The sequence below is a fragment of the Pseudomonas sp. B707 genome (assembly GCF_022496685.1).
GTDB lineage: Bacteria > Pseudomonadota > Gammaproteobacteria > Pseudomonadales > Pseudomonadaceae > Aquipseudomonas > Aquipseudomonas paraglycinae.
Genome location: NZ_WTVE01000024.1, coordinates 1 through 112,483, shown reverse-complemented (window position 1 = coordinate 112,483; position 112,483 = coordinate 1). Strand labels below are relative to the sequence as shown.

Below are 112,483 nucleotides of genomic sequence, written 5' to 3'. Positions count from 1 at the left end.
TACAGCGTCGGTTTCAGTTCCGAAATCAATCGGCTGATCAGCGTGGGCGGCAGTTCGCGACGGGTCGTGGACAAGGTGCTGCTGCTGTACCTGGCCGTGGGCCTGGCGTTGTCGGTGCTGACGGTGGTGATTTATTCACTGTTCCAGTCGGTGGAGGCGACCACCGCGCTGATCGCTTGCGTGACGCTGGTGCTGCTCACCGAACACCTGTCGTTCGAGATCAACTCGTTCGTGTTTTCCGCACAGAAAGCCACGGCGGGTGCGCTGCTGTTTTTCATCAAGACCGGACTTTGGGCGTTGCTGGCGGTGGGCGGAATGGCGCTCGGCTGGGTGTCCGGAATCGCCAGCGTGTTGTGGCTGTGGGTCATCGCCAACGTGTTGGTGATCGTCGCCGGTTACCTGATCGTGGTGAACGTCCATCGCGGGCGGGAAGAGGGAACCTTGGCGACGGCGGCGGTTTGGAAAGCCGGATTGCCGTTTTACCTCGGCACTGGCCTGATCGCCCTGAGTCAGTACGCCGAACGCTTTCTGATCATAGACCTCGAACCTTACGCCAGCCTCGGTAAATACGTGTACGCGTGGTCGGCGGCCAACACCTTGCAGGCGTTGTCTTACGCGGTGGTGGCGGTGGTCGGCATTCCGCTGCTCGCCAAGCGTTATCAGGCCGATCAGCAACCGTTCACGGTCCGGCAGTTGTTTGTGAACAAGTGGGTCGCACGTTCGCTGGCGGTGTCGGCGGCAGTCGCGGTGGGGATTTATCTGTTCTTCAACGTGGTGCTCGATTACGTCGCCACCAGCGTTCCGCGTCCGGACAACGGCATCCTCGGCGTGCTGATTTTCTCCTTCGCCCTGCGCGCCATTGGCGACATCGTCTGGGGCGGGTTGATCGCCTCGAAAAACAGTCGGGTGTCCCTGGCCAGCGCGGCCATTTGTCTGCTGGTTTCAGTGCCGGTCAGTTACCTGCTGATCAAGCATTATTCGATCTACGGCGCGGCCTGGGGCAACGTCTTTGCGATCATCGTGCAGCTCGCCGTGATTGCGCTGCTGACTCGTGCCACGCGCGCGAAAAAGGCTGTCGTGTCATGGGCCTGAAACTGCCGTGCATCGAGTTTCGCGGCCGCCGTCTCGATTCCTCGCTGTCGTTCCTGATCCTGTTCACCGGGCTGTTTCTGTCCGTGGCGATGCCGCTGCTGGTGCCGCGCGATCCGGGCCCGGATGCGATGACCCTGTGGTCGTCCTATGCCCGGGCCGACAACTGTAATTTCTGGAACCCGTTCTCGCCGGATCGCTCGTCCTACGAGTGTTCGGCATTCCTGCTGCGGCCCACCGGGATCAACCTGACCAACGCCTGGGCCTACGGGATGTTCTGCAACTTTTTCCTCACGGCGATTCCCGTGGTGGTGTTCCGGCGCATGCCGCTGACCATCTTCGGAACCCTGTGCCTGTGGGGCATCGTGCGTTCGTTTTTCCTGGAAAACCTGACCAAGGAAATCATCGTGTCGGTGGCGGTGTTGAGCATTCTGTTCAGCTCGCTGACACGCAAATATCGCGGCGGATTTTTCCTCTCGGCGGTGATCTACGGCGTGCTGATCCGGCCCTACTGGATTCTGTTTTCGCTGTCCTGGGTCGGCGTCTGCGTGATGAAAAAGTACGTCTCGCGCACCACCTTCTTCCTGATGCTGTTCCTGTTCTACCTGGCGGTTGCGATGGCGATCCAACTGGCGCTGGGCTTTCCGGTGTCGTCGATTCGTGCCAGCAACAACGAACTGCGCACGGCGGGCGAGGAGGGGTCCAAATCGCTGATCGTGTCGTGGCTCAGCGGCAGCGACTTCGTCTCGCAGGCCCTGGACTCGATGATCATTTTCTTCCGCTTGTCGTTCCCCGTAGAGCTGATCCTGCTGTCCGGGCCGGGCCAGGTGATCTTCGTGGCGTTGATGATCATGACCGCGCTGCTGCTGTTCAAAGTCATCACCTCGACCGATTACAAGGGCGCGCCGATCCAGACCAAACCCAAGGAACTGATCGCGATTCCGCTGGCATTCCTGCTGGTTCAAGGCTTGTTCGAACCGGACTTCGGTTCGTTCGCCCGGCACTTTTCGATGGTGGTGCCGGTGCTGTTCGTGGGCCTGGGGTTGATGCTGCGGGCGAACAAACCGGTGAAGGTTGAATCAAGAATTCTGAATTGAGGCGGGTGCTTTATGTCGAGCAAGAAAAAGTCCCTGGAGATCGAAACCCTGCGTGGCCTGGCGTGCCTGTTGCTGGTGCTTTATCACGTGATCGGGCCGTTGGGCGGCGGTTTGAAAATCGACATCGGCTCGCCGTTCCGGGTGATCGCCGATTCGATGGTGTACGTGCGCATGCCGCTGTTCACCTTCATCTCCGGCTACATCTATTCCCTCTACAAGATTCGCGGCAATGACTTTTCCGCGTTCTTCAGCGGCAAGGTGCGGCGGCTGATCGTGCCGCTGTTTTGCGTGGGGGTGCCGTTCTCAGTATTGCAGGCGGTGGGGCCGGGCGTGAACAAGGACGTCAGCGTGATGGATGCGCTGTTGTCGTTCTATGTGCCGATCAACCACTTCTGGTTCCTGCAGGCGGTGTTCATCATTTTCATATTCGTCGGCCTGCTGGAATGGCGCGGGCTGCTGCGTACACCGACGCGCCTGTATCTGTTGTTCGCGTTCGCGGCGGCGGTGTTCCTGTTGCCGCCGTTTCCGCTGGACGCATTCGGTATCAACGGGGCGATTTATCTGCTGCCGTTCTTCGTGGCGGGCATGATCGGTCAGGAGAAAGTCAGCGAGCTGAAGCAGACGTTCAAGGTGATCGGCCCGCTGGTGTTTGTGCTGATCTCGCTGACGTTGCTGTACGTGGCGTCGGTGGACCGCGAGCTGATCGTCGACCGCCGCAGCCTGATTGGCCTGGCGGTGGGCTGCGTGTCGTGCATCGCATTGCTGTCGAGTGACATGCGCTCGAAGGCGCTGACCTGGCTTGGCGGTTACTCCTACGCGATTTTCCTGTTTCACGTATTGTTCGCCGCTACGTCGCGTTCGATCCTCGGCCGCCTGGGTGTGAAAGACGAAAGCGTGCTGGTGTTCTGCGGTTTGACATTTGGTTTGCTCGGGCCTGTGGTGTTGTCGATGATTTTCAGTCGGTTCAACTTCACTTCCGTGCTGTTTCTCGGCGAACGTGCGGCGACGAAAAAGAAACCGGCGGCAACCATCGCTCCGGTGGCGCAGACCCGATGAAGGAAGCGATCCATGCTGGCTGTTGATGATGTGCCGCCGGTGGCGGCGTCGGTGGTGCAAATCGGCGACGCTCGCGAGCGCTTTGGCCAGTGGCGCGAAGGAAAGGCCGGCAAGGTGTTGTCGATCTCGGTGATCGGCGACAGCTACAGCGCCGGGCAGGATTTCTACCTGAACAAACTGGTGCAGCGCGTGGCCGGGGAGGTCGGGTTTGCCGGGCCGGGCTACGTCGGCTTCAACCACGGTGCAGCGCTGGGCGGCACGCACTTCAAGTACACCCGCAGCAGCGAAAAATACTTCGGCGGCGACTGGCAGGTCTCCGGCCTCGGCCAGGCCAGCCCCGACAGCCGCACCGTGACCGGCCGCCCCGGCGCCTGGCTGCAAGTCGAGGCCAGCCCGACGCCTGCCATCAACACCGCGGTCACTCAGGCGAAACTGCTTTACCTCGGCAACGGTGAGTCCAGTGAGTTGCGTTATCGCTGGTCACCCTCCGCCGACTGGCAGCCGTTGAAACTCGCGGGCGAGGGCGTACAGGAAGTCCCTTTACCTGGCACGTCGGCCGCGACCGACTGGTCTTTCAGACTGGAAGTGCTGAAGGGTGCGCCGACCTTGTTCGGCCTGTGGCTGAGTAACGATCAGAACGGGGTTCGGGTATCGAAACTGGCCGCGTCGGGTGCGGCATCTGCTGATTTCTATCACGACGATGCGCGCTGGCAGGCGCAGTGGAAAGCCGTGGTGTCGAAGATCCCCGCAGACATTTACCTGATCATGCTCGGTGGCAACGACCAGGGTTTTGGCGTAAAGCCTGAGCAGTATCTGCAGAATGTTCAGGGGCTGGTCGGCATGCTCCGCGAGATACAACCGGCAGCGAGCATCAACCTGATCCTGCGTCAGGACACCACCCGCTCCAGCGCCTATCCGATGTCGGCTTATGCGCAGGTCATCGAGCCCTGGGCCCGTGAGCAGCGTCTGGGTTACGCCAATCTGCAATGCGCGTTCGGTACGGACGTCAAACGCTACGCAGCGGCCATGATCGGGCCGGACAAGATTCATCCGCTGCCGGCCACGGGCGGGCGGGTGATTGCCGATTACTTCTATCGTTGGGTCGTGGGCGGACAGCAAAAAGTCTCGCCACAGGACAGCTGTGGCGAGACTTCGAAGTAGCCGTCAGTTGTCGAACAGATCCAGATGGCTCAGCAGCTCTGCGGTTTTCTGCGGCATCAACTGCGTCACGCAACGGGTTTCCACGTTGACGATGATCGCCGGGTCGTTGCAGCAGATCCGCACGCGAAAACGCCAGTCGCTGAAAATCACTTTCAGGCCGTCGCGGTCATCGACCTCCAGCGCCTGTTCGCCGTAGATCCGTTTCAGGTGGGCGAGCAGGGGCCAGGGATCGCGCATCGCTCGGCGTATGTCCCCGGACGAGGGAAACACGCCGAGGCGGTCGACCAGCAGCAGGGTGCCCAGCCACGGGCCATTGGCGCTGGGCAATGGCTGATGACGGGATAACCAGCTCATCACCCCGAGGTTGTCCACCTCACGTTCAATCTCTGCGGAATGTTGTGCAATGTTCATGGTTGCCTCGTTGGATGTGCGTGCGGCGATGAATCAGTGAGGGCCGCTCAGCGGCCCTTCAGATAGACGTTGTCGTAGCAGAAGTTGGTTGCCTGCAGGTAACCCTCGGCGTCGCCGCAGTCGAAGCGCAGACCTTTGAATTTGTAGGCCAGCACGCAACCGTTCTGCGCCTGTTTCATCAAGGCGTCGGTGATCTGGATTTCGCCGCCCTTGCCCGGCTCGGTGTCGGCGATCAGGTCGAAGATGTCCGGCGTGAGGATGTAGCGGCCGATGATCGCCAGGTTCGACGGTGCGTCTTGCGGGGCCGGTTTTTCCACCATGTGGTTGACCCGGTAGATGCCCTCGGAAATCGCCTCGCCGGCGATCACGCCGTACTTGTGGGTCTGGTCGCGCGGGACTTCCTGGATGGCGACGATCGAGCAGCGGAATTTCCTGTACAGCTCGATCATCTGCGTCAGTACGCCGTCGCCTTCGAGGTTCAGGCACAGGTCGTCCGCCAGCACCACGGCGAACGGCTCGTCGCCGATCAACGGGCGGCCGCTGAGAATCGCGTGGCCCAGGCCTTTCATTTCCACCTGACGGGTGTAGGAGAAGGTGCAGGTGTCGATCAGCTCGCGAGTGCCGGCCAGGAACTTCTCTTTTTCGGTGCCGCGAATCTGGTGCTCGAGTTCGTAGCTGATGTCGAAGTGGTCTTCCAGTGCGCGCTTGCCCCGTCCGGTGACGATGGCCATGTGTTGCAGGCCGGCGTCCCGTGCTTCTTCAACGGCGTATTCGATCAACGGCTTGTTGACGATCGGCAGCATTTCCTTGGGCATGGCTTTGGTGGCCGGCAAGAAACGCGTGCCATAACCGGCAGCGGGGAACAAACATTTACGGATCATAAAAGTTTCCTGGTCATTCATGGCGCACTGCCATCGTTTATTGCAATAACGAAAGGTTGCAAGTTATTGAAGCTGTACTTTAATACCTGACTCGGGAGATGAGTGGCAAATAGCAATGAGTGTAAAACACGACAATGTTATGAGATGTCGGTTTGACACTTATTGGTTATTTTTAGTCGGCATCCGTTGATAGTGATGAATGCGCGGGAGTGCTAATAAGTACCAGGCAATACAGTTTGGCTTGTAAAAATATTTATAGCCAGTGATTGAACTGTTTTTGTTTCTGGTTGTTGTCGCGCTGTTTGTGTGAATCAAGACACACATTAAACAAACAGCGCTTGACACGCGAGTTGGCACTTTTCCCACTTATGGACCGCGCTATGAAGATTCTGGTAACGGGTGGCGCCGGCTATATCGGCTCGCACACCACACTTGCACTACTTGAAGCAGGTTATGAAGTTGTAGTTCTGGATAATCTTTGCAACAGCAGCGACGCCGCCTTGCACGCGGTGGAAGCCATTTGCGGCAAAAGTGCGCTGATGATTCGCGGGGATGTCTGTGACCGGGCCCTGCTGGACCGGATTTTCCAGCAGCACGCCATCGATGCCGTGCTGCACTTCGCCGGGCTCAAGGCTGTCGGCGAGAGCGTGCGCAAGCCGCTCGAATACTACGAAACCAACGTCAGCGGCAGCATCACGCTGTGCCAGGCGATGGCAGCGGCGGGAGTGTTCCGGCTGGTGTTCAGCTCGTCTGCCACGGTCTACGGCGAGCCGGCGCAGATGCCGATCCGCGAGGATTTCCCGACCGGCACTCCGACCAATCCCTACGGCCAGTCCAAGCTGATCGTCGAGAACGTGCTGCGCGACCTGTGCCAGTCGGAACCGCGCTGGAGCATTGCGCTGCTGCGCTACTTCAACCCGATCGGCGCGCATCACAGCGGCCAGATGGGCGAAGACCCCAACGGCATTCCGAACAATCTGGTGCCTTACATCAGCCAGGTGGCGGTCGGCAGCCTCAAGGAATTGTCGATCTTCGGCGACGATTACCCGACGGTCGACGGCACCGGCGTGCGTGATTACATCCACGTCGTCGATCTGGCGGACGGGCACTTGAAAGCCCTGCAAACCATCGCCGACCGTACCGGCATTCATACCTGGAACCTCGGCACCGGCGACGGCTACAGCGTGTTGCAGGTGCTGCGGGCTTTCGAGCAGGCCTGCGGGCAGCCGGTGCCTTACCGGGTGATGCCACGGCGTTCCGGGGACATTGCCGAGAGCTGGGCCGACGCCTCCAAGGCCGCCAAGGAACTCGGCTGGAAAGCCACGCGCAACTTGCAGGACATGGTCACCGACACCTGGCGCTGGCAATCGAATCATCCTCGGGGTTATCAGGGATGATGGCGTTTTAGTGCAATGTTAGTTTCAGTCAGGTTGTTAGATATCGTCGGGAAATTAGACTGGCAATGCCTTTTGCAAGTCCGTAGATATAAACCTGCCGTTCGACTTTTATCAGTTGCGTAAGACTGTGAAAGAACAACGGATCTTGTTCGCGCTTTTTGCGACTTGAACTCTACCACCTCTAACCAACACCCGATGTTCAGGTGCGATGTTAGAAAGGAGTTGATATGAAGAAAGTGATGGCGATCGCCCTGTTGACGATGTTGAGCAACTGGGCCTCCGCAGCTGAAGCGCCGCTTACAGCAGTGACCAATGTATCTGGCAGTGTCGCGGCTTCTACAGCGCCTGCTGCCAGTACTGCCATGGTCGCCAGTGCTGTAGCGGCGTCCAACAGTGGTGGAAGTGCCAACGGCGGTACAACGGGTACCACCGGTACCACGGGTACAACCGGCACGCACAACTAACTGAAGTATCTGTTGGTGCAGTACAGGGTCGCCCGACGAAAGTCGGGTGACTTTGTTTTTGGATTCGCCCTTGAATAGCGTAGTGCCATTATGACCCGTCGTTTTTCTCTTTTATTGTTGGCAAGTATCGCTTTGCAAGGTTGCATGTTCTCCCCCGGCCAGTACCTGAGCACCAGTAGCATCACGCGCCAGGGCGCCAGCGAAAGCAGCCGGGTCGAGCTCATTCCGATCACCCCCAAGCTCATCGCCATGAACCGCGCCACGTACAAGCGTGAGTCGGTGCCGGCGGAGTTGTTGGCGACCCCGGCCGAATACCGCATCGGCAGCAACGATGTGCTGTACATCACGGTCTGGGATCACCCTGAGCTGACCGCCCCTTCGGGTGCGCAACAGCAGATCGACGCCAACGGTCGTCTGGTGCGTTCCGACGGCACCTTGTACTACCCGTACATCAAGGAAGTCCAGGCCGCCGGCAAAACCATCCAGCAACTGCGTTCGGACATCGAGCAACGCCTCTCGGCATTCATTGCCGAGCCGCAAGTGGATGTCGCGGTGCTGCGTTTCGCCAGCCAGAAAGTCGTGGTCTCGGGCGCCGTCACCAAGGCCGGCCCCCAGGCGATTTCGACCAACCCGCTGAGCGTGGTCGAAGCCCTCGGTTCGGCCGGTGTCGATACCAACAATGCCGACTTGTCGGGGCTGATGCTGACGCGCAACGGGCGGGTCTATCCGCTCAATCTCGACGCGCTCAATCAGCAGGATTCCGAATTGCAGAACGTCTACCTCAAGGGAGGCGATCAACTGTATCTGCCGTACAACGACAACAAGCGCATCTACGTGATGGGCGAGGTCAACCAGCCCCGTGCGCTGAGCTTCAAGACCGCCACCATGAACCTGTCCGACGTGCTCGGGTCGGTCGGCGGCTTGAGCCAGACCACCTCCAACGGCAACGCCGTGTACGTGATTCGCGGGGTGGAAAACCTCGACGTCGAGCCGGCGAAAATCTATCAGCTGGAAGCCGAGTCGCCGACCGCCATGGCGCTCGCCTCGCACTTCGAAGTGCGGCCTCAGGACGTGGTCTATGTCGGGCCTGCCAACGTGACTCGCTGGAATCGCCTGATCAGCCAGTTGGTGCCGTCGGCATCGATTGTCGGGACGGGGGCTTCCGCTGCGAAGAACTGGAGCGAATACAGTAACAACAGCAAATAAGGCCGCCGACTGTGAAAACGTTGAAAGTGGGCGTGTGCCTGATGGCGGCCGTGTTGCTCAGTGGCTGCAATCCGCTGATGAGCGCTTCGTTGAATAACCTCAAGTCCGCCGTCATCGGGCCGGATGAACTGGACGTGTCGGCGGAGCAGGTGGCCGGGGTCAAGTATCCCCAGCTCAAACTGACCACACCGTCCGGTTCCGGGGTGTTGGCGCTGGTGCGCGAGCGCGAGGACCTGCAGTTCTGGGTCGCCTCCGGCAAGCAGGTGCTGCTGATGCGCGACGGCCTGGCCATGCGCACTGTGGGCCTGGGCGTGGAGGGCGATCTGGACGGCACGCGTCTGTCCGATGACTCGCCGTTCAAACAGGGCCTGCATCGCATCACCGACGGCTACACCAGCCGCCGCTGGATCGACCTCTACAAGGGCCAGGAAGTCGGGATCATCGTCAACAGCCGCTTCTCCCGAAAATCCCTGGAAACCCTCGACATTCTCGACAAGGAATACTCCGTGCTGCGTGTCGATGAGCAGATTGACGCGCCGGCCATCGGCCTGCGCGCGACCAACCGTTACTGGGTCGATCCGGTGGACGGTTTCATTGTGCAGAGTGAACAGCAACTGACCTCGCAGTTGCGGGTCAGGATCGTGCAGCTGACCCCTGACCGCAGGCATCTGCCGTGAAGCGGCTCAGAGCGCTGTCGGCGTGTTTGATGTTACTCACTGGGATCAGCGAGGCCGCGGTCATCGTCAGCGGTGATGTCGCCAACCCGGGCCCGATCGAATTGCCGGCGGGCGGACGTTTGCGCGATGTGATCGGCGAGGCCGTGCCGAATGCCAAAGGCTACTGGCTGGCGGGCGTCCTGTTGCGTCAGTCATTGCTGGAAGAACAGACGCGGCTGAAGGTCGGCGTGCTGTTCGATCTGGACGTGCTGCAGCGCATGGCCATGCTGTTTGACAAGCCGAGTCGAGCGGCGCTGGCCCAGCGACTGGCCGAGCAGGTCCGGCAGATGCCGGTGACCGGGCGGCAGATCGCCGATCTCGATCCGGTGGCGGTGGAAGTCGGCTTCGCCCGCAACATCCGCCTCGACGATGGCGATCAACTGATCTACCCGAAACGGGTCGACGAAGTCGAAGTGCTGGGCGCCGTCGCCGAGTCGTGCCGTTTGCCTTATCAGCCGTTGCAGGAGGCCCGCGAATACCTGCAGGGCTGCACGTTGCTGACGGCGGACGCCGATGCCGACTATCTGTGGCTGATCCAGCCCAACGGCGAATCGCGGCGGGTCGGCATCGCCCACTGGAACCGCGAGAGCGGGCAGATGCCCGTGGCCGGCAGCAAGATTCTGGTGCCGGTGAAAAACGATGATCTGGATCCGCCTGTCCCTGAACTGAATCAGCAGTTGGCCGAATTGATTGCCACGCAGTTGGCTGAGGTGGTTCGTTGAATTTGCGTTTTGCAGCTGTGTTGTTATTGCCATGTGGCCTGGTGCATGCCGAGCCACGGATCACCCAGAATGATTTTGGCGGCGTCGGTCTGTTGCAGACCCCGACCGCGCGCATGTCGCCCGCCGGTGAGTTGAGCGTCAATGCCAACCGCACCGAACCGTACAGCCGATACAGCGTTTCGTTGCAGCCGCTCGACTGGCTGGAAGGTTCGTTTCGCTACACCGCCATCACCAACCGTCCGTACGGTTCCGAAGCGCTGAGCGGCAGCCAGAGCTATAAGGACAAGGCGGTCGACGCCAAGGTCCGGCTGTGGCAGGAAAGCCACTGGGCGCCGGAAGTGGCGCTGGGCTTTCGAGACATCGGCGGTACCGGTTTGTTTGCCAGTGAATTCTTCGTGGCCAACAAGCGCTATGACAATTTCGATTTCAGCGCCGGCATCGCCTGGGGTTACATCGGTAATCGCGGCGATGTCGACAACCCGTTGGGTTCGATCAGTGACCGCTTCAACACTCGCCCTGATCTGGAAGGCACCGGTGACGTCAACGCCGGCTCGTACTTTCGCGGCAAGCCGTCGTTTTTCGGCGGCGTGAGTTACCAGACGCCCTGGGACCGCCTCAGCCTGAAACTCGAATACGAAGGCAACGACTACAAGCACGAGCCCAAGGACAACATCATCAAGCAGGACTCGCCGATCAACCTCGGCGCGGTGTTCAAGGTGACCGATTCCGTCGATGTGAGTGCGGCCTGGGAGCGCGGCAACACGGCGATGTTCGGCATCACGTTCCACACCAATTTCGTCAGTCGCAAGGCCCCGGCCAAGACCTTCGACCCACCGGCCGAACCGCTGCCGGCGAAGGCGCCAACCGCGACCATGGAAGAGGTCAACTGGGCCGACGTGTCGCGCCGTTTGCAGCAGAACGCCGGCTACAAGGTCGAGCGCATCACTCAGCGCGATTCCGAACTGATCGTGTACGGCGAGCAGCAGCGCTATTTCCATTCGCCCAAAGCCGTCGGCCGCGCGAGCCGGATTCTCGACAACAGCGTCAACGACGACATCGACTGGTTCACCGTGGTCAACAAGCGCTACGACCTGCCGCTGGAAGAAACCAGCGTGCCCCGGCAGACCTTCCGCGAAGTGATCAACAACGAAGAACCGCTGGAATCGCTGCACCGCACCACCGAGATCAATCCGGCAATGCCGCGCAACGAGAAAACCCTCTACACCGAAGCGCCGCAGCACTTCAATTACGGCGTCGGCCTGGGTTTCAAACAGAACGTCGGCGGCCCCGATGGCTTGCTCTATCAGTTCACGGCGGATCTGGACGCCGAGTACCGCTTCAACCGCAACACCTGGTGGAACGGTCTGCTCAGTCAGAACCTGATCAACAACTTCGACAAATTCACCTACGACGCCCCCAGCGGCCTGCCGCGTGTGCGCACCGACTTGCGTCAGTACCTGACCACGTCGGACACCACCATGCCGCTGTTCCAGGTCAGTCATGCCGAGCAACTGGACAAGGATTTGTACGGCATGGTCTACGGCGGTTATCTGGAATCGATGTTCGCCGGGGTCGGGGGCGAGGTGCTGTTTCGTCCGACCGGCAAGCGCTGGTCGATCGGTGCGGACCTGAACTACGTGCGTCAGCGTGAGTTCGACCAGGGTTTCGGCCTGCGTGATTACTCGGTCTGGACCGGCCACATCACCGGCTACACCGACCTGCCGTTCGACACGCTGGCCGCGGTCAGCGTCGGGCGTTACCTGGCGGGCGACTTTGGCGGCACGGTGGACATCTCCCGCGAGTTCTTCAACGGCGTGCGCTTTGGCGCCTGGGCGACCATCACCACCGCCGGCAGCGCCGAGTATGGCGAGGGTAGTTTCGACAAGGGGCTGTATTTGTCGATTCCGTTCGACGAAATGATGAGCATGTCGACCATGCGCCGCGCCAACCTGGTGTGGGCACCGCTGACCCGTGACGGTGGCGCGCGGCTCAATCGCAGCTTCCAGCTGCACTCGATGACGGATAGTCGGGAAGGGGACATGTTCTACCGGAACTTCGGGAAGATTACCGAGTAGGTTTGGGGGAACGGGGAGTTAAAGCGGGAGCCTGTGGGCTCCCGTTTTGGTTTGTGGTGAAGGGGGATCTTGATGCAGCCGTGATTGCTGTGGGAGTCGGTGTATTCCAGGTTCAAACCTGATGTTGAATGATCCGGCGCCTTCGCGGGCAAGCCCGCTCCCACAGGTTTTTAGGTGATGCCGTAATCTTCGCCACTCCTCGAAACTTGTGGGAGCGGGCTTGCCCGCGATGGCGTCTGTTCAGCCGACATCAAAACATCAGACTCTCCTTGGCCGCAGAGCCCTCCGCCAACCCCCAAATCCCGCCCACAAAAAAGGGGACTTTCGTCCCCTTGCGGTGTTGCCTTCTCAAGCGCTGCGTCTCAGTAAATATCCTTCGAAAGCAGGGTGAACGGCGTCTTCACCAGAATTTTCAGATCCAGCCACAGCGACCAGTTATTGATGTACTTCAGGTCGATCTCAACACGCTTTTCCATCTTGTCCAGAGTGTCTGTCTCGCCCCGGCAACCGCTGATCTGCGCCAGGCCAGTGATGCCCGGTTTGATTCGGTGACGGGCCATGTAGGCGAGGATCTTGCCCGAGTAGTAGTTGTTGTGCGCCACGGCATGCGGGCGTGGGCCGACCAGTGCCATGTGTCCTTGCAGCACGTTGAACAGTTGCGGCAGCTCGTCCAGCGAAGTGCGACGGATAAAGCGACCGACCGCGGTAATGCGCGAATCGTTGCGGCTGGCCTGCTTGACGTCACGGTCATCGTGCACGCGCATCGAGCGGAATTTCCAGACCTTGATCACCTTGCCGTTCCAGCCATGGCGATCCTGCTTGAAGAACACCGGGCCCGGCGAGGTGAGCTTCACCGCCAGGGCCACGGCCAGCAGCACCGGGCTCAACAGAATGATCGCCAGCAGGGCGACGGCTTTTTCCACCAGACTCTTGCTCAGCGCAGCGGTCGGGCGGCTGGTCAGCGGGCTTTCGTTGAGGTAGATCGCCGGCAGACCGTCCACGACTTTCACCGAGTGATTGAGCAGCGTCAGGCTGTTCAGGTCCGGCACCCAGACCACGTCAACGTTGGCATCCAGCAAGTCCACATACATCGCCTCGATTTTGGCGGCTTCCGACAGCGGCAGCGTGATGTACAAGCGGCGGATGTCGTGGGTCTGGATCAGCTCGAGCAGTTCGTCCTGAGCGCCGACAACGCGCGGGGCGTCCGCTTCCAGCGACGGGGTATCGCCGTTGCTGACCAGACCAACCAGCGGCAGGTTTTCATGCTGGCTCAGCTTCTTCGCCAGGCCCAGTGCCAGTTCGCCGGTGCCGACGATCAGGGTCTTGTGTTCGCTTTTGCGCGACCGCTGGTAGAACTTCGAGAACGCATGCAGCGGTGCGTACAGCAGCGCCTGACCGAGGAAACCGTACACCGCCCATTCAAGGATGACCTGGCGGGAGAACAGCGCATCTGCCTTGCAGATGAAGGCGATGAACGCCAGCCCGGCCATGGTCATGAACCAGCCCATGAACAGTCGACCCAGCCCGGTCAGGTAATTGTCTCGCTTTCGATACGCGCCGCTGAAAGTATAAGCCGGCACCGAGGCCAGTACCGCCAGGATCGTGCACATCCGATAGTAGAACTCGACGGTGCCGGTGTGCTGTTCGGCCAGTATGAACAACAGGGAAACAATGAAACTCTGTGCCAGCGCCCATTGGCCCCAAAAGGTCAGTCCCTTGAGGCCGGTGTTTCGATTGATACGAAGAGAAAGATCCATACGATATCCCCAAAAGACGTCCGTTCAGGTTTCGACAGTAGAAAACCGAGTTGTTAAGCAGACTTGTTATTGTTGTTTGAGTCAGTGTCCTGAGGTAACAACGCCGGAATGCGGAACTGTCGTCAGTCAATAGACTAAGTTATTGCCGGGGATGCTGTCTGACGAGTTCTAACAAGATGGCACAGTGCCAACTTATTTGAATTTCCAATATTCAAACGTTAGAAAAGGTCGAAAGGCAGGGGGTGAATAATCAATATTGTGTTTGCTATCGTAGGTGGGGTCAGGAGGCGGGTATAACCAGGGAGGGGCGAAACCAAACAGAGTGCTTTTTTATTTTTGTAATCGCACTTGTATCTGTTTGTCTTGTAGTGAGGGATGTTGTTTAGGCAACAACTTCCTGGATCAGGCAATAACCGCGATTGCGCACGGCACGAAACAATCGTTCACCGTTGCTGGCGTTCTTGAATTTGTCTTGAAGACGGCTCAGGCACATTTCCAGTCCCCGGTATTGCTCCGGCTCGCGGCCGATGCTGAGGATCAGATCGTCGCGACTGACAACACGATCTTCATGGTGCAGCATCTTGCGCACCAGTGCGGTTTCAAGCCCGGTGAGACTGATCTCGACGCCTTCTTTCGTCAATGCACCCTGATCATTATCCAGATGCCAGGCTTCGGTGCAGGGCGCGTCGGATTCGATCGTTCGGGAAGTGTCAGTGGGGTTTTCGGACATGGCCGTGGAATTGTGGAATGAATGCGCCGATTGTGCTGCCAGCCATTCCGATTCGAGGGTGGCCAGTATGCGCTGGGTATCATGTTCGATGCTACGTGCGACATGCTTCCTTGTGCCGCGTGGGTAAGTGAACTCCATCAGCATCGGAGTGGAAGAGGGCGAAGCAACACCTTCAATAAACATTTGTGCCTGAGACGTGCCAAACGAATTGAAACGCTCACTGGAGAGAATGTTCTCGAGTTCGCGCTGCGACGCTGAGCTGTTAGTCACGACAACAAAGTATTTTCTTGGGAGGGTCGTGCTGGTTTCCATGTCTCTCTCCTAAAGTACACACCAAATTTGGCGAAAAAATAATGGCAGGCGAGCAATGTTTTCCTCGGAATTAATCGATCAGGCAGGGTCTGGGCCCAAAGATGGCCTCGATAAGTTCCACTCGGTCTGCGTTAGAGTAATGGTTTATTGTTATGTTTAAGTGTTGCAGCGCTCATGCAATTGACAGCTTTTTATTAGATATGTGACGCGGTTAAAACTATGAGAAAGCGGATGTTTGAAGCGTTGCATCAGACGTTCCCTCGTATGCTGCAAAAGAGTGTTTTCCCTGAATCAAGGGGTTGAGATCAACCCCCTCATCAGACGATAGCCATACCCGCGAATGCTCTGTATGGCGTTCGTACCGTACACGTCCTTGATTTTCCCACGCAAGCGGCTGATGGATTTTTCCAGCGCCCGAGGGTCGTAGAATTGGGTGTTCAGCCCCATGATGCTGGCGATTTCATCGTGGCTGAGAATGTGATTGCCGGTCTGCGCAAAGGCTTGCAGGATCTTCATTTCGGCAAAGGAGATATCGAGTTTCTTGCTGGTGTCCGAGAGGCAGATGCGGGTGGGGTCCAGCACCAGATTGATATCGCGTTGCCATTCTTCACTGTTGAAGAACTCGCCCAGCAGCTCGCCGCTTTCATCGGACAAGGTATTGAGTTTGATACAGAAGTCGGCACCGGCCAGAAAATACTTGATCTTGTTGTGGGCGCCGCGACCTGTGATCACTGCACAAATAATCGGCTTCAAGTTGTCATTGCGCAGGTTTTCCACCAGCGCAAGGTTATCTTCGAGTGCCTGAGGGCTGTCGATGATAATGAAGATCGCCCGATACAGACCGTGATATTCGTTGTGCTGATATGAACTAATGTAGGCGTCGGCTTCAACAGCCACACCGCTCTGCACATGCTTTGCGATTAGCGCGCTAAAGTGTTCAGCCACGCCACGGGTACGACCCAGGGTGAGAACACCTGGTTCGTCGCTTGTGCGGTGCGGGCTTTTAGTCGCTAAGTTACCTGTGAGCATCATGCATTGACTCGAAAAGGTGCTGACATCGGGATGTTAAAGCACCGGTTCTCATCTGTGACTGACAATTGGTAACATTTGGACGAATTTTAGACGTGGCTCCCGAGTTTTCTAACAATAATTAAGCGATTCAAGCTTTTAGTTGATTTTTTCGGGGCTGTGAACTAACGGAATTGAGGCCGTTAGATGGTGGCAATATGGAATGGTGCCACTATTTTGTAATTATCGCGACCTGTTTTTATGTCCCTTGGCCATCACTCAACTGCATACGTATCAGAGCAGTGTGAGGTGGGTCACATTTTATGGGGAGGCCAGTCTTTTGGCTATAACGTCGACAACTTCACACACGGACGTTTATTAACATGCCTTGAGTGTGGCTTTTGATAAGACATATTCTCCGTCCTCGAGTCGGGCAATGGGTGCGCATCTGCCAATTGTTTTACTTCAGATACTCAATGCCTGAATGCATTTAACAGGGCGCCCGCAAAGAGCGCTCTGACGGAGGATTAATGGATTTACTGACCTTGTTCAAGGTGCTGATTCTTGGGGCGGTAGAAGGCCTGACCGAGTTCCTGCCCATTTCCAGTACGGGCCACCAGATTATCGTTGCCGACTTGCTGGAATTTGGTGGTGAACGCGCCATGGCGTTCAACATCATTATTCAACTGGGCGCCATTCTGGCCGTGGTCTGGGAGTTTCGCCCGAAGATCTTCGAGATCGTCAAAGGCCTGCCGACCCAAAGCAACGCACAGCGTTTTACCCGCAATTTGCTGATCGCCTTTTTCCCGGCAGTCATTCTCGGCGTGTTATTCGCCGACACGATTCATGAATACCTGTTCAACCCGATCACCGTTGCCGTTGCATTGGTGGTGGGCGGCATCGTGATGTTGTGGGCCGAGCAGCGGGATCATGTAGTGAGTGTCGACCATGTGGACGACATGAAGTGGGCCGACGCGCTGAAGATCGGTTGCGTACAGTGCCTGGCGATGATTCCGGGCACGTCGCGTTCCGGTTCCACCATCATCGGCGGTCTGCTGTTCGGCCTGTCACGCAAGGCCGCCACGGAGTTCTCGTTCTTCCTGGCGATGCCGACCATGGTCGGTGCCGCGGTATATTCCGGCTACAAGTACCGCGAACTGTTCCAGAGCAGCGACCTGCCGGTCTTCGCCCTGGGCTTCGTCGTAGCGTTCATCTTCGCGATGATCGCCGTGCGCGGCCTGTTGAAGTTCATTGCGAACCACAGCTACGCCACCTTCGCCTGGTACCGCATTGCCTTCGGCTTGCTGATCCTTGCCACCTGGCAATTTGGTTGGGTGAACTGGACGGCTGCCGCTGCCGCCTGATCATTGACTGCTGATCACCGCAGCGACGGCGAGGTCGCTTAACTCGGTATCGGGCGATTCATGACGAAACCGCTGCAAGGCTGAAGTGAAATACGCAGCCTTCAGCATTCCGTCGCTGGCTAGATAAAGCCGCGCGTCTTCCAGCTCCTCGGCGGAGTAAACGCGTTTATGGCTGTCGGTGGTTTCTTGCGAGGCTGTAAAAGGCGTGAGCAGCAAGGAAGCAAGCGAGAAACCAGACAACTTGGTCACCTCCCATGGCGTATCGGTGTTACCCAGACACAGCCCGTCGCAGTGGGCCTGGGCATTAGACGTGGCGCAAAACAAGGCAAGGAGGGTGCAACGCTTGAAACCAGAGAAATTCAACGCGGGCATAAACAAAAGACATCCTGTCAGTACATCAAAAGAATTACATCAGCGGGCAACAGTCATTCGTTGCCCGCACATTCAACGCATCGATCAACGACCCGCCAGCAACTCCGCCGCCTGATCCAGCAACGCCAGCGGATCCTTGGCCTTGTGGATATCCACCGACAGCAGCTGACGAAACTTGCGCGCCCCCGGGAAACCGGTGCCCAGGCCCAGCACATGCCGGGTGATGTGATGCATCGCACCGCCGGCCAGCAAATGCTCGGCTATATAAGGCCGCAACTGCGCCAGCGCCTCGGCCCGGCTGATCACCGGCGCGGTACTGCCGAACAGTTGCTGATCCACCTCGGCCAGCAGATAAGGATTGTGATACGCCTCGCGCCCCAGCATCACGCCGTCAAAGGTCTGCAAATGCTCATGGCAGGCCTCCATCGTCTTGATCCCGCCGTTCAGAATGAACTCCAACTCCGGAAAATCCGCCTTCAACCGCGCCGCCACGTCATAACGCAACGGCGGAATGTCCCGGTTCTCCTTCGGCGACAACCCCTCCAGAATCGCAATCCGCGCATGCACCGTAAAACTGGTGCACCCGGCATCCCGCACCGTCCCGACGAAATCGCACAGCTCTTCATAACTGTCCCGCCCATTGATCCCGATCCGATGCTTCACCGTCACCGGAATCGACACCGCATCCCGCATCGCCTTCACACAATCCGCCACCAACTGCGGATGCCCCATCAGGCACGCCCCGATCATATTGTTCTGCACCCGATCACTCGGGCAGCCAACGTTCAGATTCACCTCGTCGTAACCGTGCTCCTGCGCCATACGGGCACAGGCGGCCAGGTCCAGCGGAACACTACCGCCCAACTGCAACGCCAACGGGTGCTCGGCTTCGTTGTGACGGAGGAAACGCTCGTGATCGCCGTTGAGCAGCGCGCCGGTGGTGACCATTTCGGTGTAGAGCAGGGCGTTTTTCGACAGGATGCGTAGGAAGTACCGGCAGTGACGGTCAGTCCAATCCATCATCGGCGCCACACTGAAGCGGCGAGACGGCTCGGAACGGGGGTGGCTAGTGTTTACGGGCGATTGGGGTTTTTCGAAATTCATTGATACTGATCTTTTATACAGCGGTTTTTACCCATTTTCCCTTGTTTTCTGAAGTCGGTTGCTACAATGTAGCAAGCGAATTCGGCAATGTAGCAACGGGAAATGGGCACGATCACATCACGCAAGCGCAAGGACAACTCGACGGCCTACACGGCGCAGATACGGATCAATCGGGACGGGCGAACAGTTTATCAGGAAAGCCAAACCTTCGATCGAAAGCAGGTCGCCCAGGCTTGGATCAAGCGGCGTGAGACCGAGCTGGCCGAGCCTGGTGCGATTGAGCGCGCAAACCGTAAGGGTGTAACGATCAGGAAGATGATCGAGCAGTACCTGGATGAGTACGAGAAGATCCGGCCGTTGGGCAAAACCAAGAACGCGACGTTGAAGGCGATCAAGGATACCTGGCTGGGCGACCTTGACGACTCGGCTCTGAACAGTCAGAAACTGGTGGAGTTTGCACAGTGGCGGATGAGTAAAGAGGGTGGCGGTGTTCAGGCGCAGACGGTCGGTAATGATCTCTCGCACCTGGGCGCGGTGCTGTCCGTGGCGCGACCGGCCTGGGGCTACGAGGTAGATCCGCTGGCCATGCCCGACGCTCGCAAGGTTTTACGAAAGCTAGGTATGGTGAGCAAGAGTAAGGAGCGCAACCGTCGGCCGACGCTCGGTGAGTTGGACAGGTTGATGAGGCACTTTTTCGAAATGCAGGTTCGTCGACCTGAGTCGATCAACATGCCGAAGATGATTGCGTTTGCTCTCTTCTCGACGCGCCGGCAGGAGGAGATTACTCGGATTCGCTGGGATGATCTCGACGAGTCCCGGCAGGCCGTCCTGGTACGTGATATGAAGAACCCCGGACAGAAGATCGGCAACGACGTTTGGTGCCATCTGCCCGATGAGGCCTGGGCAATCCTGCAGAGCATGCCCAGGACTGAGCGGGAGATATTTCCGTACAACTCCAGATCCGTTTCCGCATCGTTCACGCGGGCGTGTCCGTTGCTGGGGATTGAGGATCTGCACTTCCATGATCTAAGGCATGAAGGCGTGAGCCGCCTGTTCGAAATGGACTGGGATATTCCCAGGGTTTCGAGTGTTTCGGGACATCGCGATTGGAATTCTCTCCGGCGATATACCCATCTGCGTGGCAGGGGCGACCGATATTCAGGATGGCAGCACTTAGAAAAAATCCTGCGATGACAATTGAATGGATTTAGGGAGATAGCGTGAGGAAGGGTATTTTCAAAAGAAAGCAGGGCGTCGTTACGAAGTGGAAGTTAAGGGGGGGACGGCTTTTAGGTCTTTTGATGACAACGGGGGCGATAGGTTTTATTGCAGCAAGTGCTTATGGTTTTTTTGTCAAGGATATTTCCTTGGATTTTATAAGGCCTTATGGTCGATATTATATATTTCAACTGAGTAATGAAACTCCAGTTGGTCAGCGCGTCAGCTCATTTAAAGTGATTCCGCCTGGTCCTCAATCTTTGATTTTTAGAATTACCAGGGATATTTATGGAGAGCTTGATATAAATAGATCTGCTACGCTTCCAGGAGGAAATATCAGCTGGATCCCAGCGGTTGAGTTTCATGAGTTAGATGGTAAAGAGTTGCAGGCCCATTCTGCGCATAAATTTCGCATGCCTCCGTTAAGTAGTAGGGATTATATGCAGCCTGTGGCTGCGATACTTGAAGTTCAATATGATGTGCTTCCAGCCAACGGGATACTGGCTGGGCTTGACAAAATATTGCGCGCTATCGGGTTGCGTAATTCTTCCACGAAAACTAGGTATCTAGTAGTTGATAACTATTGGCATGAAACTCGTTCTGAGTCACTAGGAGAGGCTATACGTATAGCTTGTCGTGATAATGATTCGCTTCGATCAGACTTGTGTGGTCGGGACAAAGCTGAATAAGCAGAAGGGGGCTGGCGCCCCCTTTTTTTATGCTTCTCTGCCCATAAACTTGTTTTGCTCAGTTCTGGCTTTTTCACGCTGCCTATCAATGTAATCGGCTAAGTCTTTCAAATGGATGCCGAGGGCTGCCTTCTGGCTATTAGCGCCCATGCGGATTACTGGAATATCAATTTCCCCATCTAATTGTTTGCGCTTGAATTTCTCCACGGTCAAATGCATGTAGTCTTCACATACTCGGCCGAGCGGAATGACTGCTTGCCCTTCATATTGAGCCATCAGTAAGAAGAGGGTATTCATGCAGCCTCCATAACTTTGTTTGTGTTTTCCGTCATATTTGCTTCAATCAAAGCCATCATCGGCCATGGAGAAACAGAATTGCCCACCATCAATACTTGATCTTTCTTGCTGAACTTCTGGCCGTCGTGGCCGTAGTCAATCACGTAGTTGTCCGGAAAGCCCTGGGCTCGGTAAAGCTCCCGTGGCGTCAGCATGCGCATGCCAATGTCGACGATAACGTATGGCGTGCCCTTGATCACCACGGTAACCAGGGCCAACCGATCTCGTGTGGTGATCGTGGCTGCCGGATCGCGCAGGTCGTAGATGTTGTCAGTGCCGTAGTACCCCATTAGGAAAGCGGCAACGCGTAGAGCGCCTTCCTCCACGTCTGGTGCGAGTGTGTACTCGAGCAGCGCGTGATGTTCTGCGCCGGCACAGATAGTAGAGATCGGCTCGTCCATCGCGCTGCCTACACAGTTCTTGCGCAGGGTCAGCAGATTGGCGGTCACCAACTGCTGTTGGCTGCCCGTCGTGGTTATCGCTGTCAGAGGCTGGTCTGGGTGCCGTCCCAACGTTTCGTTGAAACCACCGTTGTGCTGTGCGATGTAGGCCACGGCGAGCGCGAAGTGCCCCCCCTTTACCTGCGCGCAGATGGTCCCCAGCGGTGCATCTGCTGCCATGGTCCGCTGGGATGTTGCGTTGGCGTGCTCTGTGAGGAAGGGCGCGACTTGTGGCGTCACCAGGGCGAAGCCATGCGCGCCAGTGATGGTCTTGGTTGGATCTTGCACCGACTGGCATCGAGTTATGTCGTTGCCTGAATGGTTGACGCTTACGATGAACGGGTCGGCATGATCGACCACATAGCGGCGGGCACCTTTGCGAACGCGCTCCATGGTCTTGCTTGCCAATGGCCGGCGTACGCCAGCGGCACGGCCTTCTTCTTTCGTCAGAAAGATGCTCGGGCAGGGGATCGACCAATCGATGCAACTGGCAGCGTTACGCCAAGCTTTTTGACCCTTCGCGGGTTCTTTGAAGTGGGTCGGCTGCGGCCAATACAGCGGCTTGCCATCGCATCGAGCGACCATGTAAAGGCGTTCGCGTGTGGTAGCGGCGCCAAAATCGCAGGCTTTGAGTTTTCCATGCAGGATGTCATAGCCCATGTTCTTGAGGATCTGTAGGAAGCGGCGCCAGGTCTTGCCCTTTCGTTTCGGATCAGGCACCAGGTATTGATCCTGGACCGGAACGCGCTCGCCTGCTGCGGCCACGCTCCCATCGCGGCGAATCACCCGGCCGGTGGTTTTGCATCGCTTAGCAATCAAGGGCCCCCATTGCAGGATCTGCCAGACGTTTTCCATAGTGATGAGGTCGGGTTTGACCTGCCCGGCCCACTTGACGGTGACCCATGACAGAGAGCGGCTGGCACTGCTGCGTGGTTGACCTCCTGCAGCAAGGCTGTGATGGGTACATTCGGGGCTCGCGTGTAGGTGTGCGACGGGGCGGCCTCGTGTCGCCTTTCGTGGGCACACCTCATAGACGTCCGAGATGTAATGCTCTGCGCCTGGGTGGTTGCGCTTGTGCATGCTGATGGCTTTGGGGTTGTGGTTGATCGCGATATCGACGGCTTTGCCCGTAGCCATTTCCTGGCCCATGGTTGCGCCGCCACCACCGGCAAACAGGTCGACGCGGATCTTGCCCATGAGGTCGAGGCCAAATTGGGTGATAACGGCAGTGCTTATTGGGGCTCGGGAAAAGGCGGTCATACGCGTGCTCCATGCGTATACCCCACGACAGGCTGCGCGAGCGGGCGATTTTGAGCGGTTAGCGTTGCATTGGGTGTGGCTGCCTCGCGCAGCTTTTCGTGGGGTATGAGCGCCTCGGTGGTGCTGCTGGAAGGAGCAATAATGCCCGCTGCTGCGCAGCAGAGGCTGTTTGTTTCTAGTGTGTCGACGCGGGTTTCCTCGCGGAGCAAAGCGGTCGTAGATTGGGTGTTGTGCTGGTCCTTTTGCATGCCGCTTTCCTCCGAGGTTTGATTGCGCGGTGGTTCGTCAACCGCTGATGAGGCGTGAGCCGGGTTGCGGTGGCTGTGGGGTTGGGAGCGAACTTGGCTCATGCGGCGCTCTCCTGATCTACCGGCTGCAGCAGGGCAGCCATGGCGAGCGCTTGGTCGCGGAGGGTGCGTGTGTCGCGTTCCAGCTTTTTGCCGGTGCGAAAGGCGCTGAATGTCTCGGATGCGATCCGAAGTTTTTCGGCGATTTCCAGTAAGGTGAGTCGTTCCTGTTCACCCATTTTTGACGCAGCGAGGGCGCGCTCGTAATGGGCGTAAAGTTTCTCGCGTTGGTCATTGGCCCGGCAGAGGGCGAGTTCCAGGTTACGGTTCTCTTCCCAGCTTTCAGATCGCTGAATGGCTTTGCCTTCATCCATTCCATCTCGATACCCAACACAGCCGCCAACGTCATAGCCTTCGCTGTAGCCCTGTGATTGGCCCTCGTCATGGCCGTTGTTGAATCCGTTCCGGTAGGCGAGCCAGTAAATGCCGGCGGTCATGAGGACGATTGCTATCAGCGCGCATATTTGAATTGCAGTCATGTGGTGTGCTCCTGGTGATGTTATTGGCTGGTGGTGGCAGCCGTTCGGCTTGTGGTTGTTACTCGGTGGATTCTTCCTGCTGTCGCTGCATGTCTTCGTCGGCCTTGTAGGCGCGGATGTCGATTAGGGAGGCGACGTGGCGGATGTGGGCGTACTTCGGTGCCTTGCGGCTGGTGTCCAGCGTGGTGATTGGGAGCTGGATGCGGCCGCTGCTGATCTCGGCCACGAACGATTGTTCGTTGAGGTTGCGGAAGTACTGCTCGCGCACTTTCTCCAGCGGGATCAGGACGTCGCCGAAGATGCGGTAGAGCAATTCGACGGTGGCTGACTCCGGTGCTGGGTGCAGGCGCAGCGGGTTTTGGGCTGTGTTACTCATGGCTTTGTTGGGCCTCCTTGCGTTGTTTTCGGGCCGGGTGGTTCCAGGCGTTCAGGCAGTGGGTTCTGGTCAGCTCGCGCAGATGTTCGGGCACTTCGAGGAGCGCGGCGTTGCGCTCCTCTCGTGTCCGCATGGCGATGATCTGGCGGGCGTATTCCCTAGGCCACGTCACGGATGTCTGCCGGGATGGCAGGCAGGTCGATGCCCAACTGTTCGGCCAACCAGCGGATGCCGGGTTGTTTCACCCGGGTCGACTGGCTGTACTGCATGCCGAGTTGGCCGTGGTACCACTGGCCGTCCTTAATGCGCAGGTAGTCGCGGTCACGGTTGGGGTAGGCCGGTAGGTTCTTCTCGTTGATCAGGCCTTTTTCCCGCATGCGTGCGATGAGTTTTGGCCGGGTGAGGCCGAGCTGGGTTGCGGCTTGGGCGAGGGTGCGTTCCATAGCATTCCCCTTATGCCGCGTGCGCGGCTGGGGTGGCCGCTGCAGCGAGGTGGTTGATGGACTCGGTGACCTTGCCGTAGATCTCGACATCGGTGCCGTACGCGGTGAAGCAGCGGGTGTGCGGGCTTTTGTTGCCGATGCTCAGGATGGTGGTGACGCCTGAGCGCGATTGGGTGCGGTGCAGCGCAACTTGCAGGGGGTAGTCGAAGCCCATGTCGAGGCTTAGCACGCCGCCGGTGCGTACCAGTTCGAAAACGCGTTGTTTGTCCGAGACCTCGAAGCGGCCATATTCGCGGCTGGCGTGCGGGCGGTGCACCAGGTCGCTGGTGTTGCTCGCATCGAACGGGCCGTTGGCGATCTCTTCGATGAAGTCGGCCAGCTTGAGGTGCGTTTTCTTATCGTTCTGCAGGGTCAGCGTGTGGCGTTCGCTGCCCAGCTCTACGACGAAGGTGCTCGCCGTTGTGCCGCGTTCGACCTTGAGACGGAACGCCAGGCACTCACGCTTGGGCGCTGTCCGGAGGACGTGGTTGAAGGTCTCGGTCAGGTTGACCTGGGCGTTGAGCAACTGCAGCGTGCGGTTGTCGATTTTGTACTTGATCATGCTGCATGCCCTCCGCCATTCGGATCGAATGGGGTAGGGGCGGGACGTGCGAGCTGTTTCGGTTTGCTGGTGGCAAACGAGCAGCCGCTCTCGCGGGCTAAGCGGCGGATTTCGAAGATTCGGAAGGGGTCAGTAGCGGCCGGGTGGACGTGCAGGGTTGCTGTGGTACGCATGATGTGCCTCGCTCTGTGGTGGAAGAGTGAGGATGATATTAACCTTAAAGGTTATCAAGTCAACAAAAACAACCTATATGGTTATTTTTTTGGCTGAGAGATTCTCCTTCTCGCGGAGTGACGGAATGAATAAAAAGTGATACTGATGTGCCAGCGGCCCTGCTTTCGCAGGCAAAAACTAAAAGGGATCTTTATGGCTAAGAATTACCCTGCTTTTGTGAACGCCACCTCTGCAGTCAGTAAAATTTTGGAGAAGATAAAAGTCGCTGCTACACCTGATCGATTTACTCAGGATTACCTTGCCACTGAACTCGGCTTTCCAGGAGGAGGTGCAAGAGCGTTTATTCCGTTAGCCAAAAAGCTAGGGTTATTGGGAAGCGACGGAACACCCACAGATTTGTATAGGCAGTTCAGAAATACAAACGCAGCTACTTCCAAAGCCGCTATGGCGAAGGCAATAAAAAATGCTTATTCAGATGTTTATGCTCGTAACGAATATGCCCATAGTCTGAGTCGCGCTGATTTTGAAGGGCTAGTAGTCGAAATGACAGGGCTAGAAAAAGGCAATGGTACTGTCAAGGCCATTGTCTCCACCTTTGAGGCCCTCAAAGCATTTGCAGAATTTAAAGCGGTAGATGCGGAGGAGCCAATAATTTCCATTGAGAAAAAAATCTCAGAGTCCTCATCTAATGAAGAATATCCCGATGTGCGCTTGGGTCTTTCTTATACGATTAATTTAGTTCTTCCGAAGACTGATGATGTGTCAGTCTTTAACGCAATTTTTAGAAGTTTGAGAGAGAATCTGTTGAGGAAATAAAATGGACGATAAGATCAAAGTCTTCGCTTTTTCACATCAAATGGTAGAAAGAGCGCTCGATGGGGTTGAAAAAGGACTCCAGATAGATCTCCTGCGAACGGATTTATCGGAAAGGGCGGGAGATAAGGATCAAGATTACTATCCACAATTTACAATGGATATTAGGTCAGAAGCCAAGGAAATGGCAGTTCATTATGAGCTCTTTTATTGCTTGGAAGTCTCGATAAGAACTTTGATAAAAGACAAGATGAAGTCTGAGCTGGGTTCTGATTGGTGGAATTTAAGTGAGATTCCTGAGCCTATAAAGAAAAATGTAAAAGATAATATTCAAAGAGAGCTGGACTCTTCTTTTACCCAAAGATCGGATGATGAGCTAGATTATACGACCTTCGGTGAGCTTGGGGATATTGTGAGAAAGAACTGGATTCATTTTGCTGATATTTTTTATAGTGAGAAAGCATTCAATAGAGTGATGAACAGTCTGAACTTACTGCGTGGGCCGATTGCTCATTGTAGTCCTCTGGCAGAAGACGAAGTCGTTCGTCTCAAGCTTACACTTAAGGATTGGTTTCGTCTCATGGAGTAATCATTTCCAGAATGATTTTTTCTGGACTTACAAGTCGGAAATTTTCCATCGTGCACGACCACAGATGATCCATTCTTCTGACATTCTAATGATTCTATCTGGCCAATCTGGATTGAGGGCGTATAAGTATTGCTCATCGCCTTCCTGTTTGAGTTGTTTAAGCGTTGCTGCGTGATCACTAGTTCTCTTGGCTGCTACGAAATGACCTGGTAGCGCTTCTAGAGCAGGGTCGATTACAACCTTGTCGCCTTCTACAAATTTCGGCTCCATGCTTATGCCTTCCACTCGCAGGATAAAGGCACGTGGACCTACAGGGCCTGGAACTTCGATCCACTCCTCTGCATCTCGCGGATCAAATTGGCTGTCTTGAGCGCACCAAGCTCCAGCAGCTATTGAGCCGATCACTGGCACTCGTCGTCCGGTATGGCTTAACGGCGTGGTGTTACTGAACTCGCCTACCCCAAAAGGTAAATCTAAGTAGCCGTCATGGAGACCTAGGGCCTTTTCTATTTCGCGAGCAATTTGATTGCCAATCCCTTTCGTGGGGTTTTTACCTCCGAAGGCACTCACCTGAGCGGGCGCTTTTCCGAGTAGGTCGGCGACATCTGTAAGGCGTAGGTGCCTTTCGGCTAGAAGCCTTCGGAAATTGTGCAGGCGGGTATCTGAAATTTTCATTTGACGATTTTGTCTGAATTAACCTTTTAGGTGAATGTCCTTGTGGGTGTTGATAAAAATAACCTAAAAGGTTAAATTTGGTTTCGGAGGACAACCATATGAAACTACGCGAATACATCAATCAGTTGGATTCAGAGGCACTTGAGGCTTACGCCGCTCGTTGCCGAATCGCAGTGAGCTATCTGCGTCTGCATGTCAAATATGCGAGCAAAGATCCTAGCGTTTCTTTGATCAAGTCTCTGGCCCGTGAGAGTCAAGGTATCGTTGGTCTCGCCGACGTGCTTGATCATTTCGGTATCACTGAGTCCAACCAAGGCAGCAAAGCAGCATAGATAAGAAAAAAGGCGACCCAAAGGCCGCCCAGTTCCTCCCGCCACGCACCACCACAGCGCTGTCGGGTCGCGATAAAAAGGTAGGCGGGCACACCACATGCAACCACCTCCCATTATCGCGCTTTTCCAAGGCTCGGAAGCCTTGGTGTTGCTGCCTTTTCCACCACAGATTGGGCAGCTGTTGCGCCAGGGGTGAGCAACGGATTGCTCGCCCCGGCACGGTGCCGGTGTCGATCCCGAAGATCTAGCCGGCGTTTGGGCCCTTTCAAGCCACGCGGCAAATGTATCACCACTGCATGCCGCGCGGCACTGGCAACTTACAAGGATTAATGCCATGAGCCGTATCATTCTGAGCTCTCTAGACCGGGCGCAGCGGGAAGTTTTGCCGCTCGATCTTGCGCTTTACCATGCTGCACGGGATTACCCCGGCGGCGCCGCTGCTATCGCCGCCACCACCGGCCGAAATGCGACCACGCTGCAGCACAAGCTTTCCCCAACCCACCCAAGCCACACGGTGAATATTCAAGAGTTCGGCGAGATTCTGGAGCTGACCAAGGATCGCCGCATTCTGGATGCGGTGCATGCGCTGGTTGGTGACACGACCTGGCAGGAGCTGGCTGAGGCGTACACCAACGACATGCCTGAGACGTTGACCACCGGCATCGCGGAATACTTCCGCAAGGTGGCAGATCTGGCGGACACCTGGGCCAGGAGCATTGGTGACGGTGTCGTCACTGATGAGGAACTGGCCGCAATTCGCCTGCAGGTGTTTCGTGGGATTCAGGGGCTGTTGGGGATGTTCAACCGCGCCACGTATGTCAACCAGACGACGCGGGGTATTGATCGTGGCTGACATTGCGGATTTCGCTAATGACCTGGTGTTGGAGCGTGTTGATCAGGCGCTCGCTGCACGCAATGCCGCCAAGCCTGCCTTGGCGGCGCATTCGTTTCTGTTTTGCGAAACGTGCGATGAGCCGATCCCGGAAGCTCGTCGTTTGGCGCAGCCAGGCTGCACGCAGTGTGTGGGGTGCCTTGCCATCGAGGAGATGATGGAGGCTCGCCATGCTCGATGAAGTGTTGGGGCAATTCGCGGATTACGGTCTGGAGCCTGCGCAGCCATTGGTGTTCGGTAAGCTTACCCGGTGTAAAACAGCACAGGACAAGGGCAAGGAAAAGAACGGCTGGTACATCGCCCATGAGCATCGCACCGAGAAGGGCGAGACGCTGATTTTCGGCGCGTTCGGTGACTGGCGTTCGGGTGAGTCGCAGAAGATCAAGGTCAAGGCCGGGCGGATGTCGCCGGAAGAGCGTGAGGTTATGCGCGCTCGACAGGAGGAGGCCAAGCGCCGCGCTGCAGAGATTGCGGCCAGCGCGGCACGTCGTGCAGCCAAGCGAGCGGCGGGAATGTTCAAGCGCATGCCGGAGAAGGGCCGTAGCGACTATCTGGATCGTAAGCAGATCGTCGGTATCGGTGTTCGCTATGCGCCGCGCACTGGTGCGTTTCTGGTGCCTATGTGCAACGTGCGTGACGAGATTGTCGGCCTGCAGGTGGTGTTTCCAGCCAAGCAGGAAGACACCGGTCGGGACAAGACGTACTGGCCCTATGGGATGTCGAAGGAGGGCGCTTTTCACCTGATTGGTCCGCATCCGGATCCGGGTGAGCCGGTGCTGGTGTGTGAGGGCTACGCCACGGGCGCAAGCCTGCAGATGGCGACTTCGCTGACTGTGGCCATCGCATTTGACGCCGGCAACTTGCTGGTGGTGTGCAAGGCAATGCGTGAGCGCTTCGCCGGCTGCCCGCTGATCATCTGCCGGGACGATGACTGGAAGACCACGAAGCCCAACGGTGATGCCTGGAACCCTGGTGAAGAGAAGGCCAATAACGCGGCGCTGATTGTCGGTGGCCAGGTGGTTGCGCCGATCTTTTCCGGTGAGCGGGAGATTAAATGGACCGACTTCAACGACCTGCATGTCGCCGAAGGTTTGGAGGCTGTGCGCCGTCAGGTACTGGCGGTGGTGAAGCCGCCGGCCGCTGGTGGCTGGAAAGACATGTTGGCTCGGAGCGAAAGCGGCGCGCTGATCGCGCACATGCAGAATGTCGAGTTGATCCTGGCCAACGATGAACGTTGGGCCGGGGTGATCAGTTACAGCGCGTTCAGTTCGAAGATCGTGAAGCTGCGTGCGGCGCCGTACGGCGGCGGCACGGGCGATTGGGCGGATATCGATGATGTGCGGGTGATGAAGTGGCTCGCGCAGCAGTACAACTTGCGGGTGAAGGCGTCGCATGTGATCGAGGCGGTGAGCGTGGTTGCGCATGACCATGCGTTTCATCCAGTGCGGCAGTACCTGCGCAAGCTTGAGTGGGATCGCGTGCCTCGCCTGGAAAGCTGGCTCACGGATGTCATGGGCGTGAAGGCCACCGATTACTCGAGCAAGGTAGGCAAGCGCTGGATGTTGTCGGCCGTGGCGCGGGTGATGAAGCCGGGCTGCAAGGCTGACTCGGTGATGATCCTTGAGGGTGCGCAGGGCGCCGGTAAGTCTACGGCAATGAGCATTCTCGGCGGCGAGTGGTTCATGGATACGCCGTTCGCCCTCGGCGACAAGGATGGCTTTCAGGCGATCCGGGGCAAGTGGATCGTCGAGCTGGGCGAGTTGGACAGCTTCAACAAGGCCGAGAGTACCAAGGCCAAGCAGTTTTTCTCGGCGTCCACCGATACCTACCGTGAGAGTTACGGCCGTCGCACGATGGACGTGCCGCGTCAGTGCGTGTTCGTGGGGACGACGAACCAGGACGAGTACCTGAAGGACGCCACCGGTAACCGCCGTTATTGGCCGGTGGCGTGTACCAAGGTGGATCTGGAGCTGTTGCGTTCGATCCGCGATCAGCTGTGGGCTGAGGCAGTGTTCTGTTACGACGCGGGCGACCTTTGGTGGGTGACGCTGGATGAGGCGGCGATGTTCGGCGAGGAGCAAGACGAGCGCTTTGTGGTGGACGAGTGGGAAGGGCCAATTCTGACCTGGCTGGAAGAGTCGCAGATCGGCGAGACCACCACCGGTAGTGACGTGCTGACCAGTGCTTTGAAGTTGGACTTTGGGCATTGGGGCAAGCCTGAGCAGATGCGCGTCGGGGCGATCATGCATCGGTTGGGATGGCGCCGTGTTCGGATGCCTCCGTTGGTGAAGAGTGGCCAGCGGCCGTGGGCTTACAAGAAACCGGCAGGTTGGGGCGGTGCTTCGGCGTTGAAGCGGGAACCGATTGAGGAGCCTTGCTTTGATTAAGGAGATCGATTCGCTGCTTCGGTTGTGGGCGCAGGAGCTGCATTCCGAACATTCGAAAGGGGGGCTTGCTGGGGGGAACATGGTTGCCATGATGATGGAGAGCAATGGGCAACTGATCCGTGGACGGCGGGCCTTTCGTGCGCCGCTGGAGAGTTCTCTCGACATCGAGCTGATCGTGACCAAGCATCTGGCGCCCGAGCTGGTGACGGTTGTGCGGGAGCATTACTGCATGCTCGATGTTGATATGCGCTCGCGTTACGCACACTGCGGTTGCGGCCGCGATACGTACTACCAGCGTCTGCATGACGCACACCTGCAGATCTTTGGGGTGATGATGGGGATTGCTGCGTGACCCCAGGCATTCGTCCGGCTGTTGCTGTCCCACTGGCCCGTCTTGTCCCGCTGCGTTTCGATGCAGTGGGACAGGTGCGGGCCTTGTCGTTGTTGGGCTGTCCCACCGTCCCGGTACAAAGTGCCTCCCGCCCGTGTAAGCGTAGCGGGCAGCAGTACGCGCGTTTCACGCGCATGCGTGTTCTTTAAGATTCTTCCTTTACACGAGAAAGGAGAGAGATAAGTAGGACAGTGGGGCGAAGCCCCGAATTTAGGCGCTCTCAGGCGTCCCACTTCGATTCCGAATGGTGGGACAGATGGGACACCGCCGAAACAGCAGAATGCCGGGGTGGGATATTCGCCGACATTCGCTAGGCGTTCACCCGGTGTTACCCACATATTCGCCGGGTGGCATTAAACCGGGGTTGCTGCCACCGGAATCGACCTGTAAAAAGTAGTCATCTTCGATAGGTGCGACCGCAGAGAGCGGCAGGCACCACACCACCAAACCCGGCCATTGCGCCGGGTTTTTGCGTTTAGGGGTTGGCGATGACAAACGAGCAACAAGCGCTGGCAGAGATGCCGATCTGGTTAGTGATCGTCCTGGCCCTGGTCGGCGGCGTATCGGGAGAGATGTGGCGGGCCGATAAGGATGGGGCGCGGGGCTGGGCATTGTTGCGCCGCCTCGCGCTTCGGTCCGGAGCCTGCATTGTCTGCGGGGTGTCGGCGATGATGCTGATGATCGCGGCCGGCATGACGATCTGGACGGCAGGTGCCTTGGGTTGCCTGACGGCGATGGCCGGTGCCGATGTGGCCATCGGGTTGTACGAACGCTGGGCCGCCAAGCGACTGGGCGTCAGCGAAGTCCCGCCAGCCGGAGGCGAGCAGGGGTGATGCACCGATCTGGGGCGCCGAAAGCCGCCGGGGACCCTAGGGATATCTGAAGGACACGGGGTCGGAAACCCGCGGGAAAGTGTTAGCGGGAGCGCCCCCAGCTTACTGAAATTCAATCCATTGAAATTTAAAGGTCTGCATTGAAAAGCCGTTGAAAGGAGGGCTTATGACAGAACCAACTTACCTGTCGAAAAGCGCCTTCGCGGCGCGGATCGGCAGGGCGCCGAGCTACATCACCTGGTTGAAGAACAACAACCGCCTGGTGCTGTCGCCGGACGGAAAACTGGTGGACGTGCCGGCCAGCGAAGCGTTGATTCGCGACACCGCTGACCCAAGCAAAGCCGCCGTCGCCGAGCGACACCAACAAGACCGGATTCAGCGCGACGTGTACAGCCAACTGTCCACTTCCGTCGAGCCGACTTCCACGGCTGCGCCGCCGCAGGTGATCACCGGCGACGGCAAGCTGCCCGACTTCCAGAAAGCCCGCGCCCTGCGCGAACACAACATGGCCAAGCTGGCCGAGATTGAGCTGGGCAAAGCCCAGGGCGCACTGGTCTCCAAGGAAGCGGTCGAGACCGGTGCCTACAACGCCGGCCGTTTGCTGCGCGACCAGTTGTTCGGCCCGTTGCCGCAACTGTCCCACGATCTCGCGGCTATGACCGATCCCTGGCTGATCGAAAAACACCTGACGGCCACCTTCCGTCGAACGCTGGAAGAAGCCGAGCGCCTCTCTTCAGCCGACCTTGAACACGCCATGACAACGGACTGAACCCATGCACACGGAATTTCCTGACGGTGCAGAGGTGTACCGTGAGGCATATTTCCGTGGACTGCGCCCCGACCCAGATCTCTGGATCGACCAATGGGCCGACGAGTACATGCGGATCCCGCGAGACACCGGTGCCCCCGAGCCCGGCCAGTACCGCACCTCACGGACACCTTACGCCCGCGAGCCAATGCGTTGCCTGTCGCCGGCTCATCCCTGCAGGCGCGTGGTCACCATGGTGGCCTCGCAGTTGATGAAAACCCAGATCGCATTGAACTGGATGGGCGGCCTGATCCACATGGCGCCGTCGAACATCCTGGCGCTGCTGCCCAGCCTCGGCCTGTCCAAGCGCGTATCGGGGCGGATCAGCAAGACTATCAAGGCCACCCCCGTTCTGCGCGAACGTGTCGCGGCCACCCGTTCGCGGGATGCGCGCAACACGATGGACACCAAGGAATTCGAGGGGGGGGCGCTGTACGTCACCACCGCCGGTTCTGCGGCCAACCTATCGGAGCTGTCGGCACGCTACATCTACGGCGACGAAGTTGACCGTTGGGAGAATGATGTCGGCCAGGAGGGTGATCCCATCAAGCTGGCCGAGACGCGGGCGACCAACTTCGGTCGCAATGCCAAGATCTATTTCTCCAGCTCGCCGACGATCAAGGGCGCCTCGCGAATCGCCGACCTGTTCGATTCCAGTGACCAGCGTTACTACTACGTGCCATGTCCCACCTGCGGCCATATGCAGGTGCTGGAATGGGAACGCCTGCTCTACAGCAAGGACTACAGCACCGTGCATTACCAGTGCGCAGGCCCTGAATGCGATGTGCTGATCGAGGAACACCACAAGAGCGACATGCTTGCTCGAGGTGAATGGCGTGCCCATGGCAGCGGCGACGGCAAGACCGTCGGCTTCCATCTCAACTCCCTCTACTCGCCGACCGGCTGGATGGACTGGGCCTCGCTCGCCGAAGAATTCGAGGACGCCAAAAAAGCCCAGGCCCAAGGCGACACGAGCTTGATGCAGGTGTTCTACAACACCCGTCTGGCCAAGGTCTGGGACAGTGCGCTCGAACAGACCAAAGCGGAAGTGCTGATCGCCCGGGCGCGGCAGGAGACCTACACCCTCGGCGCGATGCCGGCCGGTGTGCTGATGCTGACCGGTGCCGTCGACGTCCAGGCCAACCGCCTGGAAATGATGGTGATGGGCTTCGGCGTCGGCATGGAGCGCTGGGTGGTCGATCACCAGGTCATCTGGGGCGATCCAGCCGACGAGCGCACCTGGTCCGTACTGGACGAAAAACTCAAGGCTCGCTACCGGCATCCTTTCGGCGTCGGCTTGGGCATCCTTGCCGTTGGCGTCGACTCCGGCGGTCACCACACCGACGAGGTCTATCAGTTCTGCCGTGTACGTCGTTGGCGCAACGTTTTCGCCATCAAAGGCGCAAGCAAGCCGGGCAGGCCGGTCATCGCACAGCGCCCATCCCTGGTCGACGTGACCTGGAAAGGCCAGACCGAACGCAACGGCGCCGAGCTCTGGTTCGTCGGCACCGACACGGCAAAGGACTGGATCTACAACCGCTATCCGTTCCCGGACGGCCCGGGATCGCTGCACTTTGCCAATGACCTGCCGGACGAGTTCTTTGCCCAGTGCGTCGCCGAGCGCAAGGTCGTGCGCTACGTGCGCGGCCACAAACGCATCGAATGGGTCAAGGGTAAGGCCGAGCGTAACGAAGCGCTCGACCTGATAGTGTACTGCCTGGCCATGGCCCATTACCTCGGCATCAACCGCTACCAGGAACACGACTGGGACCGGGTGCGTCAGGCACTGGCCCAGTCTGGTCTGTTCGACGATGCCCTCGGCATCAAGCCAGTTCAGGGGGCGCGCGTCGACGACGGCGAAACGCCTGAGCCTGCTGCTGTACGACAGGCTCAAGCCGCGCCACCACCACCTGCCGCGCCGGTCGTGCAGACACGCCCAGCCGCACCCCCTCAACGCCGCAGTTCCACCAGCGGTTATCTGAAGAGACGCTGATATGTCCTTTACTCAAAAACATCTCGAAGTCATCGAGCGCGCCATCGCACGCGGTGAAAAGACCGTGCGTTACAGCGACCGAACGGTGGAATACCGCGACGTCGACGAACTGCTCCGCGCTCGTGAAGAAATCCGCAGCTCGCTTATCAGTGCTGCCCCTCCGCGCTCGCGGGTCGTGCGGATCAGTCACGGAGGCAAGGGGATCTGATGTCTCGACAATTTCCGGCACTGACGCGTAGCGGATTTTTGCTGCCATCGAACATCAAGGCCAGCTACGAAGGCGCCGGAGAGGGCCGTCGTTCGGCCAGTTGGGATGCTTCCGATAACGGCATCAACAGCATCAACACCCCGGCACTACGCAACCTGCGAGCCCGGTCGCGGGCAGCGGTACGCAATGACCCGTATGCGGCCAACGCGATCAACAAGCGCGTCAGCAACCTGATCGGCACCGGCATCACACCGCGCCCGAAGGTCAAGGACGAAGAACTGCGCACGCTGCTGCAAGAACTATGGGACGACTGGGCCGACGAGTCGGATGCGGACGACCTTTGTGACTTTTATGGGCAGCAGGCGCTGGTGGCTCGCACGGTCGAAACGGCGGGTGAGTGCTTTGTCCGGTTGCGTCCGCGCGGTCTCGACGAAGGCCTGGTCGTGCCACTGCAACTGCAGACCCTGGCACCGGAATTTGTTCCGCACGACAAATTCGAAACCACCCGCGACGGCAACATCATCCGCGCCGGGATCGAGTTCAACCCGGCCGGCAAGCGCGTAGCCTACTGGATGTATCGCTCGCACCCGCGAGACGCGTCGTCGCTCAACAGCGGCTACAACCAGCTGGTGCGTGTACCGGCCAGCCAGGTGCTGCACATCTTCGAACCGTTGGAACCGGGTCAGTTGCGCGGTGTGCCGCGCATGTCGCCGGTTCTCAAGCGGCTGCGCAGCCTGGACAACTACGACGACGCGGTGCTGTTCCGGCAGGAGGTCTCCAACCTGTTTGCCGGCTTCATCAAGCGCCCATCGCCGGACATGGGGCAGGTTCCTCGCGACCCGGTCACCGGCCAGTTGATCACCACCGACCGCGACGGCTTCACGCCGATGGTCGCGCTGGAGCCTGGCACCATGCAGGAGCTGGGAGCCGGTGAGGAGGTCGAGTTCTCCAATCCACCGGACGCCGGCAACAACTACCCGGACTTCATGCGTCAGCAACTGATGGCCGCAGCAGCCGGCACCGACACGCCTTACGAGATCCTCACCGGTGACATGAAAGGCATCAACGACCGGGCGCTGCGAGTGGTGCTGAACGAGTTCCGACGCCGCCTCGAACAGCTGCAATTCAACGTCTACATCCACCAGCTCTGCCGGCCGGTACGCGCCGCGTGGCTGGACATGGCCGTGCTGGCTGGGGTGATTGACCTACCGGACTACGCCAGTCGCCGCCGCGAATTTCTGCGCACTCGCTGGGTGCCGCAAGGCTGGGCCTACATCCAACCAGTACAGGACGTGCAAGCGCGAATGCTGGAGGTCAATGCCGGATTCGCCTCGCGCAGTGAGATGTGCCTGCGCACTGGCTACGACGCCGAAGCCGTCGATGCGGAGAACGCGGCCGACGCCCAACGTGCCCGCAAGCTGGGCCTCAATTACCGAACGCTCGTCGAGGTCGATACTCACCCTGACGACCAGGAGAAACCATGAAACCGCCGTTCCCACTACGGATCTTCAACAAACTGGACGGGCAACCGCCCATGCAAGACAAACACTGGTACAGCCTCCGGGCCAGCGGTGAAGCAGAACAAAGCACTATCGAGGTGTACGTCTACGGTGAGATCGGCACTTGGGGCATCACCGCCAATCAGTTTGTGCGCGATCTCGCCGAGCTGGATGACGGTACATCACCGATTGTTGTGGCGTTCAACAGCATCGGCGGCGACCTGTTCGACGGTCTTGCCATTAATAACGCCCTAAAGCGTTTGGGCGAACGCTGCACCGGCCGCGTCGATGCCTTGGCTGCCAGTGCCGCGAGCGTTGCAGTTTGCGGCGCTCATCGCGTGGTAATCGCGGAAAACGCCGCACTGATGATCCACAATCCCTGGACGTATGCCTCGGGTGATGCCGAGGACATGCGCAAGGTCGCGACCGCGCTGGATCAAGCGCTGGAACTCATCATCACGGCCTACAAGGCCAAGGCTCCGAACATCGACGAAGTCGAGCTGCGGCGTCTGGTCAATGCAGAGACCTGGCTGACGGCCCGCGAAGCGGTGGCCCTCGGGTTGGCCGACGAGGTCGGCGACGGTGTACAGATCAAAGCGTGCCTGGGGCAGGGCACGGTGATGCAGAAGTACCAGCACACTCCCCAGGCGTTGCTGGATCTGCTCAACGAACCCGCGAAGCCGACCGAACCTGTGATCGACGATCCTGAACCAACGGAGCCAGGTGCGGATGCAGCGGCGCTGGCTCTGCTGATCAGCAAGTCCTGTAACCAGGGCGGAATGAGCAACCTCATCGAGCCACTGCTGGCCACCACCAAGTTGGTCGATGAGGCGACGGTGAAGGCCGCCATCACTCAGGCCAAATCGATCCGCGATCTGTGCGTGGCCGCCCGGTTGCCAGAGTTCGCGGTGGAGTTTGTGCAGGCCGGACTGGATGCCAGCGCCGTGCGTGCGCGGCTCTTCGACAAAGTCGTGGGCAAAGGCGGGGGCTTCGAGATCGACAACAGCTTGCCGCAGAACGAAGACCCGCCGCTCAAAATTCAAGCCAAACAACCCGATCCGTCCTCGATCTGGGCGGCCCGTCAGGCCGCACAGTCCCCAACCTCGAAAGGAGCAAGACCATGACCTCCAAACTGGAACCGATGCACGCAGGCGAATTCCTGCTGTCCGAGGGCGCCGGCAACATCTCCCGCGAAGCGATCAACGTCGCGGCAGGCCCGGCGCTGGAGCCCGGACAGATCCTCGGACTGGTAACTGCGAGCAGCGAATTCGCCCCGTACAGCCCGACTGCAGAAGACGGCACGGAAAACGCTGTTGCCATTCTCTACGGCCCGCTCGGTGAGTCCGATGTCGTGCGGCGCGGTCGCGCGGTGGTGCGGCTGGCCGAGGTCAGCGAAGCCCATCTGACCGGCCTGGATCTGGCCGCCGAGAAGGCCCTCGCCACTCATTTCGTGATCGTCCGTTAAGTCGATCCCTCACTTATATACATCCCGCTGAGTGCGGGATTTTTCGTTTCTGGAGAATACTCATGGCCGATATCGCCATTTTTGAAGACGATGCTTTCAGCGTCCCCTCGCTGACCGCTGCGATCAACGAGCAGGAATACCTGCCGGGCCGCATCAGCAGCCTTGGCCTGTTCCGCGAGGAAGGCACCACCACCCTGACCGTGCAGATCGAGAAAGACGGTGACACCCTGGCATTGGTCCCAGCAGGGGAGCGCGGCACCTCTGGTCTGGTGGTCGGCGCAAGCAAGCGGACGCTGATCCCCTTCAATACTGTGCACCTGCCGGAACGCTTCACCATCAAGGCCGACGAGATTCAAGGTATCCGCGCCTTCGGAACGCGCACTGAGCTTCAGTCTGTACAGGATGTGGTCAACAAGCGTCTGGCAAAGGCGCGGCGGCAGTTGGATGCCACCCACGAATTTCAGCGCATGGGCGCATTGAACGGCCAGGTGTTGGATGCCGATGGTAAGACGGTGCTGTTGGACATCTACAAATCCTTTGGCGTCAACCGCCAGAAAATGTCGATGGGCCTGAACAATCCCGATACGAATGTGCGCGAGCGTGCCGGCGAAGCGTTGGACATGCAGGAAGATGCCCTGGGCAGCGTGACTAGCTCCGGCTCCCGCGCATTCTGCGGCAAAAACTTCTGGAGCAAACTGATCTCCCACAAATCGGTCACAGACACCTATCTGAATACTCTGCAGGCTGCCGCATTACGTGGTGATGCGCGAGAAAGCTTTGAATTCGGCGGGATTGTCTGGGAGCGCTATCGCGGCAAAGTTGCGGGCGTTTCGTTCGTCCACGATGACAAGGCGCTGCTGGTGCCGGAAGGCGTGCCTGATCTTTACATCTCCACCTTTGCACCGGCCGACTACATGGAAACGGTCAACACCGAAGGTTTGCCTTATTACAGCAAGCTCGAACCTCTGCCATTCAACAAGGGCGTGGCCGGTGAGGCCCAGTCCAACCCGCTGCACCTGTGCACTCGTCCTCGTGCACAGGTTCTTCTGGAGCTCTGAGCATGGCTTTCCGCGAGCTGCTGGAAGACATCGACGACACCGTGTTTGAAACGCTTGGCGACTCGGCACGGATCGAAGGTTATGACGAACCGGTGCTGGGCATGTTCGCCGCCCCTTGGTTGCAGCCCAAGATGGGTAGCCTCAGAACAGCGTTGCGGGAGCCGAAGTTCGAGATCCGCGTCCGTGATTCGCAGGGTTTGAAAAGAGGGCTGCTGGTCAGCGTGGATCTGCCGGAGTTGGACGGCGGCGGTGACTATGACCTGATGCATCTGGAGCCGGGCGGTGACGGATTGGTCGCCTTGATCTTGAGAAAACGACCATGAGTGTTGGCAGCTACTTCAAGCCCTCGGCCGGCGGCGGGATGATCTCACTGCAGACCTCGCCGGCAGACCTGAAAGCCTTTCAGGATTTCGCCGCCCTGGTGCCCAAGGCCGCTGCTGCTGCACAGCGCCGAGCCATCAACAAAACCCTGCGTTGGCTCGCCACACAAATTGCTCGCGCCGTTGGCCGACAGGAGCGCATTGCGGTGGCTGCTGTGCGGCAGCGGCTGCGAGCTTACCCGGTCAGCGGTGGCGCGAACAGCGGCAAGCTGTGGTTCGGCCTCAACGCCATGGAAGCCAGCCGCATCGGTCGTCCTCGGCAGAGCCGGTCCGGTGTGTCGGTGGCCGGTCGACGCTTTCAGGGCGCGTTCTTCAAGAAGGTTTATGGCAACAGCGCGGACGTCTGGATCCGCACGGCCAGCAAGCATTTCGACGCCAGTGACTACCCCGACAGCGATGTCAGCGGGGCGGGCGGGGCCAGTTCGGGCTGGATCGCCGAACACGGCAGCCGCTTTCCACTGGCGAAAGCCAAGGTGTCGCTGGAGCAGGCGCGGCCACACTTCGAAAGCTGGATCCGCAAGGCCGACGAACAGTTGCTGCACGTTCTGCAGCAGGAACTCAACTTTGAGCTGCAGAAGCACCTGAGGGGGAAATGACATGACGGATCAAGTCGACGAGCCGTTCAGTCTTGAGCAGTTGTATCACGCCATTGAGCGGCGCATTCAGGATCACTTCCCGGGTCTGCAGGCCGTGGCCATGTGGCCGGATGACCTGGATCGCCTACCGCTGCCGGCGGTGCTGATCGAGCTGGCCGAGATGGAGCCGGGCCTGGATCCGGGCACTGGCGAAACCGGCTTGGCCTGCAAGTTCGAGGCGCGGGTGATCACCGATCCCATCCAGCCGGATCACCATCAACAGGCGGTGTTTCTTGCTGGTCATCTTAGCGCGTTATTGCGCATGCAGAGCTGGGGTGTGGCGGTCGAACCGGCCGAGTTCGTGCAGGCCATGCCAGACTGGACCAAGCCCGAGCTGGACGGCTACACCGTCTGGGTCGTGGAATGGACGCAACAGATCTACCTCGGTGAGTCTGAATGGCCATGGCCGGATCAGCCACCGGGCACTCTGGTGCTGAACTTGGAACCGGGCGACGGTCCTTTCCGTCCGGAAGACGTGTCATGAGTTCGGGTTATGTCGCCGCGCAGCACGACCGCATGCTCGCCGGCCTGGTCAAGGATTGCTACGTGGTGGCTGTGGATCTCGCCGCATCACCGCCGGCGTGCCGTGTTTCGGACGGTGAGTGGGTCAGTGGCTGGGTGCGCTGGCACAGCGTTGCCGCCGGCAAGGCAAGACATTGGCGGGCGCCCAGCCTGAACGAGCAGGGCACCCTGATCAGTGCCAGCGGCGACGTGGCTCAGGGCACATTCATTCCTGGCCTGTACGGCAACGGTGGCCCACCGCCGGACAACCGCGATCATGTCGAAGTCTGGCATTTCGAGGATGGCGGGCGCTTAGTCTACGACTGGCAGGACAGCATTTACAGCATCACCCTGCCGACCGGCACGGTCACCATCAAGGTCGGGGCGACCCAGGCCGAGGTAACCGACAACGCTGTCACCGTGAAGTCGGGAACGATCGAACTCGAAGGGAAAGTGAACATCAAGGGACCGGTCAATATCGACGGGCCACTGCACGCCACGCAGAACATCACCAGCGACGGCGCAATCCTGGACACCACCGGCAACACTGCCAACCACAAACATTGATCACCCCATCCACCCAGCCCGCCGTGCGCGGGCTTTTTCATGCCTGGAGATATTTATGACTAAGGCCAAACCTGAAGTCGAGGCGCTTGTGGATGCCCAGCCAGTATCAGGGCTTGTCCCTGTTGCTCAGGGATTCCCCGGACAAACCTCTGACCAGTTCATCAAGTTCCGCGACACCCTCTACAGCTCACGCACGGTGATCCTTCCGGACGGTCGCACGCTTCCCGTGATCAAGAGCCTGGTCTCGGTCGAGGCGGGCGATGACATCGCGCTGAAGTGTCTCAAGGCCCACCCTGAATACGAGCAGCTCAAGGAGTAGACCCGATGATCGGAATGGATCGCCACACCGGGCAGCCCATCTCCGGTATCGAGCATTTACGTCAGTCGGTTGGGGACATCCTCGGCACACCGCTGCTGAGCCGTCGCGAACGGCCGGAGTACGGCAGCAAGCTACGGCGCATGGTCGACCTGCCCATCAACGAAGGCTGGAAAAGCGCGGCGCAGGCTGAGGCTGTGCGGGCGCTCAACCAATGGGAGCCACGGCTCAAGCTTGAGCGCGTCGTGGTGGTCTCCGTCCTGGGCGGTCAAATCAATTTCAAGATCAGCGGCGAGTACCTCGGTGAACGCGGCACGTTGGAGGTGTGGGTATGAGTACCCTGGTGGATCTGTCGGAGCTGCCGGCGCCGGACGTGCTGGAGCCGCTGGACTTTGAGGACACCTACAGCGAAGCGCTGGGCGTGTTCCGTGGGCACATGGGGCAGAACTGGACGGCCTCGCTCGAAAGCGACCCGGTGACCAAGCTGCTGGAGGTCGGCAGCTACATCAAGCTCGGCAACCGGGCGCGGGTCAACGACGCGGCCAAGGCTCAGTTGTTGGCCTATGCCACCGGCACTGATCTGGATCACCTGGCCGCCAACGTCAACCTCAAACGCTTGGTTATCCAGGCGGCGGACCCGTTGGCCGTGCCGCCGGTGGAGGCGGTGATGGAGTCCCACGATGCGCTGCGTGAACGGGTGCAGCTGGCCTACGAAGGACTGACCACAGCCGGGCCGCGCAACAGCTACATCCTCCATGCTCGGAACGCCTCGGCGCTGGTGGCCGATGCGACGGCCGAAAGTCCGGCGCCGGCCTGCGTCGACGTCACGGTGCTGGGACTGGAAGGCGACGGGACGGCCGGGCCGGAGTTGCTGGCCTTGGTCGCGGCGGCCGTGAATGACGATGACGTGCGCCCTGTCGGTGACCGCGTCACCGTGCGCGGCACCGAGATCCTGCGTTATCGCGTGGATGCCGTTCTGCACATGAAGGGCAGCGGCCCGGAGAACGACGCCGCGCTCACGGAGGCGATCCGTCGGTTGGAGGCCTGGATCAATCCTCGGCGCCGCCTGGGCGTCGAGGTGGCTCGGTCCGGTGTCGATGCGCAGCTGCATGTCGCCGGCGTCGGGCGGGTCGAGCTCAAGGATTGGCAGGATTTGAAACCCACCAAGGCACAGGCCGCTTACTGCACGGGTTACACCGTCGTACTGGGAGGTTAAATGCGCAGTCTCTTGCCGCTCAACAGCACTCCATTGGAACGGGGTATCGAAGCGACCTTCGCTGAGACCACGTTGATTCCGTTACGCACGCTGTACAACCCCGACACCTGTCCCGTGCATTTGCTGCCACACCTGGCTTGGGCCTGGTCCGTCGACCGCTGGGATCCGGCGTGGCCGGAGCCGGTCAAGCGCGCCGCGATCAAGGCATCGTTCTATATCCACAAGCACAAGGGCACCATCGGCGCGCTGCGCCGGGTGGTCGAGCCGCTTGGCTACCTGATTGAGGTGCTGGAATGGTGGCAGACCAAGCCGGAGGGCGTGCCGGGCACCTTCGCGCTAAAGGTTGGTGTCCTCGACACAGGCATCACCGAGGAAATGTACCTCGAGCTGGAACGCTTGATCGATGACGCCAAGCCGGTCAGTCGGCAGCTCACCGGGCTGGCTATCAGCCTTGAAACTCAAGGTCATCTGAACATTGCAGCGTCCCTCTACGAAGGCGACGAGATCGACGTGTACCCACCAGTGATGCGTGACATCGAAGTCACGGGCAGCTTCGGCGTGGTTGGGCGCGAACACACCATAGACACTCTGGACATCTATCCATGACTGATGCGAATACGCAGTTTTTCGCCATTCTCACAAAGGTGGGGATGGCCAAACAGGCGAATGCCGACGCGCTCGGCATAGCCTGGAAAATCACCGAAATGGGCGTGGGTGATGCCAACAACGTCGACCCAGTCATTCCCTCGGAGGGCCAGACCAGGCTGACCAACGAGTGGCGGCGCAAGCCGCTCAATCGACTTTTACTCGACCCGGTCAACCCGGCAGTGCTGATTGCCGAGCAGGTCATCCCGGCGGACGAGGGCGGGCGGTGGATTCGCGAGATCGGCCTGTACGACGCCGATGGCGACCTGGTCGCGGTGGCCAACTGCGCGCCGAGCTTCAAGCCCCTGCTGTCGCAAGGCTCGGGCCGGACGCAGATCGTGCGGATGAATTTTATTGTCAGCAACACGGGCAATATTCAGCTCAAGATTGATCCGGCCGTGGTGCTGGCTACCCGGGCCTTCGTCGACGCGGCAATTCTGGAGGTGCTGCCGTTAAACAAGGAGGCCGGCACCTATACCAAGGTCACGATCAACGCGCGCGGCATTGTGCAAAGCGGCTCCAGTCCCACCACGCTGGCCGGTTATGGCATCACCGACGCGTTGACCACTTCGGGCGGTGACGTTGCCGGCAATATCCGCATGCTTAACGGCAGCAGTCTTGATGTCATCGCCGTCGCCGTGCCGTCCTGGGAGGGGGGCGTTCACGCGCGAAGCAATGCCGGTGCTTGCCCTGTTCTGGGCGGGCTGGGTGCATGGGGTAATAACAACGCGCTCAACTGCATCTACATGGGATTGGGCCAGACACCGTGGGCCTCCGGTACGGGTAACGGAGTGCGCGTCACGTCGACCGGGGTCTATGTCGAGGGCGTGCTGTATGGCAACGGTGGCGGCCTCTCGGCCCTGAACTGGTCAACGCTAGTCGCCACGCCGACCTCGCTGGCCGGCTACGGTGTGTCCTTCGCGAGTCAGGTCGAAGCGGAAACCGGTGCGGACACCAACAAGCCCATGAGCGCGTTGCGGGTGTTCCAGGCGATCAACGCCAAGGTGGTACAGGCCACTGAAAGCATATTGGGGCTTGTGCGCATCGCAAGCCAATTGGCAGTCAACACGGGGACGGACGACAGCACGGCCGTGAGCCCCAAAAAACTGCGCGCCGGCGTTTCGATGATGATCGGCGATAATGGTTATGTCGCGCTACCGACGTGGCTGGGCGGCTTCATTCTGCAATGGGGCGTACTGACCGATATCCCACAGGCGTCCGCCACGGTGGGCGCTATAGGGCCTGTACGTGACGTATCGTTTCCGATGGTCTTTCCCACGGCGGCGTTGCGCGCTTTTGCGAACATGGATTATTCGACCATGAGCACCACGTCGGCCTTTGCACCTGGTGCGGTCATCATGTCCAAGTCGGTGCTGAGGCTGCAGAACAACTACACGGCATCGCCGGGACGAATCTCCTGGTGGGCCATCGGATACTGAGGGGGCGGTAATGTCCGTTTTTTACCACGCGCTAAGTCGCAGTTTCTTCAACACGGCTACGCACTCTGCCAAAAGTATTCCGGCAGATGCGGTGGAGATTTCCCCGGCGCTGCACGCGCAGTTATTGGCAGGGGAATATGCCGGGAAGGTCATCCAGCTGGATAAAAATGGCCAGCCCGAACTGGTGGAGGCGGTGGCCGACCCTGGCACTGAGCTGGCCCGTGAACGGGCGTGGCGTGATGCTGAAATTGAAAGCATCAAGTGGCTGCGTGAGCGTCACCGGGATGAGTTGGAGTTCGTCAGCAAGACCACGTTGGACAGTGAGCAATACAAGGAGCTGATGACGTACCTGCAGCAGCTGCGAGACTGGCCGGTGACGGAGGGTTTCCCCGATGCCGCTGCCCGACCTGTGCGCCCCGTGTGGATTGCCGACCAAACACCATAGACGCCCCGCAATGACGGGGCGTTTTCTTTTCCACCCTTAAAAACTCTCAGAGCCTCGCGATGCGGGGCTTTTTCGTTTCTGGAGATTGACCTCTATGAGTTTCTTTCACGGCGTCACGACTACTTCAGTCGATACTGGCGCACGCACCATCTCGTTGCCGTCCTCGTCGATCATCGGCTTGTGCGACACCTTCACTCCCGGCCTAGTCGGCGGCGGTACAGCTAAAGCCGGTGAACTCAAACTGATCACCACCGAGCGTGAAGCCATTGCCGCCTTCGGCGCGGGGGCTGCGATCACGAAAGCCTGCCAGGCGATCTACACCAAGGCCAAGGCGGTGATCGTCGCCATCGGTGTGCCGAAGATGGACGACCCGGCGCTGCAGACCTCGGCGATCATCGGTGGCGTTCTGGTCTCAGGTCAGCGTACCGGGCTGCAGGCGCTGCTCGATGGCAAGAGCCTGTTTAACGCACAGCCGCGACTGCTGATCGCACCAGGTCACTCGGCTACTCAAGCGATAGCCACGGCGATGGATGCCCTCGCGCAAAAGCTGCGGGCCATCGCCATCATCGATGGGCCGTGCACCACCGATGAGGCCGCCATGGCCTACGCCGACAACTTCGGCAGCCGCAACCTGTTCATGGTCGACCCTGGCGTGCAGTTCTGGGACACCGATGCCAGCAAGACCGTTGATGCGCCGGGATCGGCGTGGACTGCCGGTCTGTTCGCCTGGACGGATGCCACCTACGGCTTCTGGGCCTCGCCTTCGAACAAGGAGTTCACTGGCATCACCGGTACCACTCGCGCGGTCGAGTACCTGGACGGCGACGAAACCTGCCGAGCTAACCTGCTCAACAACGCGAACATCACCACGATCATTCGCGACGACGGCTACCGGCTGTGGGGCAACCGCACCCTGTCGAGCGATCCTAAATGGGCGTTCGTCACCCGCGTGCGCACGCTGTTCATCCTCATGGACGCGGTGCAGGCCGGCCACAAGTGGGCGGTCGACCGCTCAATCACCAAGACCTACGTCAAGGACGTTACCGACGGCCTGGAAGCGTTCATGCGCGACCTGAAAAATCAGGGCGCGGTGATCAACTTCGAAGTGTTCGCCGATGAAGAGCTGAACACGGCCAGTCAGATCGAGCAGGGCAAGGTGTACTGGCGAATTCGCTTTACCGACGTACCGCCGGCCGAGAACCCAAATTTCCTCTTCGAAGTCACCAACCAATGGATGACCGAAGTGCTTGAAGCCGCCTAAGGAGGCCACCCGATGAAGCCTGAAGTTTTGTCCAACTGCGCGGCGTTTATCGACGGCGTAAGTTTTGCCGGCGATGTGCCGAGCGTTACCTTGCCCAAGGTCGTGCTGAAAACCGAAACCTATCGTGGCGGTGGCATGGCCGGTGAGATCGAGATCCCGGTCGGTATCGAAAAACTCGAGTCCGGATTCACCACCAACGGCGTGCGTCGTGAGGCGTTGAAGTGGTTCGGACTGTCCGACCGAACCGCCTGTAATGCCGTATTTCGCGGCACGTTCAAGGGCCTCCAGGGCAAGGTCACCCCGGTGATCGTCACCATGCGCGGCGGCCTGAAAGAGGTCGACATGGGCGACTGGAAGGCCGGTGAAAAAGCCGAGACCAAACACTCAATGGCATTGACCTACTACAAGCTCGAAGTCGGCGGTCGATTGATTTACGAGATCGACATGGTCGGCATGGTGCTGGTTATCGACGGCGTCGACCAGCTCGCAGACGAACGTTCCGCCCTAGGCCTTTAAGGAAAAAAACATGAAGCAAGACATGCAATCGACTACTGAATCGCCCCTGCCTAAATGGCTGCAACTGTCCGACGACGGTTTTCGCATCACCCTCAAATACCCGACTGAATTGTCCGGTGTGACCGTCGACACGCTGATGATGCGCGCGCCCTGCGTGCGGGATGTTCGGGCGGCACAAGCGTCGTCCAACGGTGACGCGGAGCAACGTGAAATGTCGCTGTTCGCTTCGCTGACCCAGACCCCCGAAGCAGATCTGATGGGACTGAAAATGGTCGACTACCTGCGCCTGCAGGCGGGCTATTTTCGCCTGGTCACGGACGAGTAAATGCGACGGCTCGACGTTGAAGCTGCTGGCCAAACGTATGGCCAAAGAGACCGGGTTCTCGGCGGCTGAAATTACGGCCATGCCCTTCAACGAACTGGTGTGGTGGCTCTCCGACTGAGCCACCGCTCAACTCTTTCCGACGTATAAGGCATGCTCATGGCGAAGAACCTCGCGCTCGGCTTTGTCATTGGCGGCGCCGTCGATCCGACGGTAGGCAAAGCGTTCAAGGACGTCGAAAGCAAGGTCAAACATCTGGACTCGGTGGGCAATAAAGCCCGAGTCCTGCAGAACACCATCGGCGACACCATGCGTTTGCGTGATGAATGGCGCAAGGCGCACATGACCGGTGCCGCAGGTGCAGACAAGCTGCTGAGCAAATACGAAAAGAACCTCGAACTGCTGAAGAAACAGGGCGTCGAGGTGGGGCGATTGAGCAAAGCTTACGCCACCATGGGCCGCGTGGCCGCCGGTGCCGAACTCAAAGCACTCGGGCATCGACAGATCGAGGAAGGTCGGTCTGGTCTGAAAAGCACCCTCGGTCAGGCCGGTGCGCTGACCGCCGCCGCAGCCATTCCGACCAAGGTCAGTGCCGATTACGGCGCGATCATTCGTGACATCGCGATCAAGGCCAACATTGCCAACTCACCGGAAGAAGCGCAGTTGTCCAAGACGGTGATCGACACGTCGCGCGATACCGGCATGGCACGCAATCAGGTGGCCGAGGTGGTCAACGCCCTGGTTGGTGCCGGCATGGAACTGGACAAGGCGCTGGCTTATGCCCCGACGGCGGCAAAGTTTGCCATCGGCCAAGGATCGGAAGGCACCGAAACGGCCAAGATGATCAACGCCCTGGGACAGAACGCCAAGATCACTGATCCCAAGGTAATGGAAAAGGCGTTGGAAGCCATCGCCTATCAGGGCCAGGCAGGTAGCTTCGAAGCGGTCGACATGGCCAAGTGGTTCCCTGAGCTGCTGGCCGGCATGGGCAAGTTGGGCATCACCGGCATGGACTCGGTAACGCAGCTCGGCGCGATGCTTCAGGTGCAGATGAAGACCGCCGGCGGTTCGGACGAAGCCGCGAACAACCTCAAAAACTGGATGGAAAAAATCGGGTCCGGCGAGACGGTCGAGGCCTACAAAAAGGCCGGTATCGACTACAAGGGGTCGATGCAGACGGGCTTGCAAAACGGCATGTCGACATTGGAGTCCAGTTTCGCCCTGGCCCAGAAATACATCCAAGCCACCGATCCGAAGCGAGCCGCCGAGATGGCCAAGGCCACGGCGGCGATCAGCAAAGAGGCCGATCCCGAGAAAGCCAAGGCCATGATGAAGTCGCTGGAGGAGGCTTTGCGCACCGGTGACCTGTTCGCTGACATGCAGGTGAAAGCAGCCTTGACCGCGTACATGCAGAACAAGGATCTGTACAACCAGCTGAAAAAGGACTCGGCCGGAGCCACCGGGATCCTCGACAAGAACTTGGCTGAACGCCGGCAGACGTCTGCGCAGAAGTGGTCCGAGATGGCCCAGTCCATGGACGACGCCATGCGCAGTATCGGCGATGCGATCCGACCGGTCACCGACGCCGTGGCCGACGGCATCAACAACGTCAGCCGCAAGCTGTCGGTTTTTGCCGATGAGTTTCCACGGGTCACGCTGGGCATTGGTACGGCCGTCGCTGGACTGGTGGCGTTGAAGGGCGCCGTCAGCGCGTTCAAGGTCGGAAAGGGCCTGATGAACCTTGGGCGTGGCACCTTGATGGGCAACCCGAATATTCCGCAAAAGGTGATCGTCACCAACCTGCCAGGGGCTGGGGGTGGGCTGGATGTCGGCGATATGAACGGCGGGGAGGGCAAGAAGAGCAAAGGTGGTAAGGGTGGCGGCAGTAGAGGTGGTGGGCGGGGTGGCCAAATCACCGAAGGCATGAAAGGTCCGGTGATCTTCGCGGCCATCGACGCCGGTTTCAAGGCCTACGACACCTACCAGAATGCCGAGACTCAGGACGAAAAGGCTGAAGGCTACGGGCAAGCGGCCGGCAGTCTAGCGGGCACTTTGGCCGGTGCGGCTGCCGGGGCTGCTATCGGCACGGCGGTACCGATCATTGGCAACATCGTCGGTGGAGCGATTGGAGGGTATATCGGTTATATGGGAGGCGATGCGGCCGGCGGGTTTTTGGGCAAAAAATTGTTCGGCACCGACGAGTCGCTCAAGCGCGTTCCGGACGCAGGCCCCTTGATGATGGCCAACGCTGGAAAAAACCTGCCGCCGGTGATGGGCGACATTGCCAAGTCTTTCGAGCCCAAGCCAGCCTCTGGTCCATTGGCTCCTGCAGCGATGGGCGATGTAGCCCGGTCGTTGGCGGCGCCCGCCAGTGCCCCGGTTCCGCCGGCACTGCTGGCCGCACCAACGCCTGTCGCCAGATCTGAGGCGCCGAAGATGGAACAACGGGTCGAGATCTCGGCACCGCTACACATCACCGTGCAGGGCGATGCCAAGGATCCGGCGCAGATGGCGCGGGAGCTGCAGCCCTTCATCGCGCAGCAAATGCAGCAGGCCACACAGCAGCTGCAGAACCGCCAACTGTACGACCAACCGGATGTGTAAGGAGGACTGATGGCCTATATGGAGCAACTGCAGTCAGGGCTCAAGCAACTGGCAGCAGCAGGGGAGACCGGCCGGCGCAGCCTCGACGGCATGATGGGGCCGATCAACGGTGCGATTAGCGAGATCAGCGGTGCGGCCTCGGAGCTGGAAGGCATTCCATTTGTCGGTCCGGCAATTGGGGAAAAGCTGCAGCGCGTGATGCGCGGGGTGAATGCCGCCCAGGCCAAGGTTGGGCAGGTGGTGGCCACCTACAACAAAGCCACGCGAGCGGTGTCCCAGATCGATGAGCGCATGGGCCAACTGAAGGAACAGGCTGCCCGGGCGTCGACCGCGATCAACAAGATCGCCGGCAAGGTCAGCCCGTCGCTGGGGAACATCCTGCCGACCGGATCGATGGCCGGGGACGCGACGCCGGTACCGGAAGCGGTGAAGCCGTTCCCGCACCTGCTGATCGTGCAGCCGCTGGATCCCAAGGCGGTGCCGTATTACTTCAACCTGGATACCGCCGCCTTCGACGAGCTGCGGCGCTCGACCGAGTACCGCTGGGCTTCGCAGGAACGCCTGACCCGGCGACCGGCGCAACAGGCGGTGGGCATCGGTGAAGAAAAAATCACCCTTAAGGGCGCGATCTTTCCGGGGTTCAAGGGCGGCATCAAACAACTGGACACCCTGCGTAGCCTCGGCGCTCAGCAGCTGCCGCTGACGCTGACCACCGGCTATGGCGACGTGCTCGGCACCTGGTGCTTGAAGAGCGTCGATGAAGAACAGAACGCGCTGCTGCAGGGCGGTATCCCGCGCAAGCAGGCGTTTACACTGGAGTTCGTGCGTTATGGCGATGACTTGCAGAACGTCTGACGGGGATCTGCTCGATACCTTGTGTTACCACGCCTATGGGCATCTCAGCGGAACGGTCGAGGCCGTTCTCGATACCAATCAAGGATTGGCCGAGGAGCCGCAACCTTATCGCGCTGGAATCGTGATCCTCTTCCCAGATTTGCTCCAACCAACGGAGGAGGGGATAGCGCTGTGGGATTGATGAACTACAGTCACCGCGTAACGCCCGCTGCTCCTTTAGCTTCATCCCCTTCAAAGCCCGCCTTGCGCGGGTTTTTTTATGGAAAAAATAAATGACTCCCGCCTTTCGCGTGGTCGCCGACGGCGCCGACATCACCCAGCGAATCAATGACCGCCTCCTGCAGCTGAAAACCACAGATAAACCCGGTATGGAGTCCGACGAGTTCGAACTGCGCATCGACGACCGTGACGGCGCGGTGGTGCTGCCTCCACGCGGAGCCAGTATCGAGATTTACCTGGGCTACGCAGAAACCAAACTGACCCGCATCGGCCGTTACGTCGTTGACGAGATCGAACTATCTGGGCCGCCGGACACGTTGGTGATCACTGGCAAGGCCAGCGACATGCGCGGCAGTGGCAAGACCACTCGCAGCGGCAGCTGGGAAAACGTGCTGTTGTCGCGGATCGTAGCCGACGTCGCCGCTCGCAATGGCTGGCAGGCGGTCTGCCCAATTCAGACTAAGGTGCCGCGTGCGGATCAACTCAACGAGTCGGACTTCAATTTCATCACGCGCCTGGCCAAGCAATACGACTGCACAGCCAAGGTGGCCGACGGCAAGCTGCTGGTGATGCCGCGTCAGGGCGGAGAGAGCGCGTCGGGCAAGGCGCTCGGCGTGGTGACAATCCGCCGCCCAGACGTTAGCCGCTTCCAGTTCAGACTCGGTGACCGCAACACCCACAAAGCCGTGTCGACCAAGCATCAGGACAAGAAGACCGGCAAGCTCGCCGTGGTCACTCTCGACAATGATGAATCCCCGGACGGCCTGCCGCCGGTGCACACCGACCGGCACATCTACCCGAACAAGTCAGCCGCCGAAGCGGCAGCTCAGGCGCGTCTCACCGCGTTCAACCGCTCGACGGCCGGCGTTCGGCTGGAGATGGCAGGCCGCATCGACCTGTTTGCCGAACGATCAATCAACGCCCAAGGCTTCAAGGTCGGGCTCGACGGCGAATACCTGATCGACTCGGTGGAGCAGGTGTTCACTCAGGCCGGCTGGAGCACGACGGTCGAGTGCAATGGCGGCAAGAAGGGCAAGGCGAAAGCCAAAGGCAAGAAAAAGCCGGCGAAGGATCTGAAGGTTGTTCAGATCAAACAGTAGTGCCGAAGACCCACAACCGAGGAGAACCCAATGTCACTGACAGAGCAACAGCTGCAACGCATCATGCCCAACGCCCGCCGCCAAGCGGGCGTTTTTGTTTCTGCGCTCAATGCGGCGATGGTCCGCCGGCAGATCAACACACCGCAACGGCAGGCGGCGTTTCTCGCCCAGGTCGGACACGAATCCGGCGAACTGAATTACGTGCGTGAGCTTGGCGGCGACCAGTACTTGAGCAAGTACGACACTGGCACTCTGGCCGCGCGGCTGGGCAACACGCCCGAGGCCGACGGCGATGGCCAGCGCTACCGTGGTCGTGGGCTGATTCAGATCACCGGCCACAACAACTATCTGCGCTGCAGCTTGGCGCTGTTCGGCGACGAGCGTTTGCTGCGCACGCCGGAGCTGCTGGAGCTGCCGCAGTGGGCCGCCGAGTCGGCCGCGTGGTTCTGGTGGGTTCGTGGGCTGAATGCTCTGGCGGATCAGGGCGCGTTCGAGGAGATCACCCGCAAGATCAACGGCGGCCTGAATGGTCTGCAGGAGCGCCTGCAGTTGTGGGAGCGGGCGAGGGCGGTGTTATGCGCCTAGGCGAAATGATCCCGGTGCCGTATCGGCTGTTTGGCAAAGTGGTGCTGCTGACCACTCTGGTCGGCGGATCCGCTGCTATCACCTGGCAAGTGCAGGATTGGCGCTACGGCAAACAACTCGCCGAACAGGCCCGCCTCCACACTGAAACCCTCAATCAACTGGCCCTGGCCTCGGCCGCGCAGCAGCGTGCCGAACAAAACAAACGCCTCGCGCTCGAGCAGCGCCTGGCTACCAGTGAACAAACCCATTACCGAGCCTTGAGCGATGTCCAACGTGATCAGGATCGCCTGCGCGATCGCCTTGCCACTGCTGATCTGCGCCTGTCAGTCCTCCTCGATGCCACCACCGGCAACGGATCGATGCCAACCGCCACCACCACCGGCAGCGTGGCTCATGGCACCACAAGAGCCGAACTTGACCCAGCGCATGCTCAACGAATTATCGGTGTCACCAACGACGGCGACCGGGGGCTGATTGCCCTCGCGGCCTGTCAGGCATACGCCAAAGAAGTATCAACACCGAAGTGAAAAAGAGCGGCCGGTCCGGATGCGTCAACATTCAGAACGGCCGCCGTCCCTGCAGATGGTCCCTGCAAGTCCAGCCAAGGCTCTTGCTCCGTGCACAAAGCGCGGCGAGCCTAGCACCTGTTTATCCATACAGTAAAGGTCTTGCTTTCATGTCTACACCCATCATTCCTTGGATGGGCGGCAAACGCCGCCTGGCCGACCGCCTCATTCCGCTTTTTCCGCCGCACGAATGCTACGTCGAAGTCTTTGCCGGCGGTGCCGCGCTGTACTTCATGAAGCCGCAACCATCGCCCGTCGAAGTTCTCAATGACATCAACGGCGACCTGGTCACGCTTTACCGTGTCGTGCAGAACCACCTCGAAGAGTTTGTGCGCCAGTTCAAATGGGCGCTCAGCTCGCGGCAGGTGTTCGAATGGCAGAAAATGACCCGCCCCGAAACCCTCACCGACATCCAGCGCGCCGCCCGATTCTTCTACCTGCAGCACCACGCCTTCGCCGGCAAGGTCTCGGGGCAGACGTTCGGTACGGCGACCACCGCCCCGGCCATCAACCTGCTACGCATCGAGGAAAACCTCTCGGCCGCATGGCAGCGCCTGTCCGGCACCTACGTCGAAAACCTCCCCTGGCTTGAATGCGCGGAACGCTACGACCGTGCCCACACCTTCCACTATATGGATCCGCCTTACTGGCAGACCGCCGGCTACGGCGTGGAATTTCCGTTCGAGAACTACGAACGGATGGCTGACTTCATGCGCCGCTGCAAAGGCAAAGTGATGGTCAGCATCAATGACCACCCGGACATCCGCCGCGTGTTTGCGGGCTTCCACTTCGAAACCCTGGACATTCGCTACACCACGACCAACCAGCGGCAGGGGAAGGCTGAAGTCAGTGGCGAGCTCGTAATAATGAACTGGGAACCGGTAGCGTTGGGCGGGTTGTTCTGACGGTTGCCGGTAATCATTTCCCTACTTCCTACCTACCCGTCTATCCGAAATTTCGTATAGAAATTGACCGAGCGCCGCTCTGAACGTTAACTGTATATTCGTACAGTATCGGAAGTCGTGCGTCATGAGCTTTTCAATCCTAGGCCCTATTGTTGTGGGCGGTCGGAAATTACCTCTTTGTCTTTTTCGGGTGCCGGCAGGTTTTCCTTCGCCGGCAGCGGATCACATCGAAACCCACATCTCACTCGACGAAGTGCTCAACATTCGGGCCCCGCATGTTTACTTGGTGAAAATTGCCGGAGAGAGCATGCAGGGGGCAGGAATCTTTGACGGCGATTTGGCGGTAGTGGATCGTTCACTGGAGCCGGCTCACGGGCATATTGTTGTTGCGCTGCTTAACAATGATCCGCTTTGCAAGCGGCTGTGCATCCGTGGAAAGGAGGTGATCCTCCTGTCCGAAAATCCCAAGTATCCACCGCGCTACGTGCTGGAAGGCGATGAGCTCGCGATCTGGGGCGTGATCATTGGTAGCGTGCGCAGTCATGTCTAAGCGGGTGCCGGTGTTCGGCCTGATCGATTGCAACAGTTTCTACGCCAGCTGCGAGCGAGTGTTCCGTCCTGACCTGGCAAAGGTCCCCATCGTTGTCTTATCGAATAATGACGGCTGCGTCATCGCCCGCAGCTACGACGCCAAGCCATACGTGAAAATGGGCGAGCCGTACTTCCAGATCAAACACAAGCTTAAGCAGCACGGCATCGTCCCGTTCTCCTCGAACTACGCGCTTTACGGTGACATGAGTGAACGCGTCATGACGCTGATTGAGTCCATGGTGCCCGCAGTCGAGGTCTATAGCATCGATGAAGCCTTTGTCGAACTCACCGGCATCAATGATTTGGACGGCCTCGGTCGACAGATTCGGAGTCAGGTGCTGAGGTGCGCTGGCATTCCGGTGGGGGTGGGAATCGCTCACACCAAAACCTTGGCCAAGCTCGCCAATCATACCGCCAAGCGCCTGCAGGCGCAGACGGGCGGTGTCGTCAATATTTGTGACCCCACTAAGCGTGACTGGGTACTTCGCAACACCGATGTTTCAGAGGTGTGGGGCGTAGGGCGTCGAATGAAAGCGCACCTGGATACCATGGGAATCAAAAGTGCGATGGATTTGGCAAAAGCCGACCCTTGGACTTTGCGCAAAAACTTCAGTGTGGTGATCGAAAAGACGGCGCGAGAACTGGCCGGCACTCCCTGTCTGGAACTCGACGAGCCCGATCCTCCGAAGCAAGAGATCTGCTGCAGTCGAATGTTCGGCACCCGGCTGACGGAGCTGGCACCGATCAAGGAGGCGGTGGCCACGTACATGATGCGAGCCTCAGAAAAGCTCAGGGCGCAAAACTCGCTGTGCAAGAAAGTGCGCGTGAGTATTCGCACCGGAATGTTCAATCCGGAGGAGGCGAAGTACGCCAATGGTGTGGTGATCGATATGCCTTACCCCACGGATGACGTCCGGCTACTGACCAAGGCTGCAGTCGATGCGCTGGATCGGGTATATCGCCCTGGTTTCAAGTACAGCAAGGCGGAGGTGTTGCTGATGAACCTGTGTCGGCCAGGTGAATACACGGACGATCTGTTTGCGGCTTCTCAACCGACTGAATCTACCAAGGTCATGGCCGTACTGGATCAGATCAACGAGCGGTGGGGAAGGGGGACGCTGCGAGCGGCGAGCGTCCCTAGCAAGCCAGAGTGGGCCATGCGGCGCGAAATGATGAGTCAGAGCTTCACGACTCGATTGGACCAGTTATGGACGATCAACTGTAGGTAGTAAATCGTCCGCTATCGGCCAACAGCGGTCTCTTGTCGATGTCCGCATCGATCCGATAGTAGCTGCTCGCGTATGGACGCTTTCGGCCGAAAGCGTCTTTCCACAAGGCCGAGCATTCAGCCGGGGTTATAGCCACCTTGCCTAACGAGTGGTGGTCACTGGATCACTCACTCGCAATTTCTGCGAAAAAAAGAGCGTTACTGCATCCAATCCGAACGCCGCCGCGTATACCAAGCACGGACAGAATCTCCTGGCCGATCTTCCTCACAAAGGATCATCACGATGAAACGCATTTCGATCAAAACGCAATTGATTGCGGGCCTTCTGACCTTGGTGGCAGGTAGCGGATTAGTGTTCAACGCTGCGCATGCTGCATCGATGAGTCACGACAGCGTCATGGTCGGCGGTCAAAGCATGTTGCCGAACAAGGACATCGTCGACAACGCAGTGAACTCGGCCGATCACACCACCCTGGTCGCCGCTGTGAAAGCTGCCGGTCTTGTCGACACCCTCAAGGGAAAAGGACCCTTTACTGTGTTTGCACCAGTCAATTCGGCCTTTACTGCTCTGCCCGCAGGAACCGTCGATACGTTGCTAAAACCGGAAAACAAGGCAACCCTCACCAAGATCCTTACTTACCACGTCGTGAGCGGCAAACTGGACATGGCCACTCTTGCCGAAAAGATCAAGGCCGGAGGTGGCAAGACCGAACTGACCACCGTCTCGGGCGGAAAACTGTGGGCAATGATGAATGGTCCGCACAACATCACCATCAAAGATGAGAAGGGCGACGTCGCCGACATCAGTACTTATGACGTATACCAGTCGAACGGTGTGATACAGGTCATCGACAAAGTCCTGATGCCGAAAAGTTGACCGGCGTCGCCGGTCGATTTCAGCATGACCGGCGAGTCCTCCGAGGAGCCCACCCGTGAATGGAACAACCGCGCGCTGTGGGCTAACCTCTGGCTGCAATCGACTTGTAGAACCTCACGATCCATTCGTTTGGAGAAAGGCTATTCCCATCGCCGACACTGACCAACTCAAACACCTTCTAGCCCAGTGTTCCTTGGGTGACCGACGCGCTTTTGAAGCGCTGTATCGTAGCGTGAGTCCGCGTCTGCATGGCGTGGCGCTGCGGTTCATGGGGCGCCCAGATCTGGCTGAGGAGGTGCTACAGGAAAGTTTTGTGCGTATCTGGAACAATGCTTCACGCTACCAATCGCAACTGTCGGCGCCGATGACTTGGATGATCAATATCACGCGAAATCAGGCCATCGACCAATTGCGAAAGCGTCGCGAACGTCCCCTGAGTGACCTCGACGCGCAGATGCTGGTAGACGACAGCCCCTCGGTACATGAACAGTTGAACAGCTCCCGTGAGACCACTTCATTGAATCGGTGCCTAGATGAGCTCGAAGGGATGCAACGTCAGTCAATCACCATTGCTTATTTTGAAGGGCTTTCCTGTTCAGAACTGGCGGAGCACCTGTCGGCACCGCTCGGGTCGGTAAAGTCTTGGATCCGCCGAGGGATGGAACGTTTGCGCAGGTGCCTTGAGTCATGAACTACCAAACTCCAAGTCTTCGTCGCGCACTTGCCGCAGATTATGCCATTGGGTTGATGCCACCAGCCGCACGCCGGCGCTTTGAGCAGCTTTTACTGGAGGACTCGGAACTTCGCGCAGAACTTTCGCAATGGCGGGAAAGCCTTGCGAGCCTTACCCAGTCTCTGCCTGAATCACCTGTACCGGATCGTGTATGGCGCGGAATTACGGCGCGTATAGATCCGCAAACAATGCAGTTGCCTGTAAAGCGACCATTCTGGAGCTGGCTCTGGGTGACGATTGCAACATGTTCACTGGTAGCAGCGGTAACGCTGAGCGTTATCTATAACCGTGACGAAGTTCGCTACAGTGCAACGTTGCGTAGTGCCGGCGCACAGTCGTGGATGAGCATTGAAGCGCACGAGAATTATCTAAAAATCAAAACGCTGGCTTTGGTGAAGATAGAAAAGAATCGTAGCTTGGAAATGTGGGTTATTCCTTCAGATGGAAAGCCTGTTTCGCTTGGGGTGATTCCCCCAGGCGGAGACGGGGAGATCAAGTTGGGCGGTGCGCAGAAAGCGTTTATTGGTGAGTCAATCACGTTGGCCATCAGTCTTGAACCCGAGGGTGGATCGCCAACAGGACAGCCGACTGGTCCTGTGCTGTATCAGGGCGTGCTTTCGGCTCTATGACTCAGGGCAGCAAACCGTTAATTTTCGTGAGTAAACGGCTCACTGATCGGTCGCCCAGAATTCTGCTTCAACGCAACGCGCTCATGAACATAAACGGCAGCTTTTGGCCGAAAGCAGCCGTACGCGAATAGCTGCTATCGACCCAAAGCAGACGTCGAACACCAAAATTTTTGCCGTTTAAAAATCGATTTTGCATCGTGCTTCAGCGGCCTGTATTCGTAATGTAAGACCAGACTCGAAGCACATGACAAGATGATGATCTGGTTGGATGTGATCTGTCAGGTAAAAGGCCTGTGTCTCTGCGTTGGACTCCACGGCTCCGATCGAATGAATAACACTATCGTCGCCATCGATTGGGTAATCATCCCGCCCACTTGATGAAAAGTAATCGACCTCATGGAAGCTGATAGTAATCTTGTGTGCTTCTTCGGTCGGCACCCAGGCTTCAGTCCGTCGAGTAAAGATGAGTACAGCCGACCTATCCACGATGTCGTAATTAATGGTGCTGGCGTGGTAGAAGTTATGAAGGTCATACGCACGGTTTTGAATCTCAACCTCAATATGCCCGAATTCGAAACCATGAAATTGCATGGGTAAGCCCTAATGATCTAACGGCAGGCGTGTATCGTACGGCATCGTCGCAATGACTGCTTTTGGCCGGTAGCGGTCGCTTGTGAACGTCCGCTTCTGGCCGAAAGCTGCCGCTCACGGAGTGCCGATTTTGGCCGATTGCTGCCTGCAAAGGCGATATTAGGATTGCCGTATCCGCATAATCGCATCTGTGATCGCTTTTGCATTTGTGTCTAAGGTCTCCATAGCCATCACAGCGTTATCTGCAACCACTGCCGCGCCACTGGCTGCAAGCCAAACGGCAACCTCCTCGATTGCCGCCGCCAGTGCATGCTGGTTGTGCAGGAGCAACGTCAGGGCGTCAGCAGTGGCGATATTAGAAGCTGAGTTATTTGGCATGCGATCCATCCTGGAAATGAGGTGTTCGCGAAGCCTAGCTCATGCGGCCGCAGCAGAGAGGCACTTAGATACCGCATGCTTAAAAATTGCTACAACGCGCAGATGATTTGAGACTTCAGCCAATCAGTTGGGGGGGGGAGGCGGGCTACTGCATCCAATCCATCATCGGCGCGACGGAGAAACGGCGTGAGAGTGGGGCGGGTGTGGCGGTGATTGGGGGCATTGGGGGTACGGAATCGGTGTGGCTGGGAGGTGGGGGAGTTTATCAGGAATGGAAGAGGTGGGCTTAGGGGGATCTAAATAGCATGGATACAAGTCTGAAGCGAAAGAAGGGGGCAGATAAGAGAATCAGTCCCCCATTTTCAGTCGGAAAAATCAAATTGTCATGTTTGTCCACCCGTCAAATATGACTTTCGTTGTTTGATAAAAAGATCATAAATTGTTTTTGATTTTGGGGAGGCGTTTTGCGAGCTAATATTATCAGCAAATAAATTATAATATTGGTTGAATTTTTTTTTGTCTGAGGTGTAATTTTCGACCCACTCGTTTTCAGGGATTCTCGATACTAATTCATTGAAAAGATGGTTGTTTAAGCTTTTAACCAAGGTTGTGCAAATTAGAATCGCCGATTGCAAGGCAGTATAATCCAGCGTTAATGGCTTTTCTAAAAGCTCTTTATGTTGCTCAATTCCCAACGCCATTGCATTTGAGGCGCCAAGTCGGCCAAATCGATGAACGGTACAGTGTCTTAAATGACAAACGCGAACATAGTCCTTGATAGCGGATTCTACTGCGGTAGGTATTGACCCTTTTATCCCCAAGATGTCTTTTATTGTGTCAACTATACTATGTTGGCTTATGAATGAAATGCGCTCCAGGATGGCTTCAGGCAACATGTCCTTATCAAGGTGAACTGCTGCGGCATAAGAAATGTCTCTTTTGTACGCATGTTCTTTGGATGAAGCATCCATAGATACAATTTTTCGAAAAAGTGTTCTGAGATAGCTTTCCACCGCAGCGATTACGCCCAGAAGTACAAGTTGTCCTTGAAGTGCATCAAAGTTTGTTGGGTGTGGTGCAAGTCGATTAATAGAGTGAAGTCGCTCTAGAAATTGATCGATTGGGGATTGTGTAGGCTCTGTGTGACTAGTATCAAATAGTAGATGCGTTGTTAATGCCGGGTTGGACGGCGATGGTGTTATTTCTACTTTTGATTTGAAAGGATTTGCCATTATGATAGAAACTCATCTACAGCCAACGATACCTTGGAGATAAACTCATTTGCTCTAATAGGCCCAATGTATTTTGCTTTTTGCAGTTCCATAGAGGCATTTTGAGAAGCAATGACATCACCAACTGTCCTAAGCTTCGTGTCCTTGTGTACTCTGCGGATAAGTGCCTGACTAATGTCCGGTACCTCATTTAGTGGGAGCTTCATGCACCCTTCGAAAAGTGATGCTACAACGAGCTTTTCACCACAGTTATGGCAAAATTGCTGAGAGTCATTGAAGCGAGCGGTTTCGCATACTTGGCATGGCGGAAGATCTAACTTCAGGTTTGCAATCTGTTGATCAGATAGTAAGGATTTAAAATCTCTTCTCAGTGGGTGTTTCGATGAAGGTGAAAGCATTACATTTGAAATGCTTTTGAATGTGCTTTTTCGGCCTTCGCGAAAGGCTCCTTCTTGGTAAAGAAAAGCCAAGTGAGGAATGTAGCGGTCGTATTTTCGATTTGCGCCGTGAGAAACTGCGTGTAAAGGGAATAGTAAGCCGATCTCAATTAAGAATTTCAGCATTCGCTCTGTAAGTGGGTGTCGATCAGATGTTTGTTGAAGTCCTAGAGTTATATTTTTTTTTGTCAGGTCGGCAGCTTGGGCAGAGGCTACTTCGCTCACCGACTTTATTAGGAACTGCTTTCCTGTTTTAACTACGGATGAAAATTGTTTTAACTTTATACCGAGAGAGTCATATTCCGCACCAATTAATTCCACTTGGCGCTCAATGATTTTGTTGACTTTTGATTGGGAGTTTGTAGAGCTTTCAGTAAGAAATTCTCTAAGCAGTCTTAAGAAAACTCGTGGAACTCCAAACGCAATATATTTCAACAGTTCAAGAACGTCCGGAGAAATATTTTTTGCCTGCTCTGGGGTTAGGCGGCGATTTGCAATGTCTCCCATTATTTGAGAGTAGTTACTATCCTCAACAGATAACCAGAGTGGTACTTCTTCTACTTCGTGCGATGCGTGGAATGTCGGACCGTATTGAGTTGAACCAGGGTAGACAGAGGCTTTAGGAGCAATTCCTTCGACCTTTAGTACCCTAAATATTTCAAAAAATGCGATGAGATATTGGTCAGATAAGCTTAGAGCCGCATCATCTAGCAGTAAAACAGCCCTGCTACGGCCAAATTTTGCGGTAAGGATTTTTATTGCTTTGATTACAGCGTCAACAGTTATTCGTTGCCCAAATTCTTCGTAGAGAGTGTCTCCGCTTCCACGTTCTAATAGAGCTACTAGCTCTCGCAATTTGTCTTGATCATAGATTTCGTCGATTTCTAACATGAACTTTGAGTCAGAGCTCAAGTCATTAAGGAAGTCAAAGGCGCTAACCAATAATTTGGCTAGAACCCAGGAGTGAAATCTCTTTAATGCATCAGGGGTTTTTTTTAGTAATGGTTCCAAATGCAGGTATTTGTTAAAGCTTGCGTATAATGCTAGGGGAGCTGCTTTGTCTAGTAAGGCTTGAGTGTAGGTATAACGCATTAAATGCGTTTTTCCTGTGCCGCGGGGGCCGATTAGAAATTTTGCGCCGGAAGCTAAAAGTTTTTGCCGAGCTCTTACTAATATTTCTCCATCCGCCAAACTTCTATTAATTTCCTCGTTAGAAAGCTGGTCGGCACGTTCTTCAAATTCCATAAATATCCTTATTGGTTAACTTGTAGAGGGAACGATAGTAAGTCGAGTTTTGTGAGGTGTTTTGCAGCTACACCATAGGCGTGAAGTGAAAGCCACTTCCGACCTTTTTCGCTAGATAATGCGGAAAGTAGGACTGCCCGAAGGTGTTCGGGCACTCGAATACGGTATATGCAATCAGTTAAAATGATGGTTCCTTTAGATATACCTAATATTTTTGTTTCCAGATTGCGACCGACTCGAGCGATCAGGATGTCACCTGGTTCTCCAGTGATAAGATTTTTTTTGGGGTCGAAGTTTGGAGGAGCGTCAAATCTTGAAAGATCTTTCCATATCCCGCAATCCTTTTCGCTGATATCAGAAGTGTGGAATACCGGTGCTTTGTATTGTTTAGCTTCGGAGCTCGAAAGAGTGCCTCTGTTGATTATAGCCTTGACGCTTTCAAGAGTGGTGATATCGCTGCTTCGATTCTGGTTGATTGCTTGACAATGGAAATTATAATCCAGCCGTCCAAATCCTGATTCGGTCGGGATTTGAAGTCGTCCGCTAAGTTTTCTGCTTTCGTCAAGTTTGTATATTGAAATGAGACCACTGCCGGTATTGGTTTTTTTAATGATGAAAATACTGGCAAGCGCATCTGTTCCATGGAAGGATCCACGAGGTAGTTGAATGACTTTGACTACTTCGTAGTTTGTCAGTAAATGCTGTCTAAATTTTTTGTATTTGGCTGCCGTTATGAAGCTGTCTGGCAGTATAATTCCTAATGTTGCATTTTTTCCGATAAGACGAAGGTTTTGAGCTAGAAATAGTACAGCCGCATCGATGCTGGATTTTATTGGGAGGCATTGTATGAATCCGGTTTCTTCTAGCAGGTCACTATAATCGCTTGTCCATTCTGGAGATATAAATGGTGGGTTACAGACTGCAGTGTCAATGGGGTTGGAAAATGTATTCAGCAGCGATGGTAGATCATTGGATAGTGCGTCTGTATGGAAATGCTTATGTGAGGAAAGTTTGAGGTTGGAATTTCCTAAGTTTGTTTTATAACCATCGGCCGCCCTCGCGTCGATATCGACTGTTAGTAGATCTAAATTACCCCAGCGTGATGCGGCTGCAATAGATAGCGATCCTGACCCCGCACCCAGATCCAATAACCTACGAGGGTGATGATCTTCAATTTGATCGACCAAAAACTCGCTTATGTCGGTTTTAGTATAATAACGACCCAATGCGTCTGAGTTTGAGGAGCGGGTAACGGTGATCGGGGGCATGATCGCTTGTTCTGTGAGCAAAGGCCTATGTTACCTTGGGAAGCCGTGACAGCAAAAGGGTTTCATCTGCTTCGAATGGTAAATTGAAGTGACTGGCAGGCAGCATCAGCCCTATGCGTCGCCCGGAGGCCAGCTTCGTCAAGATCGCAGATTCTGCTAGCTTGGTCGGTTCGGGGTGTTCCTGCTTGCCAGGGCTGGAATCTAGGCTAAACGGAGCTTTTTTCGAACAGTGACGCAATAATTCTATCGAATCAGACCAACCACCTTCCAGTTTTGATACCAAACCTAACCTCTATCTAATAATTAAAAATATATCGTTATGTTTAGTGCGAAAAGGGAGGGTGTTTTTTCAATTTTTGTGGCAAATAAATCTGTCCCTTTCTTTTTTTTTGGCACTCCATGCACATCGTAAATATTTTCATCGGGCTGATATCTTTAGAGTAAGGTGGTAAGTAGTATATAGGGGCAGTATAAAAGGACAAGGGCAAGCTGGGTGGGTTTATTTGTTTTGGGTTTCTAGGTGGTTAATAAATCTGTTCCTATTTTTTTGCTCATTTTCCGTTGAGTTGGTTATTGTTGATACTTTTTAAGATTTCTTTCCAAATATAGCGATAGCTGTAACGAAGCCAAAGAGTCTTCAGTTTGTCAAAGGTTCGCCGCATCTTACTTCGTTGACGAGCTCGCAGTTCTTTTTCAATCTCGTCCAACAACCACTCATCCTTGAATCCCGTCCAAATTGGCGGCACAGGTGTCTCAAGATTGCCAAAGCACACCGGAGCTACTTCTGAATATAGTATGTCTTCAACAATTTTCAGATCGTAGGGTTTAATTCGCTCCGCGATATATGCATAGTCGACTTCGTTGTCAACAAAGGCTTCAGCCAATGCTATCTGGATTTTGGCTTTATCTTCCGGAGTCAAAATACTTCCCAATGGGAAAGCTCCTCTAGTTCATCGTCAAAAGTATCTGCAACTACGCTTCCGGCGATGCCACCTGCCATGCTACCTATTAAAACCACAGCTACAGCGCATGCTGGTGCTGCTGGGCCGCAAATTGCGCTAACACCCAGGCCCGCAAGGAAGCCGCCGGCGGCGCCCGCGCCAAGAATTGTTGCTTGTCGTGCGGTTTCTTTTACTTTGTTGTCGGCGTTCAGTATTTCGTAGGTAGCAAGGGCGGCTGTCATGATGATCCCAACCTTGCCCATGACGGTCATGATTTTTGTACCGGCTGTAAATTTGGCGTTGTCTCGGCCTGATCCTTCGAGAGCTTTATAAAGGATTTCTTTTTGCTGGGTCTTTGAAAGTTGGTTGTAGTTTTTGTTGAAGCCGGTTCGAGATTTTTCATCGAGAATATCTGCGTGCGTTTTTCCGCCTTTTTTCTTTTTTTCGGCAACGGCAACGCCTTGGGCGGAGGTGAACTTACGATGTTCAAACATTATTTTGTTGCGCATTTCGTTGCTGAATTTTGTACCGTCTTCAACGGTGATATTGCCAGCTCTAACGTCTGCCAATACCTGTTGCGCCATTCGTTTGATATTGCGCTGGTAGCTGGCGCGGACGCGTTCGTCTTTGATCGCGTTGATCGAAAAGCGTGTGGCAGCGCCTTCCATGCCCGCGATTGCCATTTCAAGTGGAGACTGGCTTAGGGTGTGCTCACTCTTGACAACATAAGAGCCGGTTACGAGGTACGGTTCAGTCATGAGAAGTCCTTATCCCAAGATATCTTTAAGCAGTGCATCAATGCTTGATGTAGTGCAGGTGTTTTCGTGCTCTGCAAATGCGATCGTATGGCACATTTTGCCGGTTGGGTTGGCAAATCGGACTGTGTTATTTGAGTCGAAGGATCCAGTCATTGATGACCCGTCATCAAAGTGTGCGGTGCATGTGAATCCTTGATAGCTCTCAGAAGCTGGGATCTTAAAGGCGATCCAGTTCCCATGAATAATCATCGGCGTCGGTGGCGTAAACGGCGCAGGCGTATGTGAGTCACCAATAATCACCGTTCCCGATCCTCCGATCACAACGTCTCCATGTGAACCGACTGTGCCTACCAGCGCGGCATTTTTGCCGTTGATGAATACTGTGCTGGATACGGCGGAGGCGAGTGCGCTGCCGCAGGTGCAGGTGTCGTCTTTTCGGGCGGCAGCAAGTCCGTCGAAGAACACGTCCGGGGATCCGGAGGCAATGGCTTTGGGGCCGTGTCCGGGGATGGGGCAACTGGTGGGATCGGTGATGCGTGCAGCGGGCTTTGCCATGTTTGACTCCCTGTCAACGGATTAGCTGGCACCGACTGTATCAGAGTTGCTTTGGTGGTTGCCTGACGGCGATGTGCCTGGTGTTGATCGTCCATCTAAACAGCAAAATTTGAGTGTGTTTAAACGAAGCTATCTGACACTACTTCGGCCCTACACATCCTTGCGCCACCCCCTACACCTAAGACAGAATCCGCCGGCTTGTGCCTCTAGCACGGGGGTTCTATCGTTCCTGGGTCACTGAAAAACAGTGATCGGGTTTGGTAGCCCGGATTCCGTCAGAAGCACAAGACTACTGTCTTGCGGAGGCTTTCAGTGCCTTCGTTTTATGGTGGTCATGCGCAGGGCATCTTCGGATGCGCCGGGGTTCCTGACGGCCGGTCTACCAACCTGCGTATGGCCTCCACCCTAGTTTGGTAGCGAAGGTGGCGGCTCCTAACCTCTTATCCGTCGGGAGTTACTCCATGTTCAAACCAACACCCAACCCACCAGAAACCGATCCAGTCTCCCCCTACAAATTCCCTGATTCACGAACCCTGAACGAAGCCGCCGAACGCGCCCTCGATCATTACCTCACCCCACAGCAACGGATCATGGGCAGCCACACCCAGCATGACCCGATGTACTTCGCCAACCCGGCCTACGACACCGAATCCCTGCTCGCCAACGCCAGCGAATCCTTGGGATCAGCCTCCGAAATGCTCAACAACTTCGCCGCCACCCTGGAACCCGCCCACCGCAAAACCGCCATCGGCATTGCGCAGTTGGTGATGTTGGGGTCTTTGGCGGTGAATCAGGCGCTGGATAACGTCGAGCCGAAGTAGGTCGTTGCGGCCCTCTGTCGCGGAGGGCTGATTTTCTGTGCCTCAGGCACCAAAGTTAAACGCAACTGAAATCCTCGGCCTCGTCCCTTCAAATCGTCGAACCGAGTGCATCAGCCACGACGGAAACATGATGAAAGTGCCGCTGCTGGCGGCGCAGGTGCTGCTGAAGCCGGCGGTTATGCAGTCTTCGACGCGCATTCGCAGCGCGGGGTTGTAGGTGGAGGCGACCATGCCGCGTGGGTCGGCGAATTCCAGGTCGCCGCCGACGGTCGGGTCGTCTTCTCGGCCGCCGGCGTCCACCCAGTAGACGCCTGACCAGAAGGCGCCCGGATGTCCATGCAGGGCGTTGCTGTGGCCTGCGGTATTTACGTTGGCCCAGGCGTTGAGTTTCCATTCGAAACTCGGTTCGGTCAGTCCGAATTGTTCGCTGTGCACTGCCGTCATTTGCACGGCGAACGCTTTGGCGAACTTCACGAGAGCGTCGCTGGCTTCTTCGCCCCATTCATGGAAGTCGTTCGCGGACTGCCAGCCGCCGTCGTTGCTGCGCTGGGCGCCGCTACGATCCTGCGCCATGCGGGTTGTGATGATGGTTTTCAGTTGGGAATTAAGTTTTGCGGCATCGGGGTACTGGAGGCTGGCGAGGGGCGTTGTGAACAGCCGTCGAATCTTTATCAGGTCAGGATTTACCAAGTGGCTGGTCGACGGCATTGCGGGTTCTCTAGGTCTCGTAAGTTGCAAAAAACTATACCGAGCGAACTGAAAAACCGATGTAAACCTTTGTGAAAGGCCGAACCTGAACCCACGCTGAAACCCCCGCAAGTTTCATCTTCCCGCCACCCGCACAGGCCTACGATCCCTCTACAAGATCCGAATCCTACCCGAGCGCCACACACCATGAACAATCCACTCAAAGCGCTGTTGATCGTCGCCACCATCTCGTTCCTAACAGCCTGTTCCGGTTCCGGTGGTTTGACCACCACCAGTTGTTTCTCCAGCGACTGTCAGTCGCCGGAGGCGCGGAACGTGAATACGTTGAAGTTTGGCGGGAGCAATATCGGTAACAGTTTCAACCAGTACAGCTCCGGCCTGATGCATGACGACTGAGGGTTACTGAGCCGCGGGTACGGCGATCCATTCGCTCAGGACTTTCTGGTATTTGCCGGTGACTTTGCTCAAGTGCAGCCACTGGTCGACGTAGAGTTTCCAGCTGATGTCGTCGCGCGGCAGCAGGTAGGCTTTTTCGCCGTATTGCATGAACTGGCTCGGGTTGACGGCGCACAGGCCGGGTTTGAGTTTTTGTTGGTAGAGGGCTTCGGAGGCGTCGGTGATCATCACGTCGGCCTTGTTGTCGAGCAGTTGCTCGAAGATGGTCACGTTGTCGTGCAACGCCAGTTGCGCCTTGGGCAGAAAGGCGTGGACGAAGGCTTCGTTTGTGCCGCCGGCGGGTTCGACCAGGCGCACGTTCGGCTGGTTGATTTGCTCGACGGTCTGGTATTTGGACTGGTCGGCGCAGCGCACCAGCGGGATCTTGCCGTCGACGTCGAGGGTGTTGCTGAAGAAGGCTTTTTTCTGGCGTTCGAGGGTCACCGAGATGCCGCCGACGCCGATGTCGCATTTGCCGGCCTGCATGTCCGGCATCAGGGTTTTCCAGGTGGTCTGCACCCATTCGACCTTGACGCCGAGGCTGTCGGCCAGGGTTTGCGCCATGGCGATGTCGATGCCTTCGAAACCGCCGTCCGGGCGTTTGAAGGTGTAGGGCTTGTAGTCGCCGGTGGTGCAGACGCGCAACTGGCCTTGTTGCTGAATGGTGTCGAGGTGCGAGGCCGGTTCTTGTGCCTGGGCGGCGCCGGCGATGGCCAGCAGGCCGCAGAAGATCATCGTGCTTTTTGGAATTGTCATGGAGATCGGGCTTGTGCAGTGGGAGTGCGGGCCAGTGTAGTGAATGCGTTTGCCGGGTGTCATCCCGGTTCCGGGCTCAACGTGCCCAGCCACGCCACCAGTCCCACGATCAACAGCGCAATCACCAGCTCCGATGCCACGCTGCGGCGCAAGGCGTTGGCCGCCACTTGATGCTGCCCGGCGCGCAACGATTGCTCAAGCAACGGCCCGAGGTGGAAGCGGTTCAACGCGGCCAGCACCAGCATGCCCCCGAACAACACAACCTTGATCGCCAGCAGAATGCCGTAGGTGCCGAGCAGGATTTCGCCCAGTGTCGGGCCGACGATGAACAGGTAATTCGCCACGCCGGTGACCGACAGGATGAGCACAATTGCCGCGCCGACGCCTTCGAAGCGTTTGACGGAGTCTGCCAGCGAACGAACGCGCGCCTCGCTGCACAGTGCGTCGAGCCGCGCCATCAAGATCAACGCGAGCATGGCGCCCAGCCACGCACCCGCCGCGAGCAGGTGCAGGATGTCGCTGAGCAGATGCCACGCGTTATCCATCGCGCCGTGTCCGCTCCAGGCCAGGGAGGCGAGGGCGACGGCGCCGGCCATCGATGCCAGCCACAATCCCGGCCAGATCACCACGGCGATCAGCGCAATCATCCGCAGCGTCCACGCCAGCCCGACGTCGGTTTCCAGCACCATCATTTGCAGGTGCGGCCACAGCGCCGCGAATTCCGTTTCGCCACTCATGGCGCGGGTCATCAGCACCAGTCCCGCCACTGACAGCAATGCCCCGATCAACGCCATCCCGCGCAGCATCGGCCGAAACCGCAGCACCGCTTCAACGCTGTACAGCCCGAACAACGCCAGTCCGAACAACAACAGCAAATCCACATACAGCGCCAGACGCAGGAGGATGTTGATCAGTTCAGCCATCACTCATTTCACTTTGAACGTGACGTTGCCGGTGATCGGGTGCGTGTCCGACGACACTGCGCGCCATTCGACCTTGTAGGTGCCGGCGGGTAGCGGTGCGAGCGGGGTGACCAGCATGGTTTTCGGGTCGCTGCCGGCGCTGACTTTGGCCTTCATCGGCATTGGCGAATGGGCCATGCCGGGCATCTCGGTCATGACCAGTTTGGCGCCGGAGAACTGGGTCAGCAGATCCTCCGAAAACCGCAGTTCGATCTTGCCGGGCGCCGCGCCGTCGGCACCTTCGGCCGGGGTCGACGACAGCAGTTTCGGATGGGCCTGAGCCAGGGTGCTGAAGAGCAAACCGCTGGCGAGGACGAGGGATATTTTCAGTGTGCGCATGCAAGACCTCGGTGGTGTTTTTTGATGGGATTCAGAACCACAGCCGCACGCCGAGGACGAGTCGCGCTTCGCTGCGATCCTCGCCTTCTTCCCGTGCGTAATCGGCGGTGTTGCCGTAGGTGCGGTTCCAGGTCACGCCGATGTACGGCGCAAATTCACGGCGGATTTCATAGCGCAGGCGCAGCCCGGCCTCGGTGTTCGCGAGGCCGGAGCCGATCCCGCGTTGCGGGTCGTTTTTGCCGTAGACGTTGAGTTCGGCAGTCGGCTGCAGGATCAGGCGATTGGTCAGCAGGATGTCGTAGTCGCCCTCCAGCCGCACCGCGCTCTGGCCGTTTTCGCCGAGGAACGCCGTGGCTTCGGCTTCGAAGTTGTACAACGCCATGCCTTGCAGGCCGAACGCGGCCCAGGTTTGCGGAGCGCCGGGTTTGAAGTCCTGACGCACGCCGCTGACCACGTCCCACCACGGCGAAATCGCGTGGCCCCACAGCGCCTGGATTTCCGCGTCTTCGGTCTTGCCGTTGCTGCGTTCGCCCTCGGAGCGCAGCCACAGCCGATCGATGTCGCCGCCGATCCAGCCGGACAAATCCCAGGCCAGGGTGCTGGCGTCGTCGGCGTCCTGCCATTCAAGTTTGTCGGCGAGGAAGTACGTGTTGATGGCGCTGTCGTGGACCTGATGCCCGGCGTGGCTGGTGAACACGGCGGCGCGGTCGGCGTCGGTCAGTGCCGGGATCGGCGTGCGGCTTTCGGTCGGCGCGGCGGGCTGCATCATGCCGTCGTCCATGCTCTGCATATCGCCCATCCGGCTGTGATCCATGCCCTGCATGTCGCTGGCGGCGAAGGCCGGAGCCATCGACAGGAGCGACAACGAAAACACGGCGAATCGGGTCATGGTCGGCGTCCTCATTCTTCCACCCGCACTTCGCGGAACATGCCCATTTCCATGTGGTACAGGAGATGGCAGTGATAGGCCCAACGGCCGAGCGCGTCGGCGGTCACGCGGTAAGTGCGGCGGGTGCCGGGCGGCATGTCGATGGTGTGTTTGCGCACCTGGAAATTGCCGTTTTCGTCTTCCAGATCGCTCCACATGCCGTGCAGGTGAATGGGGTGGGTCATCATCGTGTCGTTGACCAGTACCAGGCGGATTCGCTCGCCGTACTTCAACAGCAGCGGCTCGGCGTCGGAGAACTTGATGCCGTTGAACGACCAGGCGAATTTCTCCATGTGGCCGGTGAGGTGCAGCTCGAGGGTGCGGCTCGGGTCGCGGCCGTCCGGGTCTTCGAACGTGCTGCGCAGGTCGGCGTAGGTCAGCACGCGGCGACCGTTGTTGCGCAGGCCGAGGCCGGGGTCGTCGAGTTTCGGCGCGGTGGTCATGGCTTGCATGTCCACCAGCGGGTTGTCCTTTTCGCTGTCGGGGTGCGCCTGCATCGGGCCCATGTTCATGCTCGAGTGATCCATGCCGCTCATGTCCATCGAACCATGATTCATTCCACCAGAGCCCATGCCGCCCATGCCCATGTCGTCCATGGTCACCAGCGGTCGCGGATCCAGCGCCGGCACCGGGGCCGACAATCCGGCGCGGGCGGCGAGGGTGCCTCGGGCGTAACCGGTGCGGTCCATGGCCTGGGCGAACAGGGTATAGGCGTCGGCGGCGGGTTCGACGATCACGTCGTAGGTTTCCGCCACGGCGATGCGCAATTCGTCGACGCTGACCGGTTTGACGTGCAGGCCGTCGGCGGCGACCACGTTCATTTTCAAGCCGGGGATGCGCACGTCGAAGTAGGTCATGGCCGAGCCGTTGATCAGCCGCAGCCGCAGCTTTTCGCCGTGGCGAAACAGGCCGGTCCAGTTGTTATCGGGGGCGTGGCCGTTCATCAGGAAGGTGTACGTGGCGCCGCTGACGTCGGCGATGTCGGTGGGATTCATGTTCATCTGCGCCCACATCGTGCGATCGGCGACGGTGGCGCCCCAGCCTTTTTCGCCGACGTCATGGATGAAGTCGCCGACGGTACGCTTGTGGAAGTTGTAGTAGTCGGACTGTTTTTTCAGGGTCTTCATCAGGCTGGCCGGGTCTTCGTCGGTCCAGTCGCTGAGCATCACTACGTAGTCGCGGTCGTAGTGGAACGGCTCCGGTTCCCGGGCGTCGATCACCAGCGGCCCGTAGACCCCGGCCTGTTCCTGCAAGCCGGAATGGCTGTGATACCAGTAGGTGCCGTGCTGGCGGACCTTGAACTGGTAGACGTACACGCCGCCCGGCTCAATGCCCTTGAAACTCAGGCCCGGCACGCCGTCCATGTTGGCCGGCAGTAGAATGCCGTGCCAGTGGATCGACGTGCTGTCCTTGAGCCGGTTGCGCACCCGCAGCGTCACGGTGTCGCCTTCGCGCCAGCGCAGCAGCGGGCCGGGCAGGCTGCCGTTGATGGTCAGGGCGGTGCGAGGCTGGCCGGTGAAGTTGACCGGTGTTTCGCCGATGAACAGCTCGAAGTCGGTGCCGCTTAACTCATTGACCTGGCCGGGGCTGTTCAAGGCCCAGACCGGCGTGCGCCACAGGCCGAGGCCGCCGAGCAGACCGCCGGCGGCGAGGCCTTTGACGAAGGTGCGTCTTGAGGTGGTGGAAGGCATGCGCTGGAAGTCCCCGTTTGACCAATGACGGGGAGACTAACCAGCGGCAGCTTTCAGTTGGCTGAGGCGCGGATTACAGTTGCGTCAGGTTCAGTTCGGCGAACTCTCCAAGATCCATACACATGCCGCCCTCGGCCTGCCAGTCGAAGCTGTTGGCTTTGGCAGTGCGCAGTAGCGGCAGCCATTCCTGTAAGGGGCCAAGATTGTTTTTGAAGCCCGGAATATGACTGGCACTGACGTATTGCATGAATTCGCCATGACCTTCTGCTGAATAGAAAACCGGTTCCCTTGCCCCGGTTTCCTCGGCAAATTCGAACTTATCACCCTGGTTGGAAAAGCTGATGATATGTGCATGTTCCGGAATCGACTGCCACGACTCCCATGCGAACGCCGGCCGACCCTGGGCTTGTGATTTTTCCGTCAAGGCCCTACTTCCCTTGGTCGACATTGCATGAATATCCACCGCTACAAACCAACGCCTGCCCTTGAAGGCTTCGGGGTTCTTTATTGCGGCTGCAATCAGTGAGTCTGCCTGGGAGTCTGGTAAAGGACGAGACTTCTGGCGTGCAATCCAGTCGGCCTCGACTTGTTTGAACCAGTCACTGTCTACGTCGACAGGTTGAGCAATGGACCATAGGTCGGCGAACCAGGATTTTGCATGCTCGACGGCTGTTGTATCGTTGGACAGGATACCCAGTTCGATCCACTGGCTTGCAGCGTGTCCCTCGATACCCAACCCGTTCGCCGACGCGTTGGCACTTCCGACGACCAATTCGTTTTCGCCAATGTACGTTTTGGCATGCAGACGCGGGACACAGCGGATCTTTGCTGGGTGCGATTCGAGCAGTTTCCGCACGACAGACGGATTGGTCGCTCCTGCGGACAGATCAAGCAAAATACGGACATTTCGCTGACTTTGATCTAGTCCAAGGGCTGATATAGACCCCTCTCCCCAAAAGGCCACGGCAATATCGAGAGGCCCTTTCGATTCGCGTACCCAAAGGGCCAATTCTTGCTGGTTTTGAATCAGTCGAGTCATCAGTTCGGCTCTTGAGTGAATGTGTGGAGTATTGGTCGGAGTTTGATTGCCTAAAGTCCCAAACCTTCCTGGACTACCAGCAGCAGGTTGTTTTCCGTCAACGCAATCGCATCCAGCTGTTGCCCGGTTTCGAGCGTCTGCAACCACCAATGGCTTTCACCGTGCTCATCGACCGTGCGCAGCAGCGATGCTTCGCGCCCCGGCAGGACGATTTGCACGCGCCCCGAGCCGTCTTCGGTGAAGCGGGCGATGGGATCGAACGTCAGGCTGTGATGGTTGGCTTCGATGATCAACTGGTCGATGGCGTAGTCGTGGGTCTCGCCATCCGGCGAAGTTTCGCAAACATGGGTAGGATTTCGCCGAATCTTCAGGCCTACCTCGGTCACCGGTTGCAACCAGCCCTCGATGCGGTGATACAACGCGTAGACCTGAGCCGGCCAGCAATCGATCTCCAGTTCGGCGCAGGTGATTTCGTCAGCATGGGTGTGCCGGGTTTGTTTGAGTTTCGCGGCGAGTTCGTCTGCTTTACTCATGTCGGTTCCCTGTGGTGATTTCAACATCATCGTAGTCCTTTCAAAGTAATGCAGGTTTTGCCCTGCGTCATGCGCCTGCAACACGGGCATGACTCAATCAGCGTCTGGCCAAGTGACGGTCAGACCACAGAAACCACGGACGCACGCGTCCCAAGGAACGGGAACATGAAAAAGCTTTTTACAATTATGGCGCTGATTGCGCTGACGGTCGGTAGCATCGGCCTGAGTTCGGCGCGCCAGTCGTCTGCCAGCAAGGCGGAATCGGTGGCGGGGGTATTCGATTACTACCTGCTGACGTTGTCCTGGTCGCCGACCTTTTGCCTGACCCACAAGGATGACCCGCAATGCACCGGCAAGGGTTATGGTTTTGTCCTGCATGGCCTCTGGCCGCAATACGCCAAGGGCGGCTGGCCGGAGTCCTGCCCGCCGCTGACCAACCTGTCGGCCGCCGAAACAGCCAAAGGGCTGACGCTGTTCCCGACCAAAAAACTCCTCGATCACGAATGGAGCAAGCACGGCACCTGCAGCGGCCTCGGCGCGATGGGCTATCTGGACGAAGCGGACAAGGCCGTGGCGGCGGTGAACATCCCGCAAGAGTTGCAACCGTTCAGTAGCTCTTATTACTTCGAAGCGCAGGAAATTGCCGATCTGTTCCGCAAGAGCAATCCGGGCATCCCGTCAGACGGTATCGCCGTGATCTGCAACGGCCCGGAACTCTCGGAAGTGCGCGTGTGCATGGGCAAGGACCTGCAATTCGGCGCCTGCGGCAAGGGTGTGAAAACCCAGTGCCGGGCGGGGGATATTCGAGTGCCGCCGTCGCGTTGACTGGAGCGGTTACCGGCCATAAAAAACAGGCGCCTTTTCAGGCGCCTGTTTTTTTGCAATCGGGTTTGATCAATGGAAGGACTTTGTTCATGCTGCGCGCCCCACGGATGATGACGCGATACTGCAAGGAGCTTTTCATGAGCGGAAAACCCGCTGCCCGAGTGACCGACCCGACGGCTTGCCCGTTGCCGGGGCATGGCACCAGCAGCGGTAAGAAAACCTTATTGCTTGTTCTATTGACCATCTTGTGTTCAGCCTGCGCTAAAAACCATACGGTCCAGCCTGCAAATCTCAATTTTCTGACGATAGAGAGAGAACCCAGCAGCCTGTATTACGAAATTTACTACGCCTCTGATGTAAACCTTTTGGATCTGTTTGGGAGAGGAATGAGGGAAGGCGCCGCTTCGACAATGTTGGAGTGTGCGCTGGGTGACGATCAGGACTTCTCTATCACTAACCGCTTCAGGTATTCGGCGTACGGACTGATTGATGTAGATGAGGCCAACAAGGCAGGTGGGAAATACAACTACGTGACGAGTGCAACTTTAAGGCAGACCGTAAATAACGGTTCAACTCAGGAATTTCTTTCAACTCAGGAGTTGAATGGCCTGTTGTCCGGAAAGCTCCAGGTCCCCTGCAAAGTCGTCATTACCGCTTGGGGCTACAAACCCTACTACTCAAACACCATGAACCTCCCGGTCGCCGACCTGCTGCGCGAAGTCAACAAGCCCTGAGCTCAGCGCCCATCGGGGGGATCAAGCAAATCCCCCCGCATCCACCCCCAATTCCCCCCGCAGAAACTCCACCAAACCCCGCTGCAATCCACTCAACACCCCTTCGCGGCTGACCAGCGCCAGCTCCGTCGGCGGCAATGGCGGCAAGTCCGTGCACACCCGATGCTCCGGCAACACCGCCGACGCCGGCAGCACCGAAACGCCGAGCCCTGAGGCCACCGCCGCTTGAATGCCGGTCAGACTGTGGCTGCCGAAGGCCACCCGCCAGGGGCGTTGCGCCACGTCGAGCAGGCGAATCGCCCGTTGCCGGTACAGGCAGCCTTGGGGAAACAGCGCCAGCGGCAACACGCCGCCGGAAGAATCGAACTCCACGCCTTTGACCCACACCAGTCTTTCCGGCCAGGTCGCCCAGGCGGGGCCGCTGTCGGGTTCGCGTTTGATCAGGGCGATGTCGATTTCGCCGCTGTCGAGGCGTTGGCGCAGGTCGAGGCTCATGCCGCTGACGGTTTCCAGTCGCGCTTGCGGGTGGCTGCGGGTGAAGCCGGCGAGGATCAGCGCCATGCGTCGGGCGTCGAAGTCTTCCGGCATGCCGATGCGCAGAATTTCCAGATCCAGGTCGCTGGCCAGGGCTTCGCTGGCCTCGGCCGACAAGGCCAGTAATCGACGGGCGTAGTGGATCAGCAGTTCGCCGTGCTCGGTGACGCTGACGTTCAACCCGGTGCGGTCGCGCAACAGCAGGGCGTGGCCGACCAGGTCTTCGAGTTTGCGTACCTGTTGGCTGACCGTGGATTGGGTGCGGTGGACGCGTTCGGCGGCGCGGGTGAAGCTGCCTTCATCGACCACGCAGACGAAGGTTTTCAGCAGTTCCAGGTCCAGCATGGCGGCGGCCTCGATATTTGTTTGGCAACTGACGGTCGGCTATTTATTTAATTTCACACTATCACCCCGAGTTCATAAGCTGAAGCCCTCACTTGCAGAGGAATTCCCCATGACCTTGATCAACACACCGCGCCCGCAATGGCTGACATTCGATTGCTACGGCACCTTGATTCAATGGGACGAAGGCCTGCGCGCCGTGGCTGGGCGGATCCTGAGCGAGAAGGGCGAACACCGGGTCGACGCCGGGCGCCTGATCGAGGTTTATGACCGCCACGAACATCGCCTGGAACAGACGCCGCCGCATCGCTCGTTTCGCGAACTCAGCACTCTCGGCCTGCAACTGGCCCTGGAAGAACTGGGCCTGGCGAGTGCCAGCGAAGACAGTCAGCGTCTGGCCGCTGCGATCCCGCAGATGCCGCCGTTCCCCGAAGTCGTCGAGACCCTCGCGCAGCTCAAGGCCAAGGGTTTCAAGCTGTGCATCGTCTCCAACACCGATGACGACATCATCGCCGGCAACGTCGCTCAACTCGGCGGCCACATCGACCGGTTGATCACCGCGCAACAGGCCGGCGCCTACAAACCGGCGCCGAGGCTGTTCGACTACGCTCATGAGCAATTGGGCGTCAGCCGCGATCAGGTGGTGCACATCTGCGCCAGCCCGATGCTCGACCACACGGCGGCCCGCGACATGCATTTTCGCTGCGTATGGATCGACCGCGGGACCGGTCGTCAGTTGCTGCCGGACTATCGGCCCGACGCGATCCTCAACACGCTGGACGAAGTCCTTCCGTTGTTCTCATCCCTTGGCTGGTCATAAAGGAGTTTCGCCATGGCCCATACCCTGACCGGCAGCGCCCGACCCGCGCGTTACGCCTCGTTGCACCTCGACAGCGAAGCCGTCATCACCGCTCGCAAAGAGCTGGCGGCGTGCTTTCAACTGGCGGCGCTGCACGGGCTGGAAGAGGGGATCTGCAATCACTTTTCGGCGATGTTGCCGGGTCATGCTGACCTGTTTCTGGTCAATCCGTACGGCTATGCGTTTTCCGAAGTGACGGCGCACAACCTGCTGGTCTGCGACTTCGACGGCAACGTGGTGGACGGCGAGGGCCAGCCGGAAGCGACTGCTTTCTATATTCATGCGCGCCTGCATCAGCGACTGCCCCGAGTAAAAGTCGCGTTCCACACCCATATGCCGAACGCGACGGCGTTGTGCCTGCTGGAGGGGCCGCCGCTGTTGTGGCTGAGCCAGACCGCACTGAAGTTCTACGGGCGCACGAAGGTGGACGAGCATTACAACGGGCTGGCGCTGGATGAGCGCGAAGGCGACCGGATTGCCGAGGTGATGGGCGAGGCCGACATTCTGTTTTTGAAGAACCACGGTGTGATTGTCGCCGCCCCGACCATCGCCGAGGCATGGGACGATCTGTATTACCTGGAGCGTGCCGCGCAGGTGCAACTGCTGGCGATGGCCACGCAACGGGTGTTGAAACCGGTACCGCACGCGGTTGCGCAACGGGCGTACGAGCAGATGCGCGAGGGCGATCCGGAAAGTGCGCGGGCGCATCTGCACAGTGCGATGCGGCGGTTGTCGAGCCGGGGGTAAAAGCGAGGAAAACGGGCAGGCAAAAATAATTCGCGCCGCAGGTCATCCAATTGCCCTGCGCGCCGATAGCAACTGGGTCGGGATCGTAGCGAGGGCACTTGGTTGCCCCACACAACCCGGTGGGCTACGCTCACAAGAACAAGGGTTTCGGGCTTTTGCCCCTGTCGTACCTGCCCAGGACACGCTTTTGCCTATCCCCATTCACGATCCGCATCAGGCCCCCGGCGGCACCCTCAAGCGTTTGCCCCTGCGCAAGGCGGCGGTGTTGTTCATCGTTGCTGTGTGTCTGTGCCTGTCCGGTCTGCTGTATTTGCAGATCGAACAGTCGCGGCGCCAGGATCTGGCCAACGCACAGGTGTCGTCGGCCAACCTGACCCGGGCCATGGCACAGCAGGCTGAAGACACTTTTCTGGCAGCGGATCTGGTGCTGACCAGCCTGGTCGACTGGGTTCAGGACGATGGTTATGGCGCGGCGCAGAAGCCACGTTTGCAGAAAACCCTCGCGCGGCGGGTGCAGCAACTGGAGCAGTTGCACGGCATGTTTCTGTTCGACCGCGAAGGGCAGTGGGTGATTACCTCATTCGCGGATCTGCCGCGCGGCAATGGCGTGGCGGATCGCGAGTACTTCAAGTTTCACCAGCAGAACGTCTCGGCCGTGGCGCACATCGGCCCGGCGATCCGCAGCCGTGAGAATGGTGAGTGGATCATCCCGATCTCGAAACGGGTCAACGACCACGCCGGCAATTTTCAGGGTGTGCTGCTGGCCGGGATCAAGATGTCCTACTTCGACCGGTTCTTCAAAAGCTTCAGCCTGGACGACAACGGCACCATGTTCCTCGGCCTGACCGACGGCACCTTGCTCGCTCGGCGACCGTTCGACGAGGCCCTTATCGGCACCTCGCTGGCCAAGGGCGAGATCTACCAGAAGTTGCTGCCCAATGCGTCCGCCGGCACTGCGATGATCGATTCGGTGGTCGATGGTGTGACGCGTCTTTATGGTTACCGACAGCTGGAAAGCTACCCGTTGGTGGTCGCGGCGTCTTCGTCCCGGGACACGATCCTCCAGGGCTGGTATGACCGGGCGTTCCAGTCCAGCGTGATCGTGGCGCTGGTGATGCTCGGCGTGGGGCTGTTTGGCTGGGTGTTCATTCATCAGGTGCGCGATGGCGAGCGGATCGAGAAAAACCTGCGCAAGGCCCAGCGGACGCTGGAGCAGATCGCCACCCACGACAGTCTGACCGGGCTGGCCAACCGGCGTCTGTTCGAGCGCTCGCTGGAGGTGGAGTTTGCCCGGGGCGCGCGGCAGTCGAGCCCGGTCAGCCTGATCATGCTCGATATCGATTTCTTCAAAAGCTACAACGATGCCTACGGCCACGTGGCCGGCGACCATTGCCTGACGCAGGTCGCGCAGGTGGTGAAGAACTGCTGCCAGCGCAAGTCCGATCTGGCGGTGCGCTATGGCGGTGAGGAATTCGCGGTGTTGCTGCCGGACACCGACATCAACGGCGCGCTGGCGATTGCCGGGCAGATCCGCCGCAGCGTCATGGACAAACACATCACCCACAGCGGCTCGCCCACCGGTTATCTGACGGTGAGCCTGGGTTGCTATGCATTTATTCCGCTGGGCAACGACAGCCCGGAGCTGTTCATCCAGCGCGCGGATGCAGCGCTGTATCAGGCCAAGAACGCCGGCCGCAATCGCGCGGCCGTGTTGTCGATGGACGTCGGTTTCGGCGAATTGCTACGTTCGGATCGCTGACAAAAAACGGTAGGGTTCAGACACAGGCCATGGCGTTTACCACGGCCTGCTCTTGTTCGTTCAGCCGCCAGTGCCACCGCCGGCACCGCCCGTGCCGCCACCGGCCGAACCGGTGCCACCTCCCGCGCCTGAGCCCGAACCGCTCGCACCGCCGTTGGTGCCGGTGCCGCCACCCGCGCCGCTGCCGCCGGACGGCGAGCCCGGCGTATTGTCCGGTGGCATGGGCGAGCCATTGGTGGAGCCGGATTTGGTGCCCGTGGCATCGGCGCCGTCGTTGGCGGCGAATGTCGCGGCTGAGCCCGTGGCCAGCAGGCCGATCAACAACAGCGAGGTGAGTTTGCGCGTCATCATGGTCTGTCTCCGGAAAGGGGATTACCTGATATTGGTCAGACGCGCCGAACCCTTGGTGCCGGCCGGATGACGAGCGGTCAGAAGTCCACGGTGGCCGAAACCTTCAGCGTACGCGGCGTGCCCTGGGTCAGGTAACCGCCGTTGGCCGAGGCCCAATAGGCTTCGTTGGCGACGTTCTCCAGATTGGCCCGCAGCGTGATCTGCTTTTCATCCAGCTTGAAGGCATAACGCGAGCCCAGATCGAAGCGGTTCCACGCCGGAATGCTCTGGGTATTTGCCGCGTTCAGGTACTGGCCGCCGGTGCGCAACATCCGCGCGCTGAGGGCGGCGCCTTCGAGGCCCGGAATGTCCCAGTCGGCGCCGAGGTTGAACTGGAAGCGCGGCACCCCGACGGCACGGTTGCCGTCATTCACGCCGTTGCTGCTGCCTTCCAGTTCAGTCTTCATCACGGTTGCGCCGCTGAGCAGGCGCAGACCGTCGAGCGGTTCGCCGTAGACGTTGAGTTCCACGCCTTTGTTGGTCTGCTGGCCGTCGACCCGGAAGATTCCGTCCTGGGTGTAGCTCGACGGTTGTTCGATGCGATAGACGCCGAGGTTGGCGCCGTAACTGCCCATGTCCAGGCGCACGCCGGCTTCGATCTGCTTGCTGCGCACCGGGGCGAAGGTTTCGTCGCGGTTGATCGCGGTGGTCGGCGGCGTCGGGCCCTTGGCCAGGCCTTCGATGCGGTTGGCGTAGAACGACACGTGCTCCCACGGCTTGATCACCAGGCCGTAGACCGGGGTGGTGATCGACTCTTCATAGCTCGAAGTGCGGGCGCCGGTGGCGGTGCTCCAGCCGTCGACTTTCAGTGCCTGGCGACGCACGCCGAGGGTCAGCAGGATGCGGTCATCGACGAAGCCGAGGGTGTCGGAAATCGCCTCGCTGCGCAGGATGTTCTTGCCGGTGATACGCGGGTCGTTGATGTCGCTGGCAAACGAGGTTGGCGCCGGGCGCGGCTTGTCGGTGACGTTGTACAGGTTGGTGCTGTAGCGCCCGGCGGTGCTGATGGTTTCAAACGCCGAGCGCTGTTCGCCCCAGATGCCCGCCCAGCCGAGGTTCAATTGATGGGTGACGGGACCGGTGTCGAAGCGGCCGTTGAGTCCTGCCATGGCGCTTTGATTGTCCTCGTCGTGGGGCGAATAGAGCATGCCGCCACGGGCGTTGCCGTTGAGGTCGGTGACGGTCAGCGACGAGTACACGCCGTTCTCGCGGGTGTGCTTGGCGCCGCCGGACACGTAGGCCGTCCAGTTGTCGTTCAGGTCATATTCGGCGCGGGCCATGCCGAAGGTGTCTTCGAGTTGCGAGTAGCTCCAGCTCTGGGCGTAGCTGGCATTGGCGTGCGGCACTTTGGGGGCTTTGGTCAGGCTCGAATCGACATAGATCACCGAGCGACCCTGGTTGATGACCTGCTTCTGGTAGCCGAAATCGGTGGAGACCCGCAGGCGATCGCCGCGATAGTCCAGGCCGACGCTGAACAGCGACGAGCGCTGATCTTCGTCATCGACCGCGGTGTCGCCTTCGCGCTGCATCAGGTTGACCCGCGCGCCGAAGCGGTTGTCCTCGCCAAAGCGCTGGCCCAGATCCAGATGCCCGCCGACCCGACCGTCGGCGCTGTAATCGAGGGTGACACTGCGGGTCGGCGTTTCCATGGCGCGTTTGGGTTGCAGGTTGATCCCGCCACCGATGCCGCTGCCGCTCGGGGTCACGCCGTTGACGAACGCGTTCGGGCCCTTGAACAGTTCCACTCGATCCAGCGCTTCGACGGCGATGATCTGCCGGGGCAGCACGCCATAGAGGCCGTTATAGGAAATGTCGTCGGAGGCCAACGGCAGGCCGCGGATCATGAACATCTGCGAGAAGTTGCCGAAGCCGTTGGACTGGCGCACCGAGGCATCGTTGAGCAACACATCGCCAACGGTCTGGGCCTGTTGGTCGGCCATGGTCTTGGCGGTGTAGCTGGTGACGCTGAAGGGCAGGTCGTTGACCTCCTGGTTGCCGAGCATGCCGATCTGCGCGCGCCGCGCGACCTGTTCGCCGCCGTAGGTATCGCCGCTGTCGTCGCGCAGGGCGCTGACGTTGGTGGCGCCCAGTTCCAGCGCGCCGTCCGCCGCGACTTTCGGGGCCACGGTGTAACCGTTGTGGCCGGTGCTGATCAGCTCGAAACCGCTGCCTTCCAGCAACCGGGCAAAACCGCTCTGCGCGGTGTAACTGCCTTGCAGGCCGGGGCTCTGGCGATTGCCCAGTTGCGCCGGATCGAACGACAGCGGCACGCCGACGCTGACCGCAAATTGCGCCAGCACATGGCTGAGCAGGCCGGGGCCGATGTTGACGGTGCGGCTGGCGCTTTCACTGACGCTGTCGGCGGCGTGGGCGGCGCTCGGCAGCAGTGCGCTGAAGGCCAGGGCCAGGCTCAGGTTCAGGGCCTTGAGCGCAAACGTGGCGGGGCGGGGCGATGGCATTGCGGTCATTCGGTGTTCCTGTCGGGGGCGTGGAATTGAAAGGTCTATCCACTCACCGGACGAGTCGCGAAAAGGTATCAGCAAATATCGAAAATATTTTCCGAGGGCTTAGACACGGGGCTCTACCGACAGCCAATAGCGGGTCAGGCTGTTGATGTTCAGCGGCAACGTATCGCTGAGCAAACGCAGGCTGGCGTCGGTGTCGCGCAGGGAAAACGCCCCGGACACGCGCATCGCCGCCACGTCCGAATGACAGCGCAGCACGCCCCGGCGATAGCGGCTCAGCTCTCCGAGCAATTCGTCCAGACGCATGTTGCTGGCCAGCAGCATGCCTTTGTCCCAGGCCAGGGACGCGGTGTCGAAGGTTTCGGCGCTGTCGAAGTTGTTGAGCTTGAAGCGCTGCCGTTCGCCGGCCTTGAGAATCGCGCTCTGCTTGAGCAGTTGCGGGGTGATCTGAACTTGGCCTTCGAGCACCGACACTTGGCTGCGCGAACCCTCGGTGCGCACGCAGAATCGCGTGCCCAGCGCGCGGGCCACACCCTGCGGGGTTTCGACAATGAACGGACGGGCGCTGGCGTCTGCGGCGGTGTTGATCAGCACTTCGCCGTTGAGCAGCAGGACGCGACGCTCCACCGGGCTGAAAGCGATGTCCACGGCGCTGTCGGTGTTGAGCACCAGTTGGGTGCCGTCCGGCAATTGCAGGTTCTTTTGTTCGCCGACGGCGGTGCGCTGGTCGGCGGTCCATTGCTGCCACGGTACATGCTGCGAGGCGATGCCCAGCGGCCCGGCCATCAACAGCAGGCCGAGGCGGGTAAGGGTCTGACGACGGCTCAGGCCTTCTTTGCGGGACGCGCGTTTCAAGGTCTGGATCGCGACGTTGGCCGGCACGCTGCGTAAATCCCCCAACAGCGCTTCGGCCCGTTGCCAGGCCATGGCGTGCTCGGCGCTGCGGCTGCGCCATTGGGCGATGGCCTGATGGTCGGACGGGGTGGCGGTGCCGGAATGCAGTTGCACCAGCCAGTCGGCGGCTTCGCCGAGAATCTGCGGGTTGATCATCGACGAATTCATCAGGCGACACTCAGGCAGGCAATGAACGCGGCACGCATGTGCCGTTTGACGGTGATCAGCGAAACCCCCAGGCGTGTGGCGATCTGCGCGTAGGTCAGGCCTTCGATCTGCGACAGCAGGAAGGTCTCGCGGGTCTGTTCCGGCAGTTCGCGCAGCAGCGCTTCGATGCGCCACAGGGTTTCGAGAATCAGGTAGCGGGTTTCCGGCGACGGCACTTCGGCGGCGGGCAAATGCGCGATGGTTTCGAGATACGCGCGCTCCAGGTCCTGGCGCCGCCAGCGGTCGATCACCAGACCTTTGGCGATGTGCGTCAACAGCGCCCGGGGCTCGCTGCCCAACGGCTTGATCACCTGACGGGTGAGCAGGCGCAAAAATGTGTCGTGCGCCAGGTCGGCCGCATCGCAGCGGTTGCCCAGCTTGCGTTGAAGCCAGCCCTGCAGCCACCCGTGGTGTTCGCTGTAGAGCCTCTGGACTTGCTGATTCAACGGCTGATCGAGGGACGACATGGAGGGCAGGTACTCGTTTCGGGCGTCCGTTGCCAGAGATGCAATCGAGAGTGCAATTAAGAATTGATCGCATTCTAGTGGCGCGCAACGAGTGATGGCAATTGTCCTTTCACACTTTCTTTTCTGACACCGACGCAGTGGCCTACCCATCTTTCGGGAGATTGGCTATTTGCCGGTCCGGGCGCCGGGACTAACGTAGCTCCACATTCACTTGCCCCGGAGATCCCCGATGAAACCTCGTATCGATTTCTACACCGCGTCCCCCGATGCCCTGAAAGCGATGATTGCCCTGGAAACCGCCGTCTCGAAACTGCCGCTGGAAAAGACCCTGATCGAACTGGTCAAGCTGCGTGCTTCGCAGATCAACGGCTGCGCGTTCTGCATCGACATGCACACCGCCGACGCGATCAAGGGCGGCGAAACCCCGCGCCGGTTGTTCGCCGTGACCGCATGGCGTGAAGCGCCGTTCTTCACCGAACGTGAACGCGCCGCGCTGCTGTGGACCGAATCCCTGACCCAACTGAGCCTGACCCACGCCCCGGACGAAGACTACGAAGCCGTCGCTGCCCAGTTCTCGCCCAAAGAAATGGTCGACCTGACTGTGGCGATCAGCACCATCAACAGCTGGAACCGCCTGGCCGTGGGCTTCCGTAAAACCCCGCAAGCCTGATCGATCAATGTGCATCGGCACTCGGCGCGGCCGGTGGTTGCACCTTGCGCATCAAGGGCACCATCGCTGTGGCGATGCCGAAGCACACCATGATCATCAGGAACGTGTCGCCGTAGGTTTGCGTCTGCGCTTCACGGTAGGTCAGCAGCCATAGCTGACGCAGGCTGGCGGTGAGGCCGACATCGCCGCTCTGACCCAGCGCGGCAAAGTTGCCGCCGACCTGGGCCAGCCACTGATTCACTGCTTCGTTGCTGCTGTTCAGATGCTCCGCCAACCGGGTGAAGTGCAGGTTGGTGCGGTCGTTGAGAATGGTCGCGCACGCAGCAATCCCGATTGCACCGCCCAGATTGCGCATCAGGTTGAACAGGCCCGATGCATGCTTCAGCCGAGCCGGTGCCAAGCCCCCTAGAGTCAATGTCACCGCCGGTGGCACCGCCAGTTGCTGGGCGATCCCGCGCAGGGCTTGCGGCAGCAGCAATTCTCCGGCGCCCCAGTCGTGGGTGATCGGACTGAATTCCCACATCGACAACGCGAACAACGCCAGGCCCGCCATCATGATCCAGCGCAGATCGATGCGATTGGCGAGAAAGGCGTACAGCGGAATCGCCATGATCTGGAACACCCCGGTGGAGAAAACCGCCAGACCAATGTCCAGCGCGCCGTAGCCGCGCACCCGGCCGAGAAACAGCGGCGTCAGGTAAATCGTCGCGAACAGGCCGATCCCGGTGACGAACGAAAAGAAGCAGCCGAGGGCGAAGTTGCGATCCTTGAGCGCGCGCAGGTCGACGATCGGATTGGCCACGTGCAACGTGCGGCCGATGAAGGCCAGGCCGGCGAGGCCACTGATCCATGCGGTGGTCAGGATCGTCTGGTCGCTGAACCAGTTCCAGCGCGGGCCTTCTTCGAGGGTGTATTCCAGGCAGCCGAGAAACAGCGCGAGAAACACCATGCTCAAATAGTCCGCGCCCTTGAGCAGCGACAGCTCCGGCTGGTCGATCTTGACCAGCATCGGCACCGCCACGGCGACGAAAATCCCTGGCACGAGGTTGATGTAGAACAGCCAGTGCCAGGACGAAATGTCGGTGATCCAGCCGCCGATCACCGGGCCCAATGTCGGTGCCAGCGACGCCACGGCGCCAATGGTGGCAGCGGCGATCACCCGTTGTTTGCCGGTGAAGAAAAAGAACGCCGTGGTGAACACCAGCGGAATCATCGACCCGCCGAGAAACCCTTGCAGCGCGCGAAAGGCGATCATGCTCTGGATGTTCCAGGCGATGCCGCAGAGCAGGCTGGCGAGGGTGAAGCCGACTGCTGAAGCGCAGAACAGCCAGCGCGTGGAAAACACCCGCGACAGCCAACCCGACAGTGGAATCACTATGATTTCGGCGATCAGGTAACTGGTCTGCACCCACGCCGTTTCATCGGTGCCGGCGGACAACCCGCCGCCGATATCGCGCAGCGAGGCCGAGACGATCTGGATGTCCAGCAGCGCAATGAACATGCCGATGCACATGGTGGCGAAGGCGAACACCTTGGTCGCCGTCGCCATTTCGGCAGCATTGAACGGCTGCGCGGAGGCGGTGAGGGCGGTGCTCATGGCGCGCTGGCCACGGCGGTGGTTTCAGGTTGGGCACGGGTGTCGACTTCAGCCGTCACCGACAGGCCCGGACGCAGGTGGCCGAGCACGCCATCGGCCGGGTCGAGCAGAATCCGCACCGGCACGCGCTGGACGATTTTGGTGAAGTTGCCGGTGGCGTTTTCCGGCGGCAGCACACTGAATTGCGAACCGGTGGCCGGGGCGAGGCTGTCGAGGCGACCGTGGAACTCCTGGCCGGACAACACGTCAGCACGGATGCTCACGCGCTGGCCGGGTTTCATCCGCGCCAGTTGATCTTCCTTGAAATTGGCATCGACCCACAGACCACTGGCCGGCACCACCGACAACTGTTGCGAACCGGCCTGCGCATAGGCGCCGACCCGCGCGCGGCGGTTGCCGATCACGCCGTCGACCGGGGCGCGCAGTTCGGTGTAGCCGAGGTTGAGTTGCGCCAGATCCCGTTCGGCCCGGGCTTGCTGGAGGGCGGCGCGGGCCTGTTGTTTCTGGGTTTCGATCACGGTGAGCTGGCGCTGCGCGGCCAGCAGTTCGGCCTGGGCCTTGGCGCTCAAGGCTTGCGCGGTCTTGAAGGTGGCGTCGGCCCGTTGCGCGCTTTCTACCGAGACCGCGTTGGTGGTCACCAGACGTTTGTAGCGCGCGTTGTCATCCCGCGAACGAGCGGTTTCAGCGCTGGCGGCATCAATGCCGGCGCGGGCCTGACCGATCACCGCTTGCTGCAGTTGTTCGGTGGCATCGAGGTTAGCCAGCAGCGCTTCCTCAGCGGCGACCGCGCCTTCTGCCTTGGCCAGATTGGCGCGGTAGTCGCGCGCGTCGAGGCGGATCAGCACGTCGCCGGCCTTCACCTTCTGGTTGTCGCTGACCAGCACTTCCTCGATGTAACCGGCGACTTTCGGCCCGATCACCGTGACGTCGCCGCCGATGTAGGCATCGTCGGTTTCCTCGAGAAATCGCCCCGTGCCCCACCAATGCACGGCGTACAACCCGGCGAACACCAGCGCCGCCAGACCGGCAGTGGGCAATAACAGGCGTTTGAGCAGGGGAGGTTTGGGAGCACTGACCGGAGCGGCGAGATCGGGTTCTACGGTGGGCATGCTGGTCATGGCGTAATACCTGAAGAAGCGGAATGGCTATTACGACCGTAATATGACGCGAGTAATATTTTGTGGCAATTGATTTTTTCCGCCGATCGTCAGATGAAGACTGTCGAAAGAAGAAGCTGACCATTTGTTTAAGAAATGTAAGCGCCGTAGGAAGCGTCTTGCAATTGTGTAGGAAGGCTCTGACTATCACCGCTATTGATGGGGTGGCATTAAGCCAGTTGATTGCAAGGATGTTGAGTGCCGTATTCGCTTTGCGCTGTTTCTCGTAGTCGTTCCCTGCCGCGCCCGCTGTTGTCGGCCTTGTTGTTGAGTGTGTGTGCGCCCAGCGTTCTCGCCGCCGAAACTCCAGCCCCTGGCCAGGAAGTGCTGCGCCAGCAACAACTGCAACAGCGCGATCTGCAACAGCTGCAACTCGAACAGCGCAAGCGGCAACTGGAGCGCGGCGCGTTCGGCCCGACGCCTGCCACTCCGGCCATTCCTGAGTCGATCAAACCCGATGAGCGCTGCTGGCCCTTGAGCGGTACGCGTATCGGTGGTGTCACGCTGATCGGCAAAGACAAACTCAACGCCCGGATCAAACCGCTGCTGGCGCCGTGCATGGGCGTCGGCCAGATCAACCATCTGCTGGCGACCATTACCGCGCTGTACGTGGAGAAGGGCTACATCGCCAGTCGGCCTTACCTGAGCAGCGCGCCGGTAGCCGGGCAATCGCTGGATATCCTGATCGACGAAGGCTACATCGAGTCCATCGAACTGGCCGACCAGAGCCTGCCGGTGTCCCTCGGCGGTGCATTCCCGGGCATGCTCGGCAAGCCGCTGAACCTGCGGGATCTGGAGCAGGGTCTGGATCAGTTGAACCGCCTGCGCTCGCTCGATCTTACCGCCGACATCGCCCCCGGCAGCCAGCCCGGTGCGTCGAAAATCATCTTGCGATCGCGCACCTCGGGGCAGTCGCGCTGGAGCTTGGGCCTGGGCGTGGACAACCTCGGCAGCGCCAGTACCGGTCGTGATCGCGACACACTGAGCCTGACCCTCGATAGCCCGCTCGAACTCAACGACCTGTTGAGCCTCAGCGCCAGCGACACCCTCAATCAGGGCGACCGCTACAGCCGCAACGCCAGCCTCTATTACGCGATTCCCTACGGTTACTGGACGTTCAGCACTTTCGCCAGCCACGCCGAATACCGCGCGCCGTTCAAGCTCAGCACGCTGACTTTTCACAGCACCGGCATCACCGATCAACTCAGCCTGCGCGCCGACCGGGTGTTGTGGCGCGACCAGAGCCATCAGCTCAGCGCCAATCTGCAACTGGCGCACAAGGATGTCGACAGCTATCTGGAAAGCGTCCGCCTCGGCATCCAGAGCCCGACCCTGACCGTGGCCGAGGCCGGGCTCAATCTGTTCTGGCTCGACCGCGCGGTGTGGAACCTCGACGTCAATTACGCCCAGGGTTTGCGCTGGCTGGGCGCCGACGACGATGCCGATCGTCAGGTCAAAAACCTGCCCAAGGCACAGTTTCGCAAGTACCGCGCCGGCCTCAGCCAATGGCGCAACGGCCAGCTCGGCGCGCAAGCCTGGCAATGGCAGAGCCAACTCAATTTGCAGTACAGCCCCGACCCGCTGCCGGCCATCGAACAATTGCTCGGCACCGACGATTCCGCCGTGCGCGGTTACCGTGTCAGCAGCGCGTCTGGCGCCAGCGGCGCGATCTGGCGCAACACCTTGCGCCTGCCGTTGCGCACCGATTTGCCGATGCAACTCACCCCGCGTGTCGGCCTCGACCACGGCTGGATCAAGGCCGATCACGGCGCCCCGGTTCAACGCCTGAGCGGCGCCAGCATCGGCCTCAACCTGGGCTGGAAAAACCTGCAAGTGGACGTCGATTATCAACGCAGCCTGAACACCCCGACCGGCCTGCACCGCGAGCCTGAAACCTGGCTGATGCGGGTCGGATTACAGATATGAACGTCAGTGAACAACAGCCATCGGACCTGAGCGCGACAGCCGTGGCCTTCAACTCAACGCGCAACGTGATGCCGCACTACATGGAGAGTTTTTTATGCCAATGAATACCTTTGCGTTTCATCTTTCCCCACGGGGCAAACTGCGTTGGGCCATCGCCAGCCTGTTCCTGGTTGCTCACCTGCCGGGCGCCATGGCCGGCGGCGTGGTGGTCGCGCCCGGCCCCGGCGGCACCGCGCAACTGCAGACCCAGGGCGGCGTCCCGATCGTCAACATCGTCGCGCCCAACGGCTCGGGGCTTTCGCATAACCAATTCCTCGACTACAACGTCGACCGACAGGGCTTGGTGTTGAACAACGCCTTGCAGGCCGGGCAATCGCAGCTCGCCGGGCAACTGGCGGCCAACCCGCAATTGCAGGGCCAGGCCGCGAGCGTGATCCTCAACGAAGTGATCAGCCGCAACCCTTCGGCCATCAACGGCGCCCAGGAAATCTTCGGTCGCGCCGCCGACTACGTGCTCGCCAACCCGAACGGCATTTCGGTGAATGGCGGCAGTTTCATCAACACGCCGAACGCCAATCTGGTGGTCGGCCGGCCCGAGCTGAACGACGGCAAGCTGCAAGCCCTGAGCACCCGCGACGCCACCGGTCAGTTGCAGATCCAGGGCGGCGGGCTGCGTAACGGTGAAGGCTCGATCAACCTGATCGCCCCGCGCATCGACAGCCAGGGCGCAATCAGCGCTCGCGATCAACTGAACCTCACCGTCGGGCGCAATCAGATCGACTACGCCAGCGGCCAGGTGAAAGCCGTGGACCCGGCGGGCAACACCACCGATCAACGGATCGACGCCAGCCTGTTCGGCGCGATGCAGGCCGGGCGCATCAACATCGTCAGCACCGCTGAAGGCGCGGGCGTGAAGGTCGGCGCGGTGCAAGTCGCAGGACGTGACGGCGTGCAGATTCGTTCGGCGGGCGACTTGAGCGTCAGCGGTCAGGCGATTCCGGACAGCCTCGACGTGACCCGCGCCGGCATCCGCAGCAGCCAGGGCGACGTCGGCCTGCACAGCGGCAAGGACCTGACGCTGGCCGCCGCCGACGTCAGCGGTCGCGACGTGACGGTCGATGCCAAGCGCAATCTGACCCTGACCACCGTCGAAAGCCGCAAGCTTCAGGAACAGCGCGAAAACTGGAACAACAGCACCATCGGCATCACCTGGGAAACTTACGAGCGCACCAAGACCGACAGCGATTCGCGCCAGCACGGCAGCCAGATCGTCGCCAGCCGCGACGCGCAACTGTCGTCCGGTAAAGACACCGAACTGAAAGCCGCCAAGGTCGACGCGAAGAACAACCTCAGCGTGCAAAGCGGCGGCGATCTGCGCCTGACCGCCGCCACTGAAAGCCACACCCAGACCGATCAGGGCAAGCACCGCAAACACCTGTGGAAAGCCGATTGGGACAGCAGCAGCGAAGAGCAGCGCAGCATCACCAGCCAGCTGAAGGCCGGCAACATTGCCCTGCAAACCGCCGCACTGTTGCGCTCCGAAGGCGCTGAATTGAACAGCGCCGGCGATCTGCAACTGGCCGGCAAACAGGTGGAAATGACCACCGCGACCCGCACCAACCGCAGCAGCGACAACCGCTATTCCGGTGATCTGGTCGGCGGCGGTTTCTTCGGCAAGACCGGCGACGCCGACAAGGGCCAGACCCAGCATCAGGGCAGCAAGGTCAACGCGGCCGGCAAACTGTTGGTCAAGGCTGACGACGTGCGCATCAGCGGCAGCCAGGTGCGCGGCGCCAAGGACGCGAGCGTGATCAGCGACAACGGTTCGCTGACCATCGACGGCGTGCAGGACACTTCGCACAGCAACAACCACGACAAGGACAGCAAGTTCTTCGGCATCACCAAGGACGAGTCCCGGCAGAACAGCAAGGACAGCACCACGGTGCGCAGCGAGCTGGCTTCCGACAGCAACCTCAAGCTCAAGAGCGCCAAGGACATCGAACTCGCTGGTTCTACGGTCAAGGCCGGCGGTTCGCTGACGGCGGATGCGGCGGGTGATGTGAAGGTGCATTCGACGCAGAACACCCACGACAGCAGCAACAGCACGCAGACCCGTGGTTTCGACGCTTACGCCAAGGAGCAGACGGCGGAGCAGTATCGCGCCGGCGTGCATTACGAAGACAAGGCGCAAACCGTCACCGCCAACGACGTCACCCAGCAGGGCTCCAGCCTCAGCGGCGGCACTGTGCAAGTGAAGGCGGGCGGCGATGTGACGCTCAAGGGCGCCGAGGTGAAATCTACCGCCGGCGACACCACCCTGAGCGGCAAGAACGTCTCGCTGCTGGCCGAGCAGGACAGCCACAACACCTCGACCGAAACCCGCAGCACCGGCGGCGGTTTCTACTACACCGGCGGCCTCGACCGCGCGGGCAGCGGCGTGGATTTCTCGCACAGCACTTCGCAGGACACCACCGCTAAAACCACCGCGCAAACCACCGGCGTGCAGAGCAGCGGCAGCCTGAACATCAACGCTGACAAACTCGCCACCGAAGGCGCGCAACTGAAGGCCGGCAACGGCCTGAACGTCGCCGCTAACCAAGTGGACAACCGTGCCGCCAGCAACACCGAAAGCAACACTCACAGCGAGAGCAACTGGTCGGCGGACATCGGCGCCAACGTCGAGTACAAAGACATCGCCCGGCCGATTGCCGGTGCGGTGAAAGACGTGCTCGGCGGCAAGGTGCCGGACAAGGACGCACTGACCAATCTCGGTCAGCCGAACGTCGGTATCGACGTGGCAATCGGTCATGCCAGCGCCGATAAAACCGAGCAAGGCAGCAACGCTGTGGTCAGCCGGTTCGACGGCAAGACCGTGGACGTGAAGGTCGGCGGCACGCTGCACGACCAGGGCACCCAGTACAACGCCAGCGTCGGCAAAGTGAACATCGGCGCCGACAAACTGGTGGCCGATGCCGCGAACAACACCCACAGCAGCACCGAAAAAACGGTGGATGCCAAGGTCGACGTGCGCGTCTACACCAAGACTGGTGAAGACGTGAACGTGGCCGGCAGCGGCGCGGGTGGCAGCAGCCAGTCGAGCAAGGACAGCTCCACCGCGGTGGTCGGCGGTTACGCTGGCAATCAGGGCGTGAACATCAATGTCGGCGGCGATGCCCAGTTCGAAGGCAGCCGTTTCGATGGCGGGCAGGGCGGTGTCAGCATCAAGACCGGCGGCGATCTGGCCCTGAATCAGGCCAACGACCGCCAGAGCAGCGACAGCTCCAGCCTGCGTGGCAACGGTTCGCTGACGGTAGGCACCTTGCCGGGCACCGACGGCACCAACGTCGATCTCGGCGCTGGATTCCAGCTCGATCACAAAGGCAACCAGACCACCGACAGCCAGGCCCACGTAGCCAGTATCAATGGCAACGGCCCGGTGCAATTGAGCAGCGGCGGCAATCAGGTGCAGCAGGGCACGAAGATCGACAGCGTTGGTGCTATCGACCTGAAAGCCGACGGCAAACTCGACCTGCAAGCGGCCACCGATTCGCACGTCGCCACCGGCAGCAATCTCGGCGGCGGCCTGAAGGCCGGCGGCAGCAAAACCAGCAGCGAGAAGAGCCGCGATCAGGGCGGCAACCTCAGCGGTAATTTCAACATCGGTCGGGTCAACGAGAACACCCAGACCCTCAGCGGTGGCCAGCTTAACAGCCAGAACGGCATCGCCCTGAGCGGCAATTCGGTGCACCTGCAAGGCACTCAGGTCGGCGCGCCGAACGTCAGCATCGATGCGCAGAAGGGCGGTTTCGTTCAGGAATCCGCGCAGTCCAGCGACAACCGCAACAACTGGAACGTAGCGCTGAACGCCGGCGGCAATCTGAGCAAAAGCACACCGACCACCGCCGATGAAAAAGTCAGCAGCGATCACGGCTTCAATGCCGGGGCCAAGGTCGGCGTGGACTACCTGCAAGGCACCACCCAGCAGAACAGCCAGATCAAGGCTGACAGGGTGGTGTTGAACAGTGGCGGTGATGCGAGCCTGAGCGGCGCGCGGATTGATGCGCGCAACGTCAGCGGCAATGTGGCGGGTGATCTGTCGGTCGAAAGCCGTCAGGACTCCAGCACTCACGCCAAGGTCGACGTGGATCTGAGCCTGACCGCCAAGAAAACCCCGGCCGACGACAAGGGCAAACTCGCGGGCACCGACTACAAGCCAACGCTGAAAGCCGGAGGCGAATACGCGCACAAGGACAGCGTCAAACAGGCCTCCGGCATCAGCGTTAGTCAGGGTGTGAACCTCGCTGTCGGCGGCGCTACCCAGCTGACCGGCGCGCGGATTTCCGCCGCCGAAGGCAAGGTCGATCTGGGTGGTTCGAAGGTCAGCAGCAGCGATCTGAGCAACCTCGACTACGGCGTGAAAGCCGGCCTCGACCTGCCACATAAAACCGAAGAAAACGCACCGAAGGTGTCCCTTGAAAACGGCAACCTGAAAGTCAGCCCGGTGACCCTGAGCGGTCATCTGGACAGTCAGCCCCTGCAAGCCGGGATCGACGAAAAAGGCTGATTTACCGTCAGTGAAACCGGCGGGAGCGAGCGTGCTCGCTCCCGTTTCTGATGGACACCCGGCTCAAAACGGCAGCCACTGTCGTTTCCCGTCAAGTCGATGAAAGCATGCGCTCTACACTCGGGTGAAACCGGGAGGCCGCGCCATGCACGACAACGTCGAACACCTGAGAATCCTGCTGGCCTGCGCCCTGCGCTGGGCTGCGCGTTTGAACCTGCACGAATCCATCGCCAATCACTTCAGCGTGGCCACTTCGCAGGACGGTCGCGAGTTTCTGATCAACCCCTACGGCAAACACTTCTCGCGGATCCGTGCTAGTGATCTGCTGTTGCTCAATGCCGACGATCCGTCCAGTCTCGACTGCCCGGACTCCCCGGACAAAACCGCGTGGGCCTTGCACAGTGCCTTGCACCGCAACCAGCCCCAGGCCCGTTGCATCCTCCATACCCACAGCAGATACGCGACGACGCTAGCATGCCTGAAGGACTCGCGCCTGCCACCGATCGAGCAGAACAGCATGCGGTTTTTCGAGCGGGTGGCGATTGACGAAGGATTCGATGGCATGGGTCTTGGGGAAGAGGCGGAGCGGGTGAGCAGGCTGCTCGGTGACAAGCCGATCCTGCTGATGGGCAATCATGGATTGCTGGTCGCGGCGCCGAGCGTGGCTCAGGCGTTTGATGATCTGTATTACTTCGAACGGGCGTGCGAGGTGTATATCACCGCACTGGCGACCGGGCAGGAATTGCGCGTGGCCAGCGATGAAGTGGCGCGCAAGACGTGTCGGCAATGGCTGGATTATCCGGGGTTTGCGGATAAGCATTTCAATGCATTGATGGGCATCCTCGACGAAGAGGAACCGGTCTACCGCCAGCTGAATTAGCGATGGGTTGTCGGATGGCTGATCCAGAACCCGCGCGGATTCGTGCCACAGTGAAATTGAGTTTGGCTGGAAAGAACAAATTGTTATAGCGAATGGGTATTGAATGACTGTCAGTTCTGACAGTGTGCAAAAAGCTGATAAGGGACGACGATTGGCTTGAGGCGCGTGGTTTCAATTTAACCTGTGCGAGCATCAAACCAATCAATTCATGGAGCAACAGAAATGGCTGATATTCATTTTAAAGACTTGTTTAACGGTGTGATTAACTGCAGCTCAAAACCTCAAATTAACGGCATTTCGGTAGAAGTGGGGGCGTTGTCAAATGAGGCGAAAGTGGGTGACGAGTTCATCGGCAAATTTCAGGGATGCAGTGATTCCGAAGGTGAGGTACCCATCCAGGGCGCTTCGACATCATTGAGCCGAAATGTAACACGGGCTGACATCGAGAATGGCTCCGTTGATTGCTTTAAGGAATGGAACAAAATCAAACTCATTGGAAATGGCTCGGTTCGTTATAACTACCTGATCAATGGCGTAATGGGGAACACTGCATCGGTAGTGGTCCGGTTAATGAATTCAAGTGGTCAATCGTGCGACGAGGTCCGAACGCACAACTGAACGTCCGAGTTTCAACAATGCCTGCCTGTTGCAGGCATTTTTTTGCCAGCAAGGCTTGCGCAACGTCACGGGTGAATGGCCGCTCTTCGTTTCAAGGTGCCTTGCTCAACGGCTGGCGCATCACCGGCGCACTCCACGCCTGGCGCCGATCCTCACTCGGCGGGCAACCAAAGCGTGCGCGGTAAGTGCGGGAGAAATGCTCCAGCGAGCCAAACCCGGAACACGCCGCCACCTGGGCCACGCTCATCTGCGTCTGTTGCAACAGGTTGTGCGCCCGGGCCAGGCGCAGGGTGATGTAGTACTTGAGCGGCGAGAGCCCGGTCTGATGTTTGAACTGGCGCTCGAGTTGCCGTCGCGACAGGCCAACTTCGCTGGCAATCGCCTCGCAGTCCAGCGGTTCTTCCAGAGCCTTTTCCATCAGTTGCACGGCACGGCGGATCTTGTTGCCGTACATCCCGCTGTTGCCCAGACCGCCGTCGAGCTGATTGTCCGCCGGCGCGCGCATCTGGCCCATCAACAGGTGCAGGCCGATTTCCCGGGCCAGATCCGCATCGAAACGCTGGCCGATCCAGCCCAGCAGCATGTCGAGAATGGTGGTCGCGCCGGCGCAGGTCAGGCGCTGACGTTCGAGGGTATAGAGCTGCGGTCGGGCGCGGACCTTGGGGTAACTCTCCTGAAAACCCTGCAGGTTGTCCCAATGCACCGCCGCTTCGTAGCCGTCGAGCACACCGGCGGCGGCCAGCAGTTCGGTGCCGGTTTCCACGCCGATCAAGATCGCGCCGAACAGCGCCTGCTTGCGCAGCCAACTCTTGAGCGCCGGATTGCGGCTGTGTTGATGCACCTCGAAACTGGCCAGTACCACGCAGGCGTCGAAGGCCTGCTCGTTGTTCAAGCCGTCCTCGGCGATGCTCGCCAGACCGTTGCTGGCCGTCACCGGGCCCGGCTGCAACGACAGCAACGTCCACTCGAACAGCGTGCGCTGGCTCAACCAGTTGGCGATGGCCAGCGGTTCGAGCACTGCCGCCAGACCGAAATTGGAAAACGCCGGCAGCAACAGCACCGCCACTCGCAGCGGTGCTTCATTGCGCGGTACAGCTTCAGCGGATCGGGTCATCGCCATCTCTGCTTCATCGTTGTTCGGTCTGCCAGTGCGGGTTGATCCACACCGGTACATCGAGGGCTGGCAACGGCGTGAGGTTACGGATCAGGTCGCTGGCCTTTTCCGCGATCATCACCGTCGGTGCGTTAGTGTTGCCGCTGACGATCGCCGGCATGATCGACGCGTCCACCACCCGCAAGCCGTCGAGGCCATGCACTCGCAGTTGCGGATCGACCACCGCTTCAGGGTCGCCCGCCGGCCCCATCTTGCAGGTGCCGCTGGCATGGTAGCCGGTTTCCGTGACCTGCCGCGCCCAGGCATCGAGTTCGTTGTCGGTCTGCACCGAACGGCCCGGCACCAGCTCTTCGCCCTTGAACGGCGCCATCGCCGGTTGCTCGATGATTTCCCGCACCAGCCGAGCGCCGGCGCGCATGTCGGCACGGTCCTGCGCGGTCTTCAGGTAGTTGAACAGAATCCTCGGCGGCCGCCGCGGTTCGGCGCTGTGCAGGGTCACGCTGCCCAGGCTGGTGGGGCGCATCAGGTCGATGTGGATCTGGAACGCGTGGGTCGGCACCAGCTCGACGCTGCCCGGTTGCACCGCCAGCGGCATGAAGGTCAGTTGCAGGTCCGGGTGTTCGACGCCGGCTCGGGAACGCAGGAACGCACCGGCCTCGAAGTGATTGCTCGCCGCCAGGCCGTCGTGACGGACGAACCAGCGCGCGCCAATCCACCATTTACCCGGCGCGGTGGTCCAGCGATACAGCGACACCGGTTGTTTGCAGCGAAATTGCACCACCGCGTCCGGGTGATCGTTGAGGCGTTTACCGACGCCGGGCAGGTCGTGCACGACGCCGATCCCGAGGTCACGCAGTTCCGCCGCCGGGCCGACGCCCGAGAGCAACAGCAACTGCGGCGAATTGATCGCCCCGGCCGTCAGCAACACTTCCCGGCGAGCGCGGACGGTGTTCGTTTCGCCGTTCTGTTCATAATCAATCCCGACCGCTCGCCGGCCCTCGAACAGAATGCGTAGCACCAACGCATCGGTGACCACGCGCACATTGCCCCGAGCCAGTGCTTCGCTCAGATAACCGCGCGAAGCGCTCCAGCGCCGACCGTTGCGTGTAGTGCGATCCACCGGGCCGAAGGCTTCCTGACGATAGCCGTTCAAGTCCTCGCTGACGCCATAACCGGCCTCGGCCCCGGCCGCGATGAACGCCGCGCACAATGGTGTTTCTACATCGCCGGGAGTGACGTGCAAATGGCCGTCGCCGCCGCGATAGTCATCGCCACCGCCGGCGTGAGTCTGCGCTCGCTTGAAGTACGGCAGTACCTCGCGATAGCTCCAGCCAACGCAGCCTTGCTCGGCCCAGCCGTCGTAATCCCGGGCATGGCCACGGATGTAGACCATGCCGTTGATCGACGATGAACCGCCGAGGGTGCGGCCTCTCGGCGTGCCGATTCGGCGGCCGTCGAGGTACGGCTCGGGCTCCGACTGATAACTCCAGTTATAGCGCGACCCACCCACCACAAGGCCCACGGCGGACGGCATGTCGATCGTCCAGCTCTTGTCCTCGGGCCCGGCCTCCAGCAGCAGGATGCGCACGTTCGGGTCTTCGCTCAAGCGATTGGCCAACACGCAACCGGCCGAACCGGCGCCCACGATCAGGTAATCAAACCCGGTTTCGTCCATGGTTTGCTCCGTTCAGACAAATGACGAGGGAAGGGCGGATCAGTCCACGCAATGGCCGTGAATACCGTTGAACACCAGACGATGAAAGTGATGCACCAGATGCTCGCTTTCATTGCTGCGCTGGGCGTCGATCATGTAACGGCCCTGGTCATAACCGAGCGAGCGCAGGCCCTTTTGCACCGAGATGTTCAGGGCGATGTCTTCGGGGCCGAGGTCTCCGTTCATCCACTTCATGCACGCCGTGCTGACGGCGGCGGTTTCGGGGTTGCTGGAGTAGTAACCGAAGCGCAGCAGCGAGCGCTCGGCGTCGAGCGGAATCATGATGAACGAGCCGAGAAGCTCGGAGAACGGGAAGGTGTAGAAGGTGTTGTTCGGCCACAGGCCGATGTTGAAGAAACATTCCTGCGGGTTCAGTTCGCTTTTCAGCGGCACGCCATAGGCCTCGGTCGCCGACAGATTGGCCGGTGCGGCGTAGGTCCACCAGTTGTCGCGTTTGATCAACTGGTAACCCTTGAAATCGATCAGCCGGGCGAGGTCGATGTGGCACGGGCCGGACAGCTTGAAGTGATAGCCCTCGATGGAATTGTCCATGATCACTTTCCAGTTGGCCGGCACGATCACGTCTTGTTCCTCGATCAGATGCATGTCGGCCAGGTCTGGAAACACCCGGCGCATTTCTTCGTCGGCACCGTGGAACAGATCCCGCAGCGACGGCGCATTCGGATCGAGGTTGAAGTAGACGAAGCCGCCGAGTTCTTCCGTGCGCACCTGTGGAATGTTGAACTGCGCCAGCTCGAAATTCTTCATCCGCTCGCAACGCGGCGCACCGCGCAGGCTGCCGTCCATTTCATAGCACCACGAGTGATAGGCGCAGCGCACCACGCCGCCGGTAGTGCCACGGCGTTCTTCGAGCAGGCGATTGCCGCGATGCTGGCAGACGTTGTGAAAACCATGGATCTGCCCCTGCCGATTCTTCGCCACCACCACGCTCTGGTCGAACAGATCCGTGACGACGAACTGCCCCGGCTCGCCGAACTCGCTGACATGCCCGGCGACATGCCAGGCCCTCATGAAAATGTTGTCGCGCTCGGCACGGAACAGGCTGTCGTCGTAGAAATAACGCGAGGGCAGGGTGACGGCCTGCTCCGGATCCTGCTGATCCCAGGCGTCGACCGGACTGTGCTGCTTGCGGGTCTGGAAACTGTGCATGAGGCGATCTCCACGGCGTGTTGTTGTGGGATCTAATCTAGGGTGCGGCGTGAGGGTGGGGTTGATGGATTGCGACCAGTTGATGGGTGGAATGATCAATCTCAGGCTGTATCGGGGAGGTCTTGACAGCCCTGCGATAATGAAACTTCACCGCGATCATGATGCAGAGGAAGGTTTTCCATGGACAATCAAGCACTCAAGGCCTTGTTCGACCAGCAGTCCGCCGTCTATGACAAACAGTGGAGCGGCATGGCGCCCCTTCGTGATGCCCTGTATCTGCTGCTGGATTCAGTGTTCGCGGGCCTGCCGGAGAATGCCCGGATACTCTGCGTCGGCGTGGGCACCGGTGTGGAAATGGCCCATCTGGCGCAGCAGTTTCCCGGCTGGCAATTCACCGCAGTCGACCCTTCGGGCGCCATGCTCGACGTGTGCCGTCAGCGAGCGACAGAGGGCGGTTTTCTCTCCCGCTGCCATTTTCACGAAGGCTACCTCGATACGCTGACGGATGAATCCGGTTACGACGGCGCAACCTGTTTTCTGGTGTCGCAGTTTTTGCTCGACCCTCAGGTGCGTATCGACTTTTTCCGTGAGATTGCCCGTCGTCTGGTACCGGGTGGGATTCTGGCGAATGCTGATCTGGCCTCGGATACTCAATCCCCGGCCTATGAAGCATTGCTGCGTCACTGGATGACGCTGATGGCTTCGGCCCAGGTGCCGCCGCAAATGCTCGAACGAGCGCGCACGGCGTATGCCCGGGATGTGGCGATTCTGCCGGTGCCGCAGGTCGCCAGTCTGATCGAGTCGTCCGGGTTCGAGGCGCCGGTCCAGTTCTTTCAGGCGGGTCTGATGCACGGGTGGTTCTGCCCGCGCAAGGCAGGGATTGCCGCGGGTTAGAGCGCCGGATTGATAGAAGGAAACAGCTTCGTCGGCATTCCCGAGGAATCCATTGCTTCGGCTTAATAGGAAGCATTACTATTCACGCCCCTTTCTTCAGCACGCCGCAATGATCCCCATGCTGCCCCGCAGACCCGGCTTTCTCGAGCATTACGAAGAGTTGATCGGCACCTGGACCCGTCGCCTGCGCAATCGCTCGCAGGCCGAGGATCTGGCGCACGACACCTTTGTGCGGGTGCTCGAATCCGATTCGTCGGCGGTGCAGCAACCCCGGGCGTATTTGCATCAGACCGCGCGCAACATCGCGGTGGACGGCTATCGGCGTGAGGACCGGCGGGGCGCCATGGAGTCGGAGGCGATCGATCTCAGTGAGTCGCCGACCGGCGATCCGGAGCATTACATGCATGCGATCCAGCTGGCCGATTCCATCGAACGGGCGCTCACGGAGCTTCCGGTCAACTGCCGACGGATTTTCGTCTGGCAGAAGATCGAAGGCCTGACCCAGGCGGAAATTGCCGAACGCCTGGGTCTGTCCAAGAACATGGTGGAAAAGTATATGATCCGCACCCTGCGGCATCTGCGTGATCGCCTGGACGGGGCGCAATCATGAGCCGCGGCGTCTTTTCATCCCCAGCCAAACAGGACATTCCATGATGGATACTCGTGATTGCGCGTGCGGGCAAACAACGGTGCGCGATGACGCGGCACGCTGGTTTGTGCGTTTGCAGGAGCCGGCCGTCAGTGTCGACGAACAGCAGCGCTTCGACGCGTGGCTGAACGAACATCCCCAGCACCGTGACGAATTCCAGTTGCTCCAGGGCTTGTGGACGGCGGCGGATCTGCTGCCGGCGCCACGCCTCAAAGCTTTGTGCGAAACCCCGCCGGCGCGGCGCGAACGCCGTCCGTTGTTGCGTTATGCCGTGGCGGCCAGCGTGGTCGCGGTGGCGCTCGGGCTCGGTCTGTTCAGTGGCTTGAATCATCCGGCGGGTTACAGCGCTGAATTCGCCACCGCGCTGGGCGAGCGCAAGCATGTCGCGCTGCCGGACGGTTCGGTGATCGACCTCAACAGCCGCAGCCGTCTGCAGGTGCGTTTCGAGAAGGATCGGCGGCTCATCGAATTGACCGAAGGCGAGGCGATGTTCAGCGTCGAGCACGATACTTCTCGCCCGTTTGTGGTCGAGGCCGGCAGCGGCAAGGTCACGGTGACTGGCACTCGTTTCGATGTGCGCCGCGATGTGACGCAGACCCGGGTCGCGGTGGAGCAGGGCACGGTCAGGGTGCAGGGTCGTGGTGCGGCCGATGCCGATTTCATCAGCCTCACTGCCGGCCTCGGCACGCGGATCGATGCACAGGGCAAAGTAACGCCGGCCTACGCGGTCAACCCGGCGGAGCTGACAGCCTGGCGCAGCGGCAAACTGGTGTTCAACAACGCCAGCCTCAGCGAAGTCGCCGAGGAAGTGTCGCGTTATCGCGACAAGCCGCTGAAGGTCTCTAACCCCGCCGTGGCCAATTTGCGCCTGACCAGCGTGTTCAAATCCGACAACACCGATGCCTTGCTCAAGGCCTTGCCGAGCATCCTTCCGGTGGCCGTGCGCACCCTTGCCGACGGCAGCCAGGAAATAATTTCAAAATAACATTCAGGTTTTTTTCGAGTTCGTCGTCTTCCTGTTCAACTGCAACTGGTTTGCATTAACAGCCGCACACTCTTGCGATCCACAGGACTCCGTTCGACGTGAAAAACTCCACCGCCAAAAACAATAAATCCCCTTGGTTACCGCTGGCTCTTGCGCTGGCGGTCAACGCCGCCGTGCCGATGGCTTTTGCCGCCGAAGCCATTCACATCCGCGCCCAACCGCTGGGCCAGGCCCTGAGCGAACTGGGCCAGCAAACGTCGTTGCAGGTGTTTTTCAGCCCGGACCTGGTCGCCGGCAAACAGGCGCCGGCGGTGGACGGCAATCTTTCTCCGGAGCAAGCCCTGCGCCAATTGCTGCAAGGCAGCGGCCTGGATTATCAGATCAATGAAGGCTCGGTGACTTTGTCACCGGCCCCGACTTCCGCTGCCAGCGGCCCGCTGGAACTGGGCGTGACCGACATCAAGGTGGTCGGCGACTGGCTCGGCGACGCCGACGCCGCCGTGGTGCAGAACCACCCCGGCGCGCGTACGGTGATTCGCCGTGAAGCGATGGTCGAGCAGGGCGCGATGAACGTCGGCGACGTGCTGCGCCGCGTGCCCGGCGTGCAAGTCCAGGAAGCCAACGGCACCGGCGGCAGCGATATTTCGCTGAACGTCGGCGTACGGGGTTTGACGTCGCGCCTGTCGCCACGCTCGACCGTATTGATTGATGGCGTGCCGGCCGCGTTCGCCCCGTACGGTCAGCCACAACTGTCGATGGCGCCGATTTCTTCCGGCAACCTCGACAGCATCGACGTGGTCCGTGGTGCCGGCTCCGTGCGTTACGGACCGCAGAACGTCGGCGGCGTGATCAACTTCGTGACCCGCGCGATCCCGGAAAAAACCACCGGTGAAATCGGCACCACCCTGGAAACCTCGCAGCACGGTGGCTGGAAACACATCGACACCGCGTTCCTCGGCGGCACGGCCGACAACGGCATCGGCATGGCGCTGTTGTACTCGGGCGTCAACGGCAACGGTTACCGCGAGCGCAACAACGGCAACGACATCGACGACGTGATCCTCAAGACCCACTGGGCACCGACCGATCAGGACGATTTCAGCCTCAACTTCCACTACTACGACGCCAGCGCCGACATGCCCGGCGGCCTGACGCAAAAGCAGTACGACGACAAACCGTTCCAGTCCGACCGCGACTACGACGGCTTCAGCGGCCGCCGCAAGGACGTGTCGTTCAAGTGGATCCGGCAGATCGACGAGCGCACCCAGGCAGAAGTGCTGACCTACTATTCCGACAGCTTTCGCGGCAGCACCATCGCCGCCCGCGATCAGAAAACCCTCAGCTCGTTCCCGCGTTCCTATTACACGCTGGGCATCGAGCCGCGTGTTTCGCGTGTGTTCGACGTCGGCCCGACCACTCAGGAAGTCAGCGTCGGTTACCGTTATTTGAAAGAGGCGATGCACGAGCAGTCGAGCCGCCTGGCGCTGGTCAACAACGAGCCGGTGGTCACCAAGACCTCCGACGGTCATGTGTTCCAGGACCGTACCGGCGGCACCGAGGCCAACTCGGTCTACATCGACAACAAGATCGACGTCGGCAACTGGACCGTGACCCCGGGCATTCGCTTCGAACACATCAGCACCGACTGGCATGATCGCGCTGTGCTCGACACCGCCGGCAAACCCGTCCCCGAGAAAAACCGCAGCATCGAAAGCAACGAACCGTTGCCGGCCCTGAGCGTGATGTATCACCTGTCCGATGCGTGGAAACTGTTCGCCAACTACGAGACGTCGTTCGGCAGCCTGCAATATTTCCAGCTCGGCCAGGGCGGCTCGGGTGACCAGACCGCCAATGGCCTGGAACCGGAGAAAGCCAAGACTTACGAAATCGGCACGCGCTACAACGATGACGTGTGGGGCGGTGAAGTGACGCTGTTCTACATCGACTTCGATGATGAACTGCAATACATCAGCAACGACGTGGGCTGGACCAACCTCGGCGCGACCAAGCACCAGGGGATCGAGGCGTCGGTGCATTACGACATGGCGGCGCTCGATCCACGCCTCGACGGCCTGACCGCCAACGCCGGTTTCACTTACACCCGCGCGACCTATGAAGGCGAGATCCCGGGCTTCAAGGGCCACGACCTGCCGTTCTACTCGCGTCAGGTGGCCACCGTCGGCCTGCGTTACGACATCAACCGCTGGACCTACAACATCGACGGCTTCGCCCAGTCCAAACAGCGCTCGCCGGGCACCGGCGTGAATGCTGATGGCAGCTTCAATGGCAATTACATCACCGAAGGCACGGCGGACGGGCAGTACGGCGACATTCCGGGCTACGTGACCTGGAACGTGCGCGGCGGCTATGACTTCGGTTCGCAGCTGTCGAACCTGAAGCTCGGCGCCGGGGTGAAAAACATCTTCGACAAGCAGTACTTCACCCGCTCCAGCGACAACAACTCGGGAATCTACGTGGGCACGCCACGGACGTTCTTCGTGCAGGCCAGCGTAGGCTTCTGACCGGTACTGATTGTTCCCGCGTCTCGACGTGGGAACAGTCCGGCTCAGACCTTCAGCGCTTTCCCGCCAATCGCCACCGCTACCAGCAATGTCGCCATCAGCCCGAAGGCAAAACTCAAACTGCTGGCATGGGCGACAAAGCCGATCACCGCCGGCCCTGCCAGAATCCCTGCATAACCCAGCGTGGTAATTGCCGGCACGGCGATGCTTTCCGGCATCACCGTCTGTTTGCCCACCGCCGTGTACAGCACCGGCACGATATTCGAACAGCCGGCACCGACCAGCGCATAGCCCAGCAGCGCGGCTTGCCAGCTCGGGGCGAACGTCGCCAGAAACAATCCCGCCGCTGCCAGTAGTCCGCCAAACAGAATGATCCGGATTGCGCCCAGTGCGCGGACGATCCGGTCACCGGTCAAACGGCCGGCCGTCATGGTCAACGCGAACGCTGCGTAACCCAGCCCGGCATAGGCGGTGTCGATCCCGCGTTCCTGCGCCAGGAACACCGCGCTCCAGTCCAGCGCCGCGCCTTCGGTAAGGAACACGATGAAGCACATGCCGCCGATGAACAGCACGATTCCGTGGGGCACTGCGAACGCCGGGCCCGAGCTTTCACTGCCGTAAGGCAACATGTGCGGCACCGCCTTGAACAGCGCCGCGATCAGCACCACGACCACCACCAGCATCGCCGCCAGTGGCGACAGCCCGAGACCGAGCAGGGCGCTCACGCCCGCTGCACCGACGATCCCGCCGAGGCTGAACAGACCGTGAAACCCCGACATCATGTTCTTGCCGCTGGCCCGCTCGACGATCACCGCTTGCAGGTTCACCGTCGAATCCACCGTACCGAGCCCGGCGCCGAACATGAACAACGTGGCGATCAGCGCCGGAATCGACGACACCGTCGCCAGCAACGGCAACGCTGCACAGATCAGCAACGTGCCGCCGGTGGCCACCTTTCGGCAGCCAAACCGCGTGGCCAGAATCCCCGCCAGCGGCATCGCCAGAATCGAGCCAACGCCCAGGCACAGCAACAGCAACCCCAACGTGCCTTCATCGAGACCGGCCCGCGCCTTGGCGTAGGGCACCAGCGGTGCCCACGCGGCGATGCCGAGCCCGGCAATGAAGAAAGCGATGCGCGTGGACATCTGTTGCAGACGTCCGGGTGCGAGGGGTGGCGGGGTGTTGATGGCAGTCATGAAACGTCCTTGGTCTTGCGGTCAATAGCGTGATGCAGGGCAACATCGTTGCACATCAGTCCATGGGCCGCGACCTTGAGTTCCCGATTCGGCTGATCGGTGACGGCGTTTCACTGCTCACGGATACTTTGCGTCAACTTCAAAAAGCGCGGAATAACCGTTTCGGGCGGTGGCACCAGATCTTTCAGGCCGTCGGTGCCTTTCTGGAAAGTGAGCATCTGCGCTGCGATCAGCGGGCTCGCGAGACCGCCGACATGGGCGATGGCGAACCAGGCGCGATCCTGTTCGGTGGTTTCCGGACGAGGGTCAAGACGCCAGCCTTCTAGGGTGGTCATGCGATCGCCGATGTAGAACTTCTCCATGATCTTCGACTTTTTCCAGATTTCGGCGTCGTAGCCGGGGCGGTAGTCGGTGTCGTAGGTGCCGTCGGTGGGTTTGGCGTGGTTGCCGAGTGAGGCATTGATAAGGCTCATGATGACGTTGGGCGTGCTGGTAAAGCGCAGGCTGTTCTTGACGTTGAAACCGGTTTTGCCGTCGTCATGGATAAATCCGTAGGGCATACAGACGCCGGGGCCTTCGGGCACTTGATAGAGGTCGCGGGCTTCGAAGCGCGCGGCAAGGTCCTTGATCCGTTGTGCGGAGTTTTCGGCGGGTTTGTTCATGTTGAAGTAGAACACCCGGTTGTTGCGCCAGAGCAGGAATTCGTAGGGGATATTTTCGCCGCCCATGACGTAGGAGTCGGGGATACCTAGATCGTGTTCGTATTTTTTTACTTTGGGTATTTGCTCTTCCAGTTTTTTGATTTGTTCCTCCTGCTTTTTCACCTGGTCACGGGAATAGTTCATCTCCTTGATCGATACCAAAAGGTCCTTGTTGGTTTCAAGCTTGTCCTCGAGGCGCTTTTTGTAGAGTTCGGTTTCGTGAACGATGGCGTTGCGTTGTCTTTCAAAATTTTCACGTGTCGTGGCATCGCTGACTCTGATGGTGAGTTCGTCAAAGTCATAACTAACGTAGTCGCCCACCGCATGCACATTCTTGGAAAATACGTGTCCTCCTGCACCTTTCATGTTGCTACGTTCGATAGCAAACGTTGCCCACTCGAATGCTTCCGGTGACTCGAATCTGGTACGTCCCAGGCATTCGTGCAGGGCAGGCTCAGCAAGGGCTGATTGGGTGACCAGCAACACGCCGGCGAAGGTGGCGATGATTCGTGTCATGAACTGTGCTCATTTCGATTGGACGTTTCGCTCACACTTGCGATGTGTACGTCGCTCTTTCTGTCTTCGTTGTGAGCGATGATCGTCAGGTTCAATCCTGAGTCATTGTTCTCACCTTTCGTCCAGCCGATTGGTAGGGCGGTAATGAAGCCCTTGATGCCCATGGGAGCGGAATAGGTTTTCACCCCAGCCAATGTCTTGCTCTCCCAAAATCCCTCTTCATGTGGCAAACAGTCTGCAAGTTTTCCACCACGTTTATGATCATCTGGGGAGCGATATGTCCACGTTGGCCAGATTGATGCTGGCATATCCCCGGCGGGTTCAGACGCAGTCGTTGGATCAACAAGTATTTGCACCTGACTGATGTTCTGAGGAATGAAGTTGAAGGACTGCTCGTAAGCTTCCGAATTATTCTTCGCGCGTTTCTGAATATCTCGCCAAGTTTTTTCAGCAGCAGGCTGATCGAGAACTTCGTCCGAAACAGTGAAGTGAGCTACGGGGCCATCTTTCTTCGCCTGACTCATCCCGAAGTGCTTCTTCCACAAATCCTTGCGCAATTTATTGATTGTCTTCCCTACCTTCTGGTTGTGTTTGCCGTCCAGCTTGGCTTCAGTCGATTCGCTATCGCGCACAATGACTGCCAGCTCAGAGTCACGTGTCCCGCATTGACTGCGGTCATTGATGTTGGCGCTGCCGAGAATCGCTACACGATCATCCGCGATCAACAACTTGCTGTGCACGTAGATCTGTTCAGTGACCACGCGATCGCCAAGCGTATCCCAAGTGCGCAGGTTGAGCAGGGTCAAATATTTTGACCAGTCCTGTTGGGCGTAGACGGGCTTTTTGTTGGTATCCACCCGCTCAATAATCTTCCCTGCCTCTTCCTTGCTCGCCCCGCGATCCATCATGTCCTTCATCGCCATGTGCCGTTGAATGCGTTTGACCAGACTCTGTTCGCCAAACACCAGACTTTGCATGGTCAGGTGAACCTGGTGCATGAGGTTCAGCACGTTCAGCGCACCTTCCGGATGCACCGGCAAAATCAGGTACACGTGAAAAGGACGGTTTTCGGCAATCGCCCGGCCGATGCGGTCGGCCAGCGCCTTGCCAATGGTGTTGGTGAGCTTCTGTTCTTTCCCCAGTTTCTGTGTCAGCCAGCCCTGTGCGTTGGTCTGCCAGATCGTCAGAAAACTTTTGAGAAAGGTGCGGGCCTCTTCGCCGGGTTCCTTACTGATGGCGTTGACTTCTTTCCAGTCGATCTTGGTGAAGTCCTGATCTTCCATCGCTTCACGCAGTTTGATCCGGGCGACGAAATTCTCGTTCAAGGTGGACGGGTCGCGCAGGCTGGCCATCGGGCCGGACAGTGGCCGGCCTTCCGCCAGTTCGCCCTCGTCACCGAAGTCGGTCTGGAAGAACTGGTTCTCGATGTAGATGAAGTGCTGGGCACTGGAAATGGTCTGCAGCATGGCGCGCAGGCAGTTGTCCTGGACCCCGCCCACGTTGAAACCCTCGGGCAGCGGCAGGTTGACCCTGGCCATGTCTCGACCCTTGGCTTCCTGAGTGGTCATCGCGGCTGAAGCGCTGCGCAGCACTTGCACGCTGACTCCGCCTTGCGCTGTCTGCGGTGGCGTCGGCAGGGTCGGGGCCTGATCGATCCAGACCGGTTTGGGCATGGGCAGCTTCAGGTTGATCTGATTGTTGAGATCCAGGTGATGGGGCAGGCCGGCGTCCCTGACCAGCGTGTTGACCCACTCCATCAGGGCGACGATGACGGTGGTTTTTTCCAGGCTCTTGATCTCGGCGATGTAAGCCTGTTGGCCGTTCCAGCGGTCGATGAAGTTGCGCGACAGGTCGTACACCGACGGCCCTTCGATGCGGCTATGAACGTCCTGCCACGGCATGCGCGGCTGATCCTTGTCCAGCCGGCTGTAATCTGCCGAAGCCAGCGGCTGCGGTTGGTGTTTGAGATATTCAAAGGGCTCCCGGTGATTGGCCACGCGGTCTTGCAGCAACGCGTAAAAGTGCCCGAGCAATGAAGTGGTCAATTGGCCGATGTTGTTCAGCCAACCCATTTTCTCTGCGGGCATCGCGTCGTAACCCTTGTCGCAGAACATCGCGACAAGGCGGCCGAGATCGGTCGAGTTCGTCCAGTTGTTGATCAGCTCGTAACTCTTCAGACGCACGGAAGCCTGCAAATTGCCGGCGCTGGTTTCGACTTCGCGAATCCACACTTGAGCCTGGCCTTTGAGCGGTTCGGCCAGCGGCAGGCGCGTCCAGTTGTGTTTGATCAGCGCGGTGATATTGCGGATGGCCGCGTCGGTCAGATATTCCCTGGGCCTGGCCAAAGGATCGATGGAGGACACGGACTCCTTCAGACTTTTGCCAGCCTTCATTGCCCGGTCCAGAACGGGCAGTGGGGGACTTGCGAAGAAGTTCTGAATCGCCGCGATGGCGTTGATCACGCTGGCGCGACGGGGCAACGCCAGTTTGATGTTGGTGTTTTCTGTGCCGATGGTCGTTTCGGCCAGCGGTTTGGACAGGTCGAACAGCGTGCCCAGCAGCAGGCCGGCTCGACTGACGTGCTTGTTCATGTCCATCCAGCCCAGGTGCGGAATCCCCGGGTTATACGCATCGTTACCCTGACGGTCGACGGCGCTGAGGCTGAAGTTGTTGTCATCTCGACGACCGTAGGCCAGGTCGATACCGCCGACATAGCCGATCTTGTTGTCGATCACCACGCACTTTTGGTGATGGGAAAATGTCGAGCCCAGACCCTTCATGTCGCTTTGCTGGATGGCCGGGGTGCAGAAGGCGCGCGGCACTTTCAGCCCGGCGTTGAGCTGGAAAACCGCGAGCATGGTTTCGAAGTCATGAGTGCCGACGCTTGCCGCCGGGCTCAGCCACGGCATGACAAAGACTTTCAGTGTCGGGTGCGCCTGGAGGGCGTTGTACAAGCACTCCCACAAGGTCTGCTTGCCGTCCAGGGTCACATCGTAGTTGACCTGCCAGCCAGTGATGAAAATCGAGGTTTCGGCCTTGGCGATTTTCTTGGCCAGATCCTTGTAGTAATCCTCGCCAGTGGTGAAAAAACGTACCTGGTTGCCACTGCGCTTCGGCGCGAAGGCGGACTTGTCCTGTATGAAAAAGTCCGGCGCGTTGACGGCGGGCAGCGCTTTGCCGGCGGCCGTGTTGATCTGGCTGACTTCCTTGTGGCGAACGCCGTTGTAGGGGGTAGCGGAATCCGTCATGGTCATTCGTCCGTGCTGTGCAGGCGGCTGTACAAGTCGCCGTCGGTGAGCAAGTCCTGCTTGCTGCGTTCGTTGCTGGCGGTGTTGATGGTGCGGTGGTGGGTGCTGTCATGAAAGTCGAGGGCAGCGAGAGCGAAGCGCTCCTTGTCCGCATCCGCCGGTTCGTCATGCAGGGCCACGGGCACGCGTTGCCCCGGATAGCACAGCCACAACGGGCCGGCTTCGGCATAAGCTTTGGAGAGTTTCAGGCGTTGCGGTTCGTCGATATTGACGCGTCCGTTCTCGTCGGTCTGACCTTCGAGCAACGGTTGATCCACGCCGTCCTGGACGATCTGCCAGAGGGTGTGGGCCAGCGGGAAACCTTCATCGCCGGGCACATCGGTCAGGGTAATGTCGAAGAAGTATTCCCGTGGCTCGGGCTTGGTCGGCAATACGCCCGGTTGCGCGGGCGCCATGAGATTGCCGGCCTTGGCCGACGGCGCAGGGATCGGCAGCAGCGGCATCAGGATCGCAATCCCGGAACCTGTTCCCGCCGAGCCACCGGCGTTGATCTTCACCACCGGCCCGACCACCGTGATGCCGCCGCCATCGAGTTTGATGAAGCTGCCGCCCGCTTGGAGGGTCAGTTCGCTGCCGGCCTCGATGACCATTTTGTCCCCGGCCTTGAGGTGGATTTCCTTGCCTGCACTGGTCAACTGAGCGGTGCCGAGTTTGATGTGCTGGTCCTGGTTAACGGTCAGGTGATCGCTGGCTTTCACTTCCACTTTGCGATCGGAAATCGTGGTGCGGTGTTCTTCAGCCTTCAGCTCGGTGTAGGTGTTCTTCACCACAGTGTCGTGACGTTCATTCCCAACGCGGATCTTCTGGTCGTGTTCGACGTTTTCATCCCAGTCGCGCTGGGCGTGGATGAAGATTTGTTCGGCGCCTTTTTTGTCTTCGATGCGCAGTTCGTTGTAGCCACCGCCGCCCGGGGAGCTGAGGGTTTTGAAGACGCTGCGGGTTTTGTTCGCCGGGAGGGCGTACGGCACCGGGTTTTCCTTGTGGTACAGGCAGCCGGTGACCAGTGGCTGGTCGGGGTCGCCTTCGAGGAAGGTGACGAGGACTTCCATGCCGATGCGCGGGATGGAGATGGCGCCATAGCGGTCGCCGGCCCAGGAGCTGGAGACGCGCAGCCAGCAGCTGGTCTTGTCGTCGGCCAGGCCTTCGCGGTCCCAGTGGAATTGCACCTTGATGCGGCCGTATTGGTCGCAGTGGATTTCTTCGCCTTTGGGGCCGGTGACCATGGCGGTCTGGCTGCCGAGCACGCGGGGTTTCGGGTGCTCCAGCGCGGGGCGGTAGAACACGTCCCACGGGGTGGCGAGGAAGGTGTTGCGATAGCCCTGGTGGAAGTCGTCCTTGTTGTCGGTGGTGTCGCTGGTCACCGACTCTTCGAGGACTTGCGGCTGTTTGCCTTCGTGGAAGATTTCGGTGAGCAGCCACAGGTCGTTCCACTCGCTGCGCGGGTGGTCCGACATTTCCATGAAGTGGCCGCTGACGAGTCTGGTCTGGTCGCCGCGACCTTCGGCCTGGCGGTAGTCGGCACGGTGGCGTTCGAGGGCGCGCTGGCTGAGGAACTTGCCGCGCGCGCGGTCGATGAAGCGGCCGGGGTAGTCGTAGTCTTCCAGATCCGGTTCAGCGTTTTTGCTATCGAGAGCGCCGTCCGGTTTGTACGCCGCCTCCATTTGCAGGCGCGGTTTCTCGAAATCGTAGTCGCGGCGGGTGGTGCGGCTGGTGCGGGTTTCCAGGCGCAGCTTGAAGCCTTTGATCACCGGCTCTTCGGCGACCATGCCGCTGCCCTGCACGTACGCGGTCGGTTGGCCGAGGTTCGGGAATACGGTCTGGTCATCGCCGAACACCAGCAGGTGGCCTTTCTTGCTGTGCTGGAAGTGGTAGTGAATGCCTTCTTCTTCGCACAGGCGCTGGACGAAGTGCAGGTCGGTTTCGTCGTACTGCACGCAGTAGTCGCGATCCGGGCACGGCTGGCTGAGCTGGAAGCTGTAGGCGTTGCCCTTGATGCCGTGCTCGTCGAGGATCAGCGCGATGATTTTCGGCGCCGACATCTGCTGGTAGATGCGCTGGTTGGTGCGGTGATGCAGGTATTGCAGCTGCGGCACCAGCGA

114 protein-coding genes (1 of these 114 cut by a window edge) are annotated in these 112,483 nt (G+C 59.1%); 69 read left to right on the top strand and 45 right to left on the bottom strand.

Annotated elements, in window-relative coordinates:
• The 4 genes in view from GQX66_RS12180 to GQX66_RS12165 are tightly spaced (at most 12 nt apart) and all read left to right on the top strand, a layout consistent with a single transcriptional unit that may run on beyond the window.
• Positions 1–1,092: the 3' portion of a polysaccharide biosynthesis C-terminal domain-containing protein gene (locus tag GQX66_RS12180; RefSeq protein WP_240869396.1), read on the top strand. Its footprint begins 141 nt before the window's first position; 1,092 of the gene's 1,233 nt are visible here — the last part of the coding sequence; its start codon lies off the left edge, out of view; the stop codon is at positions 1,090–1,092.
• A complete protein-coding gene (locus GQX66_RS12175; protein WP_011335164.1) occupies positions 1,083–2,186 on the top strand; it encodes a hypothetical protein in 1,104 nt (367 codons plus the stop codon). The genes GQX66_RS12180 and GQX66_RS12175 overlap by 10 nt, the downstream gene beginning before the upstream one ends.
• 12 nt (positions 2,187–2,198) lie before the next feature.
• Positions 2,199–3,242, top strand: coding sequence for an acyltransferase (locus GQX66_RS12170; protein ID WP_102688116.1), 1,044 nt, complete (start codon positions 2,199–2,201; stop codon positions 3,240–3,242).
• Positions 3,243–3,254: 12 nt separating this feature from the next.
• Positions 3,255–4,403, top strand: coding sequence for a GDSL-type esterase/lipase family protein (locus GQX66_RS12165; RefSeq protein WP_240869393.1), 1,149 nt, complete (start codon positions 3,255–3,257; stop codon positions 4,401–4,403).
• Between the two features lie 3 nt (positions 4,404–4,406).
• Here GQX66_RS12165 and GQX66_RS12160 read toward each other — a convergent pair whose 3' ends face one another.
• Together GQX66_RS12160 and galU are read right to left on the bottom strand one after the other, a co-directional pair.
• Positions 4,407–4,814 (bottom strand): mannose-1-phosphate guanylyltransferase, encoded by a 408-nt coding sequence (locus tag GQX66_RS12160; RefSeq protein WP_240869371.1) that lies wholly within the window; start codon positions 4,812–4,814, stop codon positions 4,407–4,409.
• Between the two features lie 47 nt (positions 4,815–4,861).
• Positions 4,862–5,695, bottom strand: coding sequence for a UTP--glucose-1-phosphate uridylyltransferase GalU (gene galU / locus GQX66_RS12155; RefSeq protein ID WP_085613139.1), 834 nt, complete (start codon positions 5,693–5,695; stop codon positions 4,862–4,864).
• Between the two features lie 380 nt (positions 5,696–6,075).
• On the opposite strand from galU, the gene galE reads away from it, so the two are divergent.
• The 6 genes from galE to GQX66_RS12125 all read left to right on the top strand — a co-directional run bounded on the left by galE (position 6,076) and on the right by GQX66_RS12125 (position 12,275).
• Positions 6,076–7,092: a UDP-glucose 4-epimerase GalE gene (galE, locus tag GQX66_RS12150; RefSeq protein WP_039772766.1), complete on the top strand. Its 1,017-nt coding sequence runs from the start codon at positions 6,076–6,078 to the stop codon at positions 7,090–7,092.
• A gap of 227 nt (positions 7,093–7,319) precedes the next feature.
• Complete coding sequence (locus tag GQX66_RS12145) at positions 7,320–7,556, top strand: hypothetical protein (RefSeq protein WP_003226528.1); 237 nt, start codon at positions 7,320–7,322, stop codon at positions 7,554–7,556.
• Between the two features lie 90 nt (positions 7,557–7,646).
• Positions 7,647–8,762 (top strand): polysaccharide biosynthesis/export family protein, encoded by a 1,116-nt coding sequence (locus GQX66_RS12140; RefSeq protein ID WP_172829496.1) that lies wholly within the window; start codon positions 7,647–7,649, stop codon positions 8,760–8,762.
• A gap of 11 nt (positions 8,763–8,773) precedes the next feature.
• Entirely contained in the window at positions 8,774–9,439 is a 666-nt protein-coding gene (locus tag GQX66_RS12135; RefSeq protein WP_129973242.1) for a YjbF family lipoprotein, read from the top strand.
• Positions 9,440–9,468: 29 nt separating this feature from the next.
• A complete protein-coding gene (locus GQX66_RS12130; protein WP_240869369.1) occupies positions 9,469–10,200 on the top strand; it encodes a capsule biosynthesis GfcC family protein in 732 nt (243 codons plus the stop codon).
• Positions 10,197–12,275: a YjbH domain-containing protein gene (locus GQX66_RS12125; RefSeq protein WP_240869366.1), complete on the top strand. Its 2,079-nt coding sequence runs from the start codon at positions 10,197–10,199 to the stop codon at positions 12,273–12,275. The genes GQX66_RS12130 and GQX66_RS12125 overlap by 4 nt, the downstream gene beginning before the upstream one ends.
• A 362-nt stretch (positions 12,276–12,637) precedes the next feature.
• Here GQX66_RS12125 and GQX66_RS12120 read toward each other — a convergent pair whose 3' ends face one another.
• From GQX66_RS12120 to GQX66_RS12110, 3 genes are all read right to left on the bottom strand, one after another.
• Positions 12,638–14,032 carry an undecaprenyl-phosphate glucose phosphotransferase gene (locus GQX66_RS12120; RefSeq protein ID WP_240869364.1) on the bottom strand — a complete coding sequence of 465 codons (1,395 nt, stop codon included), beginning with the start codon at positions 14,030–14,032 and terminating at the stop codon, positions 12,638–12,640.
• 382 nt (positions 14,033–14,414) lie between these two features.
• Positions 14,415–15,074, bottom strand: coding sequence for a helix-turn-helix domain-containing protein (locus tag GQX66_RS12115; protein WP_240869362.1), 660 nt, complete (start codon positions 15,072–15,074; stop codon positions 14,415–14,417).
• A gap of 291 nt (positions 15,075–15,365) precedes the next feature.
• The gene (locus GQX66_RS12110) at positions 15,366–16,106 is read right to left on the bottom strand and encodes a winged helix-turn-helix domain-containing protein (RefSeq protein WP_240869359.1); all 741 of its coding nucleotides are present in this window, start codon (positions 16,104–16,106) and stop codon (positions 15,366–15,368) included.
• Between the two features lie 506 nt (positions 16,107–16,612).
• Between GQX66_RS12110 and GQX66_RS12105 the strand changes: the two genes are divergently transcribed.
• Positions 16,613–17,446 (top strand): undecaprenyl-diphosphate phosphatase, encoded by an 834-nt coding sequence (locus GQX66_RS12105; RefSeq protein WP_007951638.1) that lies wholly within the window; start codon positions 16,613–16,615, stop codon positions 17,444–17,446.
• Here the strand turns inward: GQX66_RS12105 and GQX66_RS12100 are convergent, their stop codons facing one another.
• Both GQX66_RS12100 and dusA read right to left on the bottom strand, forming a co-directional pair.
• Positions 17,447–17,818, bottom strand: coding sequence for a DUF2388 domain-containing protein (locus tag GQX66_RS12100; RefSeq protein WP_221397798.1), 372 nt, complete (start codon positions 17,816–17,818; stop codon positions 17,447–17,449).
• An 84-nt stretch (positions 17,819–17,902) separates the two neighbouring features.
• Entirely contained in the window at positions 17,903–18,922 is a 1,020-nt protein-coding gene (dusA, locus tag GQX66_RS12095) for a tRNA dihydrouridine(20/20a) synthase DusA (RefSeq protein WP_240869351.1), read from the bottom strand.
• A gap of 102 nt (positions 18,923–19,024) precedes the next feature.
• On the opposite strand from dusA, the gene GQX66_RS12090 reads away from it, so the two are divergent.
• Together GQX66_RS12090 and GQX66_RS12085 are read left to right on the top strand one after the other, a co-directional pair.
• Positions 19,025–20,116, top strand: coding sequence for a site-specific integrase (locus GQX66_RS12090; RefSeq protein WP_240869348.1), 1,092 nt, complete (start codon positions 19,025–19,027; stop codon positions 20,114–20,116).
• A 26-nt stretch (positions 20,117–20,142) separates the two neighbouring features.
• Complete coding sequence (locus GQX66_RS12085) at positions 20,143–20,829, top strand: hypothetical protein (RefSeq protein ID WP_240869345.1); 687 nt, start codon at positions 20,143–20,145, stop codon at positions 20,827–20,829.
• 27 nt (positions 20,830–20,856) lie between these two features.
• Here GQX66_RS12085 and GQX66_RS12080 read toward each other — a convergent pair whose 3' ends face one another.
• From GQX66_RS12080 to GQX66_RS12050, 7 genes are all read right to left on the bottom strand, one after another.
• A complete protein-coding gene (locus GQX66_RS12080; RefSeq protein ID WP_240869342.1) occupies positions 20,857–21,126 on the bottom strand; it encodes a pyocin activator PrtN family protein in 270 nt (89 codons plus the stop codon).
• Positions 21,123–22,865, bottom strand: coding sequence for a DNA cytosine methyltransferase (locus GQX66_RS12075; RefSeq protein WP_240869340.1), 1,743 nt, complete (start codon positions 22,863–22,865; stop codon positions 21,123–21,125). The genes GQX66_RS12080 and GQX66_RS12075 overlap by 4 nt, the downstream gene beginning before the upstream one ends.
• On the bottom strand, positions 22,862–23,215 hold the full coding sequence (locus GQX66_RS12070) for a hypothetical protein (protein WP_240869333.1): 354 nt from the start codon (positions 23,213–23,215) through the stop codon (positions 22,862–22,864). The genes GQX66_RS12075 and GQX66_RS12070 overlap by 4 nt, the downstream gene beginning before the upstream one ends.
• Positions 23,212–23,691: a hypothetical protein gene (locus GQX66_RS12065; protein ID WP_240869331.1), complete on the bottom strand. Its 480-nt coding sequence runs from the start codon at positions 23,689–23,691 to the stop codon at positions 23,212–23,214. The genes GQX66_RS12070 and GQX66_RS12065 overlap by 4 nt, the downstream gene beginning before the upstream one ends.
• Before the next feature lie 58 nt (positions 23,692–23,749).
• Positions 23,750–24,067, bottom strand: a complete 318-nt coding sequence (locus tag GQX66_RS12060) for a pyocin activator PrtN family protein (protein ID WP_221533899.1) — start codon at positions 24,065–24,067, stop codon at positions 23,750–23,752.
• Positions 24,068–24,225: 158 nt separating this feature from the next.
• Positions 24,226–24,510: a phage antirepressor KilAC domain-containing protein gene (locus tag GQX66_RS12055; RefSeq protein WP_240869328.1), complete on the bottom strand. Its 285-nt coding sequence runs from the start codon at positions 24,508–24,510 to the stop codon at positions 24,226–24,228.
• A 10-nt stretch (positions 24,511–24,520) separates the two neighbouring features.
• On the bottom strand, positions 24,521–25,111 hold the full coding sequence (locus GQX66_RS12050) for a hypothetical protein (RefSeq protein ID WP_240869325.1): 591 nt from the start codon (positions 25,109–25,111) through the stop codon (positions 24,521–24,523).
• A 366-nt stretch (positions 25,112–25,477) separates the two neighbouring features.
• On the opposite strand from GQX66_RS12050, the gene GQX66_RS12045 reads away from it, so the two are divergent.
• Entirely contained in the window at positions 25,478–26,101 is a 624-nt protein-coding gene (locus tag GQX66_RS12045) for a DUF5343 domain-containing protein (protein WP_221533902.1), read from the top strand.
• Position 26,102: 1 nt separating this feature from the next.
• On the top strand, positions 26,103–26,687 hold the full coding sequence (locus GQX66_RS12040; RefSeq protein WP_221533903.1) for a Swt1 family HEPN domain-containing protein: 585 nt from the start codon (positions 26,103–26,105) through the stop codon (positions 26,685–26,687).
• Positions 26,688–26,714: 27 nt separating this feature from the next.
• Here GQX66_RS12040 and GQX66_RS12035 read toward each other — a convergent pair whose 3' ends face one another.
• On the bottom strand, positions 26,715–27,362 hold the full coding sequence (locus GQX66_RS12035) for a S24 family peptidase (RefSeq protein WP_240869321.1): 648 nt from the start codon (positions 27,360–27,362) through the stop codon (positions 26,715–26,717).
• 98 nt (positions 27,363–27,460) lie between these two features.
• On the opposite strand from GQX66_RS12035, the gene GQX66_RS12030 reads away from it, so the two are divergent.
• The 38 genes from GQX66_RS12030 to GQX66_RS11845 all read left to right on the top strand — a co-directional run bounded on the left by GQX66_RS12030 (position 27,461) and on the right by GQX66_RS11845 (position 58,363).
• A complete protein-coding gene (locus GQX66_RS12030) occupies positions 27,461–27,694 on the top strand; it encodes a hypothetical protein (RefSeq protein WP_221533905.1) in 234 nt (77 codons plus the stop codon).
• A gap of 334 nt (positions 27,695–28,028) precedes the next feature.
• Positions 28,029–28,547: a phage regulatory CII family protein gene (locus tag GQX66_RS12025; protein ID WP_221533906.1), complete on the top strand. Its 519-nt coding sequence runs from the start codon at positions 28,029–28,031 to the stop codon at positions 28,545–28,547.
• On the top strand, positions 28,540–28,767 hold the full coding sequence (locus GQX66_RS12020) for a TraR/DksA family transcriptional regulator (protein ID WP_221533907.1): 228 nt from the start codon (positions 28,540–28,542) through the stop codon (positions 28,765–28,767). Before GQX66_RS12025 ends, GQX66_RS12020 begins: the two co-directional genes overlap by 8 nt.
• Positions 28,757–30,973 (top strand): VapE domain-containing protein, encoded by a 2,217-nt coding sequence (locus tag GQX66_RS12015; RefSeq protein ID WP_240869319.1) that lies wholly within the window; start codon positions 28,757–28,759, stop codon positions 30,971–30,973. The genes GQX66_RS12020 and GQX66_RS12015 overlap by 11 nt, the downstream gene beginning before the upstream one ends.
• Complete coding sequence (locus GQX66_RS12010) at positions 30,966–31,325, top strand: hypothetical protein (protein ID WP_236190972.1); 360 nt, start codon at positions 30,966–30,968, stop codon at positions 31,323–31,325. The genes GQX66_RS12015 and GQX66_RS12010 overlap by 8 nt, the downstream gene beginning before the upstream one ends.
• A 527-nt stretch (positions 31,326–31,852) precedes the next feature.
• Positions 31,853–32,197 carry a phage holin family protein gene (locus tag GQX66_RS12005; protein WP_136494171.1) on the top strand — a complete coding sequence of 115 codons (345 nt, stop codon included), beginning with the start codon at positions 31,853–31,855 and terminating at the stop codon, positions 32,195–32,197.
• A 166-nt stretch (positions 32,198–32,363) separates the two neighbouring features.
• Positions 32,364–32,966: a terminase small subunit gene (locus GQX66_RS12000; protein WP_240869316.1), complete on the top strand. Its 603-nt coding sequence runs from the start codon at positions 32,364–32,366 to the stop codon at positions 32,964–32,966.
• A 4-nt stretch (positions 32,967–32,970) separates the two neighbouring features.
• Positions 32,971–34,998 carry a phage terminase large subunit family protein gene (locus GQX66_RS11995; RefSeq protein ID WP_240869306.1) on the top strand — a complete coding sequence of 676 codons (2,028 nt, stop codon included), beginning with the start codon at positions 32,971–32,973 and terminating at the stop codon, positions 34,996–34,998.
• 1 nt (position 34,999) lies between these two features.
• A complete protein-coding gene (locus GQX66_RS11990; protein WP_240869303.1) occupies positions 35,000–35,206 on the top strand; it encodes a hypothetical protein in 207 nt (68 codons plus the stop codon).
• Entirely contained in the window at positions 35,206–36,690 is a 1,485-nt protein-coding gene (locus GQX66_RS11985) for a phage portal protein (protein WP_240869300.1), read from the top strand. Before GQX66_RS11990 ends, GQX66_RS11985 begins: the two co-directional genes overlap by 1 nt.
• Entirely contained in the window at positions 36,687–37,829 is a 1,143-nt protein-coding gene (locus GQX66_RS11980; RefSeq protein ID WP_240869297.1) for a head maturation protease, ClpP-related, read from the top strand. Before GQX66_RS11985 ends, GQX66_RS11980 begins: the two co-directional genes overlap by 4 nt.
• A complete protein-coding gene (locus tag GQX66_RS11975; RefSeq protein ID WP_240869293.1) occupies positions 37,826–38,170 on the top strand; it encodes a head decoration protein in 345 nt (114 codons plus the stop codon). Before GQX66_RS11980 ends, GQX66_RS11975 begins: the two co-directional genes overlap by 4 nt.
• Positions 38,171–38,232: 62 nt before the next feature.
• On the top strand, positions 38,233–39,228 hold the full coding sequence (locus tag GQX66_RS11970) for a major capsid protein (protein WP_240869290.1): 996 nt from the start codon (positions 38,233–38,235) through the stop codon (positions 39,226–39,228).
• 2 nt (positions 39,229–39,230) lie between these two features.
• On the top strand, positions 39,231–39,551 hold the full coding sequence (locus tag GQX66_RS11965; RefSeq protein ID WP_240869287.1) for a hypothetical protein: 321 nt from the start codon (positions 39,231–39,233) through the stop codon (positions 39,549–39,551).
• On the top strand, positions 39,548–40,204 hold the full coding sequence (locus tag GQX66_RS11960) for a hypothetical protein (protein ID WP_240869285.1): 657 nt from the start codon (positions 39,548–39,550) through the stop codon (positions 40,202–40,204). The genes GQX66_RS11965 and GQX66_RS11960 overlap by 4 nt, the downstream gene beginning before the upstream one ends.
• 1 nt (position 40,205) lies before the next feature.
• Positions 40,206–40,727, top strand: coding sequence for a hypothetical protein (locus tag GQX66_RS11955; RefSeq protein WP_240869274.1), 522 nt, complete (start codon positions 40,206–40,208; stop codon positions 40,725–40,727).
• On the top strand, positions 40,724–41,311 hold the full coding sequence (locus GQX66_RS11950; RefSeq protein ID WP_240869272.1) for a phage baseplate assembly protein V: 588 nt from the start codon (positions 40,724–40,726) through the stop codon (positions 41,309–41,311). Before GQX66_RS11955 ends, GQX66_RS11950 begins: the two co-directional genes overlap by 4 nt.
• A 55-nt stretch (positions 41,312–41,366) precedes the next feature.
• Positions 41,367–41,630 (top strand): hypothetical protein, encoded by a 264-nt coding sequence (locus tag GQX66_RS11945; RefSeq protein WP_240869261.1) that lies wholly within the window; start codon positions 41,367–41,369, stop codon positions 41,628–41,630.
• 5 nt (positions 41,631–41,635) lie between these two features.
• The gene (locus GQX66_RS11940; protein ID WP_236197046.1) at positions 41,636–41,962 is read left to right on the top strand and encodes a GPW/gp25 family protein; all 327 of its coding nucleotides are present in this window, start codon (positions 41,636–41,638) and stop codon (positions 41,960–41,962) included.
• On the top strand, positions 41,959–42,843 hold the full coding sequence (locus tag GQX66_RS11935) for a baseplate J/gp47 family protein (RefSeq protein WP_240869257.1): 885 nt from the start codon (positions 41,959–41,961) through the stop codon (positions 42,841–42,843). Before GQX66_RS11940 ends, GQX66_RS11935 begins: the two co-directional genes overlap by 4 nt.
• Complete coding sequence (locus GQX66_RS11930) at positions 42,844–43,449, top strand: phage tail protein I (protein ID WP_240869253.1); 606 nt, start codon at positions 42,844–42,846, stop codon at positions 43,447–43,449.
• Entirely contained in the window at positions 43,446–44,927 is a 1,482-nt protein-coding gene (locus GQX66_RS11925; RefSeq protein WP_240869250.1) for a phage tail protein, read from the top strand. Before GQX66_RS11930 ends, GQX66_RS11925 begins: the two co-directional genes overlap by 4 nt.
• Before the next feature lie 10 nt (positions 44,928–44,937).
• Positions 44,938–45,372 carry a phage tail assembly chaperone gene (locus GQX66_RS11920; RefSeq protein ID WP_240869247.1) on the top strand — a complete coding sequence of 145 codons (435 nt, stop codon included), beginning with the start codon at positions 44,938–44,940 and terminating at the stop codon, positions 45,370–45,372.
• 94 nt (positions 45,373–45,466) lie between these two features.
• Positions 45,467–46,633, top strand: coding sequence for a phage tail sheath family protein (locus tag GQX66_RS11915; RefSeq protein WP_240869244.1), 1,167 nt, complete (start codon positions 45,467–45,469; stop codon positions 46,631–46,633).
• A gap of 12 nt (positions 46,634–46,645) precedes the next feature.
• Entirely contained in the window at positions 46,646–47,149 is a 504-nt protein-coding gene (locus tag GQX66_RS11910) for a phage major tail tube protein (protein ID WP_240869238.1), read from the top strand.
• A 10-nt stretch (positions 47,150–47,159) separates the two neighbouring features.
• Complete coding sequence (locus tag GQX66_RS11905) at positions 47,160–47,474, top strand: phage tail assembly protein (protein WP_240869234.1); 315 nt, start codon at positions 47,160–47,162, stop codon at positions 47,472–47,474.
• Positions 47,475–47,630: 156 nt separating this feature from the next.
• Positions 47,631–50,075 (top strand): phage tail tape measure protein, encoded by a 2,445-nt coding sequence (locus tag GQX66_RS11900; RefSeq protein WP_240869231.1) that lies wholly within the window; start codon positions 47,631–47,633, stop codon positions 50,073–50,075.
• Between the two features lie 9 nt (positions 50,076–50,084).
• Entirely contained in the window at positions 50,085–50,930 is an 846-nt protein-coding gene (locus tag GQX66_RS11895) for a phage tail protein (protein WP_240869229.1), read from the top strand.
• Entirely contained in the window at positions 50,905–51,111 is a 207-nt protein-coding gene (locus tag GQX66_RS11890; protein ID WP_240869227.1) for a tail protein X, read from the top strand. The genes GQX66_RS11895 and GQX66_RS11890 overlap by 26 nt, the downstream gene beginning before the upstream one ends.
• Positions 51,112–51,202: 91 nt before the next feature.
• The gene (locus tag GQX66_RS11885) at positions 51,203–52,249 is read left to right on the top strand and encodes a contractile injection system protein, VgrG/Pvc8 family (protein WP_240869224.1); all 1,047 of its coding nucleotides are present in this window, start codon (positions 51,203–51,205) and stop codon (positions 52,247–52,249) included.
• A gap of 30 nt (positions 52,250–52,279) precedes the next feature.
• On the top strand, positions 52,280–52,834 hold the full coding sequence (locus tag GQX66_RS11880) for a glycoside hydrolase family 19 protein (RefSeq protein ID WP_240869221.1): 555 nt from the start codon (positions 52,280–52,282) through the stop codon (positions 52,832–52,834).
• Entirely contained in the window at positions 52,825–53,361 is a 537-nt protein-coding gene (locus GQX66_RS11875; protein WP_240869219.1) for a lysis system i-spanin subunit Rz, read from the top strand. Before GQX66_RS11880 ends, GQX66_RS11875 begins: the two co-directional genes overlap by 10 nt.
• 149 nt (positions 53,362–53,510) lie before the next feature.
• Positions 53,511–54,305, top strand: coding sequence for a DNA adenine methylase (locus GQX66_RS11870; protein WP_240869216.1), 795 nt, complete (start codon positions 53,511–53,513; stop codon positions 54,303–54,305).
• A gap of 124 nt (positions 54,306–54,429) precedes the next feature.
• Positions 54,430–54,855, top strand: coding sequence for a S24 family peptidase (locus GQX66_RS11865; RefSeq protein ID WP_240869213.1), 426 nt, complete (start codon positions 54,430–54,432; stop codon positions 54,853–54,855).
• Entirely contained in the window at positions 54,848–56,125 is a 1,278-nt protein-coding gene (umuC, locus tag GQX66_RS11860) for a translesion error-prone DNA polymerase V subunit UmuC (RefSeq protein ID WP_240869208.1), read from the top strand. The genes GQX66_RS11865 and umuC overlap by 8 nt, the downstream gene beginning before the upstream one ends.
• Positions 56,126–56,407: 282 nt before the next feature.
• Complete coding sequence (locus tag GQX66_RS11855; protein ID WP_064381908.1) at positions 56,408–57,001, top strand: fasciclin domain-containing protein; 594 nt, start codon at positions 56,408–56,410, stop codon at positions 56,999–57,001.
• Between the two features lie 55 nt (positions 57,002–57,056).
• On the top strand, positions 57,057–57,692 hold the full coding sequence (locus GQX66_RS11850; RefSeq protein WP_085655396.1) for a sigma-70 family RNA polymerase sigma factor: 636 nt from the start codon (positions 57,057–57,059) through the stop codon (positions 57,690–57,692).
• Positions 57,689–58,363, top strand: a complete 675-nt coding sequence (locus GQX66_RS11845; RefSeq protein WP_240869172.1) for an anti-sigma factor — start codon at positions 57,689–57,691, stop codon at positions 58,361–58,363. Before GQX66_RS11850 ends, GQX66_RS11845 begins: the two co-directional genes overlap by 4 nt.
• 177 nt (positions 58,364–58,540) lie before the next feature.
• Here GQX66_RS11845 and GQX66_RS11840 read toward each other — a convergent pair whose 3' ends face one another.
• The 8 genes from GQX66_RS11840 to GQX66_RS11805 form a co-directional block, all read right to left on the bottom strand.
• A complete protein-coding gene (locus GQX66_RS11840; RefSeq protein WP_064598760.1) occupies positions 58,541–58,954 on the bottom strand; it encodes a hypothetical protein in 414 nt (137 codons plus the stop codon).
• Between the two features lie 159 nt (positions 58,955–59,113).
• A complete protein-coding gene (locus tag GQX66_RS11835) occupies positions 59,114–59,332 on the bottom strand; it encodes a hypothetical protein (protein WP_085655295.1) in 219 nt (72 codons plus the stop codon).
• A gap of 383 nt (positions 59,333–59,715) precedes the next feature.
• The gene (locus tag GQX66_RS11830; protein ID WP_240869167.1) at positions 59,716–60,564 is read right to left on the bottom strand and encodes a hypothetical protein; all 849 of its coding nucleotides are present in this window, start codon (positions 60,562–60,564) and stop codon (positions 59,716–59,718) included.
• Positions 60,564–62,246, bottom strand: coding sequence for a hypothetical protein (locus GQX66_RS11825; protein WP_240869160.1), 1,683 nt, complete (start codon positions 62,244–62,246; stop codon positions 60,564–60,566). The genes GQX66_RS11830 and GQX66_RS11825 overlap by 1 nt, the downstream gene beginning before the upstream one ends.
• Before the next feature lie 8 nt (positions 62,247–62,254).
• Complete coding sequence (locus GQX66_RS11820) at positions 62,255–63,514, bottom strand: N-6 DNA methylase (RefSeq protein WP_240869153.1); 1,260 nt, start codon at positions 63,512–63,514, stop codon at positions 62,255–62,257.
• 551 nt (positions 63,515–64,065) lie between these two features.
• On the bottom strand, positions 64,066–64,446 hold the full coding sequence (locus tag GQX66_RS11815; RefSeq protein WP_240869151.1) for a hypothetical protein: 381 nt from the start codon (positions 64,444–64,446) through the stop codon (positions 64,066–64,068).
• The gene (locus GQX66_RS11810; protein WP_240869148.1) at positions 64,431–65,213 is read right to left on the bottom strand and encodes a hypothetical protein; all 783 of its coding nucleotides are present in this window, start codon (positions 65,211–65,213) and stop codon (positions 64,431–64,433) included. The genes GQX66_RS11815 and GQX66_RS11810 overlap by 16 nt, the downstream gene beginning before the upstream one ends.
• 9 nt (positions 65,214–65,222) lie before the next feature.
• Positions 65,223–65,768: a PAAR domain-containing protein gene (locus GQX66_RS11805; RefSeq protein ID WP_240869145.1), complete on the bottom strand. Its 546-nt coding sequence runs from the start codon at positions 65,766–65,768 to the stop codon at positions 65,223–65,225.
• A gap of 461 nt (positions 65,769–66,229) precedes the next feature.
• Between GQX66_RS11805 and GQX66_RS11800 the strand changes: the two genes are divergently transcribed.
• The gene (locus GQX66_RS11800; protein WP_007955862.1) at positions 66,230–66,589 is read left to right on the top strand and encodes a DUF6124 family protein; all 360 of its coding nucleotides are present in this window, start codon (positions 66,230–66,232) and stop codon (positions 66,587–66,589) included.
• Positions 66,590–66,631: 42 nt separating this feature from the next.
• Here GQX66_RS11800 and GQX66_RS11795 read toward each other — a convergent pair whose 3' ends face one another.
• Entirely contained in the window at positions 66,632–67,297 is a 666-nt protein-coding gene (locus GQX66_RS11795; RefSeq protein WP_240869143.1) for a TIGR02466 family protein, read from the bottom strand.
• Positions 67,298–67,483: 186 nt separating this feature from the next.
• On the opposite strand from GQX66_RS11795, the gene GQX66_RS11790 reads away from it, so the two are divergent.
• Positions 67,484–67,693, top strand: a complete 210-nt coding sequence (locus GQX66_RS11790; protein WP_240869141.1) for a hypothetical protein — start codon at positions 67,484–67,486, stop codon at positions 67,691–67,693.
• A gap of 3 nt (positions 67,694–67,696) precedes the next feature.
• Here GQX66_RS11790 and GQX66_RS11785 read toward each other — a convergent pair whose 3' ends face one another.
• From GQX66_RS11785 to GQX66_RS11755, 7 genes are all read right to left on the bottom strand, one after another.
• Entirely contained in the window at positions 67,697–68,488 is a 792-nt protein-coding gene (locus GQX66_RS11785; RefSeq protein WP_240869138.1) for a transporter substrate-binding domain-containing protein, read from the bottom strand.
• Positions 68,489–68,547: 59 nt separating this feature from the next.
• Positions 68,548–69,411, bottom strand: coding sequence for a copper homeostasis membrane protein CopD (copD, locus tag GQX66_RS11780; protein ID WP_240869135.1), 864 nt, complete (start codon positions 69,409–69,411; stop codon positions 68,548–68,550).
• A gap of 3 nt (positions 69,412–69,414) precedes the next feature.
• Complete coding sequence (gene copC, locus GQX66_RS11775) at positions 69,415–69,789, bottom strand: copper homeostasis periplasmic binding protein CopC (RefSeq protein ID WP_108562828.1); 375 nt, start codon at positions 69,787–69,789, stop codon at positions 69,415–69,417.
• Between the two features lie 31 nt (positions 69,790–69,820).
• On the bottom strand, positions 69,821–70,678 hold the full coding sequence (locus tag GQX66_RS11770) for a copper resistance protein B (RefSeq protein WP_240869133.1): 858 nt from the start codon (positions 70,676–70,678) through the stop codon (positions 69,821–69,823).
• A gap of 11 nt (positions 70,679–70,689) precedes the next feature.
• A complete protein-coding gene (locus tag GQX66_RS11765; protein WP_240869124.1) occupies positions 70,690–72,408 on the bottom strand; it encodes a copper resistance system multicopper oxidase in 1,719 nt (572 codons plus the stop codon).
• A gap of 73 nt (positions 72,409–72,481) precedes the next feature.
• A complete protein-coding gene (locus GQX66_RS11760; RefSeq protein ID WP_240869111.1) occupies positions 72,482–73,447 on the bottom strand; it encodes a phospholipase D family protein in 966 nt (321 codons plus the stop codon).
• A 50-nt stretch (positions 73,448–73,497) separates the two neighbouring features.
• Positions 73,498–73,980 carry a hypothetical protein gene (locus GQX66_RS11755; RefSeq protein WP_045121792.1) on the bottom strand — a complete coding sequence of 161 codons (483 nt, stop codon included), beginning with the start codon at positions 73,978–73,980 and terminating at the stop codon, positions 73,498–73,500.
• 165 nt (positions 73,981–74,145) lie between these two features.
• Here GQX66_RS11755 and GQX66_RS11750 point away from each other — a divergent pair, with 165 nt between their 5' ends.
• Positions 74,146–74,805, top strand: a complete 660-nt coding sequence (locus GQX66_RS11750) for a ribonuclease T2 (RefSeq protein WP_240869108.1) — start codon at positions 74,146–74,148, stop codon at positions 74,803–74,805.
• Between the two features lie 137 nt (positions 74,806–74,942).
• Positions 74,943–75,539 carry a hypothetical protein gene (locus tag GQX66_RS11745; RefSeq protein ID WP_240869487.1) on the top strand — a complete coding sequence of 199 codons (597 nt, stop codon included), beginning with the start codon at positions 74,943–74,945 and terminating at the stop codon, positions 75,537–75,539.
• 21 nt (positions 75,540–75,560) lie between these two features.
• Here the strand turns inward: GQX66_RS11745 and GQX66_RS11740 are convergent, their stop codons facing one another.
• Positions 75,561–76,418 carry a LysR substrate-binding domain-containing protein gene (locus GQX66_RS11740; RefSeq protein WP_240869106.1) on the bottom strand — a complete coding sequence of 286 codons (858 nt, stop codon included), beginning with the start codon at positions 76,416–76,418 and terminating at the stop codon, positions 75,561–75,563.
• A 109-nt stretch (positions 76,419–76,527) separates the two neighbouring features.
• On the opposite strand from GQX66_RS11740, the gene GQX66_RS11735 reads away from it, so the two are divergent.
• The 3 genes from GQX66_RS11735 (at position 76,528) to GQX66_RS11725 (ending at position 79,780) form a co-directional block, all read left to right on the top strand.
• Positions 76,528–77,235 carry a haloacid dehalogenase type II gene (locus tag GQX66_RS11735; protein WP_085748569.1) on the top strand — a complete coding sequence of 236 codons (708 nt, stop codon included), beginning with the start codon at positions 76,528–76,530 and terminating at the stop codon, positions 77,233–77,235.
• A 12-nt stretch (positions 77,236–77,247) separates the two neighbouring features.
• Positions 77,248–78,021 carry an aldolase gene (locus GQX66_RS11730; RefSeq protein WP_102688572.1) on the top strand — a complete coding sequence of 258 codons (774 nt, stop codon included), beginning with the start codon at positions 77,248–77,250 and terminating at the stop codon, positions 78,019–78,021.
• Between the two features lie 187 nt (positions 78,022–78,208).
• Positions 78,209–79,780 (top strand): GGDEF domain-containing protein, encoded by a 1,572-nt coding sequence (locus GQX66_RS11725; RefSeq protein WP_102688573.1) that lies wholly within the window; start codon positions 78,209–78,211, stop codon positions 79,778–79,780.
• Positions 79,781–79,840: 60 nt separating this feature from the next.
• On the opposite strand, the gene GQX66_RS11720 is transcribed toward GQX66_RS11725, so the two are convergent.
• The 4 genes from GQX66_RS11720 to GQX66_RS11705 all read right to left on the bottom strand — a co-directional run bounded on the left by GQX66_RS11720 (position 79,841) and on the right by GQX66_RS11705 (position 84,203).
• Positions 79,841–80,131, bottom strand: coding sequence for a hypothetical protein (locus GQX66_RS11720; RefSeq protein ID WP_039770290.1), 291 nt, complete (start codon positions 80,129–80,131; stop codon positions 79,841–79,843).
• Between the two features lie 77 nt (positions 80,132–80,208).
• Positions 80,209–82,638 (bottom strand): TonB-dependent receptor, encoded by a 2,430-nt coding sequence (locus GQX66_RS11715; protein ID WP_240869103.1) that lies wholly within the window; start codon positions 82,636–82,638, stop codon positions 80,209–80,211.
• 99 nt (positions 82,639–82,737) lie between these two features.
• Complete coding sequence (locus GQX66_RS11710) at positions 82,738–83,697, bottom strand: FecR domain-containing protein (RefSeq protein WP_240869099.1); 960 nt, start codon at positions 83,695–83,697, stop codon at positions 82,738–82,740.
• Positions 83,697–84,203 (bottom strand): sigma-70 family RNA polymerase sigma factor, encoded by a 507-nt coding sequence (locus GQX66_RS11705; protein ID WP_240869096.1) that lies wholly within the window; start codon positions 84,201–84,203, stop codon positions 83,697–83,699. The genes GQX66_RS11710 and GQX66_RS11705 overlap by 1 nt, the downstream gene beginning before the upstream one ends.
• 229 nt (positions 84,204–84,432) lie before the next feature.
• On the opposite strand from GQX66_RS11705, the gene GQX66_RS11700 reads away from it, so the two are divergent.
• Positions 84,433–84,873: a carboxymuconolactone decarboxylase family protein gene (locus GQX66_RS11700; RefSeq protein WP_085748563.1), complete on the top strand. Its 441-nt coding sequence runs from the start codon at positions 84,433–84,435 to the stop codon at positions 84,871–84,873.
• Positions 84,874–84,877: 4 nt separating this feature from the next.
• On the opposite strand, the gene GQX66_RS11695 is transcribed toward GQX66_RS11700, so the two are convergent.
• Together GQX66_RS11695 and GQX66_RS11690 are read right to left on the bottom strand one after the other, a co-directional pair.
• A complete protein-coding gene (locus GQX66_RS11695; RefSeq protein ID WP_064598011.1) occupies positions 84,878–86,470 on the bottom strand; it encodes a DHA2 family efflux MFS transporter permease subunit in 1,593 nt (530 codons plus the stop codon).
• Positions 86,467–87,588 carry an HlyD family secretion protein gene (locus tag GQX66_RS11690; RefSeq protein WP_064380928.1) on the bottom strand — a complete coding sequence of 374 codons (1,122 nt, stop codon included), beginning with the start codon at positions 87,586–87,588 and terminating at the stop codon, positions 86,467–86,469. The genes GQX66_RS11695 and GQX66_RS11690 overlap by 4 nt, the downstream gene beginning before the upstream one ends.
• Positions 87,589–87,825: 237 nt before the next feature.
• Here GQX66_RS11690 and GQX66_RS11685 point away from each other — a divergent pair, with 237 nt between their 5' ends.
• The 4 genes from GQX66_RS11685 (at position 87,826) to GQX66_RS11670 (ending at position 95,615) form a co-directional block, all read left to right on the top strand.
• A complete protein-coding gene (locus tag GQX66_RS11685; RefSeq protein WP_240869075.1) occupies positions 87,826–89,553 on the top strand; it encodes a ShlB/FhaC/HecB family hemolysin secretion/activation protein in 1,728 nt (575 codons plus the stop codon).
• A gap of 94 nt (positions 89,554–89,647) precedes the next feature.
• Positions 89,648–94,117 (top strand): hemagglutinin repeat-containing protein, encoded by a 4,470-nt coding sequence (locus GQX66_RS11680; RefSeq protein WP_240869072.1) that lies wholly within the window; start codon positions 89,648–89,650, stop codon positions 94,115–94,117.
• Between the two features lie 145 nt (positions 94,118–94,262).
• On the top strand, positions 94,263–94,997 hold the full coding sequence (locus GQX66_RS11675; RefSeq protein WP_240869070.1) for a class II aldolase and adducin N-terminal domain-containing protein: 735 nt from the start codon (positions 94,263–94,265) through the stop codon (positions 94,995–94,997).
• Positions 94,998–95,219: 222 nt separating this feature from the next.
• A complete protein-coding gene (locus GQX66_RS11670) occupies positions 95,220–95,615 on the top strand; it encodes a hypothetical protein (protein ID WP_085748557.1) in 396 nt (131 codons plus the stop codon).
• Between the two features lie 91 nt (positions 95,616–95,706).
• On the opposite strand, the gene GQX66_RS11665 is transcribed toward GQX66_RS11670, so the two are convergent.
• Genes GQX66_RS11665 through GQX66_RS11655 form a run of 3 tightly spaced genes read right to left on the bottom strand, consistent with a single transcriptional unit; the run spans position 95,707 to position 99,613 of the window.
• Positions 95,707–96,729: a GlxA family transcriptional regulator gene (locus tag GQX66_RS11665; protein WP_134023737.1), complete on the bottom strand. Its 1,023-nt coding sequence runs from the start codon at positions 96,727–96,729 to the stop codon at positions 95,707–95,709.
• Positions 96,730–96,742: 13 nt separating this feature from the next.
• The gene (locus tag GQX66_RS11660; protein ID WP_240869067.1) at positions 96,743–98,404 is read right to left on the bottom strand and encodes a choline dehydrogenase; all 1,662 of its coding nucleotides are present in this window, start codon (positions 98,402–98,404) and stop codon (positions 96,743–96,745) included.
• 39 nt (positions 98,405–98,443) lie between these two features.
• Positions 98,444–99,613 (bottom strand): aromatic ring-hydroxylating dioxygenase subunit alpha, encoded by a 1,170-nt coding sequence (locus GQX66_RS11655; protein WP_240869064.1) that lies wholly within the window; start codon positions 99,611–99,613, stop codon positions 98,444–98,446.
• 180 nt (positions 99,614–99,793) lie between these two features.
• Here GQX66_RS11655 and GQX66_RS11650 point away from each other — a divergent pair, with 180 nt between their 5' ends.
• The 4 genes from GQX66_RS11650 to GQX66_RS11635 all read left to right on the top strand — a co-directional run bounded on the left by GQX66_RS11650 (position 99,794) and on the right by GQX66_RS11635 (position 104,663).
• Positions 99,794–100,507: a class I SAM-dependent methyltransferase gene (locus GQX66_RS11650; RefSeq protein WP_085748554.1), complete on the top strand. Its 714-nt coding sequence runs from the start codon at positions 99,794–99,796 to the stop codon at positions 100,505–100,507.
• 109 nt (positions 100,508–100,616) lie between these two features.
• Positions 100,617–101,117: a sigma-70 family RNA polymerase sigma factor gene (locus GQX66_RS11645; RefSeq protein WP_045121794.1), complete on the top strand. Its 501-nt coding sequence runs from the start codon at positions 100,617–100,619 to the stop codon at positions 101,115–101,117.
• A gap of 40 nt (positions 101,118–101,157) precedes the next feature.
• Positions 101,158–102,141 carry a FecR family protein gene (locus GQX66_RS11640; protein WP_240869061.1) on the top strand — a complete coding sequence of 328 codons (984 nt, stop codon included), beginning with the start codon at positions 101,158–101,160 and terminating at the stop codon, positions 102,139–102,141.
• 98 nt (positions 102,142–102,239) lie between these two features.
• On the top strand, positions 102,240–104,663 hold the full coding sequence (locus GQX66_RS11635) for a TonB-dependent siderophore receptor (RefSeq protein WP_240869057.1): 2,424 nt from the start codon (positions 102,240–102,242) through the stop codon (positions 104,661–104,663).
• A 44-nt stretch (positions 104,664–104,707) separates the two neighbouring features.
• On the opposite strand, the gene GQX66_RS11630 is transcribed toward GQX66_RS11635, so the two are convergent.
• The 4 genes from GQX66_RS11630 to tssI form a co-directional block, all read right to left on the bottom strand.
• A complete protein-coding gene (locus GQX66_RS11630) occupies positions 104,708–105,859 on the bottom strand; it encodes an MFS transporter (RefSeq protein ID WP_240869055.1) in 1,152 nt (383 codons plus the stop codon).
• A 110-nt stretch (positions 105,860–105,969) separates the two neighbouring features.
• Positions 105,970–107,076, bottom strand: a complete 1,107-nt coding sequence (locus GQX66_RS11625; RefSeq protein ID WP_240869045.1) for a hypothetical protein — start codon at positions 107,074–107,076, stop codon at positions 105,970–105,972.
• Positions 107,073–110,324: a phospholipase D-like domain-containing protein gene (locus GQX66_RS11620; protein ID WP_276613459.1), complete on the bottom strand. Its 3,252-nt coding sequence runs from the start codon at positions 110,322–110,324 to the stop codon at positions 107,073–107,075. Before GQX66_RS11620 ends, GQX66_RS11625 begins: the two co-directional genes overlap by 4 nt.
• Before the next feature lie 2 nt (positions 110,325–110,326).
• On the bottom strand, positions 110,327–112,483 hold a 2,157-nt coding region (gene tssI, locus GQX66_RS11615; RefSeq protein ID WP_240869039.1), incomplete at its 5' end, for a type VI secretion system tip protein TssI/VgrG.

Excerpts from the sequence above, each read along its gene's own strand:
- GQX66_RS12175 (WP_011335164.1), top strand. The coding sequence starts at position 1,083 with ATGGGCCTGAAACTGCCGTGCATCGAGTTTCGCGGCCGCCGTCTCGAT.
- GQX66_RS12170 (WP_102688116.1), top strand. The coding sequence starts at position 2,199 with ATGTCGAGCAAGAAAAAGTCCCTGGAGATCGAAACCCTGCGTGGCCTG.
- GQX66_RS12165 (WP_240869393.1), top strand. The coding sequence starts at position 3,255 with ATGCTGGCTGTTGATGATGTGCCGCCGGTGGCGGCGTCGGTGGTGCAA.
- GQX66_RS12160 (WP_240869371.1), bottom strand. The coding sequence starts at position 4,814 with ATGAACATTGCACAACATTCCGCAGAGATTGAACGTGAGGTGGACAAC.
- galU (WP_085613139.1), bottom strand. The coding sequence starts at position 5,695 with ATGATCCGTAAATGTTTGTTCCCCGCTGCCGGTTATGGCACGCGTTTC.
- galE (WP_039772766.1), top strand. The coding sequence starts at position 6,076 with ATGAAGATTCTGGTAACGGGTGGCGCCGGCTATATCGGCTCGCACACC.
- GQX66_RS12145 (WP_003226528.1), top strand. The coding sequence starts at position 7,320 with ATGAAGAAAGTGATGGCGATCGCCCTGTTGACGATGTTGAGCAACTGG.
- GQX66_RS12140 (WP_172829496.1), top strand. The coding sequence starts at position 7,647 with ATGACCCGTCGTTTTTCTCTTTTATTGTTGGCAAGTATCGCTTTGCAA.
- GQX66_RS12130 (WP_240869369.1), top strand. The coding sequence starts at position 9,469 with ATGTTACTCACTGGGATCAGCGAGGCCGCGGTCATCGTCAGCGGTGAT.
- GQX66_RS12120 (WP_240869364.1), bottom strand. The coding sequence starts at position 14,032 with ATGGATCTTTCTCTTCGTATCAATCGAAACACCGGCCTCAAGGGACTG.
- GQX66_RS12115 (WP_240869362.1), bottom strand. The coding sequence starts at position 15,074 with ATGGAAACCAGCACGACCCTCCCAAGAAAATACTTTGTTGTCGTGACT.
- GQX66_RS12110 (WP_240869359.1), bottom strand. The coding sequence starts at position 16,106 with ATGATGCTCACAGGTAACTTAGCGACTAAAAGCCCGCACCGCACAAGC.
- GQX66_RS12105 (WP_007951638.1), top strand. The coding sequence starts at position 16,613 with ATGGATTTACTGACCTTGTTCAAGGTGCTGATTCTTGGGGCGGTAGAA.
- GQX66_RS12100 (WP_221397798.1), bottom strand. The coding sequence starts at position 17,818 with ATGCCCGCGTTGAATTTCTCTGGTTTCAAGCGTTGCACCCTCCTTGCC.
- dusA (WP_240869351.1), bottom strand. The coding sequence starts at position 18,922 with ATGAATTTCGAAAAACCCCAATCGCCCGTAAACACTAGCCACCCCCGT.
- GQX66_RS12090 (WP_240869348.1), top strand. The coding sequence starts at position 19,025 with ATGGGCACGATCACATCACGCAAGCGCAAGGACAACTCGACGGCCTAC.
- GQX66_RS12080 (WP_240869342.1), bottom strand. The coding sequence starts at position 21,126 with ATGAATACCCTCTTCTTACTGATGGCTCAATATGAAGGGCAAGCAGTC.
- GQX66_RS12075 (WP_240869340.1), bottom strand. The coding sequence starts at position 22,865 with ATGACCGCCTTTTCCCGAGCCCCAATAAGCACTGCCGTTATCACCCAA.
- GQX66_RS12070 (WP_240869333.1), bottom strand. The coding sequence starts at position 23,215 with ATGAGCCAAGTTCGCTCCCAACCCCACAGCCACCGCAACCCGGCTCAC.
- GQX66_RS12065 (WP_240869331.1), bottom strand. The coding sequence starts at position 23,691 with ATGACTGCAATTCAAATATGCGCGCTGATAGCAATCGTCCTCATGACC.
- GQX66_RS12060 (WP_221533899.1), bottom strand. The coding sequence starts at position 24,067 with ATGAGTAACACAGCCCAAAACCCGCTGCGCCTGCACCCAGCACCGGAG.
- GQX66_RS12055 (WP_240869328.1), bottom strand. The coding sequence starts at position 24,510 with ATGGAACGCACCCTCGCCCAAGCCGCAACCCAGCTCGGCCTCACCCGG.
- GQX66_RS12050 (WP_240869325.1), bottom strand. The coding sequence starts at position 25,111 with ATGATCAAGTACAAAATCGACAACCGCACGCTGCAGTTGCTCAACGCC.
- GQX66_RS12045 (WP_221533902.1), top strand. The coding sequence starts at position 25,478 with ATGGCTAAGAATTACCCTGCTTTTGTGAACGCCACCTCTGCAGTCAGT.
- GQX66_RS12040 (WP_221533903.1), top strand. The coding sequence starts at position 26,103 with ATGGACGATAAGATCAAAGTCTTCGCTTTTTCACATCAAATGGTAGAA.
- GQX66_RS12035 (WP_240869321.1), bottom strand. The coding sequence starts at position 27,362 with ATGAAAATTTCAGATACCCGCCTGCACAATTTCCGAAGGCTTCTAGCC.
- GQX66_RS12030 (WP_221533905.1), top strand. The coding sequence starts at position 27,461 with ATGAAACTACGCGAATACATCAATCAGTTGGATTCAGAGGCACTTGAG.
- GQX66_RS12025 (WP_221533906.1), top strand. The coding sequence starts at position 28,029 with ATGAGCCGTATCATTCTGAGCTCTCTAGACCGGGCGCAGCGGGAAGTT.
- GQX66_RS12015 (WP_240869319.1), top strand. The coding sequence starts at position 28,757 with ATGCTCGATGAAGTGTTGGGGCAATTCGCGGATTACGGTCTGGAGCCT.
- GQX66_RS12005 (WP_136494171.1), top strand. The coding sequence starts at position 31,853 with ATGACAAACGAGCAACAAGCGCTGGCAGAGATGCCGATCTGGTTAGTG.
- GQX66_RS12000 (WP_240869316.1), top strand. The coding sequence starts at position 32,364 with ATGACAGAACCAACTTACCTGTCGAAAAGCGCCTTCGCGGCGCGGATC.
- GQX66_RS11995 (WP_240869306.1), top strand. The coding sequence starts at position 32,971 with ATGCACACGGAATTTCCTGACGGTGCAGAGGTGTACCGTGAGGCATAT.
- GQX66_RS11990 (WP_240869303.1), top strand. The coding sequence starts at position 35,000 with ATGTCCTTTACTCAAAAACATCTCGAAGTCATCGAGCGCGCCATCGCA.
- GQX66_RS11985 (WP_240869300.1), top strand. The coding sequence starts at position 35,206 with ATGTCTCGACAATTTCCGGCACTGACGCGTAGCGGATTTTTGCTGCCA.
- GQX66_RS11980 (WP_240869297.1), top strand. The coding sequence starts at position 36,687 with ATGAAACCGCCGTTCCCACTACGGATCTTCAACAAACTGGACGGGCAA.
- GQX66_RS11975 (WP_240869293.1), top strand. The coding sequence starts at position 37,826 with ATGACCTCCAAACTGGAACCGATGCACGCAGGCGAATTCCTGCTGTCC.
- GQX66_RS11970 (WP_240869290.1), top strand. The coding sequence starts at position 38,233 with ATGGCCGATATCGCCATTTTTGAAGACGATGCTTTCAGCGTCCCCTCG.
- GQX66_RS11965 (WP_240869287.1), top strand. The coding sequence starts at position 39,231 with ATGGCTTTCCGCGAGCTGCTGGAAGACATCGACGACACCGTGTTTGAA.
- GQX66_RS11960 (WP_240869285.1), top strand. The coding sequence starts at position 39,548 with ATGAGTGTTGGCAGCTACTTCAAGCCCTCGGCCGGCGGCGGGATGATC.
- GQX66_RS11955 (WP_240869274.1), top strand. The coding sequence starts at position 40,206 with ATGACGGATCAAGTCGACGAGCCGTTCAGTCTTGAGCAGTTGTATCAC.
- GQX66_RS11950 (WP_240869272.1), top strand. The coding sequence starts at position 40,724 with ATGAGTTCGGGTTATGTCGCCGCGCAGCACGACCGCATGCTCGCCGGC.
- GQX66_RS11945 (WP_240869261.1), top strand. The coding sequence starts at position 41,367 with ATGACTAAGGCCAAACCTGAAGTCGAGGCGCTTGTGGATGCCCAGCCA.
- GQX66_RS11940 (WP_236197046.1), top strand. The coding sequence starts at position 41,636 with ATGATCGGAATGGATCGCCACACCGGGCAGCCCATCTCCGGTATCGAG.
- GQX66_RS11935 (WP_240869257.1), top strand. The coding sequence starts at position 41,959 with ATGAGTACCCTGGTGGATCTGTCGGAGCTGCCGGCGCCGGACGTGCTG.
- GQX66_RS11930 (WP_240869253.1), top strand. The coding sequence starts at position 42,844 with ATGCGCAGTCTCTTGCCGCTCAACAGCACTCCATTGGAACGGGGTATC.
- GQX66_RS11925 (WP_240869250.1), top strand. The coding sequence starts at position 43,446 with ATGACTGATGCGAATACGCAGTTTTTCGCCATTCTCACAAAGGTGGGG.
- GQX66_RS11920 (WP_240869247.1), top strand. The coding sequence starts at position 44,938 with ATGTCCGTTTTTTACCACGCGCTAAGTCGCAGTTTCTTCAACACGGCT.
- GQX66_RS11915 (WP_240869244.1), top strand. The coding sequence starts at position 45,467 with ATGAGTTTCTTTCACGGCGTCACGACTACTTCAGTCGATACTGGCGCA.
- GQX66_RS11910 (WP_240869238.1), top strand. The coding sequence starts at position 46,646 with ATGAAGCCTGAAGTTTTGTCCAACTGCGCGGCGTTTATCGACGGCGTA.
- GQX66_RS11905 (WP_240869234.1), top strand. The coding sequence starts at position 47,160 with ATGAAGCAAGACATGCAATCGACTACTGAATCGCCCCTGCCTAAATGG.
- GQX66_RS11900 (WP_240869231.1), top strand. The coding sequence starts at position 47,631 with ATGGCGAAGAACCTCGCGCTCGGCTTTGTCATTGGCGGCGCCGTCGAT.
- GQX66_RS11895 (WP_240869229.1), top strand. The coding sequence starts at position 50,085 with ATGGCCTATATGGAGCAACTGCAGTCAGGGCTCAAGCAACTGGCAGCA.
- GQX66_RS11890 (WP_240869227.1), top strand. The coding sequence starts at position 50,905 with ATGGCGATGACTTGCAGAACGTCTGACGGGGATCTGCTCGATACCTTG.
- GQX66_RS11885 (WP_240869224.1), top strand. The coding sequence starts at position 51,203 with ATGACTCCCGCCTTTCGCGTGGTCGCCGACGGCGCCGACATCACCCAG.
- GQX66_RS11880 (WP_240869221.1), top strand. The coding sequence starts at position 52,280 with ATGTCACTGACAGAGCAACAGCTGCAACGCATCATGCCCAACGCCCGC.
- GQX66_RS11875 (WP_240869219.1), top strand. The coding sequence starts at position 52,825 with ATGCGCCTAGGCGAAATGATCCCGGTGCCGTATCGGCTGTTTGGCAAA.
- GQX66_RS11870 (WP_240869216.1), top strand. The coding sequence starts at position 53,511 with ATGTCTACACCCATCATTCCTTGGATGGGCGGCAAACGCCGCCTGGCC.
- GQX66_RS11865 (WP_240869213.1), top strand. The coding sequence starts at position 54,430 with ATGAGCTTTTCAATCCTAGGCCCTATTGTTGTGGGCGGTCGGAAATTA.
- umuC (WP_240869208.1), top strand. The coding sequence starts at position 54,848 with ATGTCTAAGCGGGTGCCGGTGTTCGGCCTGATCGATTGCAACAGTTTC.
- GQX66_RS11855 (WP_064381908.1), top strand. The coding sequence starts at position 56,408 with ATGAAACGCATTTCGATCAAAACGCAATTGATTGCGGGCCTTCTGACC.
- GQX66_RS11845 (WP_240869172.1), top strand. The coding sequence starts at position 57,689 with ATGAACTACCAAACTCCAAGTCTTCGTCGCGCACTTGCCGCAGATTAT.
- GQX66_RS11840 (WP_064598760.1), bottom strand. The coding sequence starts at position 58,954 with ATGCAATTTCATGGTTTCGAATTCGGGCATATTGAGGTTGAGATTCAA.
- GQX66_RS11835 (WP_085655295.1), bottom strand. The coding sequence starts at position 59,332 with ATGCCAAATAACTCAGCTTCTAATATCGCCACTGCTGACGCCCTGACG.
- GQX66_RS11830 (WP_240869167.1), bottom strand. The coding sequence starts at position 60,564 with ATGGCAAATCCTTTCAAATCAAAAGTAGAAATAACACCATCGCCGTCC.
- GQX66_RS11825 (WP_240869160.1), bottom strand. The coding sequence starts at position 62,246 with ATGGAATTTGAAGAACGTGCCGACCAGCTTTCTAACGAGGAAATTAAT.
- GQX66_RS11820 (WP_240869153.1), bottom strand. The coding sequence starts at position 63,514 with ATGCCCCCGATCACCGTTACCCGCTCCTCAAACTCAGACGCATTGGGT.
- GQX66_RS11810 (WP_240869148.1), bottom strand. The coding sequence starts at position 65,213 with ATGACTGAACCGTACCTCGTAACCGGCTCTTATGTTGTCAAGAGTGAG.
- GQX66_RS11805 (WP_240869145.1), bottom strand. The coding sequence starts at position 65,768 with ATGGCAAAGCCCGCTGCACGCATCACCGATCCCACCAGTTGCCCCATC.
- GQX66_RS11800 (WP_007955862.1), top strand. The coding sequence starts at position 66,230 with ATGTTCAAACCAACACCCAACCCACCAGAAACCGATCCAGTCTCCCCC.
- GQX66_RS11795 (WP_240869143.1), bottom strand. The coding sequence starts at position 67,297 with ATGCCGTCGACCAGCCACTTGGTAAATCCTGACCTGATAAAGATTCGA.
- GQX66_RS11790 (WP_240869141.1), top strand. The coding sequence starts at position 67,484 with ATGAACAATCCACTCAAAGCGCTGTTGATCGTCGCCACCATCTCGTTC.
- GQX66_RS11785 (WP_240869138.1), bottom strand. The coding sequence starts at position 68,488 with ATGACAATTCCAAAAAGCACGATGATCTTCTGCGGCCTGCTGGCCATC.
- copD (WP_240869135.1), bottom strand. The coding sequence starts at position 69,411 with ATGGCTGAACTGATCAACATCCTCCTGCGTCTGGCGCTGTATGTGGAT.
- copC (WP_108562828.1), bottom strand. The coding sequence starts at position 69,789 with ATGCGCACACTGAAAATATCCCTCGTCCTCGCCAGCGGTTTGCTCTTC.
- GQX66_RS11770 (WP_240869133.1), bottom strand. The coding sequence starts at position 70,678 with ATGACCCGATTCGCCGTGTTTTCGTTGTCGCTCCTGTCGATGGCTCCG.
- GQX66_RS11765 (WP_240869124.1), bottom strand. The coding sequence starts at position 72,408 with ATGCCTTCCACCACCTCAAGACGCACCTTCGTCAAAGGCCTCGCCGCC.
- GQX66_RS11760 (WP_240869111.1), bottom strand. The coding sequence starts at position 73,447 with ATGACTCGACTGATTCAAAACCAGCAAGAATTGGCCCTTTGGGTACGC.
- GQX66_RS11755 (WP_045121792.1), bottom strand. The coding sequence starts at position 73,980 with ATGAGTAAAGCAGACGAACTCGCCGCGAAACTCAAACAAACCCGGCAC.
- GQX66_RS11750 (WP_240869108.1), top strand. The coding sequence starts at position 74,146 with ATGAAAAAGCTTTTTACAATTATGGCGCTGATTGCGCTGACGGTCGGT.
- GQX66_RS11745 (WP_240869487.1), top strand. The coding sequence starts at position 74,943 with ATGAGCGGAAAACCCGCTGCCCGAGTGACCGACCCGACGGCTTGCCCG.
- GQX66_RS11740 (WP_240869106.1), bottom strand. The coding sequence starts at position 76,418 with ATGCTGGACCTGGAACTGCTGAAAACCTTCGTCTGCGTGGTCGATGAA.
- GQX66_RS11735 (WP_085748569.1), top strand. The coding sequence starts at position 76,528 with ATGACCTTGATCAACACACCGCGCCCGCAATGGCTGACATTCGATTGC.
- GQX66_RS11730 (WP_102688572.1), top strand. The coding sequence starts at position 77,248 with ATGGCCCATACCCTGACCGGCAGCGCCCGACCCGCGCGTTACGCCTCG.
- GQX66_RS11720 (WP_039770290.1), bottom strand. The coding sequence starts at position 80,131 with ATGATGACGCGCAAACTCACCTCGCTGTTGTTGATCGGCCTGCTGGCC.
- GQX66_RS11715 (WP_240869103.1), bottom strand. The coding sequence starts at position 82,638 with ATGACCGCAATGCCATCGCCCCGCCCCGCCACGTTTGCGCTCAAGGCC.
- GQX66_RS11710 (WP_240869099.1), bottom strand. The coding sequence starts at position 83,697 with ATGAATTCGTCGATGATCAACCCGCAGATTCTCGGCGAAGCCGCCGAC.
- GQX66_RS11705 (WP_240869096.1), bottom strand. The coding sequence starts at position 84,203 with ATGTCGTCCCTCGATCAGCCGTTGAATCAGCAAGTCCAGAGGCTCTAC.
- GQX66_RS11700 (WP_085748563.1), top strand. The coding sequence starts at position 84,433 with ATGAAACCTCGTATCGATTTCTACACCGCGTCCCCCGATGCCCTGAAA.
- GQX66_RS11695 (WP_064598011.1), bottom strand. The coding sequence starts at position 86,470 with ATGAGCACCGCCCTCACCGCCTCCGCGCAGCCGTTCAATGCTGCCGAA.
- GQX66_RS11690 (WP_064380928.1), bottom strand. The coding sequence starts at position 87,588 with ATGACCAGCATGCCCACCGTAGAACCCGATCTCGCCGCTCCGGTCAGT.
- GQX66_RS11680 (WP_240869072.1), top strand. The coding sequence starts at position 89,648 with ATGCCAATGAATACCTTTGCGTTTCATCTTTCCCCACGGGGCAAACTG.
- GQX66_RS11675 (WP_240869070.1), top strand. The coding sequence starts at position 94,263 with ATGCACGACAACGTCGAACACCTGAGAATCCTGCTGGCCTGCGCCCTG.
- GQX66_RS11670 (WP_085748557.1), top strand. The coding sequence starts at position 95,220 with ATGGCTGATATTCATTTTAAAGACTTGTTTAACGGTGTGATTAACTGC.
- GQX66_RS11665 (WP_134023737.1), bottom strand. The coding sequence starts at position 96,729 with ATGACCCGATCCGCTGAAGCTGTACCGCGCAATGAAGCACCGCTGCGA.
- GQX66_RS11660 (WP_240869067.1), bottom strand. The coding sequence starts at position 98,404 with ATGGACGAAACCGGGTTTGATTACCTGATCGTGGGCGCCGGTTCGGCC.
- GQX66_RS11655 (WP_240869064.1), bottom strand. The coding sequence starts at position 99,613 with ATGCACAGTTTCCAGACCCGCAAGCAGCACAGTCCGGTCGACGCCTGG.
- GQX66_RS11650 (WP_085748554.1), top strand. The coding sequence starts at position 99,794 with ATGGACAATCAAGCACTCAAGGCCTTGTTCGACCAGCAGTCCGCCGTC.
- GQX66_RS11645 (WP_045121794.1), top strand. The coding sequence starts at position 100,617 with ATGATCCCCATGCTGCCCCGCAGACCCGGCTTTCTCGAGCATTACGAA.
- GQX66_RS11640 (WP_240869061.1), top strand. The coding sequence starts at position 101,158 with ATGATGGATACTCGTGATTGCGCGTGCGGGCAAACAACGGTGCGCGAT.
- GQX66_RS11630 (WP_240869055.1), bottom strand. The coding sequence starts at position 105,859 with ATGACTGCCATCAACACCCCGCCACCCCTCGCACCCGGACGTCTGCAA.
- GQX66_RS11625 (WP_240869045.1), bottom strand. The coding sequence starts at position 107,076 with ATGACACGAATCATCGCCACCTTCGCCGGCGTGTTGCTGGTCACCCAA.
- GQX66_RS11620 (WP_276613459.1), bottom strand. The coding sequence starts at position 110,324 with ATGACGGATTCCGCTACCCCCTACAACGGCGTTCGCCACAAGGAAGTC.